Below are 99,987 nucleotides of genomic sequence, written 5' to 3' on the forward strand. Positions count from 1 at the left end.
CATGCGAGCCTCTGGTGATGGTTGATCTTGGTCGACAACCCTTCTACCAGAGGCTTCTTTACTTCTCGATCAAGACAACGGATCTGTCGCCACCCTGTGACCTGCAGCATCACGGTGAAATGGGCTCACTCGATGTACACGGCGTCCGGTTCGCCTCCCGGAAGCTCCGCGAGAATGAACGCGCCCGTCAAGCCCACTGTGCTTTCAGCACTGAAGGGAACGACCTGTATGACGACGTTGGATCGATCAGAGATCTCAAGAAGGTATTCCAACTGTGCGCGAGTGATCTGAGGTCCACCGATGGAGCGACGGAGAATCCCTTCGTCGAGCAGCACCCACACCGCGGGCGGATCTCCTCTTTCAAGGACCGTCTTACGGAGCATCCGAGCCTGAACACGCTCCTCGACCTCATCGGAGCTGATCTTAGGTTCCCTGCTGAAGATGTGCCGTGCGTACGCCTCCGTCTGTAGCAGGCCGGGGACCAGGAGGGGGTCCCAGGTGCGGAGGACGGTGGCTCGGGGTTCGATCTCTTCCAGCCAGCGGGCGAACCATGCCGGGCCGGGGGTCCTGAGCATGAACTGGTAGAGGCGGTTGAAGTGGCCGTCCTCCCCGAAGATTTCATCGCACTGCTGGACAAATTCGGGCGACGGCGGGCGCTCGCCGCGCTCTATTTTTCCGATCATGTCCGGACTGTAGGTGGTTCGTTCGCTGAGCTGAGGCTGGGAAAGCCCGACCCTCTTGCGGCAGCGGCGCAGCTCGCTGCCGAAGAACGCGCGCGGACTCGTATTCGGATCGAGATTCCGCTCCCGCCCCACAAGACCCTCCCGAACCATGGAAAACGTGTGTTCGACGCAGTGTTACACAGGCACGTCGACAAAGGGGACGCGAATCCAGACACGATCCGGACAGCCTTTTGTCGGCACAGTGTCATCACGTTCGGTTACAAGAAATGACACCGAGTAGGCACTCTGGGAGCGCGGCACCCCGTCACGGCGGACGCGTTCCCCCGTCACTCCAGGCCGCCACGGAAGCGACGCTTCGGCGCCAGGAAGGCGGATCATGCGGACAGGACGGCATACCGGAAAGCAGGCCGGCGGGCAGACGGTGCGGCGCCGGGACTGGGACCCGGAGGCGCGGGCGGCGGCGAGGCTGCTGGACGGCTGTGAGCCCGCCTGGACGATCCTCTACGGGGTCTGGAGCCGCCGGTACTACGCGTTCCCGAACTGGCGGACGGCCGAGCCGCTGTTCGTGGAGTCTTCCCTGCTCACCGATCTACGGCGGCAGATGCGCGAGGTCGAGGTGTCGAACCCGGCGTTATGCGGCGGTTTTAGGGCGACTTAACGCCAATTACCTGTCAGCTTCCACCAACTCGCGCGAATAGCGCGAATCTCGACAAAGTATGGTCCTCCGGGGTCGTACACGGCGCAGACAAGGACGAGAATGATCGGCACTCCGTACGGTGACCGCGCCGTGTGCTGGGACATCCCCGCGGATCCCACGGCCCTTCGAGAGGTGAGGGCCCGGCTCCACCAGGTCCTGGCGAGCTGGGATCTGCCGGGCAGGGGCGACCTCGCCGACGACATCGTGCTCGCCACCTCCGAAGTGCTCGGCAACGCCGTCAGCCACGGACGTCCCCCGATCCGGCTCACGCTCCGGCTGTCGGGAGAAACCCTCTGCGCCGAGGTCACCGACCACGGCGCGGGCCTTCCCGAGCGTCGCGGCGCGGACGACGACGCCGAGCACGGGCGGGGTCTTCGCATCGTGGAAGCCCTCTGCGACGAGTGGGGCGTCCAACCGGCGCTCGGCGGACAGGCCAAAACCGTCTGGTTCCGCAAGAAGTGCCTACGTCAGGGCGCCTAGTGACGCGACCGCGTACCCCACCGGGGTAGGACAGGAAGGGCATCGACCCGGCACCATCCTGACCAGCCACTTCACAACGAGAATGCTCGGCCGAAACCCTTGCGGCAAGCTATTGCATAGGAAGGTTTCCTATTTAATACTGCGATCAGCACAGCGTGACCCATTGCGTAGAGCCCCACCCAGCCCGGCGGCGCGCGCTCCGCCATGCCCCGCCGGCCCCTCTCGGTGCCACCCGCCGCCTTCCTGGATCCTGGAGGTTCCTCATGTCCCGTCGTGTCGCCGCACTCGTCACCGCCGCACTCGCCCTTCTCGGCGGCCTCGCCCTCTTCACCGCCCCCGCGCAGGCCCGTTCCACGGCCGTCGTCGAAATGGTGGCCAGCCCGCTCTCGCTCGGCGACTACTGCGCGGCCAAGGTCGAGATCACGTCCATGATCGGCTTCTACAACGGCAGCCTGAGCTGCTACCGCCGCAGCGGTTCCGGCCTGGCCTACGTGGGCAGCGGAAGCCCCGCCGCCGCGTGCGCCTACTTCGCGCCCACCTACACCTACATCGGCCACGCCCAGGGCGTCAGCCAGGCTCTGGTCTGCCGGTACTCGGTCTGATCCCTGGCCTCCGGCGTCGCCCCGGCCGAACACGGCGAGGCGACGCCGGAGGCAGGGGCCCGTGACGCGTGCCCCCCGTGCGCCGTCAGGGTGTGAAGATCTCACGCATGCGCGGCCAGTGGTCTTCGCGGCAGTAGACGGGGATGACGTCCACGGGGGTGTCGCGCGTGACCACCGCGCCGCCTTCGTGGACCTGCCCGGACCACACGTCGGCCCAGCGGCCCTCCGGGAGGTAGGTGTCCCACGTGGTGGCGCCCGGCTCGGTGACCGGGTTGACCAGCAGCGCGTCCCCCAGCAGATACTGCGCGGGGCGGTCCCAGATGCGCGGGTCGCCGGGGTGGGCGAAGAAGAGCCCGCGCATCAGCGGCAGGCCGGTCCTCGCCTGCTCCGTCAGGTACGGCACGAGCCGCTCGCGCAGGTGTGCGAACGCCCGGAACACCGGGAGGACCCGCTCGTCGCCCGTCCGGCTCGCGAGGTTCCACGGCGTGCGGTCCCGGAGCGGGGCGCGGTAGTGGTTGAACTCGGAGTGGTACTGCATGATCGGCGAGAAGCAGGCCATCGCGGTCGAACGCAGGTAGAGCTCCGCGCCCGGAACGTCCCCGGAGAACCCGGCCAGATCCCAGCCCCAGTAGAGCACGCCGCACGCCGAAGCGGTGATCCCGGCGTTGATCGAGTGCCGGAAGGCCGCCCACGTGGAGTTCTCGTCCCCCGCCCAGAAGCACCCGTGGGCCTGCGACCCGGTGAACCCGGCGCGGGAGAAGGTCACGGGCGCCTTACCGCAGTCGCGCAGCAGCTCACCGTAGGCGGCGGCGTAGTGGACGGGGTACCGGTTGTTGCCCTCGTCGCCGCGAGCGCCGTCGGCGTACCGCAGGTCACCTCCCCAGGCGTGCTCGCCGCCGTCGGTCTTGAACCCGTCGATTCCGACGTCCTCCACGAGGTAGCGGCGCTTGGCGAGCCACCAGGCCCTGGCCTTGGGGTCGGTGAGGTCCGGCATGAGCGCGAGAGGGAACCACCAGCCCCGGTTGCGGTACGGCCGGCCGTCCGCCTCCTTGATCTCGTACCCCTCCCGGACCATGACCTCGGCGTCCGCCCGCGCCTGCCCCCGGGGGTGCGGGCGCATCTTCTGCAGGGGGATCTGCCAGAGCAGTACCTTGACGTCGCGGGAGTGCAGGTCGTCGACCATGCCCTTGGGGTCCGGCCAGGCCCCGTCCGGCGGGAAGGTGAAGTCGGCCAGACGGTGGGGCGAGCCGTCGGCGTGGACCGCGTACTCGGCGTCGCGGAAGGCGGTGAACGTCGACTCGTCGCTCCACGCCTCGATGACGACGACGCCCACGGGGACGTCCTCGGCGCGGTGCCGGTCCATCTCGGCGAGGACCCTGGCCTGGGTGTTCCACTCGTTGCCGCTGGCCCACAGCCGGAACACCCAGCCGGGCAGTTCCTCGGGGCGGCCGACCTCGGCGAGGAAGGCGTCGAGCACGCGGGCGGGAGGCCCCTCGTACACGGCCAGCTCCAGCGACGCCTCCGGCCCGACCTCGGCCTCGACCAGGAGCCGGTCCGGCGTGGACGCGCCCACGTCGAACCACGTGCGCCGGGCCGTGCGGACGTGGAAGCCCCAGCCCCGGCCGCCGACGACCATGGCGAACGGCATCGGCAGGTAGGTCCTGCCCGTGGCTCCTTGATCCTTGTACTGCTCGAAGACGACGGCGTCCAGGGCGTGGCCCCGCTGGTCGACGCGGTCGAAGCGTTCGCCGAAGCCGACGACGTGCTCCTGCGGGGCCAGGGCCAGCGCGAAGCGGACGCGGTGCGCCCCCTCGGGCGAGACGAACCACTCGGCCGTGCCGGGCACCACCGGGTCCGGCCCGTCCACGCGCAGCGTGCCGCCGTCCGAGCGCCACTCCCCCGCGCACACCTCGAACCACCGGCTCCTGCGGCCGCGCCCATCGGCGCCGGCGGCGTGGAACCGGTAGCGGTACCGGCGGCCGGCCTCAAGGGGCGGTGTGGCCGCCCTCCATGACGGCCCGCCGCCGGTCGCGCGATCCTGGGCGGCGGACAGGTGGCCGGCGGACAGGTCACCGGCGGGCTCCACGGCCTCGGACTCCACCGCCCCCGACTCCAGCGCCTTGGAGTCCACCGCCTTGGAGTCCACCGCCTCGGACTCCACCGCCTCGGACTCCACCGCCTCGGACTCCACGGCCTTGGTCGCCTGGGCGGACGGCTCCCACGGGGTCAGGGTCAGCTCACGGGTCTCGGTCCCGTCGTCCCACTCGGCGACGATCCCGCGTACCCGCGCCGAGGCCCGCACGCGAAGCTCGACGGACTCCCCGGCGGCGGGACGAACGGGCACGCGCTGGTCGTCGGTGGTGGCGTAGGCGTGACCGGAGCCGTACGGGCGGTGGCGGATCATCGGGTCACCCCCAGCTCGTCGGCCAGGATGAGGAACATGCCGTGGGACCAGAGCAGCGGCCTGGCCACCTCTCCCCATCGTTCCACCCACTCCTCGCGCCGCTCCGGGTGCAGGAGCGGGTCGCCGACCTGCTCGGGCAGTTCCCCCGCCCCGTCCGCGGTCGAGGCCATCCACGCGAGCTGGGCGAGCGCCTCGTCCGGGCGGCCGGTGCGCGCGTAGACCCAGCCCAGGAGGGCCGCGAGGACCGGCCAGCGGCCTCCGCCGTAGAAGGTGTCGGCCCGGTAGCGGTGGACGCCGTGGTCGCGGACGAGGGCGCGCTCCACGGAGGCCAGCGTGGCCCGGCCCGCCGCGCCGTCCGGATCGTCCAGGCCGAAGGGGACCAGGCACGCGAGCAGGGCGGCGTCGACGGTGTCCGAGCCGGGCCACTTGGCGAGCCCGCCGCCGGGCAGGCGGCCGTGCCGGGCGACGAGGGCCTGAATGTCGCGCCGGGCGGCGTCGGCCGTCTCCTGGTCGCGCGGGGAGAGGACGCCGAGGTCGAGGGCGCTCCCGAGACCGCCGAAGACGGCGCCCAGCGTCGAAACGTGGACCTGCTCCGGATGCTCCTCCCACCAGTCGTAACACGGCGTGTCATGAAATCTCGCGAGATAGCGGACGGTGAGCCTGACCGCCTCCGCGTACCGGGACGGGTCCGCGCCCTGGCGCCGGACATGCTCGGAGAGCGCCCACAGCCAGGTGCCGTAGCCGTCGAGCTGGAAGTTCCACCAGCCGTCGGTGTGGTCCTCCCCGCCGTCGAGGGTGTACCTCGCGGGCAGGAACTCGTCGTGCCGGGGGACGGGGGCCGTACGGGGCCGGGCGACCAGCTCCTCGATCCGGCCGGCGCGGGCGGTGAGGACACCGGCGCACCAGTCGTGGAAACGGCCCGCGCCACGCGCGTCGCCGCCACGCGAGGCGCCCTCGGCGATGAACGCGCCGTCGCGGAACCACGAGTACCGGTAGACGGGGAAGGTGGGGCAGGCGGGGTAGGCCCCGGAGGGATGCTGGTGCCGGGCGATCAGCTCGACGGCGCCGCCGGCCAGCGCGCGCATGCGGGAGATATCGATCACTAGACTCAAGGGGTCAGGTCTCCTGACGAAACGGGTAGTGGCCGGGGCCCGGGCGTGCAGGTCGCGGGCCCCGGTCACGCACGACGTGGTTGGGCGACGGTGCGCGTCCCCCGGCCGGGCCTGACCGCGACCCGGCCGTGAGGACGCCCCCCGTCACGCCTGCTTGATCAGCTCGTCGACCTTGGCGGCGGCGTCGTCGAGCGCCTTCTGGATCGGCGTCTTGCCCGCGGCCGCCTGTTCGAGGGCCTTGGTCACGGTGTCCTGCATCTCCTGCTGGCGGACGATGACCGGCGGCGAGGTCGCCGAGGCCACCGCGTCGAGGATCGCCCTGCGGTTGGCGGGCGGCCCCTGGTCGAAGTACCCGGCGTACGCCTTGGCGTCGGCCAGCGGGGGCAGTTCCCAGGAGGAGTCGATCCGCGTCCGGGCGGTGACGTCCGAAGCGGTCAGGAAGCGCAGCCACTTGTACGCCGCCGCGGGGTTCTTGGCGCCGGGCGACACGGCGACCGCGTTGGTGAACACCGCGCTGGCCTTGACCGGCGCGGGCTCCACCACCACGTCCCACTGGAACGGCACGTCCTTCAGCCCGGCGAACTGCCAAATGCCGTTGTGCCACATCGCCAGCTTGCCCTGCTTGAACAGGTTCGTGTCGTAGTCGGGCGTGCCTCCGATCTGCGCGACCGTCGGCATGACCGTGCCGGGCTTGTCGAGAAGGTGCTTCGCCGCGGCGACCCCCTGCGGGCTGTTGAAGGTCGCCCGCTTGCCGTCGTCGCTGAAGAACGCGCCGCCGGCCTGCGCCAGCGCCTTGTAGAACTCGAAGAACTGCACGGGCTGGAAGTCGCCGTAGACGCCCTTGCCGGTGAGCTTCTTCGCCGCGGCCATCTCCTGGTCCCACGTCCAGTCGGCCGTGGGGTGCGGGAGGCCGGCCTTGTCGAACAGGTCCTTGTTGTAGAAGAGCAGGACGGCGGAGTAGGACGCGGGCAGCGCGAGCTGCCTGCCGTCCCGCTTGAACGTGTCGAGCGACTTGGCGGCGTACACCGACAGGTCGTCCTTGGCCGCCTCGCCGCTGAGGTCGGCCAGGGCCCCCGAGGCGGCGTAGGCGACGAAGCTCTCGTAGTTGAGTTCGAAGGTGTCGGGGGCGGTGTTGCCCGCGATCGCGGTCTGGAGCTTGGTGAAGTAGTCGGCGTACGGCGCGGTCTCGACGGTGACGGTGACGGACGGGTTGGCCGCCTCGAACGCCTTGATGATCTTGTCCAGGTCCGCCAGGTGATCCGGTGCGGCGGAGAAGGTGAAATATCTGATGGTCGACTTGCCGTCGGGAGCGGACTCCCGGGTGGCAGACCCCTTGGCGCATCCGGCCGCGAGTAGTACGGCCAGCGCGAAGGCCGCCGTGGCCTTCAGACCTCGGGACATGGGGGTCCTCCTGGTGAAACGGGGGGTGGGACTCGCCGCGGGGGTCATTTGAGACCGGTCCTCGCGACGCCTGCGATGACGTGCCGCTGGGCGAGCACGTACACCGCGAGGATCGGCAGCACGCTGACCACCGATCCGGCCATGACCACGTCCCACTCCGTGGTGAACTGGCCGTGCAGGTTGGCCAGTCCGAGCGGGAGGGTCATGAACTCGGGGGACCGCAGGATGACCAGCGGCCAGAGGAACGCGTTCCAGCTCGCCATGAACGAGAAGATCGCGAAGGTCGCCAGGGCGGGGCGCACGAGCGGCAGCACCACCGAGGCGAAGACGCGCAGGTGCCCGGCGCCGTCGATGACCGCCGCCTCGTCCAGCTCCCGCGGCACCTGCCGTACGGCCTGGCGCAGGAAGTACACGCCGAATCCAGAGGCGATGGTGGGCGCGAGCAGCCCGGCGTAGGTGTCGACCAGGTCCAAGGACCTCATCTCGATGAACAGCGGGACGACCAGCACCTGCATGGGGATCATCAGCGTGGCCAGGTAGACGACGAAGATCGCCTCCTTGCCGGGGAACTCCAGCCGGGCGAAGCCGTAGGCGGCCAGCGCGCTCGTGCCGACCTGCAGCCCCGTGGACAGGGCCGCGACGACGACGCTGTTCACCAGGATCCGCCAGAACGGCATGGCCCGCAGCAACTCGCCGTACGCGCCGAGGGAGCCGCCCGGCGGCCACTCGACCACGCCCCCGGGGGACAGCGACGCCAGGACCGTCCAGCCGAAGGGCGCCAGCATGACCAGGCCCGCCAGGACCAGGGCGGCGTAGACGAGACGGTTACCCATAGTTCACCCACCTGCGCTGGAGCCGGACCTGGACCACCGTGACCAGGAGGATGACCAGGAAGAGCACCCATGACAGGGCCGAGGCGTCTCCCACGCGGCCGTAGCGGAAGGTCAGGTCGTAGACGCGTTCCACCATCACCTCGGAGGCCGCCGCCGCCGGGCCGCCGGAGGTCATCACGTAGACCTGGTCGAACACCTGGAAGCCGCTGATGCACGAGATCACCAGGACGAACGCCGTGGACGGCGACAGAAGCGGCAGCGTGATGTGGCGGAACCGCTGCCAGGCGTTCGCGCCGTCGACCCGTGCGGCCTCCAGGGCCTCGGCGGGGACGGCCTGGAGGCCGGCGAGCAGGATGACCATCACGAAACCGAGGTCCTTCCAGGCCGCGGCGATGATGACCGAGGGCAGCGCCCAGGCGTCCGAGGTCCACCAGCCCGGCCCCTCGACGCCGATCACGGCGAGGAGCTTGTTGACGATGCCTTCGGAGGGGTTGAGCAGCCACTTCCAGATCAGCGCCACCACGACCCAGCTGGTGATGACCGGCAGGAAGTACACCGCGCGGAACAGGTCGCGCCCGCGGGTGACCCGGTTGAGCGCCATCGCCAGCCCGAGGCCGCCCACGTAGACGAGCGGGAGGTAGCCGGCGATGTAGAGCGTGGTGTTGCCGAGGGCCCGCCAGGTGTCGCCGTCGCGGAGGATGCCGGCGTAGTTGCCGAGGCCCGTCCATCGCATCGCGCCGATGAGGTTCCATTCGTGCAGGCTCACCCACAGGGACCCGGCCATCGGGACCAGGGTGAACAGCACCAGCGGCACCGCGCTGGGCGCGAGGAAGAGCAGGACGGTCGCCGCCTTCCGCACCTTGGCGCGACGGGGCGGGCCCGCCGGGACCGGCCCGTCGCCGGGACCGGACCCGCTCGGCCCGGCGTGCCCCGCGTCCGGCCGCGTCCCCGTCGTCCGAGCCGTCATCCGAGCCGCCCTTCGAGCCGCGCGAGGACGAGGTCGCCCTGCTCGCCGGTGCCCGGGGCGACGTCGAACGGCGTGCCGAGCACGAGCGCCGCCGCGCCCTGCGCCCAGCGCGAGTCGTCCCAGGGATCCACTTCGACCGGGACCCGGTCGCCGGACCGGAACAGGTGGGCGTGGAAGGCCGGGTCGAACCCGGGACGCCACTGGTCCCAGTCGCGCGTTCCCTCGCCGAGGACCAGCACGGCCGCCGGGTCGAGGATGTTGACCAGACCCGCGACCGCCCTGCCGAGCATGGCTCCCGCCTCGGCGAAGACGGCGGCGTCGGGGCGCGCGAGCCCCCGGGCGCGCGCCGCGTCCAGCAGCCCCTGGGAGCCGATGACGGCCTCCAGGCAGCCGTTGTTCCCGCACGCGCACCTCGGCCCGTCGGCCACGGGAAGGTGGCCGAACTCGCCCGCGCCTCCCCGGGAACCGCGCAGCAGCCCGCCGTCCACGATGATCGCCAGACCGATGCCCAGGCCCACGGTGACCACGAGGAAGTCCCGGTGGGCGCGACCGCGCCCGTAGAGGCGCTCGGCGACCGCCAGGGTGTTGACGTCGTTGTCGACGAGCACGGGAAGCCGGAGCAGGTCGCGCAGCCGGGCGCCGACCGGCGTTCCGGCCCATCCCAGGGTCGGCGCCTCGACGATCCCGCCGTCGGGGCTGTCGACCACCCCCGGGACGCCGACGCCGACGCCGAGCAGTCGCGTCTCCCCGGACGTCAGCGGGCGCAGCAGCGCGGCGACCCGGTCCAGGCAGTCGGGCGCGGCCGCGTCGAGGGAGGTCTCGCGTTCTTCGAGCAGCTCGCCGTCGAGCCTGACGACGACGGCGACGGCGTGATCGGGGGCGATCTTGACGCCGACGGCCCGGCCGGCGGAGCCGACCAGCCCGAGCAACTGGGCGGGGCGGCCTCCCCGGGACGGCACCCGCTCCAGTTCCTCCACCATGCCGTGCTCGAGGAGCCGCCGGGTCACCTGGGTCACGGTGGCCGGGCTGAGGTCGAGCCGGCGGGCCAGGTCGCTCCGGCTCAGCGGCCCCGACTGGCCGAGCGTCGCGAGGATCGCCGTCCGGGCCAGATCGCGGCCCTGTGAGGCCCGTTCGCTCACGGGACACCGACTTTCTTCCGCACTAAATTTACTTGCGAAGAAAGTAGAGCGCACAGCCTCGCCCGTCAAGAGGTGAGGAGAGCCCAGTCGTCCGCCGGGGCGGCACGGGTCGCCGGACGCACCCGCGAGCTTGGTGATCTGTCGCTTTTCGACATCAATTCCCATGACGCGCCCACCCGCACTAACAGCACAAACGCGGACAGAGTAGGGTCTTCCGGGCATAGAGGCGCGGGCTACTCGTGCGGCCGGTGAGGATTCCTCGCCGCTCGCCCCCGTAGCGACAGGCCATCCGCACCCAGACAAGGATTCTCATGATCGGCACACCGGACGGTCCCCATACCGTGTGCTGGGACATCTCCATGGACCCCGCCATGCTCGCCGATGTCCGCGGCAGACTCCGGCGCACCCTGACCGACTGGGACCTCGGCGACCCGGGCGACGAGCTCACGGACGACGTCGTGCTGGCCGCCTCCGAGGTGCTCAGCAACGCCCTCCTCTACGGGCTGCCGCCGATCCGGCTGACGGTCCGGGTGGCCGACGACACGCTGTGCGCCGAGGTCACCGACCACGGCGGGGGAGGCCCGCAGCCCCGGCGCCGGCCGATCGAGCGCACCGGGGACACAGGCGGCACAGGAGACCTCGGCACCATCCTTTACCTCGGGGACCACGAGGACACGGACGACGCCGACGACGCCGAGCACGGGCGCGGGCTCACCATCGTCGAGGCGCTGTCCGACGAGTGGGGCGTCCTCCCGGCATCGGACGGCACGGCCAAGACCGTCTGGTTCCGCAAGAAGTGCGCCTTTCACGACGACCACGACCGGTAGCCCCGGGCCCGGTCACTCGGGCCAGGGAGACGACTGGATCACCTCGACGAAGTCGATGTGGCGGAAGCCGGGGACGAAGTGCTCCAGGACGTCGGCGTTGACGGTGCCGAAGGTCGTGTCGGGGCGGTCCTTGAAGCCTTCCGTGAAGGCGGCCAGGATGCGGCGCTTGAAGTCCGGGCGCGGGTGGGCGGCGGTGACGGCCTCGACGTCACGCGGGTCCAGCGCGTCGTAGCCGATGCCGAGGACGTCGGTCTCGACGCCGGCGGTGACCAGTGCCACCTCGGGCTCCAGCCGGTACGGCACCTCGGGGGTGGTGTGCAGGGCGATGCCCTCCCAGACCTTGCGGACATCGGACTCCGGCACCCCGCGGGCCTCCAGGAATCGGCGAGCCTCGTCGGCTCCGTCGAGCTCGAACCGCTGGTCGGTGCCCCGGTAGGTCTCGGTGAGCCCGAGGTCGTGGAACATGGCGCCGACGTACAGCAGCTCGGGGTCGGCGGTCAGGCCCAGCCTCCGCCCCTGGAGGGTGCCGAAGAGGTAGACGCGGCGCGAGTGGTCGTACAGCAACGGCGGCGCGGCGTCCCGGACCAGCTCGGTGGCCTCGGAGGCGAGGGCCGAGTCGGGGATCGTGACGCCTGCGATCGTCTCGCTCATGCGAACGACCTCCTTCCGACGGCTCGGGCGCACGGCGTGCCCGCCTGCCGTCCAGTTTCGCAAACGCACCGGCACGCCGTCCCCGCGCGCCGGAACGGACTCTCCCCGGAAACGGACAGGCGGTGGCCGGGCCGCGTCGGCCGAGATCGCCGTATCCCGGCGAAAATCGCAAAGCCCGAGTAGAGCGAAAGCCATGAATTCACATATATTCATGGCCGATCATATCTCGTTTGCCAATTTTACCAAGAAGTGCACTTTAATAGGCGTGCGATGAAAAATTCCGATAAGGAGGGCGGCCCAAGCCACGGCTTCCCAGGGAGATGAGTGGTGGCAGTCCATCTACGTCCGCAGTCCATCCGAGGGCGCTTCACGCTGGGCGCGGGAGTGGCAGCGTTGATCATCTTCGCGCTGCTCGGAACCGTCATCGCCGCTGAAATCCGGACCAAGATGCAGGACCACATATTCCGGGACACCTTGAACGCGGCCACCGACTGGGCCGGCTCGGTCGACCCCTCCGACCCGCCCCCGCCGAACCCCGAGACGGGCGTCACCCTCCTCCAGCTCGTGGACTCCCACGGGCGCGTGCTGGTGGCGAGCGCGGCGGCCCGCGGCCTGCCTCCGCTGAGCAGCCTGAAGCCCCCGGAGGGCAACCGGATCAGCGACGAGACGGCGTGCGAGCCCGGACGCGGCTGCGTGCTGGTGACCGCCGTCCGCGTCCCTCCCCTGGCGACGCGCCTGCTGTGGGGCGGCAAGCCGCACTACGTATACGCAGGGCACCCCGAGCCGGCCCTGCTGGCCGACGACCGCCTGGAGCTGATCACGGCGGCGGGCACGCTGCTGGCCGCGGGCCTGGCCGCGTGGGCGACCTGGTGGGTGGTGGGGCGGACGCTGCGCCCCGTCGCGGAGATCCGCGCGCGCACGGCCGAGATCACCGTCAGCGACCTGAGCAAGCGCGTGCCGCAGCCGCCCGGACGTGACGAGATCGCCCAGCTCGCCCGCACGTCGAACGAGACGCTCGCCCGGCTGGAGCTGGCGGTGGAGCAGCAGCGCCACTTCGCGTCGGTGGTGTCCCACGAGCTGCGTTCCCCCGTCGCGGGCCTGCACACGCAGCTCGAAGAGGCGCTGATGTACCCCGGCAGCGTCGAGCCGAAGGAGACGTACCGGGCGGCGCTGTCGACCACCCAGCGCCTTCAGGCGATCATCGACGACGTCCTGACGCTCGCCCGGGTGCGGACCACCGCGCCGGCGGCCCCCGAGGTGATCGACCTCAACCAGCTCGTCAGGGAAGAGGTCGCCGCCCGCGTGCACGGCCCTCCCGTGCATACGCACACCTCCGGGGACCTCCGGATCATGGGGAACCGCATCCAGATCATCGGCGTGCTCAACAACCTGCTGGTCAACGCTCAGCGGCACGCCGCCGCCCGGGTCGAGGTCACCACGAGCCGAAGCGGCGACGAGGCCGTGCTGACGGTGACCGACGACGGCGACGGCATCGCGCCCGAGGACCGCCAGCGGGTCTTCGAGCCGTTCGTCCGCCTGGACGACGGCCGCCGCCTCGACCCCGGGGGCAGCGGGCTCGGCCTGGCCATCTGCCGCGCGATCGCCGGCGCCCACCACGGGTCGCTGCACATAGCGGACTCGCCGCGCGGCGCCCGCTTCGTCCTGCGCCTTCCCCTGAAGTACGAGCCCATCTCCGTCCCGAGAATCACCCCCGCCCCGGAGACCCGGCCATAGGCGCGGTCGGCCAAGTACGGGAGCGTCTCGGCCACGTTCATCTCGCACGGGAACGGCGGCGAACCAGGTTGAATGATCAACCGGGTTCGGTTTTCCCCACGCCGCGCGGGCGAGCCTCGACAGCCTCTGGGGGTGGATGATGGAGCGATATGGACGAACTGATACTGCTGCGGCACGGCGAGACCGAGTGGAGCCGGGACGGCCGGCACACCGGGCGCACGGACATCCCGCTGACCCCCAAGGGCGAGGAGCAGGCCCGCGCGCTGGCCTCCGCCCTCCACGGGGAGGACTTCGCGCTCGTCCTGGTCAGCCCGGCGAGCCGGGCCCGGCGCACGGCCGAACTGGCCGGGCTGACGCGCTACGAGATCGACCCCGACCTGTGGGAGTGGGACTACGGCGGCTACGAGGGCATCAGCACGCCCGACATCAGGAAGGGCCGCCCCGGCTGGTACCTGTGGCGTGACGGCGTCGTCCCCGGGGACGCGGACCACCCGGGCGAGAGCATGGAGCAGGTGGCCGAGCGCGCCGACAAGGTGATCGCCCGCGTGCTGCAGGTGGAGGGCAAGGTGGCGCTCGTGGCGCACGGCCACTTCCTGCGCGTGCTGACGGCCCGCTGGCTGGGGCTGCCTCCCGAGGGCGGGCGCCACTTCAAGCTGGACACCGGCACCGTGTCGGTGCTCGGCTTCGAGCGCGAGGAGCACGCCGTGGCGCGCTGGAACGCGCCGGTCACGGGAGCGCCGGTCACGGGAGCACCGGTCACGGGAGCGCCGGTCACGGGAGCGCCGGTCACGGGAGCGCCGAAGACGGTCTAGAGGACGCTCCGGAGGTTCCGCCGCGCGTCTCCCGGCCTTCCCGAGCGGGTGCGCGCGGTGCGACGGGCCGATCTCAGAGGGTCAGCCGGCGACGACGGCCGGGGGCTGCGGGCCGCGTCCGGTGAGCCATTCCAGGACCTTGCGGTGACCCCGGCGGGCGTCCTCGAAGTGACCCCAGCGCCAGTATCGCGGCTGGTCTCTGACCCCGGTCACCCATGTGCGGTAGGAGACGGGCCGGGCGCCGTCCTCCTCGGTGGAGGCCGCGGACGCGACGCCGTACGTACGGATCACGACGCGGCCCCCCGGTGCGAACAGCACGTCATCGGCCACCGGGTAGAGCGTCATCTGGTCCAGCATCAGGTGCCCCCACAGAACCTCTGAAGGAAGTGGAACACATCCAGTGTGCCGGACCGGCGAACGACCCCGGTTACGCGATGCGCGCTCTCCGGTTAACCGGACTCGCGATATGTGAACAGGGTGTTACGCGACCAGATTGTCGAACTCGCCGTCCTTGACGCCGAGCACCAGGGCCCGGATCTCGTCACGGGTGTAGATGAGTGCGGGGCCGTCGGGGAACCGGCTGTTCCTGACGGCGACCCCCCCATCGGGGAGCTTGGCAAGCTCGACGCAGTTACCCTGCGAGTTGCTGTGAACACTCTTGCGCCACGCCACGCCGGTGAGGCTCGTGGCCGGCATTCCGTTGTACGGCTGGTTCATCTAGATCTCTCTGAGTATGTCGCCGAGTATCTCGGCAGTGCCCCCGGGAGTTGTGCTCTCGATGCACAGCTGTTCCATGGCTGTGAGGTACGGATCGACGTCCTCACGTTTGTCCAGGTAAAGGGCACCCCACAGCTGCTCGACGTAGACCACGTCCGAAAGGTCGGACTCCGGAAAACGCAGGATGGTGAACGCTCCGCCTTCGGCCGCGTGCATGCCGAACTGGAACGGCATCACCTGCAAGGTGATGGTGGGCAGACTGGCGACCGCCATCAGGTGTTGCAGTTGCTCGTACATGATCTCCTTGCCGCCGATGGGCCGCCGCAGTGCGGCCTCGTCGATCACGGCCCAGAGTTTCGGTCCTTCCTTGCGAGTGAGACGCTCCTGCCGTTGCATGCGCAAATGCACACGGCGTTCGATCTCCTCCTCAGGCACGTCCGGATACCCGAGCCGGATCACCGTCCGCGCGTACGCCGCCGTCTGGAGAAGCCCCGGCACGAACTGCACCTCGTAGGTGCGGATCACCGAGGCGGCCTCTTCGAGGCCGACGTACGTCGAGAACCATGTGGGGAGCAGGTCACTGTATTTGTGCCACCAACCGGGCGTGTTCGCCTCACGGACCATCTCCAGCAGCCCACGGCGATCGGCGTCATCGTCGACGCCGTACAGCGTGAGCAGATCCTCGACGTCACGCGTCTTGAACCCGACCCGTCCGAGCTCCATGCGGCTGATCTTGGACTCGGACGCGCGGATGTGGAAGCCCGCCACCTCACGAGTCAGCCCACGCTCTTCACGCAGCCTGCGTAAGCTGGCGCCCAACATAATGCGCCGAACCGTTGAGCCGGAACCAGGCGGATCGATGGACACGTGCTTCCTCCGGTTGTGGACTGGTTCACAGTCTGTCAAAGATCGCGCGTGTGGTCCCCCTTCGGTTTCACTCCCAGGCTAACCGTAGCGGTTGCACGCCGCCGGTGCACGTGCATTCGCTCTTGCACCTGCACAGGAGTTTGCCTCATCATGATCTCGTGCACTCCACGGACCTGACACGTGGGCGTTACCAGTGGTCGGCCTTCGATTGGTGGCCTCCCGTCGGCTGGTGGCCCCTGCCCGCTCGCGACCTCACCTCCCCCGGAGCCACGACCTCCAGCGCCACGTTCGTGCTCCCGCCCCGGGCCGAGTCGGTGCACGCGGCGCGCAGCTTCGCCTCGGGCAGCCTGACCGCCTGGGGCATGCGCGACCTGGCCGAGGACATGGAGCTGGTGATCTCCGAGCTGGCCACCAACGCGCTGCGGCACGGCCTCCTGCCCGACCCGCGCGACATCCGGCGCAGCGGCACCGAGCCGATCCGCATGTCGGTGATCCGCCGGGACTCGCTGGTGACCTGCGCATTCGCCGACCCCGGGACGGCCGCCCCGGTCATGCGCGACCCCTCGCCCCTGGAACCCGGCGGCATGGGCCTGCACATCGTCGAGTCGATGAGCCTGCGCTGGGGATGGAACCCGCTGCTGCCGTCCGGCAAGGTCGTCTGGGCGGTGCTCAAAAGCTGACACCCCGGCCCGTGAGCCGTTCGAACGGCCGGACGGTGGTTACGGAACTCACAGGTTCCGGTTCTATTCTGCTACGTCGATCCCGTGAGGCGGGTGCGTTGCATTACGGTGGCCTCCTGGTGACTCCCGCGAGACCTTGAAAGAGCTGTGATGGATGATCACCTGCTCGACTGGTTGACCACGCTCGACGAAGACCGGCTCGCGCGCGTCCTGGCGGGCCGCCCGGACGCCATCGCCGCGCCGTGGCCCCGCCGCCTCGACACGCTCGCCCGCCGCCTGGGCGACGACTTCGCGGTCATGGAGGTCATGCGCGGCCTCCCGCTGCCTCCGCTGGAGATCCTTCAGGCGTGCCTGGTCATCGGCGAGCGGGCCACCGCCGACGAGCTGGCCCGGTTCCTCGGCGTCACCACCGCCGAGGTCGTCCCGTGGCTCGACGGCCTGTACGACCGCGCGCTCGCCTGGCCCGCGCGCGACGGCCGGCTCCACCTCGCCCCCGCTGTCGCCCGGTGGTGGGCGGCCCCGTGCGGGCTCGGCGAGCCCCTCGCCTCCTACCTGGAGTCCTGGACGGTCAACGCCGAGGCGCTGCGCCGCATGAGCCGCAACCTCGGGCTGCCCGCGCAGGGCGGCAGGCGGCAGCTCCTGGCCCGCGTCACCGCCGTCCTCACCGACGCCGACCGCGTCGCCGCCCTGCTGCGCGACGCGCCCGACGGCACGGTCAGCCTGCTGGACGAGTTCGCCTGGGACGGGCCGGTGCGCGGCGTGGACGGCAACCGCTTCGTCGCCCCCGGCAGCCCCGAGCACTGGGCCGCCGACCGGGGCCTGATCTTCCGCCCGCAGTGGGACATCGCCGAGATGCCCCGCGAGGTCGCCCTGGCCCTGCGCGGCCCCGACTACCGCGCGCCGTTCACCCCCGAGCCGCCCAAGCTCGGCACCGTGCCCGCGGACGCCGAGGCCGTCGACCACGCCATGTGCCTGGCCGCGCCGCACGCCGTGGACCGCGCGGCCGCGCTGCTGGAGAACACCGACAAGACCCCGCTCCCCCTGCTCAAGAGCGGCGGCGTCGGGGTGCGCGAGGTGCGCCGCGTCATCAAGGAGACCGGCTGCACGGAGGAGGAGACCCGGCTGCTGCTGGAGGTCTGCGCGGTCGCCCGCCTGCTGGCCTGGGACGACGCCGCGGGCGGGCTGGTGCCGACCAAGCGGTTCGACGCCTGGCGGCTGGAGGACGCGCCCGCGCGGCTGCGCGTGCTGCTCGCCGCCTGGTGGCGCATGGAGCGCACGTCGCTGCGCCGCACCGCCGGAAGATACGCCACCGTCCTGGACGACGACCCGGCCGGGGAGACCGTCGCCCGCATCCGCCGGGCGGTGCTGGCCACGCTGGCGACCCTGCCCGAGGACGCCGCGGTCGCCAGCGTCCCCGAGCTCGTGCAGGCCGTGCACTGGCGCGCCCCGCTGCTCGACCGCGAGCTGCTGGCCGAGTGCTGCCCGGCCGTCCTCGCCGAGGCGCGGCTGCTCGGGCTGGTCGTCTCCGACGGCCTGACGGCGCTCGGCCGCGCGCTGGCCCCCCTCGGCTCGGCCGTCGCCGGGGACGAGCAGGACGAGTCCGTCCCGCAGATCGAACGCGACCCCGCCCTGGTCGAGGCGTCGGTGCACGCCCTGGCCGGGGCGCAGCGCACCGCGCTGTTCGGGGGCGACCTGACGGCCGTGGTGACCGGCCCGCCCGCCGCCGAGCTGGCGGGGCTGCTCGACCGCGCCGCCGACCGCGAGTCCCAGGGCGCGGCCTCGGTGTGGCGGTTCTCGGCCGCCAGCGTGCGCAGGGCCCTGGACGCCGGGTACTCCGCCGAGTCGCTCCTGGAGGACCTGCGCGCGGCCGGGACGATCCCGCAGCCCCTGGCGTACCTGGTCAAGGACGTCGCCCGGCGCTACGGCGAGGTCACGGTCACCACGGTCGGGTGCATCATCCAGGGATCGGACCCGGCGCTGCTCGCCGAGATCGCCGCGCACCGCCGCCTGTCGCGGCTCGGGCTGCGGCTGCTCGCGCCCACCGTCCTGGCCGGCGCCGCCACCGCCGACCGCACGCTGACCGCGCTGCGCGACGCCGGGTACGCGCCGGTGCCCGTGGACGACACCGGGGAGATCGCGGTCCGGCGGGAGCCGCAGGGCGGGCGGCTCATCCTGCTGCCCGGCGGCCGGGTGGCCGAGCTGGAGGAGCCGCCGCCGTTCATCGCCGACCCGCCGCCCGACCCGCGCGAGCACGCCAAGCGCCTGGTGCGGACGGGCGACGAGCAGCGCCAGGCCGGGCAGACGTGGGCGGTCATCGGCCGCCTGGCCACCCGCCTGCCGACCGCGCAGCAGTCCCTGCTCGGCTTCGTCGTCGACCGGGGGGTGCGGGCCCTCATCACGTTGTCCGACGGGCTCACCGCGACGGTCAGCCACGGCGAGCTGCGGCGCGGCGTGCTGGACGCCTGGTGCGAGGAGGCGGGCGACTATCTGGAGTTTCCTCTGGCCGACATCGCGTCGGTGACCAGCGGCTGAACGGCTCCGCGGCGCGAGGGCCGTCCCCCGCGTGAATGAGTCCGATTTCGATGGGCAAGGGGCTGCCGGGGGGCGGCACCTTCGCCGTCCCCGGCGGTCCGGCGTCGTGGGGCGGAGTCATGAACTCAGGTCAGGCACAGGTCGGCGTCCTCCATCTGCGCCACCGGTGGAGGGTCGTGGAGGCCATCGGCCACGTGGTCACCCAGCGGTGTGAGGACTGCTACCGTACCCGCGTGCGCGTCCACTCCTGAGGCACAGCCCCTGAGAGCGGCCCGCTACGAGGCCCCTCAGGGCACGAGCCTGAGGGTGTCCGCGGCGTCCGCGCGGACGGCCCGCTCGGTCTGGCGCATCGGCGTCGTGCGGCCGTCGCCCCAGAGGTCCGCCTGGTCGGCGTAGTTCGGATGGAAGGCGTGCCCGGACGCGCCCGTCAGGTTCACCCAGCGCGAGCGGTCGAGGTCGGCCAGGTCCACGACCATGCGCATGGACGGCACCCAGTCCACCTCGTACCCGGCGACGGCGTCCCAGCCGGTGGCGTCCACGGCGTCCTGGCCGCCGCCGAGCCTCAGCGGCCCCCGGTTGAACAGCCACTCGATCGGGCCGATGCCCGAGGTGCCGAACGTCTCGTTGGTCAGCGCGAGGGTGTGCAGATCGCCCCAGCGCCAGTCCTCCGGCGCGTCGCCGAGCCGGTCCCGCAGTTCCTCGGACGCGTCGGCCATCGCCGCCGCCAGCGTCTCGTCCCTGGTCTCCACCTTGCCCTTGGTGCGCGCGTCGTCCCACCACGGGTCGGCGGGCCTGGGCAGCAGGGCGCGCACGACCTCGTACCAGCGGTCGCCGCCGCCCGCGCGCCCGGCCTCGGGCAGCTCGTCGTCGAACGTCCGGTGCAGCAGGTGGCGCCAGACGGCGTTGAAGTAGGCGGCGGGGGCGCTGTCGCGCCCCTGGGAGAAGTCCCAGCCGGACAGCAGCCGCGCCTCGGCGACGCCGGCGCCCGCCTTGACCAGGTACGGGACGAGCGTGGAGGCGATGGTGTTGAGCGAGTCCATCTGGATGTCCGCCATCGTCGCGGCGGTGATCTTCCCCGCGCCGATGGCTCGCTGGAGCCGGTCGGCGATGCGCTGGGAGCGGTAGCCGTACGCCCAGTCGGCGGTCAGGAAGCGGCTGTAGCCGGGGCCGGCCGCGGCGTTGTTGGCCGTGGCGATGAAGCCCTCGGGCGGGTTGTAGGCCTTGGGAAGCTCGTCGAAGGGGATGAAGCCCGACCATTCCTCGTCGCCGGTCCAGCCCTTGCTCGGCCAGGTGCCGTCGCCCTTCGCCCTGACGGGGATGCGCCCGGGAGCCTGGTACCCGATATTGCCGTCAATGTCCGCATAAATCATGTTCTGGGCGGGCGCCTCGAAGGACGAGGCCGCCGTCCTGAACTCCCCGAAGTTCGAGGCCGTATCCAGCAGGAGCAGGGCGTTGGCCGTACGGCCGGGGTCGAGCGCGGTCCACCGCAACGCGATCTCCACGTCGTGCCCGCCGGCCGGCGCCCTGCCGTTCGCGGGCGTCCCCGCCGTCTCCCCCGCGTGCGCGGCGGCGCCCGGCAGCGCGTCCCGCGCCGAGCCCAGCACCCCCGACACGATCGGCCCGTGCGCGGTCGCGCGGACGACCAGCGGCTCGGGCGCGCGGCCCGCGACCTTGATCTGCTCGGTGCGGGTCTCCATCGGGACCCACCGCCCCTCGACCTCGTAGGCGTCCCCCCGCGTCCGCTCGACGTACAGGTCGGCGACGTCGGGGCCGAGGTTGGTGAACCCCCAGGCCACCCGGTCGTTGTGGCCGATGACCACGCCCGGCAGGCCGGAGAAGGTGTACCCCACGACGTCGTAGGGGCACGCCGCCGACCTGGCCCGGCAGTGCAGCCCCGCCTGGTACCAGATGGACGGGATGCGCGGCCCGAGGTGCGGGTCGTTGGCCAGCAGCGGCTTGCCCGTGTCGGTGTGCGCGCCGGCCACGACCCAGGAGTTCGAGCCGATCCCCGCGCGGTCGGAGCCGTCCGTGCCGAGCGGGGAGGGCAGCGCGGCGAGCGTCCGCGCCGCGCCGGCGAGCGCTCCGGCCGTCGCGGCGTCCGCGGCCGTCCTGGCGTCCGTCCGCACGGCCGGCTCGCCGGCGGACCGGTCGGCGGACTCGGTGATGGGCTCGGTGACGGCGTTCACGGTCGTCCGCGCGGCGGGCGCGGCGGGGTCGAAGGCGCCGTCCCGGACGGCCCCCGCCGTGACGATCGGCCGGTGCCGGTCGAACGGGTAGCCGGGGAACAGCTGCCGCACCCGGTCCGGCGGCAGGACCGAGGAGTCGAGCGCCCGCTCCAGCTCGGCGTCCAGGTTGGACCGCAGGTCCCAGGCCATCGCCTTGAGCCAGGCCAGCGAATCGGCCGGGGTCCAGGGCTCGGGGCTGTAGGAGCCGTTGGTCAGCTTGAGCACGGCGTACTCCAGGCTCCTCTCGGCGAAGCCCTGGTGCGCGGCCATCCACGCGTTGACGCCCGCCGCGTACGCGGTGAACGCCTCGCGGGTGGGAGCGTCGAGCAGGGCGAGCTCGCGCTCCGCCGTGCGCCGCCAGCCGAGCGTGCGCACCACCTTGTCGACCTCCAGGGTGGAGGCGCCGAACAGCTCCGACAGCCGTCCCGCGGTGGTCTTGCGGCGGAAGTCCATCTCCCAGAAGCGGTCCTGGGCGTGGACGTAGCCCTGCGCGGTGAACAGGTCCTTCGGGTCGTCCGCGTAGATCTGCGGGATCCCGTAGCGGTCGCGGACGACGGTCACCGCGGCGCTCAGGCCGGGCAGCCGCAGCTCGCCGTCCACCTGCGGGAACGACCGGCGGACCGTCCAGGTCAGCGCGGCGGCGGCGACCAGGGCGAGGACCAGGACGGCGGTGAGGACGCGGGCTCCCCATCGAAGCGGACGGGGAAGCCTGGCGAAGGGGGTGTTCACGACCTCACGGACCTTTCACGACACATGTGCGCATCACTGTATGTGGTGGCGAACGTCGCCCGATCACCATGTGGCCGCTGTTAGGACACCCTCCGGACACCGCCGCGGTCCGCGCCTTCAGACCGTCCAGACCGTCGCAGCGGCGCGCGTGGCTCACCGTCCCGCGTCAGCCCACCGGACGACGCGTCCGGGGCTTTCAACACTGGTCGATGCCCGAGGCGGGTCCTTCTCCGCGCCCCGGCGCGATGCCGGTGTGGCCGGGTGGAGGTTCGAGGCGCCCGGCGACCGCGCGAAGCACGTCCGTGGAGGTGACCAGTCCTTCCAGGGACTCCGACGGGCCGATCACCGGCAGCACGTCGACCCCGAAGTCGAGCATGGCGGCGGCGACCCTGGCCACGGACGTCCACGGCGACACGTGAGGACACCCGCGACCGGTCAGCAGTCGCCGGACCTGGTCGGTGGACTGTTCCGCCGGCCCTCCCGACCAGTGCGTGGCGACGTCCTCCCGGGTGAGCACGCCGAGCACACGCAGCCGGGAGTCCACCACGGGAAGGTGGCGGACACCTCCCCGGCGCATGAGCTCCCAGGCGATCAGCGGAGAATCCTCCGGCCGGGCCGTGATGACGACCCGGCTCATCACGTCGGCGGCCGTCATGGTGTCGATGTTCATGCTGTCTCCAGGCGCCACCGAGGTCCCGTCCCGCGTTTCCCGCTCGCCGGCGCGGAGGCGGGCACGTTCTTCCGCGTGATCGGCTCCTCGGCCCGGCGGCCGATCCCTTCCAGCACACCGCCTGCCGAGTACCGCCTCATAGGGACGGAAGGCCCCCGGTGAGAGGGGCGTTGGCCCTGTTCCGCCGATGTCTCCGGTCTGCCGGTGGTGTGGACGGTGCCGCCGCTCCGGTGCGGGCAGGAGTGTGCCGTCGACCCGGCCCGCATGTGTGCCCAAAGTCCCGCCACCTGAGGACCTTCCCCGCTGACCGGGGCCGTGGCGGCCGGGCAGGCTTCGGAAGTTCTGGACGAAGGCTGAGGCGAGCGCCGTCGCCTCAACGCCGGGTACCGAGGGTCTCGACGCCGTCCGCGATACGGATCTCGTAGGTCGTCTCCGGTTGCAGCCGTAGCGAGTTGTCGACGGCGCTGTGCCGGATGACGTTGCAGAACGACTCCCGCAGCCCCTCGGGAACGCCCGGAGCCTCGACGATCAACTCGATACGGCTCACGTGCGCCGGGCGCAGGCCCATCTCGTAGTCGGCGGTCACCCTCACGCCCGCGGGAAGCTGGCAGCGACGCAGATAACGTTCGGCACGGTGCGCGACGCACGCCGCGAGGCTCCCGATGAACAACTCGACAGGGGCGGGACCCGTGTCGCTCCCGCCGAACTCCATGGATTCGTCGATGCGGATCGTGTGGTGGCGGACTTTGATGTCGAAGCGGTCTCCGCCGCTCCAGACCACGTGCAGCGTGCCGTTCCGGTCATGTTCCACGGATGGCTCCACAGGACGGATGGCTTCGTACGAGCGTGCGATCGGAGATCGCCGCGCCACACTCCGTGAGGAGCGTCCACGCATCCCCTCGCATGCCGGTCCTTCTTTCCTCCACCCTTCGCCTGACGCCCCCCGGCCGGTAGGGGACTTCGCCCGCGGATCGCCGGACGAACGTCCTGACGTGGGCCGACGACCTCCGACCACGACCGGCCGGCTTCAGCCGCAGCTCGTACACCCGCCGCTGGGCGTCCGGGCGCATGCGCACCAGGCCGGCCTCGCGCAGGACTACGAGGGCATGAAGACTGCGGTGCCCATGGCCGGGAAGCCCGGGGCCGGGGTCAGGCCTCGTCCTTGCGGCCGATGCCGCCGACCATCCAGATCGCCTCGGGCCGGTGGACGGCCAGCGGGTTGTCCGGACGCCACTGCCGCAGGTAGACGAGCCCCGGCTCGACCATCGTCAGCCCCTCGAAGAAGCCGAGTACCTGCTCGCGCGTGCGGGAGGCGTCCTCCGTGCGGTTGAGGACCCGCTGGTAGACGTCCACGACCGGCCGCGCCTCCTTGGGACGGGAGTCCAGCACGGCGTGCGCGACGACCAGGTGGCTGCCCACCGGCATCCAGTCGCGCAGCTCGGCCACCCGCTTGAACGGGTCGTCGGAGTCCGGCGTGAACTGCAGCATGCCGAGCGTCACGATCGCCACCGGACGCTCCACGTCGATCACGCGGCGCAGCACCGGGTCGGCGACCAGCTCGGCGGGATGCAGGAGGTCGCCCTCGACGACCCCCGTGCGGGAGTCGTCGGTGGCGAGCAACGCACGGGAGTGCGAGAGCACGACCGGGTCACGCGACACGTAGACCGTGCGCGGCTCGCGGGTCAGCGCCTCGGCGATCTGGTGGGTGTTGAACTGGCTGGGCAGGCCCATGCCGATGTTGACGAACTGCGTGACCCCGTGCTCGACGAGGTAACGCAGTGCCCGCACGTGGAACGCCTGGGTCTCGCGGGTCATGGTGCGGACCTCGGGCGCCACGGACAGGATCTGCTCGGCGGCTTCCCGGTCGACGGCGAAGTTGTCCTTGCCGCCCAGCAAGTAGTCGGTCATCCGCGCCAGGTTGGGGCGGCCGGTGTCAAGACCCGCGGGCCCCCGCGGGGTCTCGTCGGTCATGTCAACTCCTCGGCCGCACACGAGTCCGAGCGCGCTGTAGCGGTTCGGTACGGAGATTTTCCGTCGAGGCCCCCCGAAAACCGTCAAGGCCGACGACTACGCCCATGCTACGGCCCGACACCGCGGATCACGTCCCCGAAACACGATAAAGCAGGACCAAAAGTGGATGTACGAGCGCAAACTATGACGAAACGCTAATACTGGTGAACCTGACCTCGAAGCCCTCACCTTCGGGAGCCGCGCACATGACGCCGGCCAGGGCGGGCACCCCTGGAGGGAAGTACGCCAGCCGGAGCATGGTCACCGGCTCCGCGCCGTCCAAGCCGTACCGCACGATCACCGTGTCGCCCTCGCGCGCCAGGTCGACCGTGATCGTCTCGGCGGCCCCGAGCGCCGGGGCGACCGACCAGTCCGAGAAGTCGCGGGTCACCACCGCGCTCACGTTGAGCCGCCCGTCGACGTACTCGACGCCCGCCTTGATCCAGTTCTTCTCGTCGATGCGGAGCATCGCGCCCGCCTGGTCGTACTGCGCGGCCCAGGGAGCCTGGAAGGTCGTGGTGACGCGGGCGTCACCGGTAACGGTCGTGCCGAAGAGATGCGCGGTGTCGTAGCTGTACCCGTAGTGGGTGACCCGCCACAGGTCCGTGCGGGCGTCGGCGGTGACGACCAGGTCGTCCCCCGCCGTTCCCGGCGACCACTTCGCGGGCTCGTTGATCCACTGCCATCCGGTGAAGTCCTGGCTCATGTAGTGCCTCCTGCGCAAACCATACCGATCTCCGACAGACGGGACGCAGTTGTCGGGCAGGGCGGTCCAGGGGTCACTGTTCACGCTCCGGCCGAATAAGCTTCAGACGTGGCTGACCCGAAGTTCGAGATCCAGATGCTCCACGATCGCGTCATGGTCAAGGTCGAGCAGGACCACGAGGAACGCCGCAGCTCGGCGGGCATCGTCATCCCCGCGACCGTCACGATGGCCAACCGGCTCATCTGGGGCGAGGTGTGCGGCGTGGGGGCCAACGCGCGCCTGGTCAAGGTGGGCGACAAGGTGCTGTTCAACTCCGAGGACCAGTACGAGGTCGAGGTCCACGGCCAGGTCTACCTCGTCATGCGCGAGCGCGACCTGCACGCCGTCGCCACCCCGCAGTCCGAGCAGGGCACCGGCCTGTACCTCTGACACCGCGCCCCTGGGCCGCGACCTGCCGGACCGTGACCTCGCCAGAGCGCGGATGCGCCACCTCCCCCGGCGGTGCGGCCGGGAGCCGTGGCGCACGGGTCAGCCCTGGGTCAGCCCAGCGGGTAGAGGCAGTTGATCGCCCCGCGCGGGGAGTCGAGCTCGTCCAGGACGAGCCGTTGCACCACCGGGTCGACGGTCACGCCCAGGTGGGCGCTGAGGTCCAGCGGGCACACGCTCTGCAGCAGGATGTTCTTCACCCCGGTCCCGCTGAGGAACGACGAGGTGTACGGCGTGACGACCTCGTCCAGCCGCGTGGCGATCACCGTCTGGGCCACGCCCGGGACGCTCTCGCCGCCCGAGTTCAGCGCCGCCAGGAAGTCCGACCCGGCGATCTGCTGCCCGCACGCCGGGCAGGCGGCGACGATCGGCCCGGTGATGCCGAGCAGGTCGCCGAGCGCGACCAGGCCGCTGAGCGACGTCCCGTGGTTGGACGGGGTGATGCCGACCAGCTTGCGGACCTTGGCTGCGCCGCCGAGGAACTTCAGGTAGTAGCGCGGCATCATCCCGCCCTGGGAGTGGCCGACGATGTCCACCTTGGCCGCCCCCGTGGCCGCCAGCACCCGGTCCACGAACGCCGAGAGCTGTCCGGCCGACCGCGCGATGTCCCCCGTGCCCTGGACGACGGCCCCGGGCGTGCCGCCGTAGTTGAGCGCGAAGACGCAGTAGCCGCGGCGCTTCAGCCCCGGCGACAGGCTCGGCCAGTTCAGCGCCATGTTGGCGAAGGTCCCGTGGACGAGGACCACCGGACGCGGGTGCGCGGCCGACGGCGCGCAGGTCCAGTCGTTCGCCCCCTGGGGGGAGGTCTCGGCGCGTGCGGTGCCGGTGAACATCGAGCTCAACAGCACGGCCCCGGCCAGCACCGAGACGGCGACGCGAAAACGCATGCCCTGCCCGCCTTTCCAGCGATTAAAAGCGTGTTGCCGCCGAATGCCAGGAAAGTTAAGCGGGAAAAGGCGCGAATAGCTTGTCACCACCGGCGAAAGGCGCCGCGAAGTGTGTCACCGAAATGACAAAACAGAATCAGGGCATGAAGAAAGGAACTCACCTGCGCCCCGGCCGCACGCGCGGCCGTTCACACGCGGCGGCTTCTCAGCGCCGCTCGGCCCGTGAGGCCAGCGCCCGGGCGCGGAGCGCTATTTCCAGCTCGAAACGGTCGTCGGGCGACTTCAACCGGTCCCCGAAAAGCTCCGTCGCCTGCCGCAGCCGATAACGGACCGTCTGCGGATGGACGTGCAGCCGCGCGGCGACCTCGTTGGCGTTGTAGCCGCACTGCAACCACGCCAGCAGCGTCTCGGCGATGCGGTCGCGCTGGGCCGGGCGCAGGTGGCCCAGCGGCGCCAGCCGCACCCGCCGCAGGACGCGGACCAGCGCCTCGTCCCTGAAGATGATCAGCGTGGACAGGTGGTCGGCGCAGCGGATGGGCTCCGAGGACGCCAGCACCCCGCGCCGTGCCAGCGCGAGCGCCTCACGGGCGAGCCTGAGCGACTGCGCCAGCTCGTGCGCGGGCACGGAAGGCCCGACGGCGACCACCCAGTCGCGCAGCGACGCGTCCAGAAGCCCCGCCCGGCCGGGGCCGTCGGGGTCGGGCAGCACGAGGCACGGCTGCGCGCGGTCCAGGTCGGCCAGCACGTCCGGCGGCAACGCGGGCCGCCCGCCCACGCCCGGCGCGCGGACGGCCAGGGCCACCCCGGCGACCGTCCTCGGCACCGTCCACCGCACCGCCCTGGCCAGGTCGCCGACGGCGCGCGGGTCGGCGGGCGGATCGCTCAGCAGCAGGTCGAGAAGCCGGCGGCGGCGCAGCTCCAGCTCTCCGGCGACCCTGATCTGCGCCTCGGCGTATCCCTCGGCGGCCGCGGCGGCGATCTCGTCCAGGTACACCAGGATCGCCTCGCCGACCTCGCACACCCGTCGCCGCGACAGGTTCAGCCGCTCGGACTCCAGCGCGAGGCGGCGCCAGGCCACCCGGGCGCAGATGCGCAGCGCCGCCTGCAACGAGTCCAGCGGACGGCCCTCGGCGGCCTCTCCCTTGCCGATGGCGCGGTAGACCTCCAGCAGCCGCCCCTTGCCGGCGCCGTCGTCGGCCACCCGGACCACGAACTGCCGGAGCGCCTCCTCGACCGCGCGCCGCACGGCCTTGACGTACTTCTCGTCCCCCGGCCGCGAGTACTCGGGCACACCGGCCCGGATCTCGCCGATCATCTCCTCGGTGAGCTCCCCGAGGTGCTCCCGCACGACGTCGGCGAACTCCCGCGGCACATGTGACAGTGCCGGAGCGACCGCGCCGCTCACCCGTGCCTCTCGATGGCGCTCACCCGATGCACCTCTGGTCCGGCGGAACGTCTGCCGCCGGGGATCATTCCGGCCACGGCGACATTCTTCACGCCTCAGATCACATTTCCCGCTGACTTCCTGTGCACCCAGGTGACAATCCAGTACCTACGCGAACCACCCTGTACATGGACGGATCAGGCGACCGCCCTTGAGGTGCCCTCACGAGAGGAGGTCGCGGGCCTCCTGCACCAGGTCGATGCCGACGGTGAGTTCGAGCATGAACCAGACGAGGACGGCGGCCGCGGCGAGGGTGACGGCGCCGACGAGGATGCGGATGGGCCAGTTCTGGCGTTTCAGCCAGTCGGTCCAGGCCGAGAGGGTCTTCTTGGCGAACTCCAGCAGGCGGTGCGCCCAGGCGAACTCGGTGGCGAGGACGGCCAGGCCGGCGAAGACGATCAGCCAGCCCGGGCCCGGGAGGGGGACGAGGAGCAGGCCGCCGATCACCAGCGCGGCGCCGACCACGCCGATGACGATCTTCAGCGTGAGCCGCCCCGTGCGGGTCGCGCGCACGCCGTCCAGCCAGCTCGTGACGCCCGCACGCTCTTCGGCGTCGCCGCGCCTCTCGTCGGTGACGGCCACCGGCACCCCCTGTGCTCACATCCCTGTCGCGGTCCAGACTATGTCGCCGTCCCGGCTGCCCGGGCGCGCCGCCGGGGCGACGCGCGACGACGGTCGGCTGACCTGTGGCCTGACCACTGTCGGGACCTGCGGCAAGGTTGGGTCTTCTCAAGAACCGGCGGGCGGGTTATCAAAAGCGCAAGTGGACGTGTGAGGGCGGCGCTCCATCCATGATCACCTGGTGCCGGAGTCCCTGGCATCGCGGACGACCCATGGCCTCAGGCATGGATGGAGGACGCGTGCGTCGCTAACGGAACGTCATCCCGCGGCCGGTTTGCATCGTGCCAAAACCCGCGGCCGGGCTCCTCCCGGCCAGCCCCGCCCTGACGGTCGTCCCCGGACTGCGGGGTTTCGCCTACGTAGACGTCGCCTGGGGCGCGATCGACTACGCCCCAGTGCTCCCGAACACCGTCCAGAACACGTCGGCCCTCTGACGGCGACGGCTCCCGACCACAACAGCCCGAGCCCGATGGATCCAACCCCGCCACCTCGATGGAGAACGACATGCGCCAGTTACGAAAGGTATTACTCAGATTCCTCTGCGTCGCCGCCATGCTCGCCGCAGGACTCACCGCGGCCGGCACCAGCGCCCACGCCGCGACGCCCAACCGCTGGGGGTTCGCCGTCGTCAACGTCACCTCCGGCGTCCCGGACCTCAACCACCAGGCGGGGAGCTGGCCGGCCGGTCCCACCGTCACGGTCAGCCCCGGCGGCGTGGGGCAGGTGTACGTCAGGTTCCCGAACATCGGGATCCCCAGCGGGGGGGTCGTGCACGTCACGGCGATGAGCGACTCGGCCCAGTGGTGCCAGGTCCAGAAGTGGACCATGGTCGGCGCCGACGAGGTCGTGGCGGTGCAGTGCTACAAGTACGGCGGCACCCCCCTGTTCACCCCGTTCTCCATCGTCTTCTCCGAAAGCACCGGCCTCCTGCCCGCTCCCAAGGCGTTCGGCTACGTGCACTGGAAGCCCGCCGGCGGCGGCATCGGCTCGCAGTACAACTCCGCAGGGGCCGTGAACACGGTGACGCCGCTCGGCGTCGGCGTGTGGAGCGTCCGCCTGCCGGGGCTCGGATCGACGGGCCTGGCGGGCAACATCCAGGTCACCTCGGTCGACCCGGTCAACCCGGCCCGGTGCAAGGCCAGTGACTGGACGCCGACCTCCGCCGAGCAGAAGGTGACCGTCCGGTGCCACAACGCCACCAACGCCCCGTTCAACGCCGGCTGGAACCTCACCTACCAGCGTGAGCGGGCGATCACGGGCGCCGGGATCCCGCCGAAGAACTTCGCCTACACCTTCGACAACGTGCCCGCCAACCCCGGGCCGTACATGCCGGTGCCGCCCGCGGTGAACTACAACTCGCAGCCGCCCTTCACCAACGACATCCTGGGCGCCGGGGTCGGCCTGCGCCTGGTCACCTTCCACGGCGTCGGCGTGCTGCAGGACGACGTCCAGGTGACCGCGTACGGGACGGGGCCGGAGTACTGCAACCTGCTCACCACGTGGGCCACGTTCGGCGGCGACGCCCTGGTGCGCGACGTCGCCTGCTACAACGCCACGACGCGGGTCAACCAGCCGTCGTTCGTGACGTACGTGTCCGCCTTCTGACACGGACGTTCCGGTCTCCGTCCTGACCGGGTGCGGGCCCGGCGCCGTACGAGGCGCCGGGCCCGCCGTGCTCGGATCAGCCCGCCGTGCAGGTCACCGTGGGCACCGGATTGGACGAGGTCCACGTTCCGCCGAACCCGAACGATGTCGACGCGCCCGTCGCCAGGGCGCCGTTGTAGGAGGCGTTCTTCACCGTGACGTCGGCCCCTGACACGGTGAGGACGCCGCTCCAGAGCTGCGTGATCGTCTGGCCGGCCGTGAAGGTCCACTTCACCGTCCAGCCGGTGATCGCCGAGGTGCCGGTGTTCTTGACGGACACATCTCCCTGGAAACCGCCCTGCCAGGAGTTCGTCACCGTGTAGGTCGCCGAGCACCCGCCCCCGGGGCCTCCGCCGCCGGCGGTCGTGGTGAACGTGACGGGCGTGGACGCCGCCGAGGAGTTGCCCGCCGCGTCGCGCGCCACCACGTAGAACGTGTACGACGTGCTCGCCGACAACCCGGTCAGCGCGAACGACGTCCCCGTGGCCGACCCCGCCGGCACGTCGGTCGCCCCGGCCTCGCGGTACACGTCGTACCCGGTCACCCCGACATTGTCCGTCGAGGCCGCCCACGTCAGCGTCGCCCCGGAGGCGGTGATCGCCGAAGCGGCGGGCGTGCCCGGACGGGACGGTGCGGTCGTGTCCGGGGTGCCGCCGCCGGTGCGGTCGCCGTAGACGACGCCGCGGCCGTTGGTGCCGATGTAGACGCGGCCGTAGATACGCGGGTCACCGGTCAGCGCCTCGCCGAAGTTGCCGTACTGGTGCTGGTTGTCGTTGACGCGCACCCAGGCGGCGCCGGTGTCGTCCGACCGGTAGACGCCGTGTACCCCGTCGATCCGGCCGATCAGGTAGAGCGCCTGGTAGGTCTTTCCGGGCGCGGCCTTCCCGAAGCCGACGTTGTTCGCCTCGGCCACGCCGGCGACCTTGGTGAACGAGGCTCCGGAGTTGGTGGAGTGCCACAACCCCGCGGTGCCACCGGCCAGCCAGATGTCGCCCTCGGCCCCCGGCAGCGCCTTGAAGCGCGCGCCACTGGCGGGCAGGCCGGTGGCCGCGGTCCTGGTGAAGGTGGCGCCGCCGTTGGTGCTGACGTAGAAGCCGCCGCCGGAGTAGGCGTAGAACTTGTTCCTGTTGACCCGGTCCGACTCGATGACGGCGTTCGCCGGGACGCCGGACGCCTGGGTCCACGTGTTGCCGTAGCCCACCGAGTAGACGACCGGCGCGCCGGAGTCGCCCGGGGCCCAGACGAACCGGCTGCCGTCGGCGGCGGCCGCGACCGTGCCGCCGTTGTTGACGCCGCCCGGCTCGGTGCCCTGGAACCAGTTGCTCCCTCCGTCGGTGGAGAAGGCCACGTGGCTGTCGCCCGGCCGGTCGGAGTCGGTGAAGTTGCCGGCCCTGACCATGACGGCCGGATTGGTCTCGGCGTAGTCCAGGCTGGTCGTGCTGGTGAAGACGGGCTGGGTGAACATCATCGCCGGGACCTTGGTCAGGTCGTCGTGCCGGAACCCGCCGATGTCGCCGAGGCCGCTGATCAGCGGCGCGCCGGTCGGCGGGCTGATGAGGTCGAGGGCCGCGGTCTCCTCCAGTCCGATGATCATGGGCTTGATGGTGAACTGCCCGCCGGTGTCCCACTTGGTGAGGTCGGTGGTGCCGTAGATGGTGGCTCCGGTGCCGTACATCATGCGATTGGAGTCGAACGGGTCGATCTCCAGCGACTCGGTCATCCAGCCGAGCTTGGGCGAGGTCTCCGGCGGGGAGGGGTTGCTGCCGAAGGTCAGCCACGGCGTGGCGGAGATGTCCATCTTGTAGCGGAAGGAGCGGTTGGGGTAGCTGGTGAAGTCCCACACGCGCGTCCACGTGGCGCCGGAGTCGGTGCTGCGGAAGAAGATCACGTCCGGCCACCAGGACACCTGGGTGGCGACCATGAGCGTGCCGGGGTGCTGGCGGTCGACGCTGAGGCCGCTGTAGCCGAAGTAGTCGTCGGCACTGCTGGAGGGGACGGGGCTGACCTGCGTCCAGGCGCCGGTCGCGGTCGCGTACCGCCAGACGTCGCCCTTGCCCCCGTCGTACGGGCCGCCGGTGTCGCTGGTGGCGATGAACAGGTAGCCGTTGGTGGTGTCCAGCACGCCCTTGTGCGCGATGTAGCCCGTCGGCTGCCCGGCGATCCGCTCCCAGGTCGTGCCGCCGTTGGTGGTGCGGTAGACGGTGTTGTTCTTGTCGGCGACGCCCACATAGATGGTCTGCGTGGCGTTCCCCGAAGTGCCGGTCCGCTTGTCGAACGTCACCCACACCACGCCCTGGTTGTCACCGAGGTACGCGTCTCCAGGGCTTGCGATGTAGTTGCCGACGTTGGGGAAGTTCGCGACCTTCGCCCAGGTGACGCCGGAGTCGGTGCTGCGCCACAGGCCGTTCCCGCTCGGCGCCGCGAGGTACAGGACGCCGTTCTTGTTGGGGTCGATCGCCAGCCGCTCCCCCATGCCCCTGCCGGGCATGTTGCCGCCGAGCTTGAACGGCAGCGCCGTCTTCTGCCAGGTGGCCCCCTTGTCGGCGGAGCGCAAGATCGCCCCGTTGTTGGGGTCCCAGGAGTTGGTGTACATCCCGGCGGCCACGTACACCTTGTTCGGGTCCACCGGGTCGGTGGCGATGCTGGCGACGCCGTTCAGACCCCAGTCGTCGTACCCGACCCAGTCGAGCAGCGGGATCCAGGTCTGCGTGGCCTGGTTCCAGCGGTAGGCGCCGCCGATGTCGGTGCGGGCGTAGATGAGGTCCTTCTGCGTCTGGTTGAAGACGATGCCCGGGACGAACCCGCCACCGCCGATCTGGACGTTGCGGAAGGTGTAGGGCTCGGACGCGGCGGCCGAGCCGGGCGGCGCCTTGAGGCCCACCAGGAACGACGCGGCCAGCGCCATCAGGAGCATGCCGAGGAGCTTCCTGCGCATGAACGGTTCCCTTCGAATTTCTTCGAACGCGGACGACCCGCCATGCACGATCAGGTGGGACCCCGACCGTCGACCTCCCGTGAGTGCATGGTGAAACGGGGGCCCAAGAGCCCCGGCCGGAGGTTCACACACGGCCACCGGGGCGTCAACCGGCCACCGGAGGGGCTTCCGGAGATCCGCAGGTCATGGCCCGCACAGGCCCAGAAATGGCAGGTGAATCCATGAAATTTACGGGTAACGGAGGTTCGTGCCAGATCACCTCGCTCTCGCGGCGCAGGACCTGCGACTCGACGTCAACCTGCTCGACTACCTCGTCCTGGCGCTCTACTTCGTCACCGTGCTCGGCATCGGCTTCGCCGCCCGCCGGGCCGTCCGCACCAGCCTCGACTTCTTCCTGTCGGGCCGGTCGCTGCCCGCCTGGATCACCGGCCTGGCGTTCCTGTCCGCCAACCTGGGCGCCACCGAGATCCTCGGCATGGCCGCCAACGGCGCGCAGTACGGCGTCGCGACGGTGCACTACTACTGGATCGGGGCCGTCCCCGCGATGGTCTTCCTCGGCATCGTGATGATGCCGTTCTACTACCGGTCCAAGGTCCACAGTGTGCCCGACTTCCTGCGGCGCCGCTTCAACGGCCAGACCCAGCTGCTCAACGCGATCACCTTCGCGCTCGCGCAGGTCCTGATCGCCGGCATCAACCTGTACGCGCTGGCGCTGGTCATGGGCGCGCTGCTCGGCTGGCCGCTGCTGCTGTCGATCGTCGTGTCGGCGGCCATCGTGCTCGTGTACGTCGTCCTCGGCGGCCTGTCCTCGGCGATCTACAACGAGGTGATGCAGTTCTTCGTCATCCTCGCCGGGCTCATCCCCGTCACCGTGCTCGGCCTGGTCAAGGTGGGCGGGTTCTCCGGGCTGGCCGACAAGGTGCGGCAGTCCGCCCTCGGCGACCCCGGCCTCCACGCGTGGGCCGGCACCGGATCGGCCGACGGCAACCCGCTCGGGGCGCACTGGATCGGCATCGTGCTGGGCCTCGGCTTCGTCCTGTCCTTCGGGTACTGGACGACGAACTTCGCCGAGGTGCAGCGCGGGCTCTCGGCGCGCAACACCACGGCCGCGCGCCTCACGCCGATCGTCGCCGCCTACCCCAAGCTGATGATCCCCGCCGTCACCGTGATCCCCGGCCTCGTCGCGCTCGTGCTGTTCAGCGACCTCGGCAAGCCCGGCGGCCCGCAGTACAACTACGCGATCCCGCTGCTGATGGGCGACCTGCTGCCGAACGGCGTGCTCGGCGTCGCGATCACCGGCCTGCTGGCGTCGTTCATGGCGGGCGTGGCGGCCAACATCAGCGGCCTCAACACGGTCTTCACCTACGACATCTGGCGCTCGCACGTGAAGAAGGACATGCCCGACGAGTACTACCTGCGGCTCGGGCGCCTGGCCACCGTCGGCGGCGTCGTCCTCGGCATCGGCGCCGCGCTGATCGCGTCCGGGTTCAGCAACATCATGAACTACTTCCAGTACATGCATTCACGCAACTCACGTACACAGGTCATTTGCCGCCAAGCACCGAGCCCCGAGCCGATCTAGCAGCACAAACACCCGTCCAGCCCGAGATGCACCGGCACCACCGGCACGATCATCTCGTCATGCAGGCACACATCGGCGAGGATCTTCTCTACATGGTCAAGGCGGCAGCGCTCCGCGCCGCCGCACCCGGCCCGTAGCTCTGCCGCTCGCCGGGCGTGCGGCCTGGGGGCCGGTCCCGGCGGCGGCAGCAACGGGCCGCTCCGCCGTACCGAGCATGCGCCACACCGCGCGAACCCGCCGCACCCCGGAACGCTGCCGCCTTCAGGCAATGGATGGGGCGACAACGCGGGTCGGGGGAAGTCACCGCGTCGCCGCCCCAGCTTCAGGGGGACTCAATCCACCGTGCGTGTCCGTGCCCTAGAAAGACAACTGATCTCGTGGCGCATCTCGCAGCCATTCCGCCACAGCCCCCACGACCATGCGGAACCGCCGAGAAAAAGCAGACCTCTTGGGTAACCCTGGACGTACCACAGCGCGCCCTCCATATGAGGACTTCGGCTCGAAGTGAACCCCCGGCAGCGGATCCGGGGGCCCACAGCACGCATTGACGTATCCTTTCCCTGATCAATTCAGTCGATAGGCTTACCTCCTCTCCTCGCAGGGACGGAAGGATTCGAACCTCCGAGGATCCTCCAGTGAAACGCCTAATGGCGCGGTATCCGAGACCTCACTCGAACCGACATGAACACATTCCGCGCCAGTCGTTCCACCAGAGTTGATGACCCAGCTTCCGTTTATTCGTCCCCATGCCCTATCCCGTACCGGGGCCATCGCAGGCATCCGGTGCAGGTCCGCGCTCGCCTCTTTCCGCATTGAGGCTTTGGGCTACCGTGCAAGCTGCCCGTCTCGCCGTTGCCTGAATAGGATTCTCCCGGGAATCCGTGCGCGTCCGGCTGTAGGCCACCTGAAACCACACCGTGCGCCCGGCATTGTCCTCGTAGACACCCCATTGATCCGATATCAGATCAACGAGCATAAGCCCACGCCCACCCTCACCCAGGATGTCAGCCTGAACACGCGGGAACGACTTACCTCCGGCATCAACGACGTCCACGTGAATTCGGTCCCAACACTCGGCCAGTGCAACCATGACACTTCCGCTGTGCCGTGAGTCCGAGTGCATCACCGAATTCGTGAACACCTCCGACGTCAGCAATGTGACGTCCTCTAGTGCTGGATGATCAGCTCCGAGTCGGATGCGGACGAATGTACGCGCCTTAATGACGCTTTCCGGTGACGCAGGTAGTTCGGTGACGCCTAAGAGGATTCCCGACATGTCCGAGTTGCGTTTATCCTCCAATGTCTTAGGATCCCGCATGGATCGCACCTCCGAGTGTCCGATGTGTGCGGTTCAGGGACCCGTACGGCGTTAACGGCGCCTGCGGGTCCCGCCATGTCTGGCGTCACCCATGACATCGCGGCATGTGGATGCACCGACAGTGAGAGTGGGGGAGACTGGGGGAGACAGGCAGTCTCCCCTAAGGAGCGCATGCGATGGGCAAAGCTCGGCCGCCTTGGGCTACGCGACTCCGCGCCGGACGGCGCAAGAAGACGTGGACACAACGGGAGATGGCCAGAGAGCTTGCCGATGCTGCGGAAGGCACTAGCGCACGCCTAGCCGAGCGCGAGTCTCTGATTCGAATGATCAAAGACTGGGAGGCAGGCAGGCATAAGCCTAAAGATCCTTATCGAATCCTGTACTCCCGCGTACTCGGCATCGATGAGGATGAACTCTTCTCCGAGGAAACCCTAGCCGCATCACCTGATGTGTCCGCCGACCAGTCCATGGGCCCACGAGGGCCGTTGCCTATGCTGGTTACGGAGAGTGTGCCAGTCTCGCCACCAACCAAAGGTGATCCGGGCCGTCAGAGCGCCGATATGACAGCGATGAAAGCATTCCGCACAGCCGACTTACAGGTGGGCGGCGGACATCTATACGCGAGCGTCGTCAAGTATCTGGAGACAGATCTAGCGCCGCGTCTATTCGGTGTCAACAGCGATGAATCCGATACTCTCTTTATGGCGGCAACCGCCCTTACGGAGATGGCCGGATGGATGGCCCACGACTCAGGACGCGACCTGTTAGCCGAACAGCACTTCGACCGCGCTTTGGCCCTAACAAAAGCGGCTAACGACCAGCACCTTACCGCTCACATTTTGAGCAGCAAGAGCCATCTGGCAAGTTACCTACGAAACGCCGATAAGGCTATCCTGCTTGCCCGCAAAGGCCAAGATATCTTGCGTGTCTCACCGAACGGTATCCTGAGCGCACGCCTATTCGCCATGGAAGCGCGAGGTTTTGCTGGTTTAGGGAAGACGGCGGAATGTTTTCGGCTACTTGAACGCGCGGAGAAAGCTTTAGAAGGCGGGTCGGTCGATGAGACGTCCCTTTGGGTCAGCAATTTTGATGCAGGATCATTGGCTAGTGAAGCTGCACGATGCATGAGTCAGCTTGGCAAGCCAGTCGAGACCCGACGGTATGCAGAGCGTATTATCTCGCTAAGGCCAGCCCATCGGACACGTAGCCGCGCATTTGGACAACTTACCCTCGCATCTGCATGCATCCACCTTGGCAAGTTCGATGAGGCGTGCGCAGTGACACAGGAGGTGCTGACCTCCACGCAATCGCTTGGCTCATTCCTAATCATCAAACAGCTCAACAACTTAAGGCTAGCCCTCACATCGAGTATCGCAGTCAACAGCAAAGCAGCCCGCGAACTATCCGCTCATCTAGAGGCAGTCGTTGAGGAACGCCTTTGGCTCTACCAGTGGCTAAGTAAGGACGAGAAGCGCCAAGTCGGGAGCACCCGTGAACTCTGAAGATCCACTCTACGAACGCGATCCCGACGCATGGAATTCCTATCTTGCGGCCGGAAACGCGAAGCAGCCTCGCAAGCGTGTTAGCGCAGATGTAATTCTTCGAGATGACGCGGGCCGGATATTGCTGGTTGACCCCAAGTACAAGCCTGATTGGGATCTACCTGGAGGCATGGCAGAGGCAAATGAACCACCGGCCGATACGGCCCGCCGTGAACTGCGCGAAGAGCTGGGATGCTCTGTCAAGGTTGGCGCACTGCTATGCGTAGACTGGCAATCGCCTCATGGACCGTGGGATGACCTGCTTGCCTTCGTCTTCGATGGTGGCACGTTGAGCAGTAGAGATATAGATGCGCTCTACTTGGCGGATCAAGAACTTGCAGCCTATGAATTCTGCTCTATCGAGCAGGCTAGACAGCGGTTGCGGCCGTATATGACCCGACGCCTAACCAATGCCTTGGAAGCTCTCACGACCGGGCAATTCCGATATTTGCAAGACGGTCACCCGCAGTAGGCGCCAGGTGCCAGCACAAGATCAAAACAGCCTCCGGCGGGGGACTCCGGCTCCGGGGTCGGCACGAGCGTTGTCGAACGACCGTAAAGGGTTGCTGCGGGAGCCCGACCATCCCGTTCGCCGTCACCCCGGGCAGAGCCAAGCAGACCAAGGCCACGGGCACAAGACCGTTCGTCCGGTAGGGCGCTGCGTCTTGTGCCCGTGGCCTTGGCCCGCTTCCCCTACGGGACGGGATGACGGCAAACGGGACGGCCAGACAGGCCGAATGCTGCGGAGAGGACCCGTGCATATGCGCGTAGGGTTCTTTCATCCCGTCGTGGTGTCGCCGGCCCCAACCGCTTCGCGGCCCCTTCGGGGTGCTTCGCATTGGCGCCGGCCACACCACTACCGCACGGGGCCAGCCACCAGTTAGCCGGGCGGTTGCTCGCGAGCCTGTTGCCGTACGATCTGCCGCGCTGTGGCGATGCGTTGCCGTGCCAGCTCAGCCCAGAACCGTTCGCCGTCCCTGTGGCCGCTTCCGGCGAACCGCCATTCGCCCACCGTGACCGTCTGCCGTTCGGCCGGGTCGGGCAGGCCCCGACGCTTGCGCGCCTCTTCGGCCTGGTGATCGGCCCGAGCCTGCCGCAGCGTGCCCAAGGTGGTGGAGTAGTGGCGGCTCTTGGTGGAGAAGTGCCCCCGGTAACCGAGCATGTGAGCCCACCGCCGAAGCGGCATCAGCCGGTACTCGGGGAGGTCGTTCAGCACGAAACACGTGTAGATCATGCGCCGGGCATGCTCGGTGACATCCAGGAACGCCACATCCCGCATCTGCCGGATCGGCCGGTCAACCGTCCCGGAGGCTTCCGCGCCCTTGGTGGCGTACTTGGCGATGTAGGACGCCACCCGCTGATCTGCCACCCCTTCCAGCGAGGTAGAGACATAGATCGGGTCCACGTCGAGCTGAGTCCCCCAGCGAGCGACGAACGAGCCGTCATCACGAACGGGCACCGAGACGACCGCCGCAGCCTCCCGAATGGCGTCCTGGAGGACGGGCACGCTCGCCCAGCCCGGAGGAGCCACCCCAGGGCCGTCCGGTCCATCCAGCCGGATCACGGCATGGAAGTGGACCAGGCCACGCGCCTGATATTCAGCCACCTTGGCGTACGACAGCCGCAGCCGTTGTCTGAGCTGCGCGCGTGAGATGCCCAGTCGCCGGGCGAAGACGGCCGGGAGAGCCTGAGTGAAGCGCCGCCACAGTTCGCCCGCGTGAGCGTTCCACAGCACGGCGCCGGGATAGTCGTAGCAGTCCACGCAGACCGGTTGCCCGACCTGGGGGTCTGCTTCCTCATGTCGTGTGCCGCAGCCTTGCGGCCGTCCGTGCTCGCACACCGGGTTGTCGCGCCTAGGACGACACGGCAGTGCCTTCCCGTCCTTCTCGCGTCGAGCGTGGACCGCGCCGAACGAGGGGGCGGTGAAGGTGGCGAACACCCGGGGATGCGCGCTTACGTCCTCGGGGACGCCCTTGCCGCCCCGCAGGCCGGACAGGACCAGGTGATAGGTGTCATCCCGGTAGACCTCCGCACAGGCAGGACACCGGGACGCGCGACGGTTACCGCACGCGGTGAGCAGGTACCCGGTTGGCTCATCCGCCGTCCGGTAGACATCCAGGATCTCTAGAGCCGAGTCGAAGGTGATCCGGTGACCTTGAAGCCGGATCGGCTCAGCACAGCCACCAGTGGCGCGCACCATCTGTTGCCACCGGGCGAAGTCCGGCATCGACGCGCGTTGAGCAGCGGCATAGATATCGGGAGAGAAGCCGTGAGCCTCAGTCACGCGGCACCCCTCCTGCCCTCGACGGGACGAGCAGAGGAGACAGAAGACGGACGCGGGTCTATCTCTACATCGAGAATGGCAGCGACACGCCGCCACTTATCAGGCGACCACTCGGGTAGCTGAGCGGCCTTTCGCTTGCCCCACTCCTGAGCAAGCTTGAGATGTGGCACCAATTCATCGGGTACCAGCGGGGGCTCCTTTCACCGCAGGGAGCCACCGACGCACTGGAAGACGAAAGCACCATCGCAGGCATGCCGAAGATACGGCATGATGTGACGATGATGCTTTCAGCGAGAGTAATTTGGAGTGTTTGTAAGTTTATGCGCGATGTTTTATAGACCGGTTGGCGCGCCAATTTATTGGCCTACCGCTGGGCCGGGCACATCCAGCGGAACAGCAACCTTATATGTTTGTTTTAGTATTCCCGGTAGTTTATTCGCGCCGAATCGTATCGCGTGCCGGTTTCTCGCTGTCCCTGTCGCTCGTGGTCGGATGGCCTGGACACCTCTAGATCTACCACGCTGACAACGAATAGGGGGAGGTCAAAGTTCCATTGGCAGCCGCATCGGCCACCTTTCGTAGGTGTCCCTCAGCGTCCCCAGACGTCCAAGGGCGTCCGTAGCCGTCCCACCATTCCAGGAAACAGGTAAGGGAGCTGTCACCCCGGGTAAGGGTGGCAGCTCCCTGCCCAGTTAGAGACGTCCTAGACGTCCTCACGTCCGATCGGTTCGAGAAGATCGGGATTGAACGGAGCCCGCCCCGTCCGGCCACTCGGATGGACGATCACGGCGACGAGCGCTTCCCGCACGTACATGCGCTTACGCGACAGAGGCAGCCCACCATCCTCCTCTGGTAGGTACCAGCGCTTGCGGATGTCCGCCACGTTGATGTCTGTCCGCGCCTGCGCCGCTCTTACGGCACCCTCGAATTTATTCTTCTCGGCGCGCAGTTCGGCAACGTCGCGCTCCAGATCAGGTAGCAGCCGGTAGAACAGTTCAGCCGTGACCTTCCGAGGCTTGCCCATGAATGCGGAAATGTGCTCATTAAGAGCGGCTTCCGCTTCGTTGAGTTCTGCGAGGCGAGGCCATTCCGTCGAGACGGGAATTCGACGGATTTCCGCTTCTTCTAGCTTAGCTAAAACAGCTTCGGAAACGTACATGTCAACGAGGTCACCACGTCGAGACAGCGCGCCGCAACCGCCCGCGCTACGCGCCGGGCAATGGTACACGTGATGGCCCAGTTCCGGACGTTGGGCAACTCGAAGCTTTGTGTTGCATATACCGCCGTCCGCTTTCGGCCGCCCGCAGCGGAGAATTCCGGTGAGCAAGTAGCGGTGTTCACGGTAATCGGATGGGAGCAACTCGCCCGGTACGCCATCCTGTCCGACACTGCGCCCGTTGCGCGTAGTGAAGATCGCTTGCACTGTCACCCATTCATCCGGGGTAAGGATGGCTTCCCACTGCCCGACCACCGGGTTACCGTCGTCATCTCTCACAAGCTCGTCACCGAGCCGACGCCAGCCGCAAAGCCGAGGGTTCGAGAGGGTTCCCTTAAGCACGTGGACTCGCCAGTCTCCCCCACGAGGAGTCCTCACGCCATCCCGATTCCATGCGTTGACGATGGAGCGCAATGAGCTACCGCCGATGAAGTCGCGCGCTGCCTGACGCAGCAAAGGCGCCTCCTTCGGATCGAGCGAAACACGGTCAGCCTGCCAGCCGAACGGCCGATGTCCCCCCACCGGGATACCTTCCTCCGCCCTCCGCCGATGCGCCCGCCTCGCGCGACGCTGCATCTTCCTGACTTCCATCTTCGAGATCACTGCCCCGAACAGGCCCATGCTTTCGACGTCTTCGCTGTACAGGTTCTTGGTCTGTTTGGCGTCCGCGTACACGAAACCGTCGTTATAGGTGAACGCCTCCACGAAGCGCTCAAAGTCACCAGGGCGACGAGTCAGGCGATCATCGGCCACGACGACGACGCCGCGAACCTGAGTCCCGTCATCGAGCTTGCCAACACGCAGGGCCTTGACCATCGTTTCGAAGTCGTCACGCACGACGTCAGCCTTTGCCGCAGACTTGTCGTTGTCCGTGAACTCGTGGACAACCGTCCAGCCGTGCCGAGCAGCCGTCTCCCGGTTGACCTTGTGTTGGTCACGCACACCGTGTTCGTCCTTCTTCGTGTCTGCCGAGATCCGCGCGTACGACACCACCGGAACGACGTCCGAGGTCAGCGCCTTGAGCTTCGTCATGTGTGCCTCCTAGGTAAAGAGTATCCCTAGGCACTGTTCTACTTGCAGACGTTGTTCTCGTTCTTCAACGCGCCGCTGTTCGCGACGTTCATCATCGGCCTGTTCTGGCGGCGGATGACCGCGTGGGCCGGGTTCTGGGGCCTGCTGTCGGGGACCGTCGCCGCGTTCGCGTCCTACATCCTGTTCAAGGTGGGCGTGCTCGACTTCGGCACCGAGCTGAACGCCACCTTCTGGGGCGCGGGCACCGCGTTCGTCGTCGACGCGGTGGTCTCGATCGTCGTCACCCTGCTCACCACGCCGAAGCCGGAGAGCGAACTGCGCGGGCTGGTCTACGGCCTCAGCGACGCCTCGATCGCGGACGACGCGCTGGCGGGCGACAGGGCGTGGTACCGCTCGCCGATCATCCTCGGCGTGGGCGCGATCGTCCTCGGCGCCCTGCTGTACATCCCCTTCGCCTGAACCTTCCCTGATCGATACGGAGAACCCCTGTGAGCGAGGAGACCACCCGCAAGCGCGCCGCACGGCTGTTCGACATCCGGCGGATCATCGGCGGGCTGTTCGTGGTGTACGGCGTGATCCTGACGATCACCGGGCTGCTCGACGGCCAGGCCGAGGTGGCCAAGGCCGAGGGCGTGCGCATCAACCTCTGGACGGGCCTGGCGATGATCGTCGTCGGGGTCGTCTTCGTCGTCTGGGAACGGCTGCGTCCGTACGACGCGCCGGACGCGTCCCCCGAGTCCGAATCCGAGTCGGCGTCGAGGTCGGCGTCGGAGGGGGAAGCGGGCCGGCCGGGGGCATAGACCTCCAAGAGGGACGACAGGTCGTGTAACTTTCAGCCCCGGCAGGGCATCAGCGCAGGTGGGCAAGCCGCCCGGCATCGCCTCCCTTCCTCGGCCCGCTCGCCCGTCCTTACCATCGCGGCGCGGACCAATCGGAGGTGAAGGATGGCGGCACGGCGCGCGTTCCTCGTGGCGATGACGGCCCTGGCGGGGCTGCTGGCCTACCTGCTCGTCGTACCGCCCGCCGGGGCCGCGACGGTGCGGATCATGCCCCTGGGCGACTCGATCACGGGCTCCCCCGGCTGCTGGCGCGCCCTTCTGTGGAACAGGCTGGCCCAAAGCGGGTACACGGGCCTGGACTTCGTCGGGACGCTGCCGCCGCAGGGCTGCTCGGTCCCCTACGACGGCGACAACGAGGGCCACGGGGGCGCCCTCGTCACCAACGTGGCCGACCAGAACCAGCTCCCGGGCTGGCTGTCCGCCACCCGGCCCGACGTCGTGCTGATGCACTTCGGGACCAACGACGTGTGGAACAACCGCTCCCCGCAGACGATCCTCGCCGCGTACGGGAAGCTGGTCGACCAGATGCGGGCGAGCAACCCGAACATGAAGGTCCTGGTCGCGCAGATCATCCCGATGAACCCGAGCAACTGCGCCGAGTGCGGGCAGCGGGTGGTCGCGCTGAACGCCGCCATCCCGGGCTGGGCGCAGGCGAAGTCCACGTCCGCGTCGCCGGTCGTGGTCGTGAACCAGTGGGCCGGGTTCAGCACGGCCGGTGACACCTACGACGGCGTGCACCCGAACGCGGCGGGCGACCAGAAGATGGCGGACGCCTGGTACACGGCGCTGACCGGCGTCCTCGGCGGAACGCCCCCGCCGTCGCCCACTCCTACGCCGACCCCCACCCCCACGGTGACGCCCACGCCTCCTCCGACAGGCGGCGGCTGCGCGGCGACGTACAAGATCACCAACTCGTGGCAGGGCGGGTTCGGCGCCGAGGTCACGGTCAGGAACGGCGGCACCTCCGCCATCACCGGGTGGACCGTCGCCTGGACGTTCGCCAACGGGCAGACGATCACCCAGCTCTGGAACGGCACGCCGACGCAGACCGGCGCCGCGGTGACCGTACGGAACATGAGCTACAACGGCGCCCTCGCCCCCGGCGCCTCGACGGCCTTCGGCTTCAACGGCTCCTGGACCGGCACGAACACGGCCCCCGCGACCGTCGCCTGTACCCCGGCCTGACCGCGCACGACCCGGCCTACCGCACGTTCACCTCGACCTTCCGCCCGTCAGGATCGACGAGCACATGCCTTCCCCGGGGCAGACCGGGGGAGGCATCGCCGTCGAGGTCGAACCCGATCCGCAGAAAACCGGTCGCGCGCTCCGCCGTGGCCGGATAGATCTCCAAGACGAGACCGCCGGGCAACTCGGCCGCGACGTGCTCGTGCCCACCCCCGTGCCGCTCCTCGCGGAACCCCAGCCCCAGCTCTTCGTAGAAGTCACGGCATTCCTCCGCCCTCGTGCTGTAGATGACCAGCAGAGAGGCGCGGGCCCTCATGTCCCGTCCGGGCGGTTCCGGCGACATGCCGAGAATCCTAGGAAACCGCCAGGCTCGACCCCCGCGCGGGCGGGTTCGAGCGCGGTGTCCCGTTTTTGGGCCTTGTGACGGATCGGCCGCAGGGCTACGATCACGACAACTCTTAGGAAACTTTCTTAAAAGAAAGCGTTGTCTCCCGGCCGCGCCCCCCGCCCGGGGCCCGCGGTCCAGGGCAGCCACCCGCCCTCCGCCGCGCCGACGATGCCCGGTGACCTCTCGCGCCCGGGCGACAGAAGGGTTGTCCCCCCATGAAGCGAACCCCCCGCCTAGTGGCGCTGGCAGTATCGCTACTGCTGGCGACCGTAGGTGTCCTCCTCACGCAGACATCGGCTCAGGCGGCCAACCTGCTCGCGAACCCGGGCTTCGAGTCCGGCACGCTCTCCCCCTGGACGTGCACCGGCGGGCTCGGCTCGGTCGTCGGCTCTCCCGTCCGCTCCGGGACCAAGGCGCTCTCGGGCGCGGCGAGCTCCTCCGACACCGCCCAGTGCACCCAGACCGTGACCGTCCGGCCCAGCACCGCGTACACCCTGACCGCCTGGGTGCGCGGCAGCTACGTGTACCTCGGCGTGAACGGCGGCGGCTCCACCTGGACCTCGTCCACGTCCGCGTTCACGCAGCTCACCGTCCCCTTCACCACCGCGGCCGGCCAGACATCCGCGGTCATCTACCTGCACGGCTGGTACGGGCAGGGCACGTACTACGCCGACGACGTCAGCTTCGACGGCCCCGGCACCCCCCCGTCGCCGACGCCCACGCCGACGGCCACCCCCACGGTGACGCCCACCCCGACGCCGACACCCACTCCCACGATCACGCCTACCCCCACCCCCACCTCGACGGGCGGGACCACGTGCGCGGTGAAGTCGCGGCCGGCGGGCAAGGTCCTGCAGGGGTACTGGGAGAACTGGGACGGCGCCTCGAACGGCGTCCACCCGCCGCTCGGCTGGATCCCGATCACCGACGCCCGCATCAAGCAGCACGGCTACAACGTGATCAACGCGGCGTTCCCCGTCATCCGCTCCGACGGTACGGTCCTGTGGGAAGACGGCATGGACTCCACCGTCAAGGTCGCGACCCCGGCTGAGATGTGCGCCGCCAAGGCCGCCGGAGCCACGATCCTGATGTCCATCGGCGGAGCGACCGCCGGCATCGACCTCGGCTCCAGCACCGTCGCCGACCGCTTCGTCGCGACCATCGTGCCGATCCTCAAGCGGTACAACTTCGACGGCATCGACATCGACATCGAGACCGGACTCTCCGGCAGCGGCAACATCAACCAGCTGTCCCCCTCCCAGTCCAACCTCATCCGCATCATCGACGGCGTCCTCGCCCAGATGCCGTCCAACTTCGGCCTCACCATGGCGCCCGAGACGGCGTACGTCACCGGCGGCAGCGTCACCTACGGCTCGATCTGGGGCGCCTACCTGCCCATCATCAAGAAGTACGCCGACAACGGCCGCCTCTGGTGGCTGAACATGCAGTACTACAACGGCAGCATGTACGGCTGCTCGGGCGACTCCTACTCGGCGGGCACCGTTCAGGGCTTCACCGCCCAGACCACCTGCCTGAACAATGGCCTGGTCATCCAGGGCACCACGATCCGCGTCCCCTATGACAAGCAGGTTCCCGGCCTGCCCGCCCAGCCCGGCGCCGGCGGCGGCTACATGTCCCCGTCCCTGGTCAGCCAGAGCTGGAACGCCTTCAGCGGCCAGCTCAAGGGCCTGATGGACTGGTCCATCAACTGGGACGGTTCCAAGAACTGGACCTTCGGCGACAACGTCAAGAGCCTCCAGGGCCGCTGACCGTACCGCCCTTCAAGGCCACTCCCGAGTTCCTCCAAGGCCACTCCCGAGCTCGAACGGGAGTGGCCTTCCCATTCCCCCCGAGCCGCGGACCTCCGCAGCCCGGAGCGAGGCCGGCGCCCTGCGCACAACGCGCCACCGGCGGAGCGGCCCGCGACCCGACGCCTCGACGCCTCGACGGTGAATACGATCGGAATGATCTGCCGAGCGCACATCGGAGGATTTTCCACGTGAACCGCGCACTTCCCACCAGCCGTTCCATCCGCTCCATGGACGACGTCATGGACCTCATGGACCGGCTCTTCGCCTCCGACGCGGACCGCTGGACGGCCAACGCCTCAACCTGGTGGGACGACTTCTACACCGACCGCTCCAAGCCGATCCCCTTCTTCGCCACCAAGCCCGACGAGAACCTCGCGTCCTACGTGGAGCGAGGACTGGTGGCGCCGGGACGCGCGCTGGACTTCGGCTGCGGGCCGGGCCGCAACGCCATCCACCTGGCCTCCCTCGGCTTCCAGGTGGACGCCGTCGACCTCTCCCCCACCGCCGTGGCATGGGCCGGGCAGCGCGCCCGTGAGGCCGGCGCCGACGTCCGCTTCCTCTGCGGCGACGCCTTCACCCCCGCCCTGCTGTCCGGCCCGTACGACCTCGTCTACGACTCCGGCTGCCTGCACCACCTGCCGCCGCACCGCCGCGTGACCTACCGCGCCCTCCTGGACCGAGTGCTGGCCCCCGGCGGCCACTTCGCGCTCACCTGCTTCGCCGCCGGAGCCGCCATGGGCTCCGAACTCCCCGACGACGCCCTCTACCGCGACGGCCACCTCCACGGAGGCCTGGCCTTCACCCCCGACGACCTCCGCTGGCTCTTCCACGACCTCACCGAGCTGGAACTCCGCCCCATGACCGCCCACCCCGAAACCGCCGATGTCTTTGGCGTCCCCTACCTCCTGACCGCCCTCTTCCACCGGTCTGTGTAGCGAACACCGGAGATCACCCGAATCCGGCTAGGGTCGGCGTGTGCGCGTCCGCCAGTACGTCTACTTCGCCGTGGTCAGCGACACCCTCGAAGCCACGGAGATGACCGCCCGCGTCGGCTTGGCCCCGGACGAGATCAGGATCCGAGGCGCCTCGGGCGCCCTGCCACCCCGCCCGGCCGCGCACGCGTGGAAACTGACCTGCCGCGACGCGGGCCAGCCCCTCGACGAGATGATCTCCCGCCTGCTCGACCGCCTCGAACCGTACGCAGAGCGGATAGCACGGCTGGTAGAAGACCTGAACCGCGACGAGACCGGCCCAAGCGCGGTCCTGCGAGTCGTGCGCTACTTCAACGACGAGGAGGGCGAAGAGGAGGACACGAGCTCACCGGATCCGGCGGCCGAAAAGTATCCAGGCCAACACCACCTACTCGGCTGGCACCTGGACCGCCGGACGTTACGATTCCTGGCCTCGGTGCACGCCGACCTCGACGTGGACGAGTATGGGTGAGGCGTCATGACGGGTTCATGGGGATGGGACCTGCTGATCGGGCTCGCGGTCGCGCTGGTGGCCACCTGGCTGGTGCTGCTCATCGCGCTGGCGATCGCCCGCCCGCGCGGCGGGCTGCTACGGGAGGCGCTGCGGCTGCTCCCCGACGTGCTGCGCCTGGTACATCGCCTGGCCGCCGACCGCGACCTGCCCCGCGGGGTCCGCGTACGACTGGCGCTGCTGCTGGCGTACCTCGCCTTTCCCCTCGACGTGGTACCCGACTTCATCCCCGTCCTCGGCTACGCCGACGACGCCATCATCGTCACGGCGGTGCTGCGCTCGGTGGTCCGCCGCGCCGGCTTGGAGGCGGTCCGCCGCCACTGGCCCGGCACCGACGACGGCTTCACCGTCCTGGCCCGACTGACCGGCCTCGACAAGCCGCCCGCCGACATGTGAGCCCGGGGAGGCGCTCACCTGCTTCCTCGCCGTCAGTCGCGGCCGGACTTGTCATCCTTTCTGGGGAAACCGATGATGATCATCTCGGTGGCGTCGACCTTTCCCGGGACGCGGCCGGTGCTGTCGGGAAAGTTGTTGTCCTGGGCGATCAGGATTCGGTTGCCGGGTAGGGGCAGCAGCGCCTCGACCGACTGCAACGGGAACTTGAACGGGTCGCCCTGGCCGTATCCCGGGGTGCGCGAGCCGATCAGCGCGGGATTGCGCAGGTTCAGCAGATCGGCGACCTCGGTCTTGACGAGAAAGCCCTGGGCGTCGACCTTGCGCCGGTCGATCAGGTAGACGCGCTTGAAGGTGGCGGCCGGCCCCTCGTCGTCCTCGCGCTCGATCAGGATGGCCCGGTTGGCGTTCTGTCCCTCCTTCGCCTCAGATTGAGATGGCAAGCCGGTATCTGCGGGCCGGCGGGACCCGTGATCCTTGAACGCGCGGGGTAAGTCACGGGTGGTCACCCCCGGAGGCGATGGAGCGCGTGCTTTCGTCCCAGCAATTCGAATGACACGCGGACTCCGCTGATCCGCTCCATCAGGATGAACGCGTGGATTCGCCAATCCTCCAGCAGCCCCTCTCCTGGGATACGGCCTTCCTGAACGTCGGCGTATCTCTCGTGCAGGTGGCACAGACCGATGAGGTGCTTCTCGATGGGCGCCGTGTCCCCCCAGATGTCTTCTCCGTAGGAGAATCTGCACACGAGGCGCCCTTCGCGGGCGTAGTACAACCTGAACCGATACAGGGTCTCGCTTCCTATCAGGCATACTGCTTCACCGTCGGCGGAGAGCCGCTCAAGCGCCCCGAAAGCTCGATCGCCGGACAACTCGATCGCGAGGAACCAGGGTGGCTCCTCGGCCAACATCAGGAAGCTTCCCACTGTGCCCTCAACAAGGTCCTCGTACGACTCATCGACCAGGTCTTCCAGATCGCTCATGGTGACGTCGAGCACGTCAACGTCGAGAGCTTGGATCACCTGGTCACCCGAGGTCGCCTGGCACCATGTCATGCAGAGCTCTCCGATGGAATGGCTCCGCTCGATCAGATCCCTGTAGTGCGTCTCGATGTCGGCGAGCAAGGCCGGTCCTTTCCGGTGAATTCGTGTGTCTCGACACGGACGGTCGCCGCGAAGCGACGGGTGGCGCTTCGCGGCGACCGTCCGTTCTGTTAAACGGCTAGCTAGTTCGCTACTTTGACGTAGAAGCTGCAGAAAGCATGCTTGGTGTCCTGTCCCGTGTCCGGATGTGCCGAGCACCCGATAGTGGTTTAGAACCAGCCCGAAAGGCTGCCTACGCTCCGGCAAGGGCTGTACGGAATGAGCTTGACCGCCACGTTGCAGTTGACGGAATCTCCAGACTCGCCGACCGACCCCTCATGGGTGGCGGCGAAGGGAACCTCGGAGCGCAGCGCCGCGGTTGTGCGGGCCGATTCCTCCCACTCGGGGATGTCGAGCTTGGTTCAGGCCACTTTCACCGAGTGGCCCCCGAAGTCGGCCACCACATCCAGCGCTCCGCCAAGTCCGACGACGTAGGACCGGTGCCGGTCCCATCCCGTGAACATCGGTTCACGACTGCTCTCGGTGGCACTCGACTGCGGGAGGAGCGTGAGCCACACCCTGGGAACACCAGGTCAACGAAGGTTCGGTGTGACCGTTAAGTAGGGCGGGTGGGACTTGAACCCACGACCGACGGATTATGAGTCCGCTGCTCTGACCGGCTGAGCTACCGCCCCGCAAGCCTGGAGTCTCTCATAAGTTGGCGTCCATGTGAGCACAGGAAGATGTTCACTTTAGTCGGTGCCCGGACAAGTTTGGTCGCGGTGACGCAGGAGGCGGCGTTCGCGGTCCATGGACGGGGATGGGGGCGATGATCACTACAGTGCGGTAAGTGATCATGATTCGGCTCCTTCGCCCTGTGCGGGTGGCTTTGGCCGTGCTGTTGGTCCTGGGCGGGGCCGCGGTCGTTCGGGTGAAGTCGAGGTGATCGACTGTTTCGTCGACTCCGTCGGTGGCTCGGCGTTCGTGGAGTGCGACGATCGGACGGCCGAGGCCGAGATACGCGCGCAGGCGTTCACGCCCGGGGAGGCGCTGGCCGCGGAGTGCGAGCCGATCACCTGGGACACCAGTCAGGCTCCAGGCCGGTCGAAGAGGCCGCTTCGGCGGAACCGGAAGTGATCTCGACGTTCGAGCCGACTCCCGGCTCCAGCGCCCGGACGCCGGATCCGGTGGCCGCGGCTCCGGTGGGGACAGCACTTCGATAGCGGGCGCGCGATTTGTGCCCTTCTCTGTGGGCGATGGCGGTTATCGTGGCGGAGTGGCCGAGACGGGGGAAGTCGTCGGGGAGCGTTACCGGCTGGTCGAGATGATCGGGGCCGGGGGGATGGGCAGGGTCTGGCGGGGGCTGGACGAGTTGCTCGACCGGGAGGTCGCCGTCAAGGAGGTTCTGTTTCCTCCTGGTATGGACGCGGCCGAGCGTGAGTTGATCGGCAGGCGGGCGATGCGGGAGGCACGCGCGGCGGCGCGGCTGAGCCATCCGGGCATCGTGGCGGTGTACGACGTCATCACCCGTGACGGCTCTCCGGTCATCGTGATGGAGTTCGTGCGCGGTCCGTCCCTGCATCGGCGGATCGCCGAGGAGGGACGGCTGGCGTCGGCCGAGGTGGCGCGCATCGGCGTCGAGATGCTGTCCGCGCTGGAGGAGGCGCACACGGCGGGCATCGTGCACCGCGACCTGAAGCCCGCGAACGTGATGCTGGCAGGCAGCCGGGTGGTCATCACCGACTTCGGCATCGCCAGCCTGGCCGGGGACGCGACGCTGACGGTGTCCGGGGAGGTCATCGGCACGCCGGCGTTCATGGCGCCCGAGCAGGCGCACGGCCTGCCGATCACGCCGGCCTGGGACCTGTGGTCGCTGGGGGCCACGCTGTACGCCGCGGTCGAGGGCATTCCGCCGTACACCGGGCCGAACGTGATGGCCGTCCTGTCCGCCCTGCTGACCCGGGACCCGGAGCCGACGGCGCACGCGGGCCCTCTCGCGCCGGTGCTGGAGGGCCTGCTGTGCCGGGATCCCGAGCAGCGGCTCACGGCCGAGCAGGCCAGGCGGCTGCTTCTCGCCGCGAGCGCCGAACGCCCGCACCCGGCACCCTCCGGCGCCGAACGCCCGTCTCTGGCCGCCTCTGGTGACACGCTCGGGCGACCGTCCTCCCCCGGAGCGCCGCCCCGGGACGCGGCGCCCGTGGACGGGCCTCCCCGGAATCCCGTGGACGGGCCTCCGCAGGATGCCGTCGCCGTCGCGGACGCCGCCCCGGTCGCGGACGCCGCCCCGGTCGCGGACGCCGCCCCGGTCGCGGACGCCGCCCCGGTCGCGGACGCCGGCTCGCCCTCCGAGGCGGACCAGGTGCCGCCGCTCTCCCCGCGCCCGGACGCCGTGGCCAGGCGGCGGATGTCGCGGCGGGAGGTGCTCTTCCTGACGGGTGTCGCCGCCGTCGTCATCGGTGTGCCGGCCGGTGTCACCCTCGCGATCGGTACGGACCCGGACCGCCGACGGCCGAGCAACGTGAACCTGGGGAGCTGGGCCCCGTTCGCGACGCTCAACGGGGACGGGCCGGTCGGGTCGGTGGCGTTCAGCCCGGACGGCACGACTCTGGCCGCGGGCAGTGGCGGGACGGCGCGTCTGTGGGACGTGTCCCTGCACGACACCATCGCCACCCTCGGCACCAGCGACGAGACCGTGCGCACGGTGGCCTTCAGCCCGGACGACCGAATGCTCGTCACCGGAAGCCAGGATGGCCGGGTGCGATTATGGGACATCTCCGGGCAGAAGGCCGTCGCCACGCTCCCCCGCCCGGCCGGATCGTACGGCGCCATCGCGTCGGTGGCCTTCAGCCCGGACGGCCGGACGATCGCCGTCGGCGGGGAGCGCGCGTGGCTGGGGCTGTGGAGGCTGGGGGAAGGCAGGGCCGTCAGCGCCCTCCACGGCCATACCGGTGACATCCACGCGGTCGCCTTCAGCCCGGACGGGACGACGCTGGCCAGCACCGGCTCGGACAAGAAGGTCCTGCTGTGGGACGTCGCGCGACGGAAGGCCGCGCGCGGCCTGACCGGACATTCCGCCATCTTCAGCTCCCTGGCCTTCAGCCCGGACGGGGCGACCCTCGCCGCCGGTGGTAGCGACCACACGGTGACCATGTGGGACGTCGCCGGGCGCGAGCCCGTCGCCACGCTGACCGGCCACACCCAGCCGGTGAACGCGGTGGCCTTCAGTCCCGACGGACTTACCCTCGCCAGTAGCGGTCTCGACCGGACCGTCCGGTTCTGGGACGTCCCCCGCCGTCGGTACGTCGAGGAGTTCTCCGAGGACTCGTGGTACTCGGAGGACGGGTCCGAGCAGGGGGAGGTGATGTCGGTGGCGTTCAGCCCAGACGGGCGCATGCTGGCCACCGGCCTCAAGGGCGGGATCGTGCGGCTGTGGCGGGCACGCTGAGCGGACGGGCGCCATGCCAGAATCGCCACGCAAGGGACGGAACGCGATCACCGTGCATGTGCGGGCGGGGTCGTTGAACGCGGTGCGGTCGTCGAACTCGGCGGGATAGCTGGGAGAGGTGGGAGAGCTCGTGAGCCGGGTCCTGTACGTCATCGTCTGCGCGGCCGGCGCGGCGCGGGACGTGGGCACGTTGGTGGGCCTGGCCCAGGACGCCGGGTGGGAGGTCCAGGTCGTCGCCACTCCGTCCGCGCTGGACTTCGTCGACGTGCCCGCGCTGGAGGAGCAGACCGGCCGGCCCGTGCGCAGCCGCTACCGCAAGCCGGACGAGCCGAAGCCGCCCCGCCCGGACGCCATCGTCGTCGCCCCGGCCACGTACAACACGGTGAACAAGTTCGCGCGGGGCATCGCCGACACCTACGCCCTCGGCCTGCTCGCCGAAGCCCCCGGCCTCGGCATTCCCGTCGTCGTGCTGCCGTTCGTGAACAGCGCGCTGGCCGGGCGGGCGCCGTTCCGCCGCAGCGTCGCGGAGCTCGGCGCCGAGGGGGTCCGCGTCGTCCTCGGACCGGGTGAGCCGCACGCGCCCGGCTCCGGCGAGGACGAGCTGGACGCGTTCCCCTGGCACCTCGCCCTCGCCACGCTCCAGGAGGCCGTCAAGTCTCATAACGACTAGTAATCGAGGATCGCCACGAGCAGCACGGCGATCATGGCGAGCAGGGCCTGGATGACGCCGCCGAACACGTGCCCGTTTCGACGCGCTGCCCCCGGGCGAGCGCGATCTGATCCGGCTGACCTTCCTCGACGACGCCTACCGATCCCTGTACGCGGACTGGCCGCGCGCCGCACGCGAGTGCGTGGGCGGTCCTGCGGATGGAGGCGGGCCGCCACCCCGACGACCCGGCGCTGAACGCGCTGGTGGGCGAACTGTGCGTACGGGACCCGGACTTCAGGACCTGGTGGGGAAGTCACACGGTGCGCGGCCCCAGGCAGCTCGGCAAGACCTACCACCACCCGGTCGTGGGCGCCCTCACCCTGGACGTCCTGCAGCTGTCCGTCGAGACACGACCCGACCAGCACCTGGTGGCCTACACCGCCCCGCCCGGCTCCCCGTCCCACGAGGCACTGCGCTTCCTGCTCCAGTGGTCCGCCCACACCACCGACCCCCAGCACGACCACGCCCCGGGCCACCGGGAGTAGAACACACCGTTCCCCTGCGGGCACGGTCAGCGGACGGGGGCGGGGCACGTCCGAAGAGGGCCCCGCCCTGCCGCGATCAGACCTCGCCGCTCTCGATGGCCTCCTTGAGCCCCAGCTGCGTCTGCTCATGGGAGGCCACACCGTTCGTGACGACGAACTCGATCAACGAGGTGTCCGCGTCGAAGGTGAGGCGCTCGGTGACCTGGGTCTTCCCGCCGGGAAGCCTCTTGAAGAGGATCTTCTGGTGCGTGACCACGCCGGGCAGCGACCAGGTGTCCGTCTCGTAGTAGAGATCCTCCTGGTGGATGCGCTGTTGCGCGTGCGTCTTGTTGGTGACGATCGCACCCTCGTACGGGATCTCTTCGATGGCGGTGAAGTTGACGTAGCGCGTGTCGTACCGGCACCAGTCCTTGTGGGTGACGACGCGCTTCAGGAACGAATGCCTGCCGACGTGATTGTTGATGTTCGAATACTTCTCGAAGACGCGTTGCACGGGGGCGTCGATCTGGATGGAGATCTCGGCCGTCTCACGGCTCCGTCCTGACTCCGGAAGGGGCGGTGCGGTGTCGTAGAACCTGTACGTGTCCCACGCGGCCTGCCATTGAAGGGCGAGTTCGGCGTCACTCTCAGGAGTGTCCGCGCGGGCCGGACCGGCGAAGGCGGTGAGAACGAGGATCGCGGCGAACAACGGACCCGCAACCAGGCGAAGGAGATTCTTCACGTATGCCTCAAGAGTAGACAGTAGGTGTAAATGATCTTCTATCGCACAAAATGGTGATTGAGAACCCGTCGCGCCAAAGACACGAGCATCCCGCGCTGTGACGTCGCGTGCCACCGGCGAGCGCGGCCCCGGGCCGCCCGCGGCCCCTCGGCCGTTCCTAGGTACGGCACTCCCAGGAAACTCGTGACCTTGTTGCACCTCGTTGAGCTGGACAGACTCGATTCTGTCAGCGGCGGGACACAGCCCGCCGAACAGGCAACAGACGCGGAAGGCGAACATCATGGCCACCTGGTTCATCACCGGAGCATCCCGTGGACTGGGCGCCGAGATCGCACGCACCGCCCTGGCGAAGGGCGACGACGTGGTGGTCGCGGTGCGCAACCCGGACCGCCTGCCGGAGGCCCTGAAGAAGTCGGACAACGTGCTCACCGTCGCCCTGGACGTCACCAAGAGCGCGGACATCCCCGCCGCCGTCCAGGCCGCGACGGACCGGTTCGGCGGGATCGACGTCCTGGTCAACAACGCCGGCCGCGGCCTGCTCGGCGCACTGGAGGAGATCACCGAGGCCGAGGCCCGCTCCCTGTTCGACCTGAACGTCTTCGGCCTGATCAACATGACCCGAGCGGTACTGCCGGTCATGCGCCGCCAGGGCTCGGGCAAGCTCGTCCACATCGGCTCGCGATCCGGATTCGAGGGCGAGCCCGGCGTGAGCATGTACAGCGCGTCGAAGTTCGCCGTGGCCGGGATCAGCGAGGCGCTGTCGGCGGAGCTGGCGCCCTTCGGCATCCGATCCATGGTGGTCGAGCCCGGCGTGCTGCGCACCGACTTCCTGGACGCCAGCTCTCTGTCGCTGGCCGGCGCCCGGATCCCCGCGTACGACGGCACTCCCGCGCACGTCACCCTGGACTGGGCCGGCACCGCCAACCACACCCAGCTCGGCGACCCGGTCAAGAGCGCCGCCCTGATCTACGAGGTCACCACCCAGGACGAGCTGCCCGCCCACCTGTACCTCGGGCCCGACACCATCCAACGGCTCCAGGTCAAACTACGCCAGATCGAGCGGGACCTGGCTCCGTGGCGGGAGAAGTCCGCCGCCACCGCCCACGGCGACGCCGCCTGAACCATTTCCGGGCCGCCGCAGCACGCGAGGGCCCCGTATCCATCCGTGAACGAAAGAGGTGTCAGCCATGTCCACTCTGCTCACCGGAACCCCGCTGGCCGGCCGCGTGGCCGTCGTCTCCGGCGCCTCCAGCGGTATCGGCGCGGCCACCGCGCAGCGCCTGGCCGGACTCGGCGCCAAGGTCGCCGTCCTCGCCCGGCGCAAGAACAGGCTCGATGAGCTGGTCGGCTCCATCGGCGCGGCCGGCGGCACCGCGATCGCGATCCCCGTCGACGTCACCGGCCGCGACGCCGTCCACGCCGCGGCCGCCCAGGTCGCCGAGCAGCTCGGCACCGCCGACCTCGTGTTCAACAACGCGGGCGTCCAGCTCGTCTCCGGCATCACCGAGCTACGTCTGGACGATTGGCAGCGCCAGATCGACCTGAACATCACCGGCGTCATGAACGTCATCGGCGCCTTCCTGCCGCACCTGAACGCCGCCGCCGACGCGGGTCGCCCCGCGGATCTGATCACCACGTCCTCCATCGCCGCCACCAGGATCCTGGAGAAGTTCTCGATCTACTCCGGCACCAAGGCGTACATCAGCCACCTGACACGACTGCTGCGGGTCGAGCTGGGCCCGCGGAACGTCCGGGTGGCCACCATCGAGCCTGGCATGGTCGACACCGAACTGCCCAGCCACGTCACCGACCCGGACGCCAGCAGGCTGATGGAGGGACTGCTCAACGAGATCGATCCGCTGCAGTCCGCCGACGTCGCCGAGACCGTGGCGTTCATCGCCTCGGTTCCCCGGCACGTCAACCTCACCGAGATCATCATCCTGCCCACGGCCCAGGCCATCTGAGCGGCGCCATGGTGGCGCCTGTCTCCTCCAACGCCACCACCCTCGACCTGCGCGACCGCATGACCAAGTGGCAGTACCCGCCCCGATAGCCCGCTCCCCCACGACCCACCGGAAAGACGTGAACGCCGTGACCACTCCCGCGACCCCGCCCCTGGAGCACCTTCGCCGCCACCCTGGCCGCCGCGTCCTGCTCACCGGCGCCACCATCGTCACCATGGACCCCGGCCTCGGCGTCCTGCCCCGGGCGGATCTGCTCATCGAGGGCGGCCGCATCGCCGCCGTCGCCCCGGACCTGCCCATCGGCGACGCGCTCGTCATCGACGTGACCGGCTCGATCCTGGCCCCCGGCTTCGTTGACACCCACCGGCACGCCTGGGAGGCCCAGCTGCGCCGGAGCATGCCGGACGTCAACGACCTCGGCGAGTACGTCATGACGACCCTGGCCGGCATCGCCCCGGCCTATCAGCCGCACGACATGTACATCGGCACCAAACTGGCCGCGCTGACCGCCATCGACAGCGGCATCACCACCATGCTCGACTTCTCCCACAATTCCCGCACCGCGGCCCACTCCGACAGTGCCATCCAGGCCCTCCTCGACACCGGCATCCGCGCCGTGCACGCCTCGATGCGCCCGCACTTCGGCGACTGGGACGGCCAGTGGCCCGCCGACCTGACCAGGCTCAAGAACACCTACTTCGCCTCCGGCGACCAGCTCCTCACCCTGCGCCTGGCCGTCCTGGCCACCGAGGAGATCGCCGGCCCCGATCTCGCCTACGGCCCTCGGCTCGCCCGCGTCGCCCGCGATCTCGGCATCGGGGTCAGCATCGACGCCGTCTTCGGAGTCCCGTCCTCCGACGCCATCCTCGGCTGGGCCAAGGAAGGCATCCTCGGACCGGACGTCACGCTCATCCACTGCACCGGCCTGACCGGCCCCGCCTGGCGGGCGATGGCCGACGCCGGCGCCGCCGTGTCCCTGGCGCCCACCTCCGACGCGCAGATCGGGCTGGAGAACGCCGTCCCGGCCATCGACGAGGCACTCACCGCCGGCATCCGGCCCGGCCTGAGCATCGACGTCGAGGTGGCCCTGGCCAGTGACATGTTCACCCAGATGCGCGCCCTGCACGCCATCCAGCGGATGCGTGCCGTCAACGCCGCCTACGGCACCATGGACACGCCCGCCCGGATCGGCGTACACGACGTGCTCGACTTCGCCACTCTGCAGGGCGCCAACAGCATCGGCCTCGGCGGCGTCACCGGTTCCCTCACCCCCGGCAAGCAGGCCGACCTGCTCGTCGTGCACGCCGAGGACCTGAACAACATGCCACTCAACGACCCGATCGGCACCCTCGTCCTCGGCTCCGACCCGCGCAACATCGACGCCGTCTTCATCGCCGGCCAGGTCCGCAAATGGGCCGGCACCGTCCTTGACGTCGACCTGCCCACGCTGCGCCAGGACGTAAGCGACTCGCGCGACCGCGTCCTGAAGGCCGCACACCGCTCCTGACCAGGAAGAAGGTCCGTGCCGTCGACTACCTCAACGCCGCGCCGTGCCACGAGTCACCACCTAACAGGACCAGACCATGCTCAAACACCCGCTCCCCCTCATCGGACTGTTCACCACGCTGATCGCCTGCACCGGCCCCGGCACCGGCCGGTCACCGGCCGCCCCGCACCCGTATGTCGGCATGTGGGTCACCGCCGACGGCCGCATCCGCCAGGAGCTCCTGCCCAACGGGCGTTACGAGGAGGAACGCGACGGCCGCGAACGCGCCTACACCGGCCGCTACACCGTGACCGGCACGCACCTCGACTACCTCGACGACCTCGGCTTCACCGCCACCGGCGACGTCCGCGACGGAGTGCTCTACCACGAGCACCTCGTGCTCTACCGCGAGCGGTAGCACCGGGTGGAGGCCACCGGGGTCATGGCGTGAGATGGCACGCCTTCTGCACGCCCGGCAGGGGGTCGATGCCGAAGGCGGTGATAGTGCACGCCGTGCCATCGGTGAACGACTTGAAGACGTACCGGCCGCGTGCTCCGAACGCGACTTCCCGTGACCCGGAGAAGCCGCAGGTGCCGTTCTCTCCCGCGCAGGTTGTGGGATAGCCGGACGGGCCGCCGGCCTTCGTGTAGCACGCCTTCGATTCTCCGTAGATGGGTTCGCCGAAGGTCGCGTTGGCGCAGGGGGTGTCGCCGTTCGCGGTCGCGTAGGTGAAGGCGCCGTAGGCGCCGTAGGCGATCGGCTGGCCGTTCGCCGCCGCACAGGTACCGTTCTCCGCCGCGCACTGGCTCCAGCCGCCGGCGGGCGCACCGGCCGGTGCCACGTAGCAGGCCTTCACCACGTTCGCGATCGGATCACCGAAGACACCGTTGTCACAGCTCGTAGGGCTGTTGACCACCCGGTAGGTGAAGGCGCCGTTCGCCCCGTACGCGACCGTCCGCGGGGCCGTGACCGCGCAGACCCCCTTCTCCGCCGCGCAGGACGTGTACCCGCTCGGCCCGCCGAGGGGGGCGACAAAGCAGGATTTCTGGATGCCCTTGGCGGAGTCGCCGCCGAAGGCCGCGCTCGTGCACGCCGTGCCCGAATCCACCGTCCGGTACTTGTACGATCCCGCCCCGAAGGCCACCACCCGGGTGCCCGGGAACGAGCACTGCCCGCCCTCGCCGGCGCACTTGCCGAATCCGGCCGGCAGGTCGGCGGCCACGGGCAGCAGCGGCGCGGGAGGATTCCCGAGGCCTGAGGCGCTGAAGGTGTAGGTGCCCGGGGCGACACCGGTGAGATAGACGTAGGCGGCGTCCTGGGTCGCGCCGGTGACCGCGGGCTGCGGGGTGAAGGTCCCGTTCCTCCACACGGTGACGCCGTTGACGGAGATCGTCGGGTTGCCGCCGAACTTCGGGATGCCGACCTTGCCGGTGGTGCCGGCCGGGCTGACCAGGTTGGAGGTGAACGTGCCCGCCGGCGCGTCGCGGGACCACGAGGCGGACAGCGCGCCCTGCGGCAGGGTGATGCGGCCTTCCACGGTGGTCAGATCACCGGGATGCGGTACGAAGCGGTACTGCCCGGCCTGTGGCTCCGGTGCGATGCCGAGGACGCTGAAGGTCAGCGCCGCCGTCGGCCCCGTGGACCAGCCGTGGGCCAGGCTCATGAAGGCGTCCCCGTAGGCGAACCCGCCGTCGGCGTCGATGCCCTCCCAGAAGGTGCTCTTCGTGCCGATGGGGCTGTCGAGCATGTAGCCCCAAGTCCGCCGGATCTGGGCCAGCCCCGCGTGGTCGTCGTTCGCCGTGAAGTGCGCGTTCACCTCCATCGATCCGGTGAAGGGGTGAACTCCGCCGTCCCACTCGGGGGTCGTCCCGCCGAAGACGTTCCAGCGCTCGGTGAGCTTGCGGACGATGCCGCCGGCCTTCGCCGGTGAGTCGGTGAGTCCGAACCAGACCGCCAGCGCGTTCCGCCTCGCCCGCTACCCCTCCCCTCCTGCCCCAAGCGAGGAGGCCACCGCCCTGCGACGCCTCACGGTCGCCGCCCTGGCCGAACTCCCCGCCCTCGCCGAACGCCTCCACGTGCCGGAACACACCGCACGAGGACTCTCCCTGGACCTGCGAGGCCATGCCGCCCTGTCCGGCACCGCCGCCCCCGAGGAGGAGCAGGGCCGGACGCAGAAGGCCGCCTACGCCCTGGAATCCGCTCTCCTGGACGTCAAACGCGCCGCCCTCGCCGACCTCCGCGCCCAAGGCGACTTCGACGACGGCGTTCTGCGTCACGTCGAACACGTCCTCGACATCGAGGCGCACCACCTGGCGACCAAGACCGCCCTGCTCTCCGGGTCACCCACCGGCCGGGTGTGATCGCCAACGTGGACGCGGGCCGGCCCGCGCAGGCGGCCGGCGAACGGCGATGCCGGCCTTCGGTGGAGATCAGGGCTGGACGGCCAGCGCGCCCAGCAGGGCCAGAGCCTCGGCCGAGCGAGATCCCGGGGCGGCCGGTTGGGCGATCAGACGCTGACCCGGAGCGCTGACGATCGGGAAGATCTCGGTTTTCAGGTGCAGTTCGCCCACATCGGGGTGGAAGAACCTGTCGCCCTGCACTGTCGCCCCGCGTGGTTCGCGCCCGGCCCACAGCCGCCGGAAGTCCGGACTGCTGATCGACAGCTCGCCGATCAGTTCCCGCACGCGCTGCTCCTCGGGGGCCTCGCGGGCCAGCCGGCGCAGGTCATGTAGGGCGGCCCGCGCGGTGACGTCCCAATCGCGGAAGAACTCCCGCCCGGCGGGATCGAGGAAGATCATGTGCAGCATGTTGCCGCGGAAGGTGAAACGACTGTGCAACGCCTCCGCCAGCGGATTGCGTACCAGCACGTCCTGGGACCGGCCCAGGACGTAGGCCGGGGCGGTGGTCCAGTCGTTGAGCAGCCACAGCACCCGCGGGCCGACCCGTTCGACGCGGTCCGGCCGGCGCCGCCGCTCCGCGGGGCGCGCCAGCCGGTACAACTCCACCACGGCCGCCTCGTCCAGCCGCAGCGCGTGGGCCAGGCTCTCCACGGTCTGCCGGGTGGGGTGAAGCTCTCGTCCCTGTTCCAGGCGGGTGTAGTGGCCGACGCTGAGGCCGGCCAGCCGTGCGACCTCCTCGCGGCGCAGCCCTGGAACCTGACGGCGGCCCTGGATCGCCAACCCCACCTGCTCCGGCCGCAGCCGCGCGCGGCGGGCGCGCAGGAACTCCCCTAGAGGACTGGTCGCCTCACTGTCCATGACCTCGAGGTTAGGGGAGGAACCGGCGCCGCGATTCCGCTTAGCCTGGGTGCGTTGTACCTAGGTAAGCGGCATCGCGCACCGTCGTCCCCTCGCTGGTGACCGCCCCCGTTCGAACGAGCGGCAGTCGGTGTTCCTAGGTAAGCGGTTCCTAGGAACCGCGCAACCTTCCTCTGCCTTGGGGGCCTGGACAGACTCGGATCTGTCAGCGGCGGGAGAACCCTGCCCCGGTCTTTGCTGACGTGTCATCTAACCGAGGATCACGCCGCCCCCCTTCGGAAGGACCAGACATGGCCTCGCACGGCAACCCCTACGTCGGGCTTGACGCTCTGCTCACCCCCGAGCGGTCGGTGCTGCTGTTGATCGACCATCAGGGCGCGCAGTTCGCCGGGCTCCAGAGCCACGACGGCAGCCTGGTGGTCAACAATGTCACCGCCCTGGCCAAGGGGGCCAAACTGTTCGGCATCCCGACGATCCTGAGCACCGTGGTGGAGGATCGCGGCGGTCGTATCATCCGCCAGATCCAGGACGTCTTCCCCGAGCAGACGCCGATCGACCGCACCACCATCAATACCTGGGAGGACCTCCGCGTCGTGGAGGCCGTCGCGGCGACCGGCCGCAAGGACCTCATCATCGCCGGACTGTGGACGGACATCTGCCTGGCCTTTCCCGCCATCCACGCGCTGGAGGACGGCTACCGGGTGTTCGCCGTCACCGACGCCTCCGGAGCCACCTCGCTCGAGGCCCACGAGCGCGGTGTCCAGCGCATGGTGCAGGCGGGCGTGATCCCCACCACGACGACGACCGTGCTCGGAGAGCTCCAGCGTGACTGGGCGCGCGAGGAGACCGTCCCGGGCATGGCCGACATCCTCATGACGCACGGCGGCAGCTTCGGCGCCGCGCTGGCCTGGGAGTTCCAACTGCTCGGCGACAACGCCGACTGACCAAGCACCCCCCTCGGGCGGGCGGCGCGAGTATGCGCCGCCCGCCCGAGGGCCGGCACGACCACGCTGGTCCGGACGCGGCATCAACGCACGAGACAGCGAGCAAGGAGAGACACGATGAACATCACGGTGATCGGACGAGGACGGATAGGGGGCGGGCTGGCCCGTCTGTGGCGGAGCGCCGGTCATCAGGTCACCGCACTCGGCCGCGAGGGCGGCGACGCGAGCGAGGACGAGGTCGTCGTCGTGGCGGTCCCGGGGCAGGCCATCGGTGACGCCCTGACCCGGGTGAAGGGGCTGAACGGGCAGGTGACGATCGACGCCACCAACATCTACGTCCCGCGTACGAGCGCGTACCCGTCGCTGGCCCACGAGATCAAGGCCGTCATCGGCGGACCGACCGCCAAATCGTTCTCCACCAACTTCGCCGCCCTCTACGACGACATCGCCGGGCAGCGGGTCAAGCCGAGCAACCTGTACGCCTCCGACCCCGGCGCCCGCCAGATGACCGAGCGGTTGATCGCGGACGCCGGGTACGACCCGGTCTTCGCCGGGGACCTGGACCGTGCCGCGCGCCTGCTGGAGGACGGCTCCGCACTGACCCGAGCCATCAGCGGGCAGATCGGCCCCTACTTCTACCGTTACGGGAACCCCGGCGAGTTCTGACAGAGACGCCGACGAGTCCTGGGCGGGAAGGTACGACGAGTCGGCGCGCCCCTCCCCCACCGGTTCGGGACACCCCTGACTCCCCGCCCGTGCGGCCAACCGCCGCGGGACGACCCGCACAGCGAACGCTTCGGGCCAGACCTCCCTCGCAGCGAGACGTTTCCGTCCGGACCCCTGCTCACAGCGGGATGTTGCCGTGGCGGCCCGTGCGGGCCGGGGCCGCGGCCAGGGCCTCGGCGACGCGGCGGCGCGTCGCGCGCGGCTCGATGACCTCGTCCACCACGTCCAGGGCGAGGGCCCGGCGGACGCCGCCCGCCACCCGCTCGTGCTCCGCGACCAGCTCGGCCCGTAGTGCCGCGCGCTCCGCCTCCGGGGCGGCGGCCAGCCGCTTGCGGTGCAGCACGCCGACGGCGGCTTCGGCCCCCATCACGGCGATCTCCGCCGCGGGCCAGGCGAAGACGGCCGTGGCGCCCAGCGAGCGGGAGTTCATCGCGATGTAGGCGCCGCCGTACGACTTGCGCATCACAACGGTTACCCGGGGCACGGTCGCCTCCGCGAACGCGTGCAGCAGCTTGGCGCCGCGCCGGACGACCCCGCCCCACTCCTGGGCCACCCCCGGCAGGTAGCCGGGGACGTCCACCAGCACGACCAGCGGAACGCCCAGGGCATCGCACATGCGGACGAAGCGCGCGGCCTTCTCCGCCGACAGGGAGTCCAGGCAACCGCCCTTGCGCAGCGGGTTGTTGGCCACCACCCCGACCGCGCGCCCCGCCAGCCGCCCGAACCCCACGACGACGTTCGGCGCCCAGCGCGCCTGGATCTCCTCGAACCCGGCCGAGGCGTCCTCGCCGGGATCGAGCACCGCCCGCACGATCGGGTGGACGTCGTACGCGCGGCGCGCCGTCTCCGGGAGCAGCACGCCCGGGTCGCGGCCGTCGTCCACGCCCGTGAGGTCGAACCGCCCCGGGGCGGCGAAAAAGCCGGTGACGAGCCGGGCGCGCCGGTAGGCGTCGTCCTCGGTCGTGGCGATCACGTGGGCGACCCCGGAGCGGCGGCCGTGCGCGTCGGCGCCGCCGAGCTGTTCCATGTCGATGTCCTCGCCGGTCACGCTGCGCACCACGTCCGGGCCGGTCACGAAGACGCGCGCCGACTCGGCCATGATGATCACGTCGGTCAGCGCGGGGCCGTACGCCGCCGCGCCCGCCGCCGGGCCGAGGACGACCGAGATCTGCGGCACCCACCCCGACGCGCGGGTGAACGCGGCGAACACCAGCCCGCAGCCGTGCATCGACTCCACGCCGTCGGCGAGCCTCGCACCCCCCGAGTGCCACAGGCCGATGATCGGACACCCGCGCCGCATGGCCTCGTCCACCGCCTCGACGACGCGCAGGGCACCGTCCAGGCCGAGGGCGCCTCCCATCACGGTCGCGTCGGTGCAGAACGCGACCACCTGCCGCCCGCCGATCGTCCCGGCCGCCGCGAGCACCCCGGTGGCGTCCACGGGGTGGAGGAGCGCGACCGACCCGGGGTCGAGCAGGCGGGCGAGCCTCGACTCCGGCGCGGCGGGGTGACGGCCGAGCTGCTCGGGCGGTGCGGCGACGGTCATGGGGGCTCCTCACGCGTTTCACCGCCGCGCACGCGGACGGGGACATGTCTTCAGGGGGTCATGTCTTGGTGCCTTCAGGCGGTTTCGAAGGCGGCACGGTTTTCGGAGGCGGCAGGGTTCGGAGGCGGCAGGGTTCGAGGGCGAAGGGGCCGCGCCGGTTTCCCCGGACGGTCGCTCACCGGGCCATGTGTGCGAACGCCGTCACGCAGCGTCGCACCCCGGCTCGTCCGCCGCGCCGGCCCGGCCCGCCGCGGCGAATCTGACGAGCACGCTAGACGCCGTCCACGAAAACGTCCAATAGGGTTTTCTGATGAATGGGGTGAAAGAATTCATATGACCGGTCGAATGCGCGAACAGGGGTGGAACGCACTTGACGCCATCCGGAAATGCGTGCGACCGTCAGTCGGGTGAACAGGTCAGCACTGACGACCAGGCGACGTCACGTCGACTATCATCGGGTCACCTCCACCTCCTGTTGAATCGCGGCCCTATGCCGTCCGGACGGGGAAGCGAGAGCGTCCGGTAAAGCGCGTCGCCGTGCTCCCGCGAGCCCTGTTCCAGGTCCGCCCTCACGTCCGCACGGCCCGGATCGCCGCTGCTCCGAGCCCCTGAGGGAACCTCGCACCGGCCACGACGTGCCTCGCCCTGCACGGCGAGGCCGCCACGGGAACGCCTGCGAACAGAGGCGGGACGCCGCGGGAATTCCGGCGGTAATCGCGCGCCAGGAAAAGCGGCCCCGTACGGCCGCCACGGTCGCGGTAATACGCCCACGACGCGTGACACAGCCCGCACGCCGCGGATATCCCACAGCACCGGCCGACCGACGAAGAGTTTCGAGAACAGTGATTGCCGACAACGCGAGGCGGACCAAGGAAATGTCGACGACGGCGAACGGATTCGAGCGGGGCGGTCCGAACGGCTCCGGGCCAGGCGATGTGAACAGCTCCAGGCCGGGCGACGGCTTCAGGCCCGGGGATGTGAACGGCTCCAGGCCGGGCGGTGCGAACGGCTCCAGGCCCGGCGGCGCCGACGACGGAGCGGTGGCCGTGATCGGGCTGGCCTGTCGGCTCCCCGGGGCCGCCGGGCCGGAGGCGCTGTGGAGGCTGCTGCGGTCCGGCGGGCACGCGATCGGCGAGCCGCCGGCGAGCCGGCTACGCCCCGAACCCGGGATAGCCGGGCACATCGGCGGCCACCTCGACCAGGTGGACGGCTTCGACGCCGCCTTCTTCGGCGTCTCCCCGCGCGAGGCCGCCGCGATGGACCCGCAGCAGCGGCTGGTCCTGGAGCTGAGCTGGGAGGTGCTGGAGGACGCGGGCATCCTGCCCGGATCCCTGGACGGGGTCGCGGCCGGGGTCTTCGTCGGCGCCATCGCCTCCGACTACGCCGCGCTGGTCCACCGGGGCGGCGAGGAGGCGATCACCCGGCACACCCTCACCGGCCTCAACCACGCAATCCTCGCCAACCGGGTCTCCTACGCCCTCGGCCTGCGCGGGCCGAGCCTCACCGTGGACACCGCCCAGTCGTCCGCGCTGGTCGCCGTGCACCTGGCCTGCGAGAGCGTCCGCCGGGGCGAGTCCGCGATCGCCATCGCGGGAGGCGTCCACCTCAACCTGGTGCGCGAGAGCACCCTCACCGCCGAACGCTTCGGCGGGCTCTCCCCCGACGCCCGCTCGTTCACCTTCGACGCCCGCGCCAACGGCTACGTGCGCGGGGAGGGGGCCGGGCTCGTCCTGCTCAAGCCGCTCGCGCGGGCGGTCGAGGAGGGCGACACCGTGTACGCGGTCATCCGCGGCAGCGCGACCAACAACGACGGCGCCACCGACGGGCTGACCGTGCCGAACCCGCGCGCGCAGGAGGAGGTGGTCCGCCTCGCGCTGCGCCGGGCCGGGATCGAGCCAGGGGCCGTCCAGTACGTGGAGGCGCACGGCACCGGCACCAAGGTCGGCGACCCGATCGAGGCGCGGGCGCTCGGCGCGGCCCTGGGTGCGGCTCGTCCGGCCGACCGGCCGCTGATCGTCGGGTCGGTGAAGACGAACATCGGGCACCTGGAGGGCGCGGCGGGCATCGCCGGGCTGCTCAAGACCGTGCTCAGCCTCCGCCACCGCGAGATCCCCGCGAGCCTCAACTTCGAGACCCCGAACCCCGCCATCGACTTCGACGCCCTCAACCTGCGCGTGGCCACCACCCCGCTCCCCTGGCCGCGCCCGGACGCGCCGCTGGTGGCGGGCGTGAGCGCCTTCGGCATGGGCGGCACCAACTGCCACGTCATCCTCACCGAGGCCTCCACCACCAGCCCCGGCGAACCGGCGAACAGCACCCTTGTGCCGAGCGGAACAGTGCCGAACGGGGAGGTGCCGAACGAAACCGTGCCCAGCGGAACAGTGCCCGGCGGAACCGTCCCGAACGGAACCGTGCCCAGCGGAACAGTGGCGGGCGGGGAGGTGCCCCGCTCGGTGCGCGGGATCGGGGGCGCAGAGGTCGCGCGGGGCGAGGGTGGCGGCGCCGAAGGTGACGGTCAGGGGACGGCGCCGCTGCCGTTCGTGGTGTCCGGGCGGGACGCCGCCGCGCTGCGCGAGCAGGCCGCCCGCCTGGCGGAGACCGTCGCAGGCGAGACACCGCTGCCCGACCTGGCGTTCTCGCTGAGCACGGCGCGCACCGCCTTCGAGCACCGTGCCGTGCTCGTGGAGGCGGACCGCGAGGGGCTGGAAGCCGCGCTGCGCGCGCTCGCCGCGGGGGCACCCGTCCCGTCCACCGTCCACGGCAAGATCACCGCCGGCGTCGGCGCGAGCGAGAAGGAGACCGGCGCGAGCGACCCGAGCCGCGCGAGCGGCGCGAAGGGCGCCAACGGCACCAACAGTGCAGCCAGTGCCGGCGGTGCTGACGCTTCCAGTGCCAGCGGTACCCGACGTACCAACGCCGCGGATACCACCGATCAGGCCGGGGGCGCGCACGCCGGAAAAGCGGGTGGCGGGAGCGCGGGGGGCGGGCGGCGGGGTGGGCGGACCGTGTTCGTCTTTCCTGGGCAGGGTGGGCAGTGGGTCGGCATGGGGCGCGAGCTGGCCCGGCGCTCCCCCGTCTACGCCGCCCACCTGCGCGCGGTCGCCGACGCGCTGGAACCGCACGTGGACTGGTCACCGGCCGACGTACTGGGGAACCGCCCCGGCGCGGCGTCCTTGGACGACGTCGAGGTCGTGCAACCGGCCCTGTTCGCGGTCATGGTCGCGCTCGCGCGCCTTTGGGAGACGTTCGGCGTCCGGCCCGACGCCGTCATCGGGCACTCGCAGGGCGAGATCGCCGCCGCGCACGTCGCCGGCGCGCTGTCCCTGGAGGACGCCGCCGCGCTCGTCGTCCTGCGCAGCCAGGCCATCGCCGCGATCTCCGGCCGGGGAGGCGGCATGGTGTCGCTGCCGCTGCCCGTCGAACGGGTGCGCGCCCGGCTGTCCCGCTGGGAGGGCAGGCTCGGCATCGGCGCCGTGAACGGCCCCTCGGCGACGGTCGTGTCGGGGGACGGCGACGCGCTGGAGGAGCTGACGGCGCTGTACGAGGCCGAGGACGTCCCCGTGCGCCGCGTGAACATCGACTACGCCTCGCACTCGCCGCACGTCGAGGCGGTGAGGGACCGGCTGATGGAGGTCCTCCCCGGGTACGTGACGCACCCGACCGAGGTCGCGTTCTACTCGACCGTGACCGGCGGCCTCCTGGACACCGCAGACCTCGACGTCGGTTACTGGTACCGCAACCTGCGCAGACCTGTCGAGTTCGACCGGGCCGTCCGCGCCGCGCTGGCCGACGGGCACGACGTGTTCGTCGAGAGCGGCCCGCATCCCGTCCTGGTGGTGGGCCTGCGGCAGATCCTCGACAGCGCCGGCGCCGGGCGCGACGCCGTGGTGACCGAGACCCTGCGCCGCGACCAGGGCGACCTCGGGCGCTTCCTCCGCTCGGCGGCCCGGCTGCACGTCCAGGGCGTGCCGGTGGACTGGACGCCGGCCCTCCCCCGGGACGCGCGACGCGTCCCGCTGCCGACCTACCCCTTCCAGCGGCGGCCGCACTGGCTGAACACCGCGCACGGCGTGCCTCGGGCGGCAGCGGCCCCCGGGCGCCCCGAGCGGGCCACGACCGGCGAGCGCGACGCGGAGGGGCGTGACGAGGCGGGTGAGGGGGCGATGCTGGAGGTGGCGCTCGCCGCGACGGCGGCCGTGCTCGGGCACGCCGCCCCCGGGGCCGTGGGCGCCGAGCGGTCGTTCCGCGACCTCGGCCTCGACTCGCTGGGCGCGGTCGAGTTGCGCGACAGGCTGGCGGACGCGACGGGGCTGGCCGTCCCCGCCACCGTCACCTTCGACCACCCCACCCCGCTCGCGGTCGCGCGCTTCCTGCACGCCGAGGCGAGCGGCCGTACCGCCGACCACGGCGAGCCCCGGACGCGCGCCACGAGCGGACCCTACGACGAGCCGGTGGCGCTGGTGGCGATGAGCGGGCGGTGGCCGGGCGGCGCCGACACCCCCGAGGAGCTCTGGGACCTGGTGCTCTCCGGCGCCGACGCCATCACCGACTTCCCGGCGAACCGCGGGTGGGATCTGGACGCCCTGTACGACCCCGACTCGGTACGTCCGGGAACGTCGTACACCCACACCGGCGGCTTCCTGCACGACGCCGACCGGTTCGACGCGGAGTTCTTCGGCATCGCCCCCCGCGAGGCGGCCGTCATGGACCCGCAGCAGCGGCTGCTGCTCGAATCGTCCTGGGAACTGCTCGAACGGGCGGGCATCGCGCCGCGCTCACTGCACGGCACCCGCACGGGCGTGTTCGTCGGAGCGATGCCGCAGGAGTACGGGCCGCGGCTGCACGAGATGACCGAGGACGCCGAGGGGTACGCGCTGACGGGCACCGCGACCAGCGTCGTCTCCGGGCGCATCGCCTACACGTTCGGGTTCCAGGGGCCCGCCGTCAGCGTGGACACCGCCTGCTCGTCCTCGCTGGTCGCCCTGCATCTGGCCGTGCGGTCGCTGCGCGCCGGCGAGTCCGACCTGGCCATCGCGGGCGGGGTCACGGTGATGTCCACGCCGGGGATGTTCACCGAGTTCTCCCGGCAGCGCGGGCTGGCCCCCGACGGGCGGTGCAAGCCGTTCGCGGCGGCGGCCGACGGCACGGCGTGGGCGGAGGGCGTCGGCCTGCTGCTGGTCGAGCGGCTCTCGGACGCGCGCCGGCACGGTCATCCGGTGCTCGCCGTCATCAGGAGCACCGCGGTCAACCAGGACGGCGCGTCCAACGGGCTCACCGCCCCGAACGGGCCGTCCCAGCGGAGGCTCATCCGCGACGCGCTCGCCGGGGCGGGGCTGGAGCCGGCCGACGTCGACGTCATCGAGGCGCACGGAACGGGAACCACGCTGGGCGACCCCATCGAGGCGCAGGCGATCATCGCGACGTACGGGCAGGACCGTCCCGCCGACCGGCCGCTGCTGCTGGGCTCGGTCAAGTCGAACATCGGGCACGCGCAGGCCGCCGCCGGCGTGGCGGGCATGATCAAGCTGGTGCACGCGCTGCGGCACGGGGTGGTGCCGAAGACGCTGCACGTCGACGAGCCGAGCCCGCACGTGGACTGGTCGGCCGGCGCCGTAAGGCTCGTCACCGAGACCATCCCGTGGCCGGACACCGGACGGCCTCGCCGCGCGGCTCTGTCGTCCTTCGGCATCAGCGGCACCAACGCCCATGTGATCATCGAACAGCCCTCCTCCGGGCCGGGGGAGGAACCGCCCATCTCCGCGGTGTCCGATCCACACGGGCTGCGAGCCGTAGGTGCGTCGGCGCGGGTTCTGCCGTTCGTGGTGTCGGGGCGGTCCGCGCAGGGGCTGCGCGGACAGGCGGGGAGGCTCGCCGCCCATCTGGCCGCCCACCCGGGCCTGGACGCGGGTGACCTGGCGTTCTCGCTGGCCACGACGCGGGCCGCGCTGGAGCACCGGGCCGTGGTCGTCGGCGGTCCGGACGACGTACGGGACGGGCTGCGGGCGCTCGCGGAGGGCGCTCCGGCCCCCGCCACGGTGACCGGCACGGCCGCCGAGAAGCCGCGGGTCGCGTTCGTGTTCAGCGGGCAGGGCAGCCAGTACGCGGGGATGACGCGCGAGCTGTACGACACGTACCCGGCCTACGCGGCGGCCCTGGACGAGATCACCGCCCACCTCGACACCCACCTCGACGGCCATACCGAAGCGCCCCTGATCGACGTGATACTGAACCGCCGGACCGAACCCGGCGCCGTACTCGCGGCGGCCGGCGGCGCGAACCCGCCACCCGAGACCGGCGCGGGACCGAACGGTCGCGCCGCGGATTCAGCGGGAAACGGCCCAGGGGACGCGACGCTCGGGGGGAGAACCTCCGGTGGAAATCCCCCGGCCGAAGGAGTTCCCGGTGGGAACCGGCCGGGCGGCGGTCTGGTGGACCGGACGCTTTACACCCAGCCCGCGCTGTTCGCCGTCCAAACCGCGCTGGTGCGGCTGCTCGGCGCGTTCGGGATCACCCCGGACATCGTCACCGGCCACTCGGTCGGCGCGATCACCGCGGCGCACACGGCGGGCATCCTCACCCTGCCGGACGCCGCCCGCCTCATCGCCACCCGCGCCATCGCCCTCGACACGCTGACCAGGCCCGGGGCCATGGCCGCCCTCCAAGCCCAGCCGGCCGAAGTCGAGCAGGCGATCAGCGCGCACGAGCTGAGCGGCCAGGTCTCCCTCGCCGCCCTCAACGCCCCGGCCTCCACCGTCGTCTCCGGCGACCCCGACGCGATCGGCACCCTCACCGCCCACTTCGCCGGGCAGGGACGCAAGACGAGGCGGCTGACCGTCAGCCACGCCTTCCACTCCCACCACCTCGACCCGGTCCTGGACGACTTCCAGGCGGCCATCGCGGACATCAGCGCGACCCCACCGGCGATCACCTACGTCTCCGACCTGACCGGGACCGTCCTCGACGAGGCTCCGACGGCCGAATACTGGGCACGCCACCTGCGCAACCCCGTCCTCTTCCACCAGGCCGTGCTGACCGTCCAGGAGCGCACCCGGGCCACGGGCGACCACACCACCCACCTCGAGATCGGTCCGGACGCCACCCTCACCCCGCTGATCCACCAGTCCCTGACCTCCGAGGACGCCAGCGCCGAGATCACCGCCGTCCCCGTCCTGCGGCGCGGCCGTCCGGACGCGACCACCCTGCTCACCGCCGTGGCGACCGTCCACACCCACGCGGCCCCGGCCGACTGGACTCCCGCGCTCCCACCGGCCGCGCGCGCCGTCGACCTCCCCACCTACGCGTTCCAACGGCGAAGGCACTGGCTGGACGGCCGGCCGCCACAGAGCAGGCCGACGGCGGCGGGCGACGACGCGGTGGCCCGGTTCTGGGACGCCGTCGGGCACGGCGACGCGGACGCGCTCGCCAAGACCCTCGGGACGGACGATCCGAGCGTCCGCGACTCCCTCGGAGTGGTGTTGCCGGCCCTCGCCGCCTGGCGGGCGGGGCGGGACACCAGGGCGGCCATCGACGCGTGGCGGTACCGCGTCACGTGGCGTCCGCTGTCCGCGACCACGGCTCCTCAGGACCGCGTTCCCCCTGCTCCCGGCCGCTGGCTCGTGGTGATGCCGGACGGCACGGACCCGGCGGCGGACTGGGCCCGCGCCATCGCGAGCGCGCTGGCCGAACGCGGCGGCGAGGCGGTGCCCCTCGTCCTGGACGCCGCGTCCACCGACCGCCACGTGATCGCGAGCGTCCTGACCGGGCTGACCAGTCACGAAAGGCTCACAGCCGACGAGCCGGGCACGCCGGAAATCCGGCCGGACGGTGAAGGGCTCGCCGGGGTTCTGTCGCTGTTGTCCCTTGATGACGGTGCCCATCCGCGCCACCCGGCGGTCCCGCGCGGTGCCGCCGCCGACGTGACGCTGATCCAGGCCCTGGACGACGCCGGAATCGGCGCGCCGCTGTGGATCGCCACCCGGGGAGCCGTCTCCATCGGCCCGTCCGACCCGGCGAGCGGGCCGGGGCAGGCCCTGGCCTGGGGGCTCGCGGGGGTCGTCGCGGCCGAGAAGCCCGAGCGCTGGGGCGGCGTCCTGGACCTGCCCGCCACCCCGGCGGCCCGCGTCGCCGGGCTCGCGGTCGAGGCCTTCACCGGCGCGCATAGGGAGACGGAGCTGGCGGTCCGCGCGTCCGGCACGCACGCCCGCCGCCTGGTGCCCGCGCCGCTCGGCGACGCGGGCGCGCGCCCACCGTGGAGACCGCGCGGCACGGTGCTCGTCACCGGAGGGACGGGCGCGCTCGGGGCACGGCTGGCCCGCCGCCTGGCCCGGCGCGGCGCCGACCACCTGCTGCTGGTCAGCCGTCGCGGCCTGGACGCGCCCGGCGCCGCCGCCCTGCGCGACGAGCTGACCCGGCTCGGCTCCCGGGTCACCGTCGCCGCCTGCGACGTGGCCGACGGTGAGGCGCTCGCGGCCGTGCTCGCCGCGATCCCCGGGGAGTTCCCGCTGGCCTCGGTCTTCCACACCTCGGCCGTGCTGGACGACGCGCTGGTCGACTCGCTCACGGCGGAGCGGATGGACGGCGTGCACCGGGTCAAGGCCGGCGGCGCGTTCGCCCTGCACGAGCTGACCCGCGACCTGGACCTGTCGGCGTTCGTGCTGTTCTCCTCGATCACCGGCACGATGGGCACAGCCGGGCAGGGCAACTACGCGCCGGGAAACGCGGTGCTGGACGCGCTCGCCGACCACCGCCGCTCCCTCGGCCTCCCGGCGACCTCGATCGCCTGGGGACACTGGGACGGCGACGGCATCGCCGGCCCCGGGGCCGTACGGGAGCTGCGTCGCGGCGGGCTGCTGCCCATGGACCCGGAGCTCGCCCTCACCGCGCTGGAGGAGGCGCTCGACCACGGCGAGACGCGGCTGGTCGTGGCCCGGGTGGACTGGCCGGCCGTCGCCGCGGACCGTCCGCTGTTCTCCGAGATCCCCGAGGCCCGCACGGCCCCGGACGTCCAGGAGGAACGCGGCTCCGACGACGCGCCGGCCCTGCTGAGCCGGCTCGCCGGGGCTTCGGAGGGCGAGCGGCGTCAGACGGTGCGCAGGCTCGTCCGCGCCGAGGTGGCCGCCGTCCTCGGACACGCGTCGGCGGCGGCCGTCGACGACCAGCGCGGCTTCCGCGACCAGGGGTTCAGCTCGCTCAGCGGGGTCGAGCTGCGCAACCGCCTGTCCAAGGCGACCGGCATCGCGCTGCCGAGCACGCTCGTCTTCGACCACCCGAGCCCCGCGGCGCTGACCGACCACCTGTGCGCCGTGCTCGTACCGGAACCGGAGTCGCCGCCGAGCGCGGTGCTCCCGACGGCGGCCCCCCGGACCGCCTCCGGCGCGGACCTGTCGACGGCCTCCGACGACGAGCTGATCAGCTTCATCAGCGACGAGCTCGGAATCTCGTGACCGGGCCGTCCACGAGGTCCCCGTGGACCCGCCGGCGGCCTCGAACGGGTTCCTGCCCGGACACCGGACTCCCTCGGGCTCCCCTGACCTCCCCGCGAATCCTCGACCACACCTCTTCACCGAACCAGACCCCGCGCCCCGGAAGGCAGATTCGTGAGTGACGACCAGATCCGGCACCTTCTGCGACGTGTGACCCAGGAACTGCACAAGACGCGTGAGGAACTGCGGGACGTACGAGACGGGCAGCGCGAGCCGATCGCGATCGTGGGGATGGCCTGCCGCCTGCCCGGCGGCGTCACCACCCCCGAAGACCTGTGGAACCTCCTCCTTGACGGCCGCGACGCCGTCGGCGAGTTCCCCACAGACCGAGGCTGGGACCTGGACACCCTCTACCACCCCGACCCCGACCACCCCCACACCAGCTACACCCGCAACGGCGGCTTCCTACACGACATCGCCGGATTCGACGCCACCTTCTTCGGCATCAGCCACCGCGAAGCACTCGCCAGCGACCCCCAGCAACGCATCCTGCTCGAACTCGCCTGGGAAACCCTCGAACGCGCCGCCATCGACCCCACCACACTCCACGGGACCCGCACCGGCGTCTTCACCGGCACCAACGGGCAGGACTACGCGACCGGAGCCGGACGCCCGCCCGAGGCCGTCGAGGGATACCTGATCACCGGGACGGCGGGCAGCGTGCTCTCGGGGCGCATCGCCTACACGTTCGGCTTCGAGGGACCGGCGGTCACCGTCGACACCGCCTGCTCCTCCTCCCTGGTCGCCCTCCACCTCGCCGTCCAGTCACTGCGGAGCGGCGAGACGGACCTCGCGCTGGCCGGGGGCGTGACCGTCATGTCGTCGCCCGCGACGTTCGTGGAGTTCTCGCGGCAGCGCGGCCTCGCCCCCGACGGACGCTGCAAAGCCTTCGCCGCCGCCGCCGACGGCACCGGATGGGCAGAAGGCGCCGCACTCCTCCTCCTCCAACGCCTCACCGACGCCCAACGCGACAACCACCCCATCCTCGCCGTCATCCGCGGCACCGCCATCAACCAGGACGGCGCCTCCAACGGACTCACCGCACCCAACGGGCCGTCACAGCAGCGGGTGATCCGCGAGGCGCTGGCCAACGCGGGTGTCACGGCCCGGGACGTGGACGTCGTGGAGGCGCACGGCACCGGCACCACCCTCGGCGACCCCATCGAAGCCCAGGCCATCATCGCCACCTACGGACACGACCGCCCCGCCGACCGGCCGCTGTGGCTCGGCTCACTCAAATCCAACATCGGCCACGCCCAGGCCGCCGCCGGAGCCGCCGGCATCGTCAAACTCGTCCAGGCCCTGCACCACGCCACCCTCCCGAAAACCCTGCACATCGACCGGCCCACCCCCCACGTCGCCTGGCCGGCCGGATCGGTCCGCCTCCTCACCGACACCACCCCCTGGCCGGAGACCACCCACCCCCGCCGAGCCGCCATCTCCGCCTTCGGCGTCTCCGGAACCAACGCCCACGTGATCCTCGAACAGGCCCCCGCCCCCACGCCGACCGAGGAGCAGGACGGCGGCGGACGGCACCGGCCGGCGGTTCCCGGGCGGAGCCGCGCCCTCACCGAGCCGGGGAGCACGGGCACGGAGGCGCCGCCCTCCCGTCCGTCCACGCGGACGGGTGCGGAGGCACTGCCGTTCTTGCTGTCCGCGCGGTCCGAGCAGGGGTTACGGGGGCAGGCGGGCAAGCTCGCGGCGCATCTCGCCGCCCGCCCCGGCCTGAACGGCGACGCTCCCGGCCTGAACGCCGGCGACCCGGGCGTGGACGCGGGCGACCTGGCGTTCTCGCTGGCCACCACCCGAGCGGCGCTGGAGCACCGTGCCGTCGTCATCGGCGGCCTTGAAGAACTGCACCAAGGATTACGCGCCCTGGCGGACGGCCGTTCGATACCGGGCCTCGTCACCGGGACCGCCTCACCGAACGCGCGGATCGCCTTCGTGTTCAGCGGCCAGGGCAGCCAGTACGCGGGCATGACCCGCGAACTGTACGACACGTACCCGGCCTACGCGGCGGCCCTGAACGACATCGCGGCCCATCTGGACACCCACCTCGACGGCCACACCGCGGGCCCCCTGATCGACGTCATCCTCGGCCGTCAGACCAAGCCGGACGCCGACCTCCGGTCGGCTGACGGCGAGGCGGCCCTGGTCGACCGGACGCTCTACACCCAGCCCGCCCTGTTCGCCGTCCAGACCGCGCTGGTACGCCTGCTCGCCTCCTTCGGCATCGCCCCCGACATCGTCACCGGGCACTCGGTGGGCGCCATCTCCGCCGCCCACACCGCCGGGATCCTCACCCTCCCCGACGCCGCCCGCCTCGTCGCCACCCGCGCCATCACCCTGAACTCCGTCACCCGGCAGGGCGCCATGACGGCCCTCCAAGCCACGCATGAGGAAACCCGGGCGGCCATCGCCGAACACCACCTCACCGGCCAGATCTCCGTCGCCGCGCTGAACGCCCCCACCTCCACCGTCGTCTCCGGCGACCCCGGCGCCGTGGAGACCCTCACCACCCACTTCGCGGAGCTGGGACGCAAGACCAAGCGGCTGACCGTCAGCCACGCCTTCCACTCCCACCACCTGGACCCGATCCTCGACCACTTCCGGGCGGCCATCTCCGACATCACCCCCAAGCCACCGACCATTCCGTACATCTCCGACCTGACCGGCACCCAGCTGACCCACGCCCCCTCCCCCGACCACTGGGCCCGCCACCTGCGCAACCCGGTCCGCTTCCAGGACGCGGTCCAGGCGATCGAGGAACACACCCGCGAGGACGGTGACCACGCCACATACCTGGAGATCGGCCCGGACGCGACCCTCACCCCGCTGGTCCACCAGTCCCTGACCAGTCCGAACCCCGCCGACACCTCCGCGCCCGTCACCGCCGTCCCCGTCCTGCGGCGCGACCGGCGCGACACCACCACCCTGCTCACCGCCATCGCCACCGCCCACACCCACACCGCCCCCGCCGACTGGACCCCCGCACTCCCCCCGGACGCCGAACGCGTCCAGCTCCCCACCTACGCCTTCCAGCACGAACGCTTCTGGATGCGGCCCGACACGATCGCCACCGACCCGTCAGGGCTGGGGCTGGGGACGGCCGGTCATCCCCTGCTGGCGGCCACGGTGACGCTCGCGGACGGGGACGGGGTACTCCTCACCGGACGCCTGTCTCCCTCCGCCCTGTCCTGGTCCGCCGACCACACCGTCCAGGGCGCGGTGGTCTTCCCCGGAACGGGCTTCGCCGAGCTGGCCGTCCGCGCGGGCGACGAGGCGGGGCTCGACGCCGTCGAGGAACTCGTCGTGGAGACGCCGCTGGTCCTCTCGGGCGACGTCCACCTCCAGGTGATCCTGGGCGCCGCGGGGTCCGGGCGGCGCTCCGTCGAGATCTACTCGCGTCCCGCCGAGGCGGGCTCCGGCGACGAGTGGGTCCGGCACGCCCACGGCGTGCTCACGAGGGCCGGCGCGACAGGCGGGATGGCCAGGGCGAGCAGCACGGGCGAAGGGGCCGAAGGCCGCGCGGCCGGGGAACTCGCGGCCTGGCCGCCCGAGGGGAGCCTCCCGCTGGAGGTGTCCACGGCCTACGAGCGGCTACGTGCGGCGGGCCTGGAGTACGGGCCGGCGTTCCAGGGGCTGGTGGCCGCCTGGCGGCGGGACGAGGAGCTGTTCGCGGAGGTCGCGCTGCCGTCCGGTCAGGAACCCGAGGGCTACGGGATCCACCCGGCGCTGCTGGACGCCGCCCTGCACGTCGCCGCGCTGGCCGGCCTGGACGACCTCCCGCCCGGGCACACCCGCCTGCCGTTCGCCTGGAACGACCTCCGCCTGCACGCCACGGGGGCCGCCGCGCTGCGCGTCCGCGTGGCGATGGCGGGCTCGGAGTCGCTGACCCTGCACGCGTCCGACCCGACGGGCGCCCCGGTCGTGGAGATCGGCTCGCTGTTGCTCAGGCCGGTCACCGCGCAACAATTGCGTCCCGCAACCCCAGCACACCGTGACGCGCTCTTCCAGCCCGCATGGGTGGAACACGTCCCCGCCACCGGGGCAGGCCCCGCGACGTGGACGACGCCCGGCCTGACCTGGACGAAGCTCGACGGGCAGACGTCCTACGGCGAGAACCCGGCCCCGGAGGCGACGACGGGTCTCGGTGACGCGGGGGCAGGTCTCGGGCACGCAGGGGCAGGTGTCCGTGAGACCGGGTGGCCGGCCGCGGACCTGGTCCTCCTCGACCTGACGGGGGATTCCGCCGCACCTGAGGACGACCCCGTCCCGGCCGCGCACGCCAGAGTCGAGCGGGTGCTCGACGTGCTTCGGCGATGGCTCGCCACCGACCGTCCGGAGTCGTCCAGGCTCGTGGTGGTGACGAGGAACGCGGTCGCGGCTCGGCCCGGCGAGGTTCCCGACCTGGCTTCGGCACCGATCTGGGGCCTCGTCCGCTCGGCCCAGACCGAACACCCCGGCCGCGTCCTCCTGCTCGACCTCGACACCCAACTCGACACCCAACTCGACACTGAACCCCACACCCAACTCGACACGCACGCCGGTCTGGACAAAGAACTCGGGCTGAATCGCGACGCGGCCGACCGTACCGGCGAAGCCACGCACGCCCCGGGCGCGGCGACCGGTACCCGCGACGGCACCGGCTCCCCCGACTCGGTGGCCGCGCTATCGGCGGTGATCGCGGACGCGTCGGCCGCCGGGGAGCCGCAGGTGGCGGTACGGGCGGGAAAGACGTACCTGTACCGCCTGCTCCGCGCGGACGAGTCCACCCCCTTGAACCGCCCGCTCGACCCCGCGACCTCCTTCCCCGGGGTCACCAACCCCCCGCCCCAGCCTTCCCCCTTCTTCCCCGACCACGAGTCCACCTCCACGGACCGCCCGCTCGACCCCGCGATCTCCTCCCCCGACGTCACCAACCCCCCGCCCCAGCCTTCCCCCCTCTTCCCCGACCCCGCCAGCCACTCGCTCGCTCCTGCGGGCGCCCCGGCGGCCTCCGGGGACGTCGGGCACACCTGGGATCCCGAGGGGACGGTGCTGATCACCGGGGGGCTGGGGACGCTGGCCACGCACCTGGCCCGGCACCTGGTCGCGCGGCGCGGCGTCCGGCATCTCGTTCTCGCGAGCCGTCAGGGACCAGAGACCCCCGGGGCGGCCGAGATCGTTGAGGAGCTCACCGCCCTGGGTACCGCCGTCACCGTGCGGGCGGCCGACGTCGCCGACCCCCGGGCGGTCGTGGACCTGCTGCGCGGCGTCCCGCCGGAGCATCCGCTGACCGCGATCGTCCACACGGCGGGCACGACGGAGGACGCCCCGGTCCACACGCTCACCGCCGACCGGCTGCACGCCGTGCTGGCCCCCAAGGTCGACGGCGCGGACAACCTGCACCGTCTGACGCAGGGCCATCCGACCCTCAGAACCCTTCTCTACTACTCGTCCGTCGCCGCCGCGCTCGGCACCGCCGGTCAGGCCAACTACGCCGCCGGGAACGCCTACCAGGACGCCCTGGCCCACCACCCGCACTCCGCGCGCGTCCTGAGCCTCCAGTGGGGGCTGTGGGAGCAGACCAGCGCCATCACCGCCACGCTCACCCGGACCGACCACCGGCGGATCGCCGACACCGGCCTGCGCCCGCTCGCGACCGCGCACGCCCTCGCCCTCTTCGACGCCGTCGTGTTCGGACCCGGACGCGGTCCCGTGGTGACGCCCGCCCCGTTCGACCTCGCCGCGCTCCGCGCCGGACGCCGTCCGGTCGCCCCGGTGCTGCGGGCGCTGGTCCCGGCCACCCGCGCGACGGCGTCCGGCGTGCCCCGGGAGGGCGCGCCATCGTCCCTGGTGGCCCGGCTGGCCGGCCTAGGCGAGGCGGAAAGGGAGACGGCGCTGCTGGACGTGGTCCGCGCGGAGGCCGGCGCGGTGCTGGGGCATCCCAGCCCGGCGACGATCCCGCCCGACCGGCCGCTGGTCGAGCTCGGGCTGGACTCGCTCAGCTCGGTGGAGCTGCGCAACCGCCTGAACGGCGCCACCGGGCTGCGGCTGCCGGCGACGCTGACGTTCGACCATCCCACGCCGAAGGCGATCACCGCGTACCTCGCCTCGCGCGTGGACGGCGCCGCCGGACGGCCCACGCCCCCGGCCGTCCGCCAGGTCACGGCACCGTCCACGTCGGCCGGCGACCCGATCGTGATCATCGGGATGGCGTGCCGCCTGCCGGGCGGGCTGGACTCGCCGGAGGCGCTGTGGCGGCTGGTCGCCGAGGGCGGCGACGCGGTGTCGGAGTTCCCCGAGGACCGCGGCTGGGACGTGGCCGAGCTGTACGACCCGGACCCGGACCGGCCCGGCAGGTCGTACACCCGCCACGGCGGCTTCCTGCGCGACGTCGCCGACTTCGACGCGGCCCTGTTCGGCATCTCCCCGCGCGAGGCGCTGGCCACCGATCCGCAGCAGCGGCTCCTGCTGGAGGCGACCTGGGAGGTGTTCGAGCGCGCCGGCATCGACCCGCTGTCGCTGCGCGGCAGCCGTACCGGGGTGTTCGCCGGGATGATGTACCACGACTACGCGCCCCGCCTGCAGGAGGCGCCGGAGGGCCTTGAGGGGTACCTCGGCAACGGCAGCGCGGGCAGCGTCGCCAGCGGGCGCGTGGCGTACACCTTCGGGCTGGAGGGCCCGGCCGTCACGGTCGACACGGCGTGCTCGTCCTCGCTGGTCGCGCTGCACCTGGCGGCCCAGTCGCTGCGGACGGGCGAGTCGGACCTGGCCCTGGCGGGCGGCGTCGCGGTGATGGCCTCGCCGACGACGTTCGTGGAGTTCTCGCGCCAGCGCGGGCTCTCGGTGGACGGACGGTGCAAGGCGTTCGCGGCCTCCGCCGACGGGACGGGCTGGGGCGAGGGGCTGAGCCTTCTGCTGCTGGAACGCCTGTCGGACGCGCGGCGCAACGGCCACCGGGTGCTGGCGGTCGTGCGCGGCTCGGCCGTGAACCAGGACGGCGCGTCCAACGGGCTGACCGCGCCCAACGGGCCGTCCCAGCAGCGGGTGATCCGGCAGGCGCTGGCCAACGCGGGCGTCGCCGCCGGGGACGTCGACGTCGTGGAGGGCCACGGCACGGGCACCACCCTGGGCGACCCCATCGAGGCGCAGGCACTGCTGGACTCCTACGGGCAGGACCGTCCCGCCGGCCGGCCGCTGTGGCTCGGCTCGCTGAAGTCGAACATCGCGCACACCCAGGCGGCGGCGGGCGGCGCGGGCGTCATCAAGATGGTGATGGCGATGCGCGGCGGGGTGCTGCCGAAGACGTTGCACGTCGACGCGCCGACGCCGCACGTGGACTGGTCGAGGGGGGCGGTCCGGCTGCTCACCGAGGCCAGGCCGTGGCCGGAGACGGGCCGTCCGAAGCGGGCAGGGGTCTCGTCCTTCGGGGTGAGCGGCACGAACGCCCACGTGATCCTCGAAGAGCCCCCATCCGGCGTCACGGACCCGCCCCCGCCCGCGCCTCCCCGCGACCCCGCGCCCGCGGCCGCCTCCGATGTGGGCTCGGGAGGCCGGGCGGCCTCGCCCGTGGTCCCGTGGGTGGTGTCCGGCCATGTTCCGCAGGGGCTGCGCGGGCAGGTGGTGGGGCTGGCCACGTTCGCCGAGTCCCGCGAGGACCTCGACCCCGTGGACGTCGCCCACTCCCTGATCACCACGCGGGCCACGCTCGCCGAGCGCGCCGTGGTGGTCGGACGGGACCGCGACGACCTGCTCGCCGGCCTGCGGGCCCTGGCCTCCGACGGCGCCCTGCCGGACACGGTCGTGCGCGGCACGGCGGACGCCACCGGCAAGGTGGTCTTCGTCTTCCCCGGCCAGGGCGGGCAGTGGGCGGGCATGGCGGCGGGCCTGCTGGACGCTTCCCCCGTGTTCGCCGCCCGCTTCGCCGAGTGCGCCGCCGCGCTGGCGGAGTTCGTCGACTGGTCGCCGCTGGACGTCGTCCGAGGCGTGCCCGGGGCTCCCGGCCTGGAGCGGGTGGACGTCGTGCAGCCGGTGCTGTGGGCGGTGATGGTCGCGCTGGCCGAGCTGTGGCGGGCGCACGGCGTCCGTCCCGACGCGGTGGTGGGGCACTCCCAGGGGGAGATCGCCGCCGCCGTGGTGGCCGGAGGGCTGTCGCTCCGGGACGGCGCGCGGGTGGTGGCGCTGCGCAGCCGGGCGATCCTGGCGCTGGCCGGGCACGGGGGCATGGCGTCGGTCTCGCTGCCCGCCGCCGAGGCCGAGAAGCGGCTCGCGCGGTGGGAGGGGCGGCTGTCGGTGGGCGTGGTCAACGGCCCGCGTGGCGTGGTCGTGTCCGGCGAGGTGCCCGCGCTGGAGGAGCTGCTCGCCGAACTGGACGCCGAGGGCGTGCGCAACCGCCGCGTCCCCGTCGACTACGCCTCGCACTCCCCCCAGGTGGAGCTCATCCGCGACGACCTGGCCAAGGCGCTCGCGCCCGTCCGGCCGCGCGCGGGGGCCGTGCCGATGCTGTCCACGACCACCGGCGACTGGATCGACACGGCCACGCTCGACGGCGCCTACTGGTACGCGAACCTGCGGCGGACCGTGCGGTTCGAGCAGGCCACGCGGGCGCTGGCCGAGCAGGGTCACACCGCGTTCATCGAGGTCAGCCCGCACCCGGTGCTCACCGCCGGGGTGGACGAGACCCTGGACGCGCTCGGCGGCCCGCCCGCCGTGGTCACCGGCACCCTCCGCAGGGACGAGGGCGGCCTGGACCGCTTCCTGGTGTCGCTGGCCTCGGCGTTCGTGCGGGGCGTGGCGGTGGACTGGACGGCGGCGCTCGCCGGAACCTCTCCCCGGCGGGTGGAGCTGCCCACTTACGCGTTCCAGCGGTCGCGCTACTGGCTGGACGCGGCGCGCTCGCCGGTGGCGTCCGCGGGGCTCGCGAGCCCGTCCGCCGACACCGGCTCCCCTGCCGAGGCCGCGCCGACGGTCGTCCGGCGGCTGGCCGGGCTGGACGCCGCCGAGCGCCGCGAGGTCGTGCTCGAGCTGGTCCGGGGCGAGGTCGCGGCGGTGCTGCGGCACGCCGACCCCGGCGCGGTGGGCACGGCGAAGGCGTTCCGCGAGCTGGGGCTGGACTCGCTGACGGCGGTCGACCTGCGCAACCGCCTCCGCGCCGCCACCGGCCTCCCCCTGCCCGCCACGTTGATCTTCGACTACCCGACCCCCGCCGCGGTCGCCGGGCACATCCTGTCGTCCCTCCCCGCGGAGCCGACGGCGGAGCACGTCGGCCCCGCCGACGCGCTGGCGACGCTGGCCCGGCTGGAGGCGGCCCTCACGACCGTCCAGGACCAGTGGACCGGACCGGGAACCGCGAACGGCGAGGGGCCGGGATCCGCGTCCGAGAACGACGAGGGGGCCGGAGCCGGGTCCGGGGACCACCACGGGACCGGACCGGGCTCCGCGAACGGGGTCGGGTCGCGGACCGGGCCGGCGTCCGACCCCGTTCCCGCGTCCCTCGACCAGGGGGAGATCATCTCGCGGCTGCGGCGCCTGGTCTCCGCCCTGGAGGCCGCGTCCGCCGGGCCGGACGACCGGCAGGACCCGGACGACGAGCTCGACCTCGACTCCGCCACCGACGACGAACTGTTCGACCTGCTGGACAGGAGCTGACATGTCCAACGACGAGAAGCTGCGCGAGTACCTCAAGCGATCGATCGCCGAGACGAAGCGGGTCGAGAAGCGCCTGCGCGAGGTGGAGGCCCGGTCGCGGGAGCCGATCGCGATCGTGGGGATGGCCTGCCGCCTGCCCGGCGGCGTCACCACCCCCGAAGACCTGTGGAACCTCCTCCTTGACGGCCAAGACGCCGTCGGCGAATTCCCCACAGACCGCGGCTGGGACCTGGACACCCTCTACCACCCCGACCCCGACCACCCCCACACCAGCTACACCCGCAACGGCGGCTTCCTGCACGACATCGCCGGATTCGACGCCACATTCTTCGGCATCAGCCACCGCGAAGCACTCGCCAGCGACCCCCAGCAACGCATCCTGCTCGAACTCGCCTGGGAAACCCTCGAACGCGCCGCCATCGACCCCACCACACTCCACGGCAGCAGGACGGGCGTGTACGCGGGGATCGCCGACCGCGACTACAGCGCCCGGCTGGACGAGGTGCCCAAGGACCTGGAGGGGTACCTCGCCATCGGCAACCTCGGCAGCGTCGTCTCGGGCCGCATCGCGTACACGTTCGGCTTCGAGGGACCGGCGGTCACCATCGACACCGCCTGCTCCTCCTCCCTGGTCGCGTTGCACCTCGCCGTGCAGTCACTGCGGAGCGGCGAGACGGACCTGGCGCTCGCGGGCGGGGTCGCGGTGATGGCGAGCCCGACGGCGTTCGTGGAGTTCTCCCGGCAGCGCGGCCTGGCCCCCGACGGACGCTGCAAAGCCTTCGCCGCAGCCGCCGACGGCACCGGATGGGCCGAAGGCGCCGCACTCCTCCTCCTCGAACGCCTCACCGACGCCCAACGCAACAACCACCCCATCCACGCCATCATCCGAGGAACCGCCATCAACCAGGACGGCGCCTCCAACGGACTCACCGCACCCAACGGCCCAGCCCAGCAGCGCGTCATCCACGCCGCCCTCGCCAACGCCGGCCTGCGCCCCGGAGACGTGGACGCCGTCGAAGCCCACGGCACCGGCACCACCCTCGGCGACCCCATCGAAGCCCAGGCCATCATCGCCACCTACGGACACGACCGGCCCGCCGACCGGCCGCTGCTCATCGGCTCGCTCAAGTCGAACATCGGGCACAGCCAGTCCGCGGCGGGGGCGGCCGGCATCGTGAAGCTGGTCCAGGCCCTGCACCACGCCACCCTGCCCAAGACCCTGCACATCGACCGGCCCACCCCGCACGTCGACTGGTCGGCCGGATCCGTCCGCCTCCTCACCGACACCACCCCCTGGCCGGAGACCACCCACCCCCGCCGAGCCGCCATCTCCGCCTTCGGCGTCTCGGGAACGAACGCCCACGTGATCATCGAACAGGCCCCGGACACCAACGGGCCCCTGGCCTCGCGGTCCGCCGCCTCCGCGTCAGAAGCCGCGACCAGCGAGTCCGGCGCGCGGCCGGCCGCGGTCTCAGGCGAGGGAACGGCAGGAGTGCTGCGCGAGGCGAAGGGGACGGCCGCAGTGCTGCGCGAGGCGACGGCCGGGGTACCGCAAGAGGCGACGGCCGGGGTACCGCGCGGTGGAACGGCCGGGGTACTGCCGTTCGTGCTGTCGGCGCGGTCGGAGGCCGCCCTGCGCGGGCAGGCGGCCAAGCTCGCGGCCCATCTGGAAGCCCACCCCGAAGCGGCCCCGGCCGACGTCGCGCTGTCGCTGACCACCACCCGGACGACAATGGACCACCGCGCCGTCCTCGTCAGCGGCCCCGGCGACCTGCCGGAAGCCCTGCGAAGCCTGGCCGGAGGCCGCCCGGCCCAGGGGACCGCCACCGGCACGGCCGCCGAGAAGCCGCAGGTCGCGTTCGTCTTCAGCGGCCAGGGCAGCCAGTACGCGGGCATGACGCGCGAACTCTACGAGACCCACCCCGCCTACGCCGAAGCCCTGGACGACATCGCCGCCCAGCTCGACACCCACCTCACGGGCCACACCACCCGCCCCCTGATCGACGTCATCCTCGGCGCGGACCCGGCGCGCCGACTCGGCCTCGCGACGGAACCGGACGCGGAACCGCTCGGCCGCCGCCCCGTACCGGACGTCGGACGTCCTGGACCCGGCGCCGCACCACCGGCCGGCCGCGCGGGCGCCGATCCGAGCGGCACCCCGGACGAAACGGCTCTCGCCGCGAACGCCATAGGCGACGCGGCTCTACGCGGGAACGGACAGGGCGAGGCCCCTCTCAACGCCCCCGGTGACGCGGCTCCGCGCGGGAACGGGCAGGGCGAGGCCGCTCTGGTGGACCGGACGCTCTACACCCAGCCCGCGCTGTTCGCCGTGCAGGCAGCACTCGTCCGCCTGCTCGCCTCGTTCGGCGTCAGCCCGGACATCGTCACCGGCCACTCCGTCGGCGCCATCACCGCCGCGCACACCGCCGGCATCCTGACCCTCCCCGACGCCGCCCGCCTGGTCGCCACCCGGGCCATCGCGCTGAACTCCGTCACCCGGCCCGGCGCGATGACCGCCCTCCAGGCCACCCAGGAGGAGACCCAGGCCGCCATCGCCGAGCACGGGCTGGACACGCAGATCTCCGTCGCCGCCCTCAACGCACCCACCTCCACCGTCGTCTCCGGCGACCCCGATGCGGTCGAAGCCCTCACCGCCCACTTCACGGACCTGGGACGCAAGGCCAAGCGGCTGACGGTCAGCCACGCCTTCCATTCGCACCACCTGGACGAGATCCTCGACCGCTTCCAGACGGAAATATCCGGCATCACCGCAAGTGCCCCCGCCATTCCGTACATATCCGACCTGACCGGCACCCCGCTCACCCACGCCCCGGCCGCCGACCACTGGGCCCGCCACCTGCGCAACCCCGTCCGCTTCCAGCAGGCCGTGCGGGCCGTCCACGAGCACACGCGGGCCGCCGGCGACCACACCGTCTACCTGGAGATCGGCTCCGACGCGACCCTCACCCCGCTGGTCCACCAGAACCTGCCGACCGGCCACGAAACCGACGGGCAGGCCCCGGCCGACGCCACCGCCGTCCCCGTCCTGCGGCGTGGCCGCCCGGACGCCGCCGCTATGCTCACGGCCCTCGCCACCGCCCACACCCACGGGGTGCCCGTCGACTGGGCCCCGGCCCTTCCCCCGGGTGCGAAGCGGGTCGAACTGCCCACCTACGCCTTCCAGCACGAACGCTTCTGGGTGGAGGCGTCGCCGCTGGGCAGGCGGGACGCGTCCGGGCTGGGGCTCGGCACCGTCGACCACCCCTTGCTGGGCGCAGCGACGACCCTGGCGGACGGGGACGGGGTGCTGCTCACGGGACGCCTGTCCCTCGCCACCCACCCCTGGCTGGCCGACCACGCCGTCCTGGACACCGTGATCTTCCCAGGGACCGGCTTCGCCGAACTGGCCCTGCGCGCGGGGGACGAGGTGGGGCTCGACGCCATCGAAGAGCTCATCGTCGAGGCGCCGCTGGTGCTGCGGCGCGGTGAGGCCGTGCACGTGCAGGTGGTCGTCGGCCCGGAGGAGGACGGACGGCGCCGGGTGGGCGTCCACTCCCGCCCGCATGACGCATCCCCGGCCGTGGGCGACGGCGAGTGGGCCAGGCACGCGACCGCCGTGCTGACCCCGGACCGGCCCGCCCCCGGCTTCGACTTCTCGGTGTGGCCGCCGCGGGGCGCCACCCCCGTGAACCTGGACGACGCCTATCCGACGCTCCACCGCGCCGGTCTGCGGTACGGGCCGGCGTTCCAGGGGTTGCGGGCGGCGTGGCAGCGCGGCGACGAGCTGTTCACCGAGGTGGAGCTGCCCGAGAGCCACCACGCGGAGGCGGCGCGGTTCGGCGTGCACCCGGCGCTGCTGGACGCGGCCGTGCATCTGCCCGCGCTGCGCGGACTCGCCGACGTCCCCGAGGGCGCCAACCGGCTGCCGTTCGCGTGGAACGGCGTCCGCGTCCACGCGACCGGGGCCACCGCGCTGCGCGTCCGCGTCGTCATGGCGGGCCTCGACTCCCTCACCTTGCAGGCCGCCGACCCCACGGGCGCGCCCGTGGTCGAGATCGACGCGCTGCTCGCGCGCCTGGTCACGGCCGGGCAGCTCCGCCGGCCGTCCTCGGGACAGGACGACGCGCTGTTCCGGCTCGGATGGACCGGCCTGGCGCCGGCCGCCCCCAGGCGCCACGCCTGGGCCGTGCTCGGCGGGGACTCGGCCCCGCACGACGCGCTGCGCGCCGCGGGCGCCACGTCGACGCCGTTCCCCGGCCTGACCGCACTGGCCGACGCCCTGGAAGCCGGCGAACCCGCCCCGGACCTGGTCGTCCTACCCCTTGTCTCCTCGAACGCGGGCGATCCGGCCCGGGAGCCGACGGCCTCCGGCGCGGACCGTGCCGGAGAGGCGGACCCGGACCCCGCGCGGGCGGCGCACGTGCGCGCGGAGCACGTCCTCGAGGTGCTCCAGCAGTGGTTCGCCGGGACGGGGTGGCCTGCCGCGCGCCTGGTCGTGGTGACGAGGAACTCCGTCGCGGTCGAGCCGGGCGAGGTCCCCGACCCGGCGTCCGCGGCGGTGTGGGGCCTGGTGCGCTCGGCGCAGACCGAGGAGCCCGGCCGCGTGCTCCTGGTCGACCTGGACGACCGTCCGTCCTCGGCCGCCGCCCTGCCCGCCGTGGTGACCGCCGCCCTGGCCGCCGACGAACCACAGGCGGCGATCCGCGACGGCGCCGCCCACCTGCCCCGCCTCCTGCGCGCGGAGCCTCCCGGCCGAACGGAAACCCCGGACCCGGAGGCGTCCGACCCTACGGAGAGCCTCGCACGCGGGGAGGCCGCCGCACTTCAGGAGGTCGCCGCACCCCAGGAAGTCAGCGCGCCCCAGAAGACCGCCGCGCTTCAGGTGACCACCGCACCCCACGAGACCGCCGCACCCCAGGAGACCGCCGGCGCGTGGGATCCCGAGGGGACGGTCCTGATCACCGGCGGGCTCGGGACCTTGGCCGCCCACCTGGCCAGGCATCTGGTCACCGAAGGCCACGCCCGCCATCTCGTCCTGGTCAGCCGCCGGGGACCCGAGGCTCCCGGCGCCCGGGACATCGCCGGCGAGCTGACCGGTCTCGGCGCGACCGTCGCCATCCGGGCCGCCGACCTCACCGACCCCGACTCCACGGCCGCCCTGCTGGACGGCGTCCCGCCCGAGCACCCGCTCACGGCGATCGTCCACACGGCCGCGACGACGCAGGACGCGACCGTCCACACGCTCACCCCCGAGAACCTGCACGCCGTTCTCGCCCCGAAGGTGGACGGCGCCCACAACCTGCACCGCCTGACGCGGGGACATCCGACGCTGAAGGCCCTCGTCTTCTACTCCTCCGTCTCCGCGACGTTCGGCGGCGCCGGCCAGGCCAACTACAACGCCGCCAACGCCTTCCAGGACGCCCTGGCCCGCCTTCCCCACACCGCGCGCGTCCAGAGCCTCCAATGGGGTATCTGGGGACAGACGAGCGCGATCACGGCCTCCCTCACCGAAACGGACCAGCAGCGCATCCGCGCCGCGGGCCTGCGCCCGCTCACCACCTCCCGCGCCCTGGCCCTCTTCGACGCCGTCGTCCTCGGCCCGGGGACGGACCCCGTGCCCGTCCCCGCGGCGATCGACCTGTCCCCGCGTAGGGAAGGGGCGGCCGTGCCCGCGGTGCTGCGCGGCCTGGTCCGGGCCGGGCGGCGCTCGGCGGGTGCGGGCGGCGCGGCGGGCGGCGCGTCCGCCCTGGCCGCGCGACTGGCCGAGGCCGAAGAGACCGAGCGCGAGGCCGTGCTGCTCGACCTGGTACGCACCGAGGCCGGGGCCGTGCTGGGGCACCCGACCCCGGCGACGATCCCCGGGGACCGGGCGCTGATCGAGCTGGGCCTGGACTCGCTGACGTCCGTCGAGCTGCGCAACCGGCTGAACGCGGTCACCGGCCTGCGACTCCCGGCCACGCTGACCTTCGACCACCCGACCCCGCAGGCCATCGCGGGCCTGCTCGCCCGCCAGATCGGGGACATCGGGGGCGCGGCGAGTCCGGCCGCCCCGGCGTCCCCGGCCCGGACGGGCGAGCGGCCGGCGGGCGGCGGCCTGGCCGCGCTGCACCGGCGCATGCACGACACCGGCAAGCACAACGAGGCCGCGCGGCTCCTGATCGCCGCGTCGCACGTGCGGCCCACGTTCGCGGAGGCCGACCGCGCGCGGTACGTCCGCCCGTCCATACAGCTCGCCTCCGGCCCCGGGCGGGTCGTGCTGGTCTGCTTCCCCGCGCTGAGCGCGATCTCGGGGCCGCACGAGTACTCCCGGTTCGGGCAGTCGTTCCGCGGGGACCGGGAGCTGCACGTCGTCCCGTCGCCGGGGTTCACCGAGGGCGAGGACGAGGCGCTGCCGGACTCGCTGGAGACGCTGGTCCGGATGAACGTGGAGGGCCTGCGCGCGTGCGTCGGGGACCGGCCGTTCGTGATCGTGGGGCGTTCGATGGGCGGCTGCGTGGCGCACGCGGTGGCCTCGGCGCTGGAGGAGGAGGGGCTCGTCCCGGCGGGGCTCGCGCTGATCGACAGCTATCCGATCGACGCGGCCGTCAGGGAGGGTTTCGACTGGTGGCAGCGGGCCATGATCGGCGGCATGCTGGACCGCATCGACCGCTTCGCGCTGGACGTCCACGACGACCGGCTGACCGCGATGGGCCTCTACAACCGGCACTTCGTGGGCTGGCGGCCCGGGCCGATCGAGGCGCCGATCCTGCTGCTGCGGGCCCGCGAGCCCCTGCGCGGCACGACCGTGGACCCGACCGGCGTCCACGACTGGCGCGCGTACTGGCCGGTCCCGCACGAGGCCGTGGACATCCCCGGCGACCACTTCACCACCCTGGAGGAGCACGCCGACGGCACCGCCAAGGCCGTCAGAGCCTGGGTCGAGACGCTGGAGCCATGACCTGCCGATGACGCCCGCCGGCCGGACGCACGACGGCCCGCTCCTTCGGGGGCGGGCCGTCCGCGCGTGTTCGGGAGGTCAGGCGGTGAGCTGGGAGAGGATGCCGAGGCGGTCGGGCAGGACGGCGTACTCGACGATGCGGCCCTCGCGGAAGCGGATGGTGCTGATGCTCACGCCGGAGAAGCGACGGCCGCTCGGCGGGGCGCCGAAGACCACGCCGCGCTGCACGCCCTCGATGGTCCAGTAGACGACGACCCGGTCGTCCTCGGCGACGGTGTCGGTGACCGTGGCGGTCACGCCCTCCACGGCGCCGCGCAGCCACGTGATGTGCTCGACGAAGCCGGCCGGGCCGGCGGTTCCTCCGGCGGGGACGGCGGTGTCGCGGCCGTCCTCGGCGATGATCTCGTCGAGCACCTCCAGCTTCCCTTGGGTGATGACCTCCTCGTAGAAGCGCCGCGCCACCGCCTTGTTGATCTCCGTGGTGGCCGCGCCGGTGATGTCCGCCGTTGTCATGGCATGGTCCTTTCGGTGTCGTAAAGGCCGGGGAAGTCGCAGGTCAGCGCGGCTACCGCACCTGAGCAGCGCGTCTCCCGGAAGTGCGGAGGTTCGGGAGGGGCCCGGTCAGCGGGCTTCGGGAAGGGGGAGCAGGCCGAGGCTGGCGTCGAGGCCACCGTCGACCACCAGCGCGGTGCCGGTGATGTAGGACGCGGCCGGGGAGATCAGGAACCAGACCGCCTCGGCCTGCTCGCGCGGCTCCGCGAACCGCTGGAGCGGGATGTTCCTCGCGATCAGGGACAGCAGGGCCGGGTTCTCGTGGACCCCGGCCGTGATGCGCGTGCGGGTCAGTCCGGGCGCGAGCGCGTTGACGCGGATGCCCTGCACGGCGTAGTCCAGCGACGCCGCCCTCACCAGGTTGAGCAGCGCGCCCTTGGAGGCGTTGTACGCCCAGTTGCCCGGGTCCGCCCGAATCCCGGCGACCGACGCGGTCACGACGATGGACCCGCCCCCGGACGCGCGCAACGCGGGCGCGGCCGTCCGGATGCCGAGGATCGGCCCGCGCAGGTTGACCGACAGGATGCGCTCGGCCGCCTCCAGCGCGCCGGGGTGCTCCAGCGGCAGCGTTCCGCCGATGCCGGCGTTGAGCACCGCGCCGTCCAGCCTGCCGAACCGTTCGAGGGCCAGCGCGACCGCCGCCCGGTTGGCGTCCTCGGACGACACGTCGCCCGCGAGGGTCACGATCCGCTCGTCCCCGGCGAAGGCCTTCAGCCCGGCCTCGTCGTGGTCGACCGCGACGACGCCGGTGCCGCGCTGGGCGAACAACTCGACGGTGGCCCGGCCGATCCCGGAGGCGGCGCCCGTCACGACGACCGCGCGGGACGGTTCCGAGGATCCGGGCTCGACGGTGTTCGAGGTCATCTGATGCCTTTCGTGTCGCGGTCGGTGGCTGGTTCGGTGGCCGGGCCGTTGAGCGGGCGCGCGGTGTCGTGCCAGGCCGTGTCCAGGCGCGGGACGGCGGCGAGGAGGGCGGCGGTGTACGGGTGGCGCGGCGCGCGGAACACGGCGTCCACCTCGCCGATCTCCACGATCGCGCCGTCCTTCATGACCGCCACCCGGTCGCAGACCTGGCGGACCACGCCGAGGTCGTGCGAGATGAACAGCAGGGACAGCCCGGCCTCGCGCCGCAGCCGGGCCAGCAGGGCGAGGATCTGCGCCTGCACGGTCACGTCCAGCGCGGACACGGGCTCGTCGCAGACCAGCACCTCGGGCCCGGGGGCGAGCGCGCGGGCGATGGCCACGCGCTGCCGCTGCCCGCCGGAGAGCCGGGCGGGTCCGCGCACGAGGAACCCCGCGTCCAGCCCCACCGCCGCGAGCAGCTCGACGACCCGCTCCCGCCGCGCGCCCGCGCCCGAACCGAACGGACGGCCCCCGCGCACGCCGGAGCCCGGCGCCTCCGGCCGTCCGCCCTCGGACCCGTTCACGGGCGCGCCTGGTCCGAGGGCTTCGGCGATGACCTGTTCGACGGTGAAACGCGGGTCGAAGGAGCCGAGCGGATCCTGGTCGACGAGCTGGATCCGCGACCGGCGGGCGCGGCGGTCCCGCTCGCGCGGGCCGCTCCACGGCTCGCCGTCGAGCAGGACGGACCCGGCGTCGGGCTCGAACTCGGCGAGGACGAGACGGGCCGTGGTGCTCTTCCCCGACCCCGACTCCCCGACCAGCCCCAGCGCCTCCCCGGCCGCGAGCGTGAACGACACGTCGTCCACCGCCGTGCGCCTGCGGCCGTCGAGGGAGCGGAACGTCTTGGTCACCGCCCGGACCTGCACGACGTCCACCGCGCCGCCCGCTGCGGCCCCCGGGGAACGCGGCCCCGTCTTCGACACGGCGGGGTCCACGAGGAGCGGCCCGGTCCCGGAACCGGCGGCCTCCGCGAGGACGGTCCCGGCGCGGGCGACGGGAGCCGCGAGCGTCGTCGCCGTCCGCGGCCCCGCGTCCAGGCTGGGGACGGCCGCGAGCAGGGCGGCGGTGTGCGGGTGTTCGGGCTGGGTGAGCACGTGGGTGGCCGGGCCCTGCTCGACCACCTGGCCGGCCCGCATGACGGCGATGTGGTCGGCCATGCGCGCCACCACCGCGAGGTCGTGGCTGATGAGCAGCAGCGCGGTGCCGGCGTCCTTCATCTGCCTGAGCAGGTCGAGGACCTGGGCCTGGACGGTGACGTCGAGGGCGGTGGTCGGCTCGTCGGCGATGAGCAGGGACGGACGCGCGGCGATGGCCGAGGCGATCAGCGCGCGCTGCCGCAGGCCGCCGGACAGCTCGTGGGGGTACTGGAGCAGCCGCTCCTCGGGGTCGGGGATGCCGGCGTCGGCCAGCAGCCCGATCACCCGGTCCTCCAGGTCGTCGCGGGTGGCGAGGCCGTGCACCTCCAGCGGCTCTGCGACCTCGTCCCCCACCCGGCGCAGGGGGTCGAGCGAGCCGAGCGCGTCCTGCAGGACGTATCCGATGCGACGGCCGCGCAGGCGGCGCCATTCGCGGCCCCCCAGCCGCAGCAGGTCGCGTCCCTCGAAGGCGAGCGTGCCGGCGCGGACCGTGGCGCCCTCCCCCGCGAGGCCGATCAGGGTGCGGGCCGTGACGCTCTTGCCCGAGCCGGACTCGCCCACCAGCGCCAGGCACTGCCCCGCCCGCAGCGTCAGATCGACGTCGCGGACGGCGCGCACGACCCCGTGACGGGTGGCGAAGTCCACGGACAGACCGGCGATCTCGACCAGCGGCGGCGCGTGCGCGGCCTCCGGCACGTCAGGATGCGAGGCTTCGGGGGCGTGGGTCCGGGTGGATTCGGTCATCGGGGGTCACGGCCTTCGTAGTGGTCGCGCAGGGCCCGGCCGAGGACGGTGACCGACATGACGGTGAGGGTGATGGCGGCTCCGGGGAACAGGGCGAGGGTCCATCCGGCGTCGAGGTAGGCGCGGGCCTGGGCGAGCATCGAACCCCATTCCGGGTCGGGCGGCTTGGGACCGAGGCCGAGGAAGCTGAGCGACGCGCCCGCGATGATCGCGGTGCCGGCGTTCACGGTGGCGAGGACGAGCAGCGGCGCGAGCACGTTGGGGGCGATGTGCCGGAACACGACGCGTCCCCTGCTCACGCCCAGGTTGACGGCGGCGCGCACGTAGGCCGAGTCGCGGACGACGACGGCGCGCACGCGGACGACGCGGGCGAACCCGGGGGCGAGGGAGATGGTGATCGCCACCGTGACGTTGACCGTCCCCGGGCCGAGCACGGCGACGACGAGCAGCGCCATCAGCACGTTGGGGAACGACAGCAGGACGTCGGCGACCCGCATGGCCGTCTCGTCCACGACCCGGCCGCCGAGCGCGGACAGCAGCCCCCACGCCGAGCCGGCGAGGCCCGCGAGCACCGTGGACCCGAGGCCGACCAGCAGGGACGAGCGGGCCCCGTGCACGACGCGGGCGAGGACGTCGCGGCCGAGCTGGTCGGTGCCGAACGGGTGGCCGTGGCCGGGCGGGCGCAACGCGACGGCGGGGTCCACCGCGTTGGGGTCGCCCGCGAACAGCCCGGGGGCCAGGGCGGCGGCACAGACCAGCACGAAGAACGCCCCCGCCAGGAGGACGACGGGCCGAACCGTCCGGTCGCGCACCCCGCCCGGGGCTGGGTCCGGGGTCATGCCGCCCGTCACGGGCGCGGTGATGGGCGCGGTCACAGCGCCACCTGCCGCATCCGCGGGTCCACGAGCCGGTACAGCAGGTCCAGGCCGGTGTTGATGAGGGCGAACGTCACCGCGGCGAGGAGGACCACCCCCGTGACGACGGGCAGGTCGCGGCCCTGGACGGCCGACACGACGACCTGCCCGATGCCCTGGCGGGCGAAGACCGTCTCCACGACGACGACGCCGCCGAGCAGTTCGCCGAGGGCCCATCCGGAGAGGGTGAGCACCGGCAGGGCCGCGTGGCGCAGGGCGTGGCGCAGGCGGACGCGGTTCTCGGTGGCGCCCCGGGAGCGGGCGGTGAGGGCGAACGGCTGTTCCAGCGCGTGCTCGACCCCCTCGCGGGTGACCTGGGACAGCACCCCGGCGATGGACAGGGTCAGGGTGAGCCAGGGCAGCACGAGCCCGGCGAGGCCGTCCTCGCCGAGGACGGGGAACCAGTGCAGGTGGAAGGAGAACGCGCCGAGCAGCAGGGTGCCGATCCAGAAGCCGGGCGTGGAGATCGAGCAGAACTCGAAGGCGCGGGCGAGGGCGCGGGCGCGGGGCCGCCCGGCGGTGAGCAGGCCGAGGACCGTCGCCAGCGTGAGGCCGAGGACCATGGCCCCGATGGCGAGCGCGACGGTGGCCCCCAGCTGTTCGGTGATCACGCTGCCGACGGCCTGGTTGAGCTGGTACGACCGCCCCAGGTCGCCGCGCAGCAGCCGTCCCAGGAAGATCGCGTACTGGACGGGCAGGGGCCGGTCCAGGCCGTACTGGGCGCGGATCGCGTCCAGTACGGCCGGGGTCGCGCTGGCCTGGACGCCGCCCGCGATGGCGCGGGCGGGGTCGCCGGGGACGAGCCGCATGCCGAGGAAGGCAAGCGTCGCCGCGCCCCACAGGACGAGCGCGATCTGGGCCGACCTGCGCAGCAGCCAGCGGGCTAGGGGCGGCATGGGCCACCCGCGCGGCGATGACGGGCCAGGGCGGGCATCGGGGTCAGGCCTTCAGCCAGGCGTCGTGGAACTCGGGGTAGGTCTGCGTGTCGAAGGTGACACCCTTGACCTTTCCGGACAGTCCGGTGAGCGCGACAGGGGTGTAGAGCGGCAGCACGTACGCCTTGTCCAGGACCTCGCGCTGGACGGCGGCGTAGTCGCGGGCGGCGGTCGCGGGGTCGGAGGTCTCGGCGGCCTCCTCCACCCAGCGGTCGATCTCCGGCGAGTTCACCAGCGCGACGTTGCCGCCGGCCTTCTCGTAGGTGTTGCCGGAGGCGAAGGCGAAGCGCAGCACGTCGGGCGTCGGCCGGGCGAAGCTCACGTCCACCAGGTCGTACTCGCCGCCGATGAGGTATTTGCTGACGAACGCGCCGGTGTCGACGGCCGGGCGCTCGATCTTGATGCCGGTGAGCTTGGCCTGCGCCTGGATGCCCTCGGCGAGGACGTCGCGCTGCTCCTTGTTGCCCTCCGCCCAGTACGGCCAGGTCAGCGAGAGCACCTTGCCGTCCTTGACGCGATAGCCGTCCGGCCCGAGCTTCCACCCGGCCTCGTCGAGCAGCCGCGCGGCCTGGGCGGGATCGTAGGAGGCGAGCGACCGCTCGGCGGAGGCGTCGTACCCGGCGGTGGCCGCGCTGAGCGGGTTGCGCACGGCCTTGTAGTAGCCGAAGTAGATGTTCTGGACGAGTTCCCCGACGTTGACGGACGCCGACAGCGCGCGACGGACCCGCACGTCGCGCAGCGGGCCGCGGGTCTGGTTGAGGTAGAGGTTGTAGTTGAGGCCGGGCGTCTCGGTGGCCGTGAGCCCGAAGCCGGGCAGCGACTTCAGCGTGCGCGCGTCCACGGGCGGCACACCGGCGATGGCCTGCACCTGGCCGCTGGTCAGCGCGCCGTAGCGGGTGGCGTCCTCGGAGACGAACTCGAACACCAGCCCGTCGAGGTACGCGGCGCCCTGGTTGGCGGCCCCGGCCCGCGGGGAGGCGTACCCGGCGTACTTCCGCAGGGTGACGCGCTTGTCCTTCTCCCAGGAGACGAACGAGAACGGCCCGGTGCCGACCGGTTCGTACTGCTCGACCGGCTTCGCGAGCGCGGCCGGGCTCTGGACGCCCAGGTACGGGACCGACAGCGCCTGCAGGAACGGGGTGAACGGCCGCGACAGCGTGACCTCGACCACCAGGTCGCTCACCGCCCGCGCCTCCTTGTACGGGGCGATCAGCGAAGCGGCGTACGCCGACTTGGTCTTGGGGTCCACCACGTGGTCGAGGGACGCCTTGACGGCGTCGGCGGTGAGCGGGGTGCCGTCGTGGAACTTGACGCCCTCGCGCAGGGTGAAGGTGTAGGTCTTGCCGTCGGCCGAGACCGTCCACTGCTCGGCGAGCCACGGGGCGAACGTGTCGGGCCCGGTCTGGAACACCAGCGAGTCGAAGATGTTGCGGTCGATCAGCCCGGTGACCGCGGTGGCCGCCACGGCGGGGTCGAGCGAGACCTGGGTGCCCGCGACGGCGTAGCGCAGCGTGCCGCCGGAGACCGGGCCTGCGGCGGGCGCCCCCTTCGCCGCCTTCGTCCCTGGATCGGCGCCGCCGCGCAGGGCGATCACCGCGATGGCGGCCGCGACGGCGGCCACGAGGAGGACGACGAGGACCGCCGGGCGGCGCGAGCGCAGCCGTCCGCGGCTTCTGGGGGGCTTTTCTCCGGTGCGGGTTTCCGGGGTTTCCGTCGATGACATGGAACGGCCGTTTCTGTCGCGGTGGGGCGGGCGGGCGAAAGGTGCGATCGCCTCGCGGCGTCTCGGCGCCGCAGGGACGCCGGGACGCGATGGAGCATGACGCTACGACGGCATGGCGAGATGCCGCCGACTGTTATCGGCTTGAATTCCCCCGAATTCCCGCCCTGCCCCGCCGGGACGGCCGGAAGCCCCCGTGGTCACGCCCCCGCGCAGGCCGGGGGCACCAGGGCACGGGCTGTTCCGCGCGACGACGGGAGGCGCGGGGCCTGGTTCACCCGGGCCCGCGCCGGTTCACGCCGGCACGGCCGGGGACCCTGTGCGGCGATATTCAAAGGCCATGAACGGATCACACCATAATGAACGACACCAGTCAACGGAACTTTCCGCGCATTTGCGGGATTCACCGTTCTTTTGACCCGCCGATCGGCGGTAATTCAATTTCCCGATGTATTGCCATTTGAATATGTGATGCCATGGGACGCGCCGGAAGCCGCGCCGGCGCTCATTCCGGACGCGCCGGCGGGCCGGCCGTGACTTGAGGACGCTCAGGCCAGCGCGGCGTGCTCGGGGACGAGCGAGGCGAAGAACTTGCGCAGGACGGCGGCGGCCGTCTCCTCGATCCTCGGGTCCAGCCCCCGGCGGCGGGCGAGGCGCACGGCCACCGGCCCCTGCGGCGGCAGGCACGTCACCTCTTCGAGCCCGGGAGGCGCCGTGCCGGAGGAGGGCAGCAGCGCGATGCCCAGCCCGGCGCGCACGCCCGCGAGGACGCCGTCCAGGTTGGTCGCCTCGGCCGGGACGGTGACCACCAGGCCCTCGCCTTCGAGCGCCCTCAGGGCCTGCTGCCGCAGCGCGCAGGGCTCCTGGAAGGCGACGAGGCGGAAGTGCCGTCCCGCGATCGGCGGGGACCACCCGGGCGCGGCGAACCAGCGCAGCGGCAGCGCGCCGACCTCCACCCCGGGCACGGTGGAGGCGCCGAGGATCAGCGCCATGTCCAGGGCGCCGCGCGCGGTGGCCTCGGCGAGCTCGGTCGTGCGGTCCAGGCGGAAGACCATGTCGTGGCGGGGGAAGGCCCCGCGCAGCTCGGTGAGGAGGTCGGGGAGCACGTGGTCGGCGGCGTCACCGGTGGCGCCGACGGTGAGCGTGGCGGGCCGCTCGACGCCGAGGCGGCCCATCGCCTCGTCGTGCGCGGCGAGCAGGCGGCGCGCCTCCGCGAGGAGGGTCTCCCCCGCGGCGGTGAACCGGGTGAGCCGGCCGGTGCGCTCGACGAGCGGGCGGCCGACGACGCGCTCCAGGGCGCGGACGTGCTGGCTGACGGTGGGCTGGCTGGTCCGCAGGACGGCGGCGGCCCGTCCGAAGCCCCCGCTGTCGGCGATGGTCACGAACGTGCGCAACTGGACGAGATCCAAGAGGGCGGCCATGCCTGCATGGTAGCCGAAAAACCCACTATTTCTACCTAAAATGTGGGGTAGGCTCGTAGTGAGGCCTTTCGGGACGTCCGCCGCCCACTCTCCGGCCCGACCGATTTTCCTGACAGCCCTCCGCGAGAGCAACGCGCGCCGAGGGGGCTCGACTCCCCGGCAGGAGACGCGAATGCTGGGCGAAACGTGACTTTTCCACCCGTTGACGCAGCCGTAGCACGTATGTAACCTTTGGCCAACGCCCTGCAAGAATCGCGCAAACCGCTGTTATATCTCTCTCTATTCTCCGCAAGTTCTGGCTGGAGCGCACCGCGTCCGTGCACCCGCCCCGCCCCCATCCCCCCATGGAGGCTCCAGGTGATGTCGGCTACGGCATTGCGCGGACGGTCGCCGCCTCCGAGCGGCCTCTCCCAGCGCTTTCCGTCCTCTGCGTTGAGATCAGCACCCCCCGCGGCCGGGCCACCCGCCGCACCTTTTCGTCCCTGACGAGAGATAGAGACCGTAATGAGTAAAAAGCACCCGGTGTTACGGCTGGTCGCGGCCATGCTCGCTTCCGGCCTGCTCGTGCTGTTCGGGCCGGGCCTGCCCGCCACGGCGGCCGGCCCCAACCTCGCCGCCGGCAAACCCGCCACCGAAAGCAGCCACGCCGACGTCTACGGCGCCGGCAACGTCACCGACG

71 protein-coding genes, 1 tRNA gene and 2 pseudogenes are annotated in these 99,987 nt (G+C 71.3%); 36 read left to right on the forward strand and 38 right to left on the reverse strand.

The window, feature by feature from the left end:
• Positions 1-125: 125 nt before the first annotated feature.
• Entirely contained in the window at positions 126-833 is a 708-nt protein-coding gene (locus tag DQ384_RS36810; RefSeq protein ID WP_114033511.1) for a helix-turn-helix domain-containing protein, read from the reverse strand.
• A 226-nt stretch (positions 834-1,059) separates the two neighbouring features.
• Between DQ384_RS36810 and DQ384_RS36815 the strand changes: the two genes are divergently transcribed.
• From DQ384_RS36815 to DQ384_RS36825, 3 genes are all read left to right on the forward strand, one after another.
• Positions 1,060-1,341, forward strand: coding sequence for a hypothetical protein (locus DQ384_RS36815; protein ID WP_114033512.1), 282 nt, complete (start codon positions 1,060-1,062; stop codon positions 1,339-1,341).
• Between the two features lie 99 nt (positions 1,342-1,440).
• On the forward strand, positions 1,441-1,860 hold the full coding sequence (locus DQ384_RS36820) for an ATP-binding protein (protein WP_114033513.1): 420 nt from the start codon (positions 1,441-1,443) through the stop codon (positions 1,858-1,860).
• Between the two features lie 263 nt (positions 1,861-2,123).
• The gene (locus DQ384_RS36825; protein ID WP_114033514.1) at positions 2,124-2,462 is read left to right on the forward strand and encodes a hypothetical protein; all 339 of its coding nucleotides are present in this window, start codon (positions 2,124-2,126) and stop codon (positions 2,460-2,462) included.
• 85 nt (positions 2,463-2,547) lie between these two features.
• Here DQ384_RS36825 and DQ384_RS36830 read toward each other — a convergent pair whose 3' ends face one another.
• The 6 genes from DQ384_RS36830 to DQ384_RS36855 form a co-directional block, all read right to left on the reverse strand.
• Positions 2,548-4,866, reverse strand: a complete 2,319-nt coding sequence (locus tag DQ384_RS36830; RefSeq protein ID WP_220183335.1) for a glycoside hydrolase family 31 protein — start codon at positions 4,864-4,866, stop codon at positions 2,548-2,550.
• On the reverse strand, positions 4,863-5,969 hold the full coding sequence (locus DQ384_RS36835) for a glycoside hydrolase family 15 protein (protein WP_245967049.1): 1,107 nt from the start codon (positions 5,967-5,969) through the stop codon (positions 4,863-4,865). Before DQ384_RS36835 ends, DQ384_RS36830 begins: the two co-directional genes overlap by 4 nt.
• A gap of 153 nt (positions 5,970-6,122) precedes the next feature.
• Entirely contained in the window at positions 6,123-7,379 is a 1,257-nt protein-coding gene (locus DQ384_RS36840) for an ABC transporter substrate-binding protein (RefSeq protein ID WP_114033515.1), read from the reverse strand.
• 44 nt (positions 7,380-7,423) lie between these two features.
• The gene (locus DQ384_RS36845) at positions 7,424-8,212 is read right to left on the reverse strand and encodes a carbohydrate ABC transporter permease (protein WP_114033516.1); all 789 of its coding nucleotides are present in this window, start codon (positions 8,210-8,212) and stop codon (positions 7,424-7,426) included.
• Positions 8,205-9,179: a carbohydrate ABC transporter permease gene (locus DQ384_RS36850; RefSeq protein WP_114033517.1), complete on the reverse strand. Its 975-nt coding sequence runs from the start codon at positions 9,177-9,179 to the stop codon at positions 8,205-8,207. The genes DQ384_RS36845 and DQ384_RS36850 overlap by 8 nt, the downstream gene beginning before the upstream one ends.
• Positions 9,176-10,318, reverse strand: a complete 1,143-nt coding sequence (locus DQ384_RS36855; RefSeq protein ID WP_220183337.1) for an ROK family transcriptional regulator — start codon at positions 10,316-10,318, stop codon at positions 9,176-9,178. The genes DQ384_RS36850 and DQ384_RS36855 overlap by 4 nt, the downstream gene beginning before the upstream one ends.
• 311 nt (positions 10,319-10,629) lie before the next feature.
• On the opposite strand from DQ384_RS36855, the gene DQ384_RS36860 reads away from it, so the two are divergent.
• Positions 10,630-11,145: an ATP-binding protein gene (locus DQ384_RS36860; protein WP_114033519.1), complete on the forward strand. Its 516-nt coding sequence runs from the start codon at positions 10,630-10,632 to the stop codon at positions 11,143-11,145.
• Between the two features lie 12 nt (positions 11,146-11,157).
• Here DQ384_RS36860 and DQ384_RS36865 read toward each other — a convergent pair whose 3' ends face one another.
• Positions 11,158-11,796, reverse strand: coding sequence for an HD domain-containing protein (locus tag DQ384_RS36865; RefSeq protein WP_114033520.1), 639 nt, complete (start codon positions 11,794-11,796; stop codon positions 11,158-11,160).
• Between the two features lie 327 nt (positions 11,797-12,123).
• Between DQ384_RS36865 and DQ384_RS36870 the strand changes: the two genes are divergently transcribed.
• Together DQ384_RS36870 and DQ384_RS36875 are read left to right on the forward strand one after the other, a co-directional pair.
• On the forward strand, positions 12,124-13,530 hold the full coding sequence (locus DQ384_RS36870; protein WP_147269036.1) for a sensor histidine kinase: 1,407 nt from the start codon (positions 12,124-12,126) through the stop codon (positions 13,528-13,530).
• Positions 13,531-13,679: 149 nt separating this feature from the next.
• Positions 13,680-14,342 (forward strand): histidine phosphatase family protein, encoded by a 663-nt coding sequence (locus tag DQ384_RS36875; protein WP_114033522.1) that lies wholly within the window; start codon positions 13,680-13,682, stop codon positions 14,340-14,342.
• Positions 14,343-14,423: 81 nt separating this feature from the next.
• Here DQ384_RS36875 and DQ384_RS36880 read toward each other — a convergent pair whose 3' ends face one another.
• The 3 genes from DQ384_RS36880 to DQ384_RS36890 form a co-directional block, all read right to left on the reverse strand.
• On the reverse strand, positions 14,424-14,699 hold the full coding sequence (locus DQ384_RS36880) for a hypothetical protein (protein ID WP_114033523.1): 276 nt from the start codon (positions 14,697-14,699) through the stop codon (positions 14,424-14,426).
• A 123-nt stretch (positions 14,700-14,822) separates the two neighbouring features.
• Complete coding sequence (locus DQ384_RS36885) at positions 14,823-15,059, reverse strand: DUF397 domain-containing protein (protein WP_114033524.1); 237 nt, start codon at positions 15,057-15,059, stop codon at positions 14,823-14,825.
• A complete protein-coding gene (locus tag DQ384_RS36890; RefSeq protein WP_220183343.1) occupies positions 15,060-15,881 on the reverse strand; it encodes a helix-turn-helix domain-containing protein in 822 nt (273 codons plus the stop codon). It lies immediately after the preceding gene.
• A gap of 203 nt (positions 15,882-16,084) precedes the next feature.
• Here DQ384_RS36890 and DQ384_RS36895 point away from each other — a divergent pair, with 203 nt between their 5' ends.
• From DQ384_RS36895 to DQ384_RS36905, 3 genes are all read left to right on the forward strand, one after another.
• Positions 16,085-16,606 (forward strand): ATP-binding protein, encoded by a 522-nt coding sequence (locus DQ384_RS36895; RefSeq protein ID WP_114033526.1) that lies wholly within the window; start codon positions 16,085-16,087, stop codon positions 16,604-16,606.
• Between the two features lie 150 nt (positions 16,607-16,756).
• Entirely contained in the window at positions 16,757-19,138 is a 2,382-nt protein-coding gene (locus DQ384_RS36900) for a helicase-associated domain-containing protein (protein ID WP_114033527.1), read from the forward strand.
• A 35-nt stretch (positions 19,139-19,173) separates the two neighbouring features.
• Positions 19,174-19,389: a hypothetical protein gene (locus DQ384_RS36905; RefSeq protein WP_147269037.1), complete on the forward strand. Its 216-nt coding sequence runs from the start codon at positions 19,174-19,176 to the stop codon at positions 19,387-19,389.
• Between the two features lie 36 nt (positions 19,390-19,425).
• On the opposite strand, the gene DQ384_RS36910 is transcribed toward DQ384_RS36905, so the two are convergent.
• The 5 genes from DQ384_RS36910 to DQ384_RS36935 form a co-directional block, all read right to left on the reverse strand.
• Positions 19,426-22,092, reverse strand: coding sequence for a penicillin acylase family protein (locus DQ384_RS36910; protein ID WP_114033529.1), 2,667 nt, complete (start codon positions 22,090-22,092; stop codon positions 19,426-19,428).
• 196 nt (positions 22,093-22,288) lie between these two features.
• The gene (locus DQ384_RS36915) at positions 22,289-22,762 is read right to left on the reverse strand and encodes a CBS domain-containing protein (protein ID WP_114033530.1); all 474 of its coding nucleotides are present in this window, start codon (positions 22,760-22,762) and stop codon (positions 22,289-22,291) included.
• A gap of 373 nt (positions 22,763-23,135) precedes the next feature.
• Positions 23,136-23,573: an OsmC family protein gene (locus DQ384_RS36920; protein WP_220183338.1), complete on the reverse strand. Its 438-nt coding sequence runs from the start codon at positions 23,571-23,573 to the stop codon at positions 23,136-23,138.
• Positions 23,574-23,911: 338 nt separating this feature from the next.
• Positions 23,912-24,733, reverse strand: a complete 822-nt coding sequence (locus tag DQ384_RS36930; RefSeq protein WP_114033532.1) for an SAM-dependent methyltransferase — start codon at positions 24,731-24,733, stop codon at positions 23,912-23,914.
• Between the two features lie 181 nt (positions 24,734-24,914).
• On the reverse strand, positions 24,915-25,478 hold the full coding sequence (locus DQ384_RS36935; RefSeq protein ID WP_114033533.1) for a DUF1349 domain-containing protein: 564 nt from the start codon (positions 25,476-25,478) through the stop codon (positions 24,915-24,917).
• A gap of 108 nt (positions 25,479-25,586) precedes the next feature.
• Here DQ384_RS36935 and DQ384_RS36940 point away from each other — a divergent pair, with 108 nt between their 5' ends.
• Entirely contained in the window at positions 25,587-25,907 is a 321-nt protein-coding gene (locus tag DQ384_RS36940) for a GroES family chaperonin (protein WP_114033534.1), read from the forward strand.
• 110 nt (positions 25,908-26,017) lie between these two features.
• Here the strand turns inward: DQ384_RS36940 and DQ384_RS36945 are convergent, their stop codons facing one another.
• The 3 genes from DQ384_RS36945 to DQ384_RS36955 form a co-directional block, all read right to left on the reverse strand.
• Positions 26,018-26,851 (reverse strand): esterase/lipase family protein, encoded by an 834-nt coding sequence (locus DQ384_RS36945; RefSeq protein WP_114033535.1) that lies wholly within the window; start codon positions 26,849-26,851, stop codon positions 26,018-26,020.
• A 205-nt stretch (positions 26,852-27,056) separates the two neighbouring features.
• Complete coding sequence (locus DQ384_RS36950) at positions 27,057-28,256, reverse strand: PucR family transcriptional regulator (RefSeq protein ID WP_245967043.1); 1,200 nt, start codon at positions 28,254-28,256, stop codon at positions 27,057-27,059.
• Between the two features lie 201 nt (positions 28,257-28,457).
• Entirely contained in the window at positions 28,458-28,877 is a 420-nt protein-coding gene (locus DQ384_RS36955) for a TIGR02611 family protein (protein ID WP_114033572.1), read from the reverse strand.
• Positions 28,878-29,197: 320 nt separating this feature from the next.
• On the opposite strand from DQ384_RS36955, the gene DQ384_RS41825 reads away from it, so the two are divergent.
• The gene (locus tag DQ384_RS41825; protein ID WP_181871620.1) at positions 29,198-29,350 is read left to right on the forward strand and encodes a hypothetical protein; all 153 of its coding nucleotides are present in this window, start codon (positions 29,198-29,200) and stop codon (positions 29,348-29,350) included.
• Positions 29,351-29,420: 70 nt separating this feature from the next.
• The gene (locus DQ384_RS36960) at positions 29,421-30,521 is read left to right on the forward strand and encodes a hypothetical protein (protein WP_147269038.1); all 1,101 of its coding nucleotides are present in this window, start codon (positions 29,421-29,423) and stop codon (positions 30,519-30,521) included.
• A gap of 76 nt (positions 30,522-30,597) precedes the next feature.
• Here DQ384_RS36960 and DQ384_RS36965 read toward each other — a convergent pair whose 3' ends face one another.
• Positions 30,598-33,495, reverse strand: coding sequence for a cellulose binding domain-containing protein (locus tag DQ384_RS36965; RefSeq protein ID WP_245967044.1), 2,898 nt, complete (start codon positions 33,493-33,495; stop codon positions 30,598-30,600).
• Between the two features lie 247 nt (positions 33,496-33,742).
• On the opposite strand from DQ384_RS36965, the gene DQ384_RS36970 reads away from it, so the two are divergent.
• Positions 33,743-35,077 (forward strand): sodium:solute symporter family protein, encoded by a 1,335-nt coding sequence (locus DQ384_RS36970; RefSeq protein ID WP_181871621.1) that lies wholly within the window; start codon positions 33,743-33,745, stop codon positions 35,075-35,077.
• A 751-nt stretch (positions 35,078-35,828) separates the two neighbouring features.
• On the opposite strand, the gene DQ384_RS44340 is transcribed toward DQ384_RS36970, so the two are convergent.
• Entirely contained in the window at positions 35,829-36,395 is a 567-nt protein-coding gene (locus DQ384_RS44340) for an ATP-binding protein (RefSeq protein ID WP_114033537.1), read from the reverse strand.
• Positions 36,396-36,571: 176 nt separating this feature from the next.
• Between DQ384_RS44340 and DQ384_RS40680 the strand changes: the two genes are divergently transcribed.
• Together DQ384_RS40680 and DQ384_RS36980 are read left to right on the forward strand one after the other, a co-directional pair.
• Entirely contained in the window at positions 36,572-37,897 is a 1,326-nt protein-coding gene (locus tag DQ384_RS40680) for a helix-turn-helix domain-containing protein (protein WP_484378270.1), read from the forward strand.
• Positions 37,887-38,408 (forward strand): NUDIX domain-containing protein, encoded by a 522-nt coding sequence (locus DQ384_RS36980; RefSeq protein ID WP_114033538.1) that lies wholly within the window; start codon positions 37,887-37,889, stop codon positions 38,406-38,408. The genes DQ384_RS40680 and DQ384_RS36980 overlap by 11 nt, the downstream gene beginning before the upstream one ends.
• Positions 38,409-38,816: 408 nt before the next feature.
• On the opposite strand, the gene DQ384_RS36985 is transcribed toward DQ384_RS36980, so the two are convergent.
• Positions 38,817-40,220 carry a replication initiator gene (locus tag DQ384_RS36985; protein WP_181871622.1) on the reverse strand — a complete coding sequence of 468 codons (1,404 nt, stop codon included), beginning with the start codon at positions 40,218-40,220 and terminating at the stop codon, positions 38,817-38,819.
• Between the two features lie 703 nt (positions 40,221-40,923).
• Complete coding sequence (locus tag DQ384_RS36990; protein ID WP_114033539.1) at positions 40,924-42,468, reverse strand: recombinase family protein; 1,545 nt, start codon at positions 42,466-42,468, stop codon at positions 40,924-40,926.
• Between the two features lie 42 nt (positions 42,469-42,510).
• Here DQ384_RS36990 and DQ384_RS36995 point away from each other — a divergent pair, with 42 nt between their 5' ends.
• The 3 genes from DQ384_RS36995 (at position 42,511) to DQ384_RS37005 (ending at position 44,492) form a co-directional block, all read left to right on the forward strand.
• Positions 42,511-42,927 (forward strand): hypothetical protein, encoded by a 417-nt coding sequence (locus tag DQ384_RS36995; RefSeq protein ID WP_147269040.1) that lies wholly within the window; start codon positions 42,511-42,513, stop codon positions 42,925-42,927.
• Positions 42,928-42,956: 29 nt separating this feature from the next.
• The gene (locus tag DQ384_RS37000; RefSeq protein ID WP_220183339.1) at positions 42,957-43,268 is read left to right on the forward strand and encodes a hypothetical protein; all 312 of its coding nucleotides are present in this window, start codon (positions 42,957-42,959) and stop codon (positions 43,266-43,268) included.
• A gap of 144 nt (positions 43,269-43,412) precedes the next feature.
• Positions 43,413-44,492, forward strand: coding sequence for a cellulose binding domain-containing protein (locus tag DQ384_RS37005; protein WP_114033542.1), 1,080 nt, complete (start codon positions 43,413-43,415; stop codon positions 44,490-44,492).
• Between the two features lie 16 nt (positions 44,493-44,508).
• Here DQ384_RS37005 and DQ384_RS37010 read toward each other — a convergent pair whose 3' ends face one another.
• Positions 44,509-44,835, reverse strand: coding sequence for a VOC family protein (locus DQ384_RS37010; RefSeq protein WP_245967045.1), 327 nt, complete (start codon positions 44,833-44,835; stop codon positions 44,509-44,511).
• A 260-nt stretch (positions 44,836-45,095) separates the two neighbouring features.
• On the opposite strand from DQ384_RS37010, the gene DQ384_RS37015 reads away from it, so the two are divergent.
• The 4 genes from DQ384_RS37015 to DQ384_RS37030 all read left to right on the forward strand — a co-directional run bounded on the left by DQ384_RS37015 (position 45,096) and on the right by DQ384_RS37030 (position 48,569).
• A complete protein-coding gene (locus DQ384_RS37015; RefSeq protein ID WP_114033544.1) occupies positions 45,096-46,649 on the forward strand; it encodes a glycosyl hydrolase family 18 protein in 1,554 nt (517 codons plus the stop codon).
• A 230-nt stretch (positions 46,650-46,879) separates the two neighbouring features.
• Positions 46,880-47,626, forward strand: a complete 747-nt coding sequence (locus DQ384_RS37020; RefSeq protein ID WP_220183340.1) for a class I SAM-dependent methyltransferase — start codon at positions 46,880-46,882, stop codon at positions 47,624-47,626.
• A gap of 40 nt (positions 47,627-47,666) precedes the next feature.
• Positions 47,667-48,134 carry a DUF4279 domain-containing protein gene (locus DQ384_RS37025; RefSeq protein WP_114033545.1) on the forward strand — a complete coding sequence of 156 codons (468 nt, stop codon included), beginning with the start codon at positions 47,667-47,669 and terminating at the stop codon, positions 48,132-48,134.
• 6 nt (positions 48,135-48,140) lie between these two features.
• Entirely contained in the window at positions 48,141-48,569 is a 429-nt protein-coding gene (locus DQ384_RS37030; protein WP_114033546.1) for a YkvA family protein, read from the forward strand.
• Positions 48,570-48,601: 32 nt separating this feature from the next.
• Here DQ384_RS37030 and DQ384_RS41830 read toward each other — a convergent pair whose 3' ends face one another.
• From DQ384_RS41830 to DQ384_RS37040, 3 genes are all read right to left on the reverse strand, one after another.
• Positions 48,602-49,075 (reverse strand): esterase-like activity of phytase family protein, encoded by a 474-nt coding sequence (locus DQ384_RS41830; RefSeq protein WP_181871623.1) that lies wholly within the window; start codon positions 49,073-49,075, stop codon positions 48,602-48,604.
• Positions 49,072-49,689, reverse strand: a complete 618-nt coding sequence (locus DQ384_RS41835; RefSeq protein ID WP_181871624.1) for a DUF6461 domain-containing protein — start codon at positions 49,687-49,689, stop codon at positions 49,072-49,074. Before DQ384_RS41835 ends, DQ384_RS41830 begins: the two co-directional genes overlap by 4 nt.
• A 579-nt stretch (positions 49,690-50,268) precedes the next feature.
• Positions 50,269-50,342 (reverse strand) — tRNA-Ile (locus DQ384_RS37040).
• 581 nt (positions 50,343-50,923) lie between these two features.
• Here DQ384_RS37040 and DQ384_RS37050 point away from each other — a divergent pair.
• The 4 genes and pseudogenes from DQ384_RS37050 to DQ384_RS37060 form a co-directional block, all read left to right on the forward strand.
• Positions 50,924-53,092: a WD40 repeat domain-containing serine/threonine protein kinase gene (locus DQ384_RS37050; protein WP_114033549.1), complete on the forward strand. Its 2,169-nt coding sequence runs from the start codon at positions 50,924-50,926 to the stop codon at positions 53,090-53,092.
• Between the two features lie 130 nt (positions 53,093-53,222).
• Positions 53,223-53,762, forward strand: coding sequence for a flavoprotein (locus DQ384_RS37055; protein WP_245967046.1), 540 nt, complete (start codon positions 53,223-53,225; stop codon positions 53,760-53,762).
• A gap of 82 nt (positions 53,763-53,844) precedes the next feature.
• Positions 53,845-53,925 (forward strand): annotated as a pseudogene (locus tag DQ384_RS44345) (hypothetical protein); the annotation flags it as partial.
• Positions 53,926-53,950: 25 nt separating this feature from the next.
• Positions 53,951-54,286 (forward strand): annotated as a pseudogene (locus tag DQ384_RS37060) (MmyB family transcriptional regulator); the annotation flags it as partial.
• A 76-nt stretch (positions 54,287-54,362) separates the two neighbouring features.
• Here the strand turns inward: DQ384_RS37060 and DQ384_RS37065 are convergent.
• Positions 54,363-55,007: a hypothetical protein gene (locus DQ384_RS37065; RefSeq protein ID WP_114033551.1), complete on the reverse strand. Its 645-nt coding sequence runs from the start codon at positions 55,005-55,007 to the stop codon at positions 54,363-54,365.
• Between the two features lie 280 nt (positions 55,008-55,287).
• Here DQ384_RS37065 and DQ384_RS37070 point away from each other — a divergent pair, with 280 nt between their 5' ends.
• The 4 genes from DQ384_RS37070 to DQ384_RS37085 all read left to right on the forward strand — a co-directional run bounded on the left by DQ384_RS37070 (position 55,288) and on the right by DQ384_RS37085 (position 58,875).
• Positions 55,288-56,127 (forward strand): SDR family oxidoreductase, encoded by an 840-nt coding sequence (locus DQ384_RS37070; RefSeq protein WP_114033552.1) that lies wholly within the window; start codon positions 55,288-55,290, stop codon positions 56,125-56,127.
• A 67-nt stretch (positions 56,128-56,194) separates the two neighbouring features.
• The gene (locus tag DQ384_RS37075; RefSeq protein ID WP_114033553.1) at positions 56,195-56,971 is read left to right on the forward strand and encodes an SDR family oxidoreductase; all 777 of its coding nucleotides are present in this window, start codon (positions 56,195-56,197) and stop codon (positions 56,969-56,971) included.
• 127 nt (positions 56,972-57,098) lie between these two features.
• Entirely contained in the window at positions 57,099-58,478 is a 1,380-nt protein-coding gene (locus DQ384_RS37080; RefSeq protein ID WP_245967047.1) for an amidohydrolase family protein, read from the forward strand.
• Positions 58,479-58,554: 76 nt separating this feature from the next.
• A complete protein-coding gene (locus DQ384_RS37085) occupies positions 58,555-58,875 on the forward strand; it encodes an Atu4866 domain-containing protein (protein WP_114033555.1) in 321 nt (106 codons plus the stop codon).
• Between the two features lie 22 nt (positions 58,876-58,897).
• On the opposite strand, the gene DQ384_RS37090 is transcribed toward DQ384_RS37085, so the two are convergent.
• Positions 58,898-60,274: a hypothetical protein gene (locus tag DQ384_RS37090; RefSeq protein WP_147269041.1), complete on the reverse strand. Its 1,377-nt coding sequence runs from the start codon at positions 60,272-60,274 to the stop codon at positions 58,898-58,900.
• Positions 60,275-60,392: 118 nt separating this feature from the next.
• Here DQ384_RS37090 and DQ384_RS37095 point away from each other — a divergent pair, with 118 nt between their 5' ends.
• Positions 60,393-60,818, forward strand: coding sequence for a hypothetical protein (locus tag DQ384_RS37095; RefSeq protein WP_147269042.1), 426 nt, complete (start codon positions 60,393-60,395; stop codon positions 60,816-60,818).
• Positions 60,819-60,887: 69 nt separating this feature from the next.
• Here the strand turns inward: DQ384_RS37095 and DQ384_RS37100 are convergent, their stop codons facing one another.
• Positions 60,888-61,715, reverse strand: a complete 828-nt coding sequence (locus tag DQ384_RS37100) for a helix-turn-helix domain-containing protein (protein WP_114033558.1) — start codon at positions 61,713-61,715, stop codon at positions 60,888-60,890.
• Between the two features lie 290 nt (positions 61,716-62,005).
• Between DQ384_RS37100 and DQ384_RS37105 the strand changes: the two genes are divergently transcribed.
• Both DQ384_RS37105 and DQ384_RS37110 read left to right on the forward strand, forming a co-directional pair.
• Positions 62,006-62,659, forward strand: a complete 654-nt coding sequence (locus DQ384_RS37105) for a hydrolase (protein ID WP_114033559.1) — start codon at positions 62,006-62,008, stop codon at positions 62,657-62,659.
• A gap of 117 nt (positions 62,660-62,776) precedes the next feature.
• Positions 62,777-63,325, forward strand: coding sequence for an NAD(P)-binding domain-containing protein (locus DQ384_RS37110; protein ID WP_114033560.1), 549 nt, complete (start codon positions 62,777-62,779; stop codon positions 63,323-63,325).
• Positions 63,326-63,503: 178 nt separating this feature from the next.
• Here the strand turns inward: DQ384_RS37110 and DQ384_RS37115 are convergent, their stop codons facing one another.
• Positions 63,504-64,931, reverse strand: coding sequence for an acyl-CoA carboxylase subunit beta (locus DQ384_RS37115; protein ID WP_114033561.1), 1,428 nt, complete (start codon positions 64,929-64,931; stop codon positions 63,504-63,506).
• An 875-nt stretch (positions 64,932-65,806) separates the two neighbouring features.
• On the opposite strand from DQ384_RS37115, the gene DQ384_RS43420 reads away from it, so the two are divergent.
• The 3 genes from DQ384_RS43420 to DQ384_RS37145 all read left to right on the forward strand — a co-directional run bounded on the left by DQ384_RS43420 (position 65,807) and on the right by DQ384_RS37145 (position 90,983).
• On the forward strand, positions 65,807-74,374 hold the full coding sequence (locus DQ384_RS43420) for a type I polyketide synthase (RefSeq protein ID WP_245967048.1): 8,568 nt from the start codon (positions 65,807-65,809) through the stop codon (positions 74,372-74,374).
• A gap of 153 nt (positions 74,375-74,527) precedes the next feature.
• Positions 74,528-84,046, forward strand: a complete 9,519-nt coding sequence (locus DQ384_RS43425) for a type I polyketide synthase (protein ID WP_114033562.1) — start codon at positions 74,528-74,530, stop codon at positions 84,044-84,046.
• 1 nt (position 84,047) lies between these two features.
• Positions 84,048-90,983, forward strand: a complete 6,936-nt coding sequence (locus DQ384_RS37145; protein WP_114033563.1) for a type I polyketide synthase — start codon at positions 84,048-84,050, stop codon at positions 90,981-90,983.
• Positions 90,984-91,061: 78 nt separating this feature from the next.
• Here the strand turns inward: DQ384_RS37145 and DQ384_RS37150 are convergent, their stop codons facing one another.
• The 7 genes from DQ384_RS37150 to DQ384_RS37180 form a co-directional block, all read right to left on the reverse strand.
• A complete protein-coding gene (locus DQ384_RS37150; RefSeq protein ID WP_114033564.1) occupies positions 91,062-91,496 on the reverse strand; it encodes an ester cyclase in 435 nt (144 codons plus the stop codon).
• A 108-nt stretch (positions 91,497-91,604) separates the two neighbouring features.
• A complete protein-coding gene (locus DQ384_RS37155) occupies positions 91,605-92,399 on the reverse strand; it encodes an SDR family NAD(P)-dependent oxidoreductase (protein WP_114033565.1) in 795 nt (264 codons plus the stop codon).
• Positions 92,396-94,318, reverse strand: a complete 1,923-nt coding sequence (locus DQ384_RS37160; RefSeq protein ID WP_181871625.1) for a dipeptide ABC transporter ATP-binding protein — start codon at positions 94,316-94,318, stop codon at positions 92,396-92,398. Before DQ384_RS37160 ends, DQ384_RS37155 begins: the two co-directional genes overlap by 4 nt.
• Positions 94,315-95,193: an ABC transporter permease gene (locus tag DQ384_RS37165; protein ID WP_220183342.1), complete on the reverse strand. Its 879-nt coding sequence runs from the start codon at positions 95,191-95,193 to the stop codon at positions 94,315-94,317. The genes DQ384_RS37160 and DQ384_RS37165 overlap by 4 nt, the downstream gene beginning before the upstream one ends.
• A complete protein-coding gene (locus tag DQ384_RS37170; RefSeq protein ID WP_114033566.1) occupies positions 95,190-96,128 on the reverse strand; it encodes an ABC transporter permease in 939 nt (312 codons plus the stop codon). The genes DQ384_RS37165 and DQ384_RS37170 overlap by 4 nt, the downstream gene beginning before the upstream one ends.
• A 43-nt stretch (positions 96,129-96,171) precedes the next feature.
• On the reverse strand, positions 96,172-97,890 hold the full coding sequence (locus DQ384_RS37175) for an ABC transporter substrate-binding protein (protein WP_114033567.1): 1,719 nt from the start codon (positions 97,888-97,890) through the stop codon (positions 96,172-96,174).
• 545 nt (positions 97,891-98,435) lie between these two features.
• A complete protein-coding gene (locus tag DQ384_RS37180; protein WP_114033568.1) occupies positions 98,436-99,308 on the reverse strand; it encodes a LysR substrate-binding domain-containing protein in 873 nt (290 codons plus the stop codon).
• Positions 99,309-99,987 lie beyond the last annotated feature (679 nt).

Origin of the sequence: Sphaerisporangium album (assembly GCF_003323745.1) — a bacterium.
Classification (GTDB): Bacteria; Actinomycetota; Actinomycetes; order Streptosporangiales; family Streptosporangiaceae; genus Sphaerisporangium; species Sphaerisporangium album.

Coding starts and splice junctions, on each gene's coding strand:
- DQ384_RS36810 (WP_114033511.1), bottom strand. CDS start 833: ATGGTTCGGGAGGGTCTTGTGGGGCGGGAGCGGAATCTCGATCCGAAT.
- DQ384_RS36815 (WP_114033512.1), top strand. CDS start 1,060: ATGCGGACAGGACGGCATACCGGAAAGCAGGCCGGCGGGCAGACGGTG.
- DQ384_RS36820 (WP_114033513.1), top strand. CDS start 1,441: ATGATCGGCACTCCGTACGGTGACCGCGCCGTGTGCTGGGACATCCCC.
- DQ384_RS36825 (WP_114033514.1), top strand. CDS start 2,124: ATGTCCCGTCGTGTCGCCGCACTCGTCACCGCCGCACTCGCCCTTCTC.
- DQ384_RS36830 (WP_220183335.1), bottom strand. CDS start 4,866: ATGATCCGCCACCGCCCGTACGGCTCCGGTCACGCCTACGCCACCACC.
- DQ384_RS36840 (WP_114033515.1), bottom strand. CDS start 7,379: ATGTCCCGAGGTCTGAAGGCCACGGCGGCCTTCGCGCTGGCCGTACTA.
- DQ384_RS36845 (WP_114033516.1), bottom strand. CDS start 8,212: ATGGGTAACCGTCTCGTCTACGCCGCCCTGGTCCTGGCGGGCCTGGTC.
- DQ384_RS36850 (WP_114033517.1), bottom strand. CDS start 9,179: ATGACGGCTCGGACGACGGGGACGCGGCCGGACGCGGGGCACGCCGGG.
- DQ384_RS36860 (WP_114033519.1), top strand. CDS start 10,630: ATGATCGGCACACCGGACGGTCCCCATACCGTGTGCTGGGACATCTCC.
- DQ384_RS36865 (WP_114033520.1), bottom strand. CDS start 11,796: ATGAGCGAGACGATCGCAGGCGTCACGATCCCCGACTCGGCCCTCGCC.
- DQ384_RS36875 (WP_114033522.1), top strand. CDS start 13,680: ATGGACGAACTGATACTGCTGCGGCACGGCGAGACCGAGTGGAGCCGG.
- DQ384_RS36880 (WP_114033523.1), bottom strand. CDS start 14,699: ATGCTGGACCAGATGACGCTCTACCCGGTGGCCGATGACGTGCTGTTC.
- DQ384_RS36885 (WP_114033524.1), bottom strand. CDS start 15,059: ATGAACCAGCCGTACAACGGAATGCCGGCCACGAGCCTCACCGGCGTG.
- DQ384_RS36890 (WP_220183343.1), bottom strand. CDS start 15,881: ATGTTGGGCGCCAGCTTACGCAGGCTGCGTGAAGAGCGTGGGCTGACT.
- DQ384_RS36900 (WP_114033527.1), top strand. CDS start 16,757: ATGGATGATCACCTGCTCGACTGGTTGACCACGCTCGACGAAGACCGG.
- DQ384_RS36905 (WP_147269037.1), top strand. CDS start 19,174: ATGAGTCCGATTTCGATGGGCAAGGGGCTGCCGGGGGGCGGCACCTTC.
- DQ384_RS36915 (WP_114033530.1), bottom strand. CDS start 22,762: ATGAACATCGACACCATGACGGCCGCCGACGTGATGAGCCGGGTCGTC.
- DQ384_RS36930 (WP_114033532.1), bottom strand. CDS start 24,733: ATGACCGACGAGACCCCGCGGGGGCCCGCGGGTCTTGACACCGGCCGC.
- DQ384_RS36935 (WP_114033533.1), bottom strand. CDS start 25,478: ATGAGCCAGGACTTCACCGGATGGCAGTGGATCAACGAGCCCGCGAAG.
- DQ384_RS36945 (WP_114033535.1), bottom strand. CDS start 26,851: ATGCGTTTTCGCGTCGCCGTCTCGGTGCTGGCCGGGGCCGTGCTGTTG.
- DQ384_RS36960 (WP_147269038.1), top strand. CDS start 29,421: ATGCGCCAGTTACGAAAGGTATTACTCAGATTCCTCTGCGTCGCCGCC.
- DQ384_RS36965 (WP_245967044.1), bottom strand. CDS start 33,495: ATGCGCAGGAAGCTCCTCGGCATGCTCCTGATGGCGCTGGCCGCGTCG.
- DQ384_RS44340 (WP_114033537.1), bottom strand. CDS start 36,395: ATGCGGGATCCTAAGACATTGGAGGATAAACGCAACTCGGACATGTCG.
- DQ384_RS40680 (WP_484378270.1), top strand. CDS start 36,572: ATGGGCAAAGCTCGGCCGCCTTGGGCTACGCGACTCCGCGCCGGACGG.
- DQ384_RS36990 (WP_114033539.1), bottom strand. CDS start 42,468: ATGACGAAGCTCAAGGCGCTGACCTCGGACGTCGTTCCGGTGGTGTCG.
- DQ384_RS37005 (WP_114033542.1), top strand. CDS start 43,413: ATGGCGGCACGGCGCGCGTTCCTCGTGGCGATGACGGCCCTGGCGGGG.
- DQ384_RS37010 (WP_245967045.1), bottom strand. CDS start 44,835: ATGTCGCCGGAACCGCCCGGACGGGACATGAGGGCCCGCGCCTCTCTG.
- DQ384_RS37015 (WP_114033544.1), top strand. CDS start 45,096: ATGAAGCGAACCCCCCGCCTAGTGGCGCTGGCAGTATCGCTACTGCTG.
- DQ384_RS37030 (WP_114033546.1), top strand. CDS start 48,141: ATGACGGGTTCATGGGGATGGGACCTGCTGATCGGGCTCGCGGTCGCG.
- DQ384_RS37070 (WP_114033552.1), top strand. CDS start 55,288: ATGGCCACCTGGTTCATCACCGGAGCATCCCGTGGACTGGGCGCCGAG.
- DQ384_RS37075 (WP_114033553.1), top strand. CDS start 56,195: ATGTCCACTCTGCTCACCGGAACCCCGCTGGCCGGCCGCGTGGCCGTC.
- DQ384_RS37085 (WP_114033555.1), top strand. CDS start 58,555: ATGCTCAAACACCCGCTCCCCCTCATCGGACTGTTCACCACGCTGATC.
- DQ384_RS37100 (WP_114033558.1), bottom strand. CDS start 61,715: ATGGACAGTGAGGCGACCAGTCCTCTAGGGGAGTTCCTGCGCGCCCGC.
- DQ384_RS37105 (WP_114033559.1), top strand. CDS start 62,006: ATGGCCTCGCACGGCAACCCCTACGTCGGGCTTGACGCTCTGCTCACC.
- DQ384_RS37110 (WP_114033560.1), top strand. CDS start 62,777: ATGAACATCACGGTGATCGGACGAGGACGGATAGGGGGCGGGCTGGCC.
- DQ384_RS37115 (WP_114033561.1), bottom strand. CDS start 64,931: ATGACCGTCGCCGCACCGCCCGAGCAGCTCGGCCGTCACCCCGCCGCG.
- DQ384_RS43420 (WP_245967048.1), top strand. CDS start 65,807: ATGTCGACGACGGCGAACGGATTCGAGCGGGGCGGTCCGAACGGCTCC.
- DQ384_RS37145 (WP_114033563.1), top strand. CDS start 84,048: ATGTCCAACGACGAGAAGCTGCGCGAGTACCTCAAGCGATCGATCGCC.
- DQ384_RS37150 (WP_114033564.1), bottom strand. CDS start 91,496: ATGACAACGGCGGACATCACCGGCGCGGCCACCACGGAGATCAACAAG.
- DQ384_RS37155 (WP_114033565.1), bottom strand. CDS start 92,399: ATGACCTCGAACACCGTCGAGCCCGGATCCTCGGAACCGTCCCGCGCG.
- DQ384_RS37160 (WP_181871625.1), bottom strand. CDS start 94,318: ATGACCGAATCCACCCGGACCCACGCCCCCGAAGCCTCGCATCCTGAC.
- DQ384_RS37170 (WP_114033566.1), bottom strand. CDS start 96,128: ATGCCGCCCCTAGCCCGCTGGCTGCTGCGCAGGTCGGCCCAGATCGCG.
- DQ384_RS37175 (WP_114033567.1), bottom strand. CDS start 97,890: ATGTCATCGACGGAAACCCCGGAAACCCGCACCGGAGAAAAGCCCCCC.
- DQ384_RS37180 (WP_114033568.1), bottom strand. CDS start 99,308: ATGGCCGCCCTCTTGGATCTCGTCCAGTTGCGCACGTTCGTGACCATC.